The 113,280-nt window shown below is 55.3% G+C and carries 116 protein-coding genes (2 of these 116 running past the window's edge); 67 read left to right on the forward strand and 49 right to left on the reverse strand.

Going from position 1 to position 113,280, the window contains the following annotated elements; translation table 11 throughout:
• Positions 1-847: the 3' portion of an ATP-binding protein gene (locus AC5Q5A_RS00540; RefSeq protein WP_493893961.1), read on the forward strand. Its footprint begins 563 nt before the window's first position; the window shows 847 of its 1,410 coding nt (coding positions 564-1,410); its start codon lies off the left edge, out of view; it ends in the stop codon at positions 845-847.
• An 81-nt stretch (positions 848-928) separates the two neighbouring features.
• Here AC5Q5A_RS00540 and hslU read toward each other — a convergent pair whose 3' ends face one another.
• Together hslU and hslV are read right to left on the reverse strand one after the other, a co-directional pair.
• Positions 929-2,239, reverse strand: coding sequence for an ATP-dependent protease ATPase subunit HslU (gene hslU / locus AC5Q5A_RS00545; RefSeq protein WP_064780261.1), 1,311 nt, complete (start codon positions 2,237-2,239; stop codon positions 929-931).
• A gap of 59 nt (positions 2,240-2,298) precedes the next feature.
• Positions 2,299-2,859: an ATP-dependent protease subunit HslV gene (gene hslV / locus AC5Q5A_RS00550; RefSeq protein WP_493893962.1), complete on the reverse strand. Its 561-nt coding sequence runs from the start codon at positions 2,857-2,859 to the stop codon at positions 2,299-2,301.
• Between the two features lie 246 nt (positions 2,860-3,105).
• Here hslV and ade point away from each other — a divergent pair, with 246 nt between their 5' ends.
• The 16 genes from ade (at position 3,106) to AC5Q5A_RS00630 (ending at position 16,450) form a co-directional block, all read left to right on the forward strand.
• Entirely contained in the window at positions 3,106-4,833 is a 1,728-nt protein-coding gene (ade, locus tag AC5Q5A_RS00555; RefSeq protein WP_064787965.1) for an adenine deaminase, read from the forward strand.
• Between the two features lie 144 nt (positions 4,834-4,977).
• Positions 4,978-7,113, forward strand: coding sequence for an adenylate/guanylate cyclase domain-containing protein (locus AC5Q5A_RS00560; protein WP_493893963.1), 2,136 nt, complete (start codon positions 4,978-4,980; stop codon positions 7,111-7,113).
• A gap of 157 nt (positions 7,114-7,270) precedes the next feature.
• Positions 7,271-7,870 carry an imidazoleglycerol-phosphate dehydratase HisB gene (hisB, locus tag AC5Q5A_RS00565; protein WP_008888824.1) on the forward strand — a complete coding sequence of 200 codons (600 nt, stop codon included), beginning with the start codon at positions 7,271-7,273 and terminating at the stop codon, positions 7,868-7,870.
• Between the two features lie 82 nt (positions 7,871-7,952).
• On the forward strand, positions 7,953-8,396 hold the full coding sequence (locus AC5Q5A_RS00570) for a DUF2628 domain-containing protein (protein WP_296990935.1): 444 nt from the start codon (positions 7,953-7,955) through the stop codon (positions 8,394-8,396).
• The gene (gene hisH, locus AC5Q5A_RS00575) at positions 8,393-9,043 is read left to right on the forward strand and encodes an imidazole glycerol phosphate synthase subunit HisH (RefSeq protein WP_493893964.1); all 651 of its coding nucleotides are present in this window, start codon (positions 8,393-8,395) and stop codon (positions 9,041-9,043) included. The genes AC5Q5A_RS00570 and hisH overlap by 4 nt, the downstream gene beginning before the upstream one ends.
• Positions 9,040-9,594: a GNAT family N-acetyltransferase gene (locus AC5Q5A_RS00580; protein WP_493893965.1), complete on the forward strand. Its 555-nt coding sequence runs from the start codon at positions 9,040-9,042 to the stop codon at positions 9,592-9,594. Before hisH ends, AC5Q5A_RS00580 begins: the two co-directional genes overlap by 4 nt.
• Entirely contained in the window at positions 9,591-10,319 is a 729-nt protein-coding gene (gene hisA, locus AC5Q5A_RS00585; RefSeq protein ID WP_493893966.1) for a 1-(5-phosphoribosyl)-5-[(5-phosphoribosylamino)methylideneamino]imidazole-4-carboxamide isomerase, read from the forward strand. Before AC5Q5A_RS00580 ends, hisA begins: the two co-directional genes overlap by 4 nt.
• A 22-nt stretch (positions 10,320-10,341) precedes the next feature.
• Positions 10,342-11,103: an imidazole glycerol phosphate synthase subunit HisF gene (gene hisF / locus AC5Q5A_RS00590; protein ID WP_120223844.1), complete on the forward strand. Its 762-nt coding sequence runs from the start codon at positions 10,342-10,344 to the stop codon at positions 11,101-11,103.
• A 4-nt stretch (positions 11,104-11,107) separates the two neighbouring features.
• Positions 11,108-11,446, forward strand: coding sequence for a phosphoribosyl-ATP diphosphatase (locus tag AC5Q5A_RS00595; RefSeq protein ID WP_493893967.1), 339 nt, complete (start codon positions 11,108-11,110; stop codon positions 11,444-11,446).
• A gap of 29 nt (positions 11,447-11,475) precedes the next feature.
• The gene (gene rhuM / locus AC5Q5A_RS00600) at positions 11,476-12,507 is read left to right on the forward strand and encodes a RhuM family protein (protein ID WP_493893968.1); all 1,032 of its coding nucleotides are present in this window, start codon (positions 11,476-11,478) and stop codon (positions 12,505-12,507) included.
• 50 nt (positions 12,508-12,557) lie between these two features.
• Positions 12,558-12,929: a histidine triad nucleotide-binding protein gene (locus AC5Q5A_RS00605; protein WP_493893969.1), complete on the forward strand. Its 372-nt coding sequence runs from the start codon at positions 12,558-12,560 to the stop codon at positions 12,927-12,929.
• 82 nt (positions 12,930-13,011) lie between these two features.
• Complete coding sequence (locus AC5Q5A_RS00610) at positions 13,012-13,482, forward strand: DUF6314 family protein (RefSeq protein WP_493893970.1); 471 nt, start codon at positions 13,012-13,014, stop codon at positions 13,480-13,482.
• A 179-nt stretch (positions 13,483-13,661) separates the two neighbouring features.
• Positions 13,662-14,090 carry a VOC family protein gene (locus tag AC5Q5A_RS00615; protein WP_493893971.1) on the forward strand — a complete coding sequence of 143 codons (429 nt, stop codon included), beginning with the start codon at positions 13,662-13,664 and terminating at the stop codon, positions 14,088-14,090.
• Positions 14,091-14,259: 169 nt separating this feature from the next.
• Positions 14,260-15,207 (forward strand): 2-hydroxyacid dehydrogenase, encoded by a 948-nt coding sequence (locus AC5Q5A_RS00620; protein WP_493893972.1) that lies wholly within the window; start codon positions 14,260-14,262, stop codon positions 15,205-15,207.
• 77 nt (positions 15,208-15,284) lie between these two features.
• Complete coding sequence (locus tag AC5Q5A_RS00625; protein WP_493893973.1) at positions 15,285-15,935, forward strand: hypothetical protein; 651 nt, start codon at positions 15,285-15,287, stop codon at positions 15,933-15,935.
• Between the two features lie 8 nt (positions 15,936-15,943).
• Entirely contained in the window at positions 15,944-16,450 is a 507-nt protein-coding gene (locus tag AC5Q5A_RS00630; protein WP_493893974.1) for an SRPBCC domain-containing protein, read from the forward strand.
• On the opposite strand, the gene AC5Q5A_RS00635 is transcribed toward AC5Q5A_RS00630, so the two are convergent.
• Positions 16,436-17,353 carry a LysR family transcriptional regulator gene (locus AC5Q5A_RS00635; protein WP_493893975.1) on the reverse strand — a complete coding sequence of 306 codons (918 nt, stop codon included), beginning with the start codon at positions 17,351-17,353 and terminating at the stop codon, positions 16,436-16,438. The genes AC5Q5A_RS00630 and AC5Q5A_RS00635 overlap by 15 nt on opposite strands.
• Positions 17,354-17,479: 126 nt before the next feature.
• Here AC5Q5A_RS00635 and AC5Q5A_RS00640 point away from each other — a divergent pair, with 126 nt between their 5' ends.
• From AC5Q5A_RS00640 to AC5Q5A_RS00660, 5 genes are all read left to right on the forward strand, one after another.
• Positions 17,480-18,220: an SDR family oxidoreductase gene (locus AC5Q5A_RS00640; RefSeq protein ID WP_493893976.1), complete on the forward strand. Its 741-nt coding sequence runs from the start codon at positions 17,480-17,482 to the stop codon at positions 18,218-18,220.
• Positions 18,221-18,416: 196 nt separating this feature from the next.
• Positions 18,417-18,926, forward strand: a complete 510-nt coding sequence (locus AC5Q5A_RS00645) for a GNAT family N-acetyltransferase (RefSeq protein WP_493893977.1) — start codon at positions 18,417-18,419, stop codon at positions 18,924-18,926.
• A 108-nt stretch (positions 18,927-19,034) separates the two neighbouring features.
• A complete protein-coding gene (locus AC5Q5A_RS00650; protein WP_008888805.1) occupies positions 19,035-19,328 on the forward strand; it encodes a hypothetical protein in 294 nt (97 codons plus the stop codon).
• Positions 19,329-19,396: 68 nt separating this feature from the next.
• A complete protein-coding gene (locus AC5Q5A_RS00655) occupies positions 19,397-19,693 on the forward strand; it encodes a hypothetical protein (protein ID WP_008888804.1) in 297 nt (98 codons plus the stop codon).
• Positions 19,694-19,850: 157 nt separating this feature from the next.
• Positions 19,851-20,450: a class I SAM-dependent methyltransferase gene (locus AC5Q5A_RS00660; RefSeq protein WP_493893978.1), complete on the forward strand. Its 600-nt coding sequence runs from the start codon at positions 19,851-19,853 to the stop codon at positions 20,448-20,450.
• A 77-nt stretch (positions 20,451-20,527) separates the two neighbouring features.
• On the opposite strand, the gene AC5Q5A_RS00665 is transcribed toward AC5Q5A_RS00660, so the two are convergent.
• Both AC5Q5A_RS00665 and AC5Q5A_RS00670 read right to left on the reverse strand, forming a co-directional pair.
• On the reverse strand, positions 20,528-21,514 hold the full coding sequence (locus tag AC5Q5A_RS00665) for an aldo/keto reductase (RefSeq protein WP_493893979.1): 987 nt from the start codon (positions 21,512-21,514) through the stop codon (positions 20,528-20,530).
• A gap of 12 nt (positions 21,515-21,526) precedes the next feature.
• Positions 21,527-22,303, reverse strand: coding sequence for an SDR family NAD(P)-dependent oxidoreductase (locus AC5Q5A_RS00670; RefSeq protein WP_493893980.1), 777 nt, complete (start codon positions 22,301-22,303; stop codon positions 21,527-21,529).
• A gap of 112 nt (positions 22,304-22,415) precedes the next feature.
• Here AC5Q5A_RS00670 and AC5Q5A_RS00675 point away from each other — a divergent pair, with 112 nt between their 5' ends.
• The gene (locus AC5Q5A_RS00675; protein WP_296990971.1) at positions 22,416-23,330 is read left to right on the forward strand and encodes a LysR family transcriptional regulator; all 915 of its coding nucleotides are present in this window, start codon (positions 22,416-22,418) and stop codon (positions 23,328-23,330) included.
• A gap of 29 nt (positions 23,331-23,359) precedes the next feature.
• Here AC5Q5A_RS00675 and AC5Q5A_RS00680 read toward each other — a convergent pair whose 3' ends face one another.
• The 4 genes from AC5Q5A_RS00680 to AC5Q5A_RS00695 all read right to left on the reverse strand — a co-directional run bounded on the left by AC5Q5A_RS00680 (position 23,360) and on the right by AC5Q5A_RS00695 (position 26,389).
• Positions 23,360-24,871, reverse strand: coding sequence for a YifB family Mg chelatase-like AAA ATPase (locus tag AC5Q5A_RS00680; protein WP_493893981.1), 1,512 nt, complete (start codon positions 24,869-24,871; stop codon positions 23,360-23,362).
• A gap of 100 nt (positions 24,872-24,971) precedes the next feature.
• The gene (locus AC5Q5A_RS00685; protein ID WP_493893982.1) at positions 24,972-25,379 is read right to left on the reverse strand and encodes a VOC family protein; all 408 of its coding nucleotides are present in this window, start codon (positions 25,377-25,379) and stop codon (positions 24,972-24,974) included.
• Between the two features lie 39 nt (positions 25,380-25,418).
• Complete coding sequence (locus tag AC5Q5A_RS00690) at positions 25,419-25,856, reverse strand: YybH family protein (protein WP_493893983.1); 438 nt, start codon at positions 25,854-25,856, stop codon at positions 25,419-25,421.
• Between the two features lie 59 nt (positions 25,857-25,915).
• Positions 25,916-26,389, reverse strand: coding sequence for a VOC family protein (locus AC5Q5A_RS00695; protein WP_493893984.1), 474 nt, complete (start codon positions 26,387-26,389; stop codon positions 25,916-25,918).
• A 119-nt stretch (positions 26,390-26,508) separates the two neighbouring features.
• Here AC5Q5A_RS00695 and AC5Q5A_RS00700 point away from each other — a divergent pair, with 119 nt between their 5' ends.
• The gene (locus AC5Q5A_RS00700) at positions 26,509-26,988 is read left to right on the forward strand and encodes a MarR family winged helix-turn-helix transcriptional regulator (protein ID WP_493893985.1); all 480 of its coding nucleotides are present in this window, start codon (positions 26,509-26,511) and stop codon (positions 26,986-26,988) included.
• A 56-nt stretch (positions 26,989-27,044) separates the two neighbouring features.
• Here AC5Q5A_RS00700 and AC5Q5A_RS00705 read toward each other — a convergent pair whose 3' ends face one another.
• A complete protein-coding gene (locus AC5Q5A_RS00705; RefSeq protein ID WP_493893986.1) occupies positions 27,045-27,677 on the reverse strand; it encodes a TetR/AcrR family transcriptional regulator in 633 nt (210 codons plus the stop codon).
• A 177-nt stretch (positions 27,678-27,854) separates the two neighbouring features.
• Between AC5Q5A_RS00705 and xdhA the strand changes: the two genes are divergently transcribed.
• The 3 genes from xdhA to AC5Q5A_RS00720 are packed head-to-tail and all read left to right on the forward strand — an operon-like array spanning position 27,855 to position 32,219.
• Complete coding sequence (gene xdhA / locus AC5Q5A_RS00710) at positions 27,855-29,336, forward strand: xanthine dehydrogenase small subunit (protein ID WP_493893987.1); 1,482 nt, start codon at positions 27,855-27,857, stop codon at positions 29,334-29,336.
• Positions 29,333-31,654 carry a xanthine dehydrogenase molybdopterin binding subunit gene (gene xdhB, locus AC5Q5A_RS00715; RefSeq protein WP_493893988.1) on the forward strand — a complete coding sequence of 774 codons (2,322 nt, stop codon included), beginning with the start codon at positions 29,333-29,335 and terminating at the stop codon, positions 31,652-31,654. The genes xdhA and xdhB overlap by 4 nt, the downstream gene beginning before the upstream one ends.
• Complete coding sequence (locus AC5Q5A_RS00720; RefSeq protein WP_493893989.1) at positions 31,629-32,219, forward strand: LOG family protein; 591 nt, start codon at positions 31,629-31,631, stop codon at positions 32,217-32,219. Before xdhB ends, AC5Q5A_RS00720 begins: the two co-directional genes overlap by 26 nt.
• Here the strand turns inward: AC5Q5A_RS00720 and AC5Q5A_RS00725 are convergent.
• The 4 genes from AC5Q5A_RS00725 to AC5Q5A_RS00740 form a co-directional block, all read right to left on the reverse strand.
• Positions 32,216-32,698, reverse strand: a complete 483-nt coding sequence (locus AC5Q5A_RS00725) for a GNAT family N-acetyltransferase (protein WP_493893990.1) — start codon at positions 32,696-32,698, stop codon at positions 32,216-32,218. The two genes, AC5Q5A_RS00720 and AC5Q5A_RS00725, sit on opposite strands and share 4 nt — an antisense overlap.
• A 119-nt stretch (positions 32,699-32,817) precedes the next feature.
• Entirely contained in the window at positions 32,818-33,054 is a 237-nt protein-coding gene (locus AC5Q5A_RS00730) for a hypothetical protein (protein ID WP_008888791.1), read from the reverse strand.
• Between the two features lie 82 nt (positions 33,055-33,136).
• Entirely contained in the window at positions 33,137-33,766 is a 630-nt protein-coding gene (locus AC5Q5A_RS00735; RefSeq protein WP_168173389.1) for a glutathione S-transferase N-terminal domain-containing protein, read from the reverse strand.
• A gap of 50 nt (positions 33,767-33,816) precedes the next feature.
• Positions 33,817-35,274 carry an alkaline phosphatase D family protein gene (locus tag AC5Q5A_RS00740; protein WP_493893991.1) on the reverse strand — a complete coding sequence of 486 codons (1,458 nt, stop codon included), beginning with the start codon at positions 35,272-35,274 and terminating at the stop codon, positions 33,817-33,819.
• Positions 35,275-35,473: 199 nt separating this feature from the next.
• Between AC5Q5A_RS00740 and AC5Q5A_RS00745 the strand changes: the two genes are divergently transcribed.
• Complete coding sequence (locus AC5Q5A_RS00745) at positions 35,474-35,773, forward strand: cupin domain-containing protein (RefSeq protein ID WP_493893992.1); 300 nt, start codon at positions 35,474-35,476, stop codon at positions 35,771-35,773.
• A 109-nt stretch (positions 35,774-35,882) separates the two neighbouring features.
• On the opposite strand, the gene gshB is transcribed toward AC5Q5A_RS00745, so the two are convergent.
• Positions 35,883-36,827 (reverse strand): glutathione synthase, encoded by a 945-nt coding sequence (gene gshB / locus AC5Q5A_RS00750; protein ID WP_008888785.1) that lies wholly within the window; start codon positions 36,825-36,827, stop codon positions 35,883-35,885.
• Positions 36,828-37,061: 234 nt separating this feature from the next.
• On the opposite strand from gshB, the gene AC5Q5A_RS00755 reads away from it, so the two are divergent.
• The 7 genes from AC5Q5A_RS00755 to AC5Q5A_RS00785 all read left to right on the forward strand — a co-directional run bounded on the left by AC5Q5A_RS00755 (position 37,062) and on the right by AC5Q5A_RS00785 (position 43,680).
• Complete coding sequence (locus tag AC5Q5A_RS00755) at positions 37,062-37,760, forward strand: LolA family protein (protein ID WP_064780238.1); 699 nt, start codon at positions 37,062-37,064, stop codon at positions 37,758-37,760.
• Positions 37,761-38,272: 512 nt separating this feature from the next.
• Positions 38,273-38,950 (forward strand): EI24 domain-containing protein, encoded by a 678-nt coding sequence (locus AC5Q5A_RS00760; RefSeq protein ID WP_064780237.1) that lies wholly within the window; start codon positions 38,273-38,275, stop codon positions 38,948-38,950.
• 284 nt (positions 38,951-39,234) lie between these two features.
• Positions 39,235-39,735: a bactofilin family protein gene (locus tag AC5Q5A_RS00765; RefSeq protein ID WP_231959646.1), complete on the forward strand. Its 501-nt coding sequence runs from the start codon at positions 39,235-39,237 to the stop codon at positions 39,733-39,735.
• Between the two features lie 12 nt (positions 39,736-39,747).
• Entirely contained in the window at positions 39,748-40,266 is a 519-nt protein-coding gene (locus AC5Q5A_RS00770) for a hypothetical protein (RefSeq protein WP_493893993.1), read from the forward strand.
• A gap of 279 nt (positions 40,267-40,545) precedes the next feature.
• The gene (locus AC5Q5A_RS00775; protein ID WP_296988919.1) at positions 40,546-41,109 is read left to right on the forward strand and encodes an invasion associated locus B family protein; all 564 of its coding nucleotides are present in this window, start codon (positions 40,546-40,548) and stop codon (positions 41,107-41,109) included.
• A 230-nt stretch (positions 41,110-41,339) separates the two neighbouring features.
• Positions 41,340-42,596, forward strand: coding sequence for a dual-specificity RNA methyltransferase RlmN (gene rlmN / locus AC5Q5A_RS00780; RefSeq protein WP_493893994.1), 1,257 nt, complete (start codon positions 41,340-41,342; stop codon positions 42,594-42,596).
• 148 nt (positions 42,597-42,744) lie between these two features.
• Positions 42,745-43,680, forward strand: a complete 936-nt coding sequence (locus AC5Q5A_RS00785; RefSeq protein WP_493893995.1) for an EamA family transporter — start codon at positions 42,745-42,747, stop codon at positions 43,678-43,680.
• Between the two features lie 21 nt (positions 43,681-43,701).
• On the opposite strand, the gene AC5Q5A_RS00790 is transcribed toward AC5Q5A_RS00785, so the two are convergent.
• The 3 genes from AC5Q5A_RS00790 to AC5Q5A_RS00800 all read right to left on the reverse strand — a co-directional run bounded on the left by AC5Q5A_RS00790 (position 43,702) and on the right by AC5Q5A_RS00800 (position 46,227).
• Positions 43,702-44,067: a Dabb family protein gene (locus AC5Q5A_RS00790; RefSeq protein ID WP_120223867.1), complete on the reverse strand. Its 366-nt coding sequence runs from the start codon at positions 44,065-44,067 to the stop codon at positions 43,702-43,704.
• Positions 44,064-45,344: a murein transglycosylase A gene (gene mltA / locus AC5Q5A_RS00795; protein ID WP_493893996.1), complete on the reverse strand. Its 1,281-nt coding sequence runs from the start codon at positions 45,342-45,344 to the stop codon at positions 44,064-44,066. The genes AC5Q5A_RS00790 and mltA overlap by 4 nt, the downstream gene beginning before the upstream one ends.
• Before the next feature lie 187 nt (positions 45,345-45,531).
• Positions 45,532-46,227: a Tim44/TimA family putative adaptor protein gene (locus tag AC5Q5A_RS00800; protein WP_493893997.1), complete on the reverse strand. Its 696-nt coding sequence runs from the start codon at positions 46,225-46,227 to the stop codon at positions 45,532-45,534.
• A 380-nt stretch (positions 46,228-46,607) separates the two neighbouring features.
• Between AC5Q5A_RS00800 and AC5Q5A_RS00805 the strand changes: the two genes are divergently transcribed.
• A complete protein-coding gene (locus tag AC5Q5A_RS00805; protein ID WP_493893998.1) occupies positions 46,608-47,228 on the forward strand; it encodes an FxsA family protein in 621 nt (206 codons plus the stop codon).
• A gap of 300 nt (positions 47,229-47,528) precedes the next feature.
• On the forward strand, positions 47,529-48,026 hold the full coding sequence (secB, locus tag AC5Q5A_RS00810; protein WP_008888774.1) for a protein-export chaperone SecB: 498 nt from the start codon (positions 47,529-47,531) through the stop codon (positions 48,024-48,026).
• Between the two features lie 124 nt (positions 48,027-48,150).
• On the opposite strand, the gene hemJ is transcribed toward secB, so the two are convergent.
• From hemJ to hemE, 3 genes are all read right to left on the reverse strand, one after another.
• Positions 48,151-48,579: a protoporphyrinogen oxidase HemJ gene (gene hemJ / locus AC5Q5A_RS00815; RefSeq protein WP_493893999.1), complete on the reverse strand. Its 429-nt coding sequence runs from the start codon at positions 48,577-48,579 to the stop codon at positions 48,151-48,153.
• A 151-nt stretch (positions 48,580-48,730) separates the two neighbouring features.
• Positions 48,731-49,846, reverse strand: coding sequence for a ferrochelatase (gene hemH / locus AC5Q5A_RS00820; RefSeq protein ID WP_493894000.1), 1,116 nt, complete (start codon positions 49,844-49,846; stop codon positions 48,731-48,733).
• Between the two features lie 199 nt (positions 49,847-50,045).
• On the reverse strand, positions 50,046-51,086 hold the full coding sequence (gene hemE / locus AC5Q5A_RS00825) for a uroporphyrinogen decarboxylase (protein ID WP_064780232.1): 1,041 nt from the start codon (positions 51,084-51,086) through the stop codon (positions 50,046-50,048).
• Between the two features lie 688 nt (positions 51,087-51,774).
• Here hemE and AC5Q5A_RS00830 point away from each other — a divergent pair.
• From AC5Q5A_RS00830 to rho, 10 genes are all read left to right on the forward strand, one after another.
• Positions 51,775-52,599, forward strand: coding sequence for a pyruvate, water dikinase regulatory protein (locus AC5Q5A_RS00830; protein ID WP_008888770.1), 825 nt, complete (start codon positions 51,775-51,777; stop codon positions 52,597-52,599).
• 22 nt (positions 52,600-52,621) lie between these two features.
• Positions 52,622-53,227: a Maf family protein gene (locus tag AC5Q5A_RS00835; RefSeq protein ID WP_493894001.1), complete on the forward strand. Its 606-nt coding sequence runs from the start codon at positions 52,622-52,624 to the stop codon at positions 53,225-53,227.
• Positions 53,228-53,272: 45 nt separating this feature from the next.
• Complete coding sequence (locus AC5Q5A_RS00840; RefSeq protein WP_493894002.1) at positions 53,273-54,139, forward strand: shikimate dehydrogenase; 867 nt, start codon at positions 53,273-53,275, stop codon at positions 54,137-54,139.
• 21 nt (positions 54,140-54,160) lie between these two features.
• Positions 54,161-54,745, forward strand: coding sequence for a dephospho-CoA kinase (coaE, locus tag AC5Q5A_RS00845; protein ID WP_493894003.1), 585 nt, complete (start codon positions 54,161-54,163; stop codon positions 54,743-54,745).
• Positions 54,746-54,763: 18 nt separating this feature from the next.
• Positions 54,764-55,477, forward strand: coding sequence for a DNA polymerase III subunit epsilon (dnaQ, locus tag AC5Q5A_RS00850; RefSeq protein WP_493894004.1), 714 nt, complete (start codon positions 54,764-54,766; stop codon positions 55,475-55,477).
• 25 nt (positions 55,478-55,502) lie between these two features.
• The gene (locus AC5Q5A_RS00855; RefSeq protein WP_493894005.1) at positions 55,503-56,420 is read left to right on the forward strand and encodes a substrate-binding periplasmic protein; all 918 of its coding nucleotides are present in this window, start codon (positions 55,503-55,505) and stop codon (positions 56,418-56,420) included.
• A 228-nt stretch (positions 56,421-56,648) separates the two neighbouring features.
• Positions 56,649-57,296, forward strand: coding sequence for a Smr/MutS family protein (locus AC5Q5A_RS00860; protein WP_493894006.1), 648 nt, complete (start codon positions 56,649-56,651; stop codon positions 57,294-57,296).
• Entirely contained in the window at positions 57,293-57,658 is a 366-nt protein-coding gene (locus AC5Q5A_RS00865; protein WP_008888763.1) for a helix-turn-helix domain-containing protein, read from the forward strand. The genes AC5Q5A_RS00860 and AC5Q5A_RS00865 overlap by 4 nt, the downstream gene beginning before the upstream one ends.
• Before the next feature lie 238 nt (positions 57,659-57,896).
• Entirely contained in the window at positions 57,897-59,954 is a 2,058-nt protein-coding gene (locus AC5Q5A_RS00870; RefSeq protein WP_493894007.1) for a methyl-accepting chemotaxis protein, read from the forward strand.
• A 353-nt stretch (positions 59,955-60,307) separates the two neighbouring features.
• Complete coding sequence (gene rho / locus AC5Q5A_RS00875) at positions 60,308-61,573, forward strand: transcription termination factor Rho (protein ID WP_008888761.1); 1,266 nt, start codon at positions 60,308-60,310, stop codon at positions 61,571-61,573.
• Between the two features lie 107 nt (positions 61,574-61,680).
• Here rho and AC5Q5A_RS00880 read toward each other — a convergent pair whose 3' ends face one another.
• Entirely contained in the window at positions 61,681-61,986 is a 306-nt protein-coding gene (locus AC5Q5A_RS00880; protein WP_493894008.1) for a hypothetical protein, read from the reverse strand.
• Positions 61,987-62,148: 162 nt separating this feature from the next.
• Here AC5Q5A_RS00880 and AC5Q5A_RS00885 point away from each other — a divergent pair, with 162 nt between their 5' ends.
• Positions 62,149-62,703, forward strand: coding sequence for an HD domain-containing protein (locus AC5Q5A_RS00885; protein ID WP_493894009.1), 555 nt, complete (start codon positions 62,149-62,151; stop codon positions 62,701-62,703).
• A gap of 52 nt (positions 62,704-62,755) precedes the next feature.
• Here AC5Q5A_RS00885 and AC5Q5A_RS00890 read toward each other — a convergent pair whose 3' ends face one another.
• Both AC5Q5A_RS00890 and AC5Q5A_RS00895 read right to left on the reverse strand, forming a co-directional pair.
• Positions 62,756-63,730 carry a quinone oxidoreductase family protein gene (locus tag AC5Q5A_RS00890; protein WP_493894010.1) on the reverse strand — a complete coding sequence of 325 codons (975 nt, stop codon included), beginning with the start codon at positions 63,728-63,730 and terminating at the stop codon, positions 62,756-62,758.
• A gap of 116 nt (positions 63,731-63,846) precedes the next feature.
• Positions 63,847-64,326: a hypothetical protein gene (locus AC5Q5A_RS00895; RefSeq protein ID WP_338184606.1), complete on the reverse strand. Its 480-nt coding sequence runs from the start codon at positions 64,324-64,326 to the stop codon at positions 63,847-63,849.
• Between the two features lie 79 nt (positions 64,327-64,405).
• Here AC5Q5A_RS00895 and AC5Q5A_RS00900 point away from each other — a divergent pair, with 79 nt between their 5' ends.
• Positions 64,406-64,798 (forward strand): VOC family protein, encoded by a 393-nt coding sequence (locus AC5Q5A_RS00900; RefSeq protein ID WP_493894011.1) that lies wholly within the window; start codon positions 64,406-64,408, stop codon positions 64,796-64,798.
• Positions 64,799-64,821: 23 nt separating this feature from the next.
• Here the strand turns inward: AC5Q5A_RS00900 and AC5Q5A_RS00905 are convergent, their stop codons facing one another.
• Together AC5Q5A_RS00905 and AC5Q5A_RS00910 are read right to left on the reverse strand one after the other, a co-directional pair.
• Positions 64,822-65,310 carry a methylated-DNA--[protein]-cysteine S-methyltransferase gene (locus tag AC5Q5A_RS00905; RefSeq protein WP_493894012.1) on the reverse strand — a complete coding sequence of 163 codons (489 nt, stop codon included), beginning with the start codon at positions 65,308-65,310 and terminating at the stop codon, positions 64,822-64,824.
• Between the two features lie 4 nt (positions 65,311-65,314).
• On the reverse strand, positions 65,315-67,354 hold the full coding sequence (locus AC5Q5A_RS00910) for a thioredoxin domain-containing protein (RefSeq protein WP_493894013.1): 2,040 nt from the start codon (positions 67,352-67,354) through the stop codon (positions 65,315-65,317).
• A 351-nt stretch (positions 67,355-67,705) separates the two neighbouring features.
• Here AC5Q5A_RS00910 and AC5Q5A_RS00915 point away from each other — a divergent pair, with 351 nt between their 5' ends.
• From AC5Q5A_RS00915 to AC5Q5A_RS00945, 7 genes are all read left to right on the forward strand, one after another.
• A complete protein-coding gene (locus AC5Q5A_RS00915) occupies positions 67,706-67,966 on the forward strand; it encodes a DUF6489 family protein (RefSeq protein WP_008888754.1) in 261 nt (86 codons plus the stop codon).
• 14 nt (positions 67,967-67,980) lie between these two features.
• Positions 67,981-68,304, forward strand: a complete 324-nt coding sequence (locus AC5Q5A_RS00920; protein ID WP_417835469.1) for a (2Fe-2S) ferredoxin domain-containing protein — start codon at positions 67,981-67,983, stop codon at positions 68,302-68,304.
• 398 nt (positions 68,305-68,702) lie between these two features.
• Positions 68,703-70,076, forward strand: a complete 1,374-nt coding sequence (gene mnmE / locus AC5Q5A_RS00925) for a tRNA uridine-5-carboxymethylaminomethyl(34) synthesis GTPase MnmE (protein ID WP_493894014.1) — start codon at positions 68,703-68,705, stop codon at positions 70,074-70,076.
• Between the two features lie 144 nt (positions 70,077-70,220).
• Positions 70,221-72,122, forward strand: coding sequence for a tRNA uridine-5-carboxymethylaminomethyl(34) synthesis enzyme MnmG (gene mnmG, locus AC5Q5A_RS00930; RefSeq protein ID WP_493894015.1), 1,902 nt, complete (start codon positions 70,221-70,223; stop codon positions 72,120-72,122).
• A gap of 467 nt (positions 72,123-72,589) precedes the next feature.
• Positions 72,590-73,180: a 16S rRNA (guanine(527)-N(7))-methyltransferase RsmG gene (rsmG, locus tag AC5Q5A_RS00935; RefSeq protein WP_493894016.1), complete on the forward strand. Its 591-nt coding sequence runs from the start codon at positions 72,590-72,592 to the stop codon at positions 73,178-73,180.
• The gene (locus tag AC5Q5A_RS00940) at positions 73,177-74,004 is read left to right on the forward strand and encodes a ParA family protein (protein WP_493894017.1); all 828 of its coding nucleotides are present in this window, start codon (positions 73,177-73,179) and stop codon (positions 74,002-74,004) included. The genes rsmG and AC5Q5A_RS00940 overlap by 4 nt, the downstream gene beginning before the upstream one ends.
• Positions 74,001-75,227 (forward strand): ParB/RepB/Spo0J family partition protein, encoded by a 1,227-nt coding sequence (locus AC5Q5A_RS00945; RefSeq protein ID WP_493894018.1) that lies wholly within the window; start codon positions 74,001-74,003, stop codon positions 75,225-75,227. Before AC5Q5A_RS00940 ends, AC5Q5A_RS00945 begins: the two co-directional genes overlap by 4 nt.
• Before the next feature lie 258 nt (positions 75,228-75,485).
• Here AC5Q5A_RS00945 and holA read toward each other — a convergent pair whose 3' ends face one another.
• The 4 genes from holA to AC5Q5A_RS00965 are packed head-to-tail and all read right to left on the reverse strand — an operon-like array spanning position 75,486 to position 78,315.
• Entirely contained in the window at positions 75,486-76,517 is a 1,032-nt protein-coding gene (gene holA / locus AC5Q5A_RS00950; protein WP_493894019.1) for a DNA polymerase III subunit delta, read from the reverse strand.
• A gap of 60 nt (positions 76,518-76,577) precedes the next feature.
• Entirely contained in the window at positions 76,578-77,084 is a 507-nt protein-coding gene (locus AC5Q5A_RS00955; RefSeq protein WP_493894020.1) for an LPS assembly lipoprotein LptE, read from the reverse strand.
• Positions 77,081-77,743: a hypothetical protein gene (locus AC5Q5A_RS00960; RefSeq protein WP_493894021.1), complete on the reverse strand. Its 663-nt coding sequence runs from the start codon at positions 77,741-77,743 to the stop codon at positions 77,081-77,083. The genes AC5Q5A_RS00955 and AC5Q5A_RS00960 overlap by 4 nt, the downstream gene beginning before the upstream one ends.
• A gap of 5 nt (positions 77,744-77,748) precedes the next feature.
• Positions 77,749-78,315, reverse strand: coding sequence for a DUF3576 domain-containing protein (locus tag AC5Q5A_RS00965; RefSeq protein WP_493894022.1), 567 nt, complete (start codon positions 78,313-78,315; stop codon positions 77,749-77,751).
• A 250-nt stretch (positions 78,316-78,565) separates the two neighbouring features.
• On the opposite strand from AC5Q5A_RS00965, the gene AC5Q5A_RS00970 reads away from it, so the two are divergent.
• Positions 78,566-79,702, forward strand: coding sequence for a porin (locus AC5Q5A_RS00970; RefSeq protein ID WP_493894023.1), 1,137 nt, complete (start codon positions 78,566-78,568; stop codon positions 79,700-79,702).
• A gap of 650 nt (positions 79,703-80,352) precedes the next feature.
• The gene (locus tag AC5Q5A_RS00975) at positions 80,353-81,486 is read left to right on the forward strand and encodes a porin (RefSeq protein ID WP_493894024.1); all 1,134 of its coding nucleotides are present in this window, start codon (positions 80,353-80,355) and stop codon (positions 81,484-81,486) included.
• Positions 81,487-81,719: 233 nt separating this feature from the next.
• On the opposite strand, the gene AC5Q5A_RS00980 is transcribed toward AC5Q5A_RS00975, so the two are convergent.
• A complete protein-coding gene (locus AC5Q5A_RS00980; protein ID WP_493894025.1) occupies positions 81,720-82,358 on the reverse strand; it encodes a thiamine phosphate synthase in 639 nt (212 codons plus the stop codon).
• Between the two features lie 69 nt (positions 82,359-82,427).
• Between AC5Q5A_RS00980 and AC5Q5A_RS00985 the strand changes: the two genes are divergently transcribed.
• Entirely contained in the window at positions 82,428-83,123 is a 696-nt protein-coding gene (locus AC5Q5A_RS00985; protein ID WP_493894026.1) for a YggS family pyridoxal phosphate-dependent enzyme, read from the forward strand.
• 229 nt (positions 83,124-83,352) lie between these two features.
• Here AC5Q5A_RS00985 and AC5Q5A_RS00990 read toward each other — a convergent pair whose 3' ends face one another.
• Positions 83,353-84,042, reverse strand: coding sequence for a response regulator transcription factor (locus tag AC5Q5A_RS00990; RefSeq protein ID WP_493894027.1), 690 nt, complete (start codon positions 84,040-84,042; stop codon positions 83,353-83,355).
• A 405-nt stretch (positions 84,043-84,447) separates the two neighbouring features.
• On the opposite strand from AC5Q5A_RS00990, the gene ribA reads away from it, so the two are divergent.
• Together ribA and AC5Q5A_RS01000 are read left to right on the forward strand one after the other, a co-directional pair.
• On the forward strand, positions 84,448-85,605 hold the full coding sequence (ribA, locus tag AC5Q5A_RS00995; RefSeq protein WP_493894028.1) for a GTP cyclohydrolase II: 1,158 nt from the start codon (positions 84,448-84,450) through the stop codon (positions 85,603-85,605).
• A gap of 170 nt (positions 85,606-85,775) precedes the next feature.
• The gene (locus AC5Q5A_RS01000) at positions 85,776-87,269 is read left to right on the forward strand and encodes a hypothetical protein (RefSeq protein ID WP_493894029.1); all 1,494 of its coding nucleotides are present in this window, start codon (positions 85,776-85,778) and stop codon (positions 87,267-87,269) included.
• Between the two features lie 83 nt (positions 87,270-87,352).
• On the opposite strand, the gene trpS is transcribed toward AC5Q5A_RS01000, so the two are convergent.
• The 4 genes from trpS to mutS all read right to left on the reverse strand — a co-directional run bounded on the left by trpS (position 87,353) and on the right by mutS (position 96,251).
• The gene (gene trpS, locus AC5Q5A_RS01005; protein WP_493894418.1) at positions 87,353-88,354 is read right to left on the reverse strand and encodes a tryptophan--tRNA ligase; all 1,002 of its coding nucleotides are present in this window, start codon (positions 88,352-88,354) and stop codon (positions 87,353-87,355) included.
• A 161-nt stretch (positions 88,355-88,515) separates the two neighbouring features.
• Positions 88,516-90,066, reverse strand: coding sequence for a murein biosynthesis integral membrane protein MurJ (murJ, locus tag AC5Q5A_RS01010; RefSeq protein ID WP_493894030.1), 1,551 nt, complete (start codon positions 90,064-90,066; stop codon positions 88,516-88,518).
• Positions 90,067-90,607: 541 nt separating this feature from the next.
• A complete protein-coding gene (locus AC5Q5A_RS01015; RefSeq protein WP_493894031.1) occupies positions 90,608-93,349 on the reverse strand; it encodes a [protein-PII] uridylyltransferase in 2,742 nt (913 codons plus the stop codon).
• A gap of 178 nt (positions 93,350-93,527) precedes the next feature.
• Positions 93,528-96,251 (reverse strand): DNA mismatch repair protein MutS, encoded by a 2,724-nt coding sequence (mutS, locus tag AC5Q5A_RS01020; RefSeq protein ID WP_063086336.1) that lies wholly within the window; start codon positions 96,249-96,251, stop codon positions 93,528-93,530.
• A gap of 173 nt (positions 96,252-96,424) precedes the next feature.
• On the opposite strand from mutS, the gene AC5Q5A_RS01025 reads away from it, so the two are divergent.
• The 3 genes from AC5Q5A_RS01025 (at position 96,425) to AC5Q5A_RS01035 (ending at position 100,463) form a co-directional block, all read left to right on the forward strand.
• Complete coding sequence (locus tag AC5Q5A_RS01025; RefSeq protein ID WP_063086338.1) at positions 96,425-96,925, forward strand: hypothetical protein; 501 nt, start codon at positions 96,425-96,427, stop codon at positions 96,923-96,925.
• Between the two features lie 523 nt (positions 96,926-97,448).
• Positions 97,449-99,716, forward strand: a complete 2,268-nt coding sequence (locus tag AC5Q5A_RS01030; protein ID WP_064787900.1) for an NADP-dependent malic enzyme — start codon at positions 97,449-97,451, stop codon at positions 99,714-99,716.
• A gap of 288 nt (positions 99,717-100,004) precedes the next feature.
• Complete coding sequence (locus tag AC5Q5A_RS01035; protein ID WP_493894032.1) at positions 100,005-100,463, forward strand: hypothetical protein; 459 nt, start codon at positions 100,005-100,007, stop codon at positions 100,461-100,463.
• A 104-nt stretch (positions 100,464-100,567) separates the two neighbouring features.
• Here AC5Q5A_RS01035 and AC5Q5A_RS01040 read toward each other — a convergent pair whose 3' ends face one another.
• From AC5Q5A_RS01040 to AC5Q5A_RS01075, 8 genes are all read right to left on the reverse strand, one after another.
• Positions 100,568-101,557, reverse strand: coding sequence for a glucosaminidase domain-containing protein (locus AC5Q5A_RS01040; protein WP_008888724.1), 990 nt, complete (start codon positions 101,555-101,557; stop codon positions 100,568-100,570).
• A gap of 269 nt (positions 101,558-101,826) precedes the next feature.
• Positions 101,827-102,396, reverse strand: a complete 570-nt coding sequence (locus AC5Q5A_RS01045; RefSeq protein WP_008888723.1) for a NifU family protein — start codon at positions 102,394-102,396, stop codon at positions 101,827-101,829.
• Between the two features lie 162 nt (positions 102,397-102,558).
• Entirely contained in the window at positions 102,559-103,533 is a 975-nt protein-coding gene (locus AC5Q5A_RS01050; protein WP_493894033.1) for a DUF2333 family protein, read from the reverse strand.
• A 69-nt stretch (positions 103,534-103,602) separates the two neighbouring features.
• A complete protein-coding gene (locus AC5Q5A_RS01055; RefSeq protein WP_493894034.1) occupies positions 103,603-104,145 on the reverse strand; it encodes a L,D-transpeptidase family protein in 543 nt (180 codons plus the stop codon).
• A 1-nt stretch (position 104,146) separates the two neighbouring features.
• Positions 104,147-104,707, reverse strand: coding sequence for an O-acetyl-ADP-ribose deacetylase (locus AC5Q5A_RS01060; RefSeq protein ID WP_493894035.1), 561 nt, complete (start codon positions 104,705-104,707; stop codon positions 104,147-104,149).
• 171 nt (positions 104,708-104,878) lie between these two features.
• A complete protein-coding gene (gene ppa / locus AC5Q5A_RS01065; protein WP_008888719.1) occupies positions 104,879-105,403 on the reverse strand; it encodes an inorganic diphosphatase in 525 nt (174 codons plus the stop codon).
• Positions 105,404-105,577: 174 nt separating this feature from the next.
• Complete coding sequence (locus AC5Q5A_RS01070; RefSeq protein WP_493894036.1) at positions 105,578-106,423, reverse strand: glycosyltransferase family 2 protein; 846 nt, start codon at positions 106,421-106,423, stop codon at positions 105,578-105,580.
• A gap of 110 nt (positions 106,424-106,533) precedes the next feature.
• The gene (locus AC5Q5A_RS01075) at positions 106,534-107,472 is read right to left on the reverse strand and encodes a LysR family transcriptional regulator (protein WP_008888717.1); all 939 of its coding nucleotides are present in this window, start codon (positions 107,470-107,472) and stop codon (positions 106,534-106,536) included.
• 247 nt (positions 107,473-107,719) lie between these two features.
• On the opposite strand from AC5Q5A_RS01075, the gene AC5Q5A_RS01080 reads away from it, so the two are divergent.
• A complete protein-coding gene (locus tag AC5Q5A_RS01080; RefSeq protein ID WP_493894037.1) occupies positions 107,720-108,682 on the forward strand; it encodes a DMT family transporter in 963 nt (320 codons plus the stop codon).
• 23 nt (positions 108,683-108,705) lie between these two features.
• On the opposite strand, the gene AC5Q5A_RS01085 is transcribed toward AC5Q5A_RS01080, so the two are convergent.
• Together AC5Q5A_RS01085 and AC5Q5A_RS01090 are read right to left on the reverse strand one after the other, a co-directional pair.
• On the reverse strand, positions 108,706-109,053 hold the full coding sequence (locus AC5Q5A_RS01085; protein WP_493894038.1) for an antibiotic biosynthesis monooxygenase family protein: 348 nt from the start codon (positions 109,051-109,053) through the stop codon (positions 108,706-108,708).
• Complete coding sequence (locus AC5Q5A_RS01090) at positions 109,050-109,379, reverse strand: NIPSNAP family protein (protein WP_493894039.1); 330 nt, start codon at positions 109,377-109,379, stop codon at positions 109,050-109,052. Before AC5Q5A_RS01090 ends, AC5Q5A_RS01085 begins: the two co-directional genes overlap by 4 nt.
• Positions 109,380-109,469: 90 nt before the next feature.
• Between AC5Q5A_RS01090 and AC5Q5A_RS01095 the strand changes: the two genes are divergently transcribed.
• Entirely contained in the window at positions 109,470-110,150 is a 681-nt protein-coding gene (locus AC5Q5A_RS01095) for an ArsR/SmtB family transcription factor (protein ID WP_493894040.1), read from the forward strand.
• 9 nt (positions 110,151-110,159) lie between these two features.
• Here the strand turns inward: AC5Q5A_RS01095 and AC5Q5A_RS01100 are convergent, their stop codons facing one another.
• The 3 genes from AC5Q5A_RS01100 to hrcA form a co-directional block, all read right to left on the reverse strand.
• Positions 110,160-110,906 (reverse strand): NAD-dependent deacylase, encoded by a 747-nt coding sequence (locus AC5Q5A_RS01100; RefSeq protein ID WP_493894041.1) that lies wholly within the window; start codon positions 110,904-110,906, stop codon positions 110,160-110,162.
• 132 nt (positions 110,907-111,038) lie between these two features.
• Entirely contained in the window at positions 111,039-111,680 is a 642-nt protein-coding gene (grpE, locus tag AC5Q5A_RS01105) for a nucleotide exchange factor GrpE (protein ID WP_008888711.1), read from the reverse strand.
• A gap of 51 nt (positions 111,681-111,731) precedes the next feature.
• Entirely contained in the window at positions 111,732-112,790 is a 1,059-nt protein-coding gene (gene hrcA / locus AC5Q5A_RS01110) for a heat-inducible transcriptional repressor HrcA (protein ID WP_008888710.1), read from the reverse strand.
• Between the two features lie 304 nt (positions 112,791-113,094).
• Here hrcA and rph point away from each other — a divergent pair, with 304 nt between their 5' ends.
• A protein-coding gene (gene rph / locus AC5Q5A_RS01115; RefSeq protein WP_493894042.1) for a ribonuclease PH crosses the window boundary here: on the forward strand, positions 113,095-113,280 show its 5' portion. It continues 531 nt past the right edge of the window; the window shows 186 of its 717 coding nt (coding positions 1-186); its start codon is at positions 113,095-113,097; the stop codon falls past the right edge of the window.

Genomic DNA, 113,280 nt, shown 5'->3' on the forward strand with positions numbered 1-113,280 from the left:
TCACTTTGATGTGCTGACCGCGCGCCTGCCTGCTGCTGCAGGCGATCGGAACTTCGTTCTGACGTTCTCTGATCTGACCGAGCTTCGCAAACTTGAACAGATGCGCGCCGACTTCGCGACCGATGCCGGGCACGAACTGCGTACCCCGCTTTCGGTGCTGCTGGGCTTTATCGAAACGCTTGAAGGTCCGGCCAAGGACGATCCGGATGCGCTCAACCAGTTCCTGCCGGTGATGCGCGATCAGGCCCAGCGCATGCAGCATCTGATCGAAGACCTGCTGTCTCTTGCCCGGATCGAGCTTAATGAACATACCCCGCCCTCCGAAGATTGCGATGTTGGCAAGATCATTGGCAAGGTCGCCAAAAGCCTCGCCCTGAAGGCCGAAGCCAAAGGCATGAACATCCGTGTCACCAGCACGCTTGATGACACCGAAATGGTTGGCGAGGAAAAGGAACTGACCCAGGTCTTTGTCAATCTGGTCGAGAACGCCATCAAATACGGCCACGCCAATACCGATGTCGAAGTTTCAATCAGTCTGGCGAAAAACCCGCCGGGTGCACTTGCCCGCTTCCGCCATGACCGCATTATGGCCGTTGCCATCCGCGATCATTCCGATGGCATCGCCCGTGAACACCTGCCGCGCCTGACGGAACGTTTCTATCGCGTTGATACTGCACGCTCCCGCGCGGTTGGCGGCACCGGCCTCGGCCTCGCCATCGTCAAACACCTCGTGCAACGCCACCGCGGCACCATGCAGATCGAAAGCGAACAAGGTGTCGGATCGGTCTTTACGGTCTATCTCCCGGCCAAAACCGGCGACAATGTTCGGAAACTGCATTCCGCCTAAGCGTCTGGAAACATGCAAAAACAAAAAGGCCAGCAACATCGTGCTGGCCTTTTGCATATCTGGTCCGATTGAACGTTTCGGTTACAGAATAAACTTCGAAAGGTCGGTATCCTTGGCCAGGTCTTCGACCTGTTCGCGGACATAATTGGCATCGACCTTGAACGTCTCGCCCCCACGGTCGGTGGCGGTAAAGCTGATATCATCGAGCAGCTTTTCGAGCACCGTATGCAGGCGACGCGCCCCGATATTTTCGACCGATTCGTTTACATTGGCCGAAATACGGGCAATTTCATCGACCGCATCTTCGGTGAAGTCGAGTGTCACATCCTCGGTCTTCATAAGCGCGATATACTGTTTGATCAGGGATGCTTCCGGCTCCATCAGGATGCGGCGGAAGTCGCCCTCGGTCAGCGCCTTAAGCTCAACCCGGATCGGCAGTCGACCCTGCAATTCCGGCAGAAGATCAGACGGCTTTGCAAGGTGGAAAGCACCAGAACAGATAAACAGGATATGGTCGGTTTTGACCGTGCCATGCTTGGTTGAAACGTTGGTCCCTTCGATCAGCGGCAACAGATCGCGCTGAACACCTTCGCGCGACACATCGCCACCACGTTCGGACCGCGCGGTGATCTTGTCGATTTCATCCAGGAACACGATGCCGTTCTGTTCGACATTTTCAATCGCCTCGGCGGTGACCTTGTCATTATCAAGAAGCTTGTCGCCTTCTTCATCGATCAGGCGCTCAAAGGCTTCTTCGACCGTCATGCGCTTGGGCTTGGTATTGCCACCAAACGCCTTGCCGAACATGTCATTGAGGTTCAGCATCCCCATCTGTGCCCCGGGCATGCCCGGAATGTCGATGGTCGGCATTGAGGCCGCACTGCTTTCCTGCACGTTGATTTCGATTTCTTTGTGCTGAAGCTCGCCCTCGCGCAGCATCTTGCGGAACTTCTGGCGGGTCTCGGACGATGCATTTTCACCGACCAAACCATCAAGAATGCGTTCCTCGGCCTGCATTTCGGCCTTGGCGCGGACTTTCTTGCGCATGCTTTCGCGGGTCAGATCAATCGAAACTTCCACCAGATCACGCACGATCTGTTCGACATCGCGCCCGACATAACCGACTTCGGTGAATTTGGTCGCTTCGATCTTGATGAACGGGGCCTCGGCCAGTTTGGCAAGGCGACGCGCGATTTCGGTTTTACCGACACCGGTCGGGCCGATCATCAGGATGTTTTTCGGAAGCACCTCATTGCGCATGGTTTCGTCAAGCTGCTGACGGCGCCAGCGGTTACGCAGCGCAATGGCGACCGCGCGCTTGGCATCCTTCTGACCGATGATGTGACGGTCCAGTTCGGAAACAATTTCGCGCGGGCTGTAATGTTGGGTCATGATTTATTCCGTATCTTTTTGCGACGAATGCCGTAACAAGGCCCGGTTTGGCGCCTTGATTATTTCGCATCCTCAAGATCAATTTTTTCAAGCAAGACATTGCCATTGGTGTAGACGCAAATCTCACCGGCAATCGCCATGGCCTTGCGGGCAATTTCTTCGGCACTGAGGTCCTGATCAAGCAGGGCCCGTGCCGCAGCAAGCGCATAGTTACCACCCGAACCAATGGCGATAATGCCGTCTTCGGGTTCAAGAACATCACCCTGGCCGGTCAGAACCAGTGACACGTCCTTATCGGCCACCGCCATCATGGCTTCGAGCTTGCGAAGGTAACGATCGGTTCGCCAGTCCTTGGCCAATTCGACGCAGGCGCGCATCGTCTGGCCCGGATGACGATCAAGCTTGGCTTCAAGCCGTTCCAGCAGGGTAAAGGCATCCGCCGTTGCCCCGGCAAAGCCCACCATAATCTCGCCCTTCTGGCCGACCCGGCGCACCTTGCGGGCATTGCCCTTGATCACCGTCGGACCAAGCGAGACCTGACCATCACCGGCCACCACGACTTCATTGCCCTTGCGCACGGACAGAATTGTCGTGCCATGCCAGCTTTGTTGTTCGCTCATGAATTATCCTTGAATCTCATCGATTGCTTCGCCCAAGAGTTAGCACGGCAGACGCCCCGGTCAAGGGCAGAAGCCACCCGCAACCGCCGCTTCCGCTGACCGCGCGACCTTCATGTCGACCAAAACACAGTTTCAACGCTGAGATACCCAAAAAATTCAAGGCATACCCGCGCCACATGCTTTACCCTTGGTGATGGTAAAAGAATTTGATGGTAAAAGAATTTCAAGAAGACAGGACCAGAGCCCATGAGCAGCGATCTTACCCAAACCCATCTTGGCAAATGCATTCTTGCCGGTCAGGGCAAAATCAAGGCCGATCTGGTTCTGCGGAATATCGGCTTGCTTGACGTCATCACCGGCAAGGTCACCGAAACCGATATCGCCATTGTCGGCGACCGGATTGTCGGCACCCATGACAGCTATGCTGGCGAGACCGAGATTGATTGCACCGGCAAGTTCGCCGTGCCGGGCTTTATCGATACCCACCTGCATATTGAAAGCTCGCTCGTTACCCCGCTCGAGTTTGATCGTTGTGTGCTGCCCCATGGTGTCACCACGGTCCTGTGTGACCCGCACGAAATTGCCAATGTGCTGGGGTCCGAGGGCATCAAATACTTCCTGGATTGCGCCGAGCAGACCGTGATGGATGTGCGGGTTAATCTGTCATCCTGCGTACCGGCCACCGCGTTCGAGACCGCCGGTGCGCGGCTTGAAATCGAAGACCTTCTGCCGTTCCGGTCGCACGAAAAGGTCGTCGGGCTGGCGGAAATGATGAACTATCCCGGCGTACTCAACCTTGATCCGGGCATCATGGCCAAGCTCGAAGCCTTTCAGGATGGTCATATTGATGGGCATGCGCCGCTGGTGCGCGGAATGGACCTGAACGGCTATATGGCCGCTGGCATCCGTACCGATCACGAAGCCACCTCGGCCGAGGAAGCCCGCGAAAAGCTTGCCAAGGGTATGGCGATCCTGATCCGCGAAGGTTCGGTGTCCAAGGATCTAGAGGCTTTGGCAGAGATTCTTGATGAAAACAGCTCAAGCTTCGTCGCACTCTGCACTGATGACCGCAACCCGCTTGATATCGGCGAAGAAGGTCATCTTGATAGTCTTGTTTCGCGATTAATCGGTCATTTGAAGGCACGTAATTGCCCGATCCATCATGCCTATCGCGCGGCATCGCATTCGGCGGCCCGCATTTTCGGCCTGCGTGATCGCGGTTTAATCGGGCCGGGCTGGCGGGCCGATATCGCCATCCTTGATGATCTGGAAGCCTGCCACGTCACCGACGTCATCGCAGGTGGCCGCCTTGTCACCAAGGATCTGTTTGCCAAACGCAAAGAAATTGCACCGGTCGGTTTGACGTCGATGAAGGCCACCCCGGTCACGGCAGAGGCCTTTGCCTGCGATCCCAAACCGGGTCAGAACCAGACCCCGGTGATCAAGGTCAAACCGGGCCTTATCCTGACCTTCCGGGATGAAGCAACGCTTGAAATTGGCGAAAATGGCCTCAAACCCGATCTGGACAATGACGTGATCAAGGTCGCCGTCGTCGAACGCCACGGCATCAATGGCAATATCGGGCGCAGCTTCGTGCGCGGCTTTGGCCTCAAACGCGGGGCGATAGCCTCCTCCGTCGGGCATGACAGCCACAACATCACCGTGGTCGGTGCCAGCGATGCCGACATGGCAGCTGCCGTCAATCGCCTGATTGAAATGGGCGGCGGCTTTGCGGTTGCCGATGGCGGCAAGGTCACGGCCGAACTGGCCCTGCCGGTTGCGGGCCTTATGAGCCTCGAGCCGTTTGAAATCGTCGAGGAACACCTGATTGATCTGCGCAAGGCGGCCAAGGATCTGGGATGTGTTTTGCCCGAACCGTTCCTGCAAGTCGCCTTCCTGGCCCTGCCGGTGATACCGCACCTGAAAATGACCGACCGCGGCCTGTTTGATGTCGATAAGTTCGACTTTGTTTAGAATAACTCCGAATAACCATTGCGATTTTTTTTACCTGATCACTCAACGTATTGTTGTTTTTCATCGGCCGCGACTTAAATCTTTCAAGTATCGCTCTGTGAACAGGCGGCACTCTGTCGCCTGGCATGATGGATATACGATCAGGTGAAAATCAGGCTTCAGATTGGCGTTACCGCTGCGTTTACGACGATTGCAGTCGTGATGCTGGGGGTGACGGTTGCGTTTTTGTATAACAGCAACCGCAACCTTGCCCTGCAAACCGCCCGTGCCGAAATGGAAAGTGCCCGGCAGAAATCGATTGATGGCCTGATCAACGTGATCTTGCCTGTCGGACAGGTTGTCAACACCACCGCCAATATGATCACATCCTTTCCCGGTGCGATTGCCGAGCCCACCGGCGGTTCAGTGATGGCCAGCCAGATAAAGGGATTACCGCAAATCTATGGCCTGTTTTTCGGGTTCGAAGATGATGGCCGGTTCTTTCAGGTAATCAAGATTCCCGATGGCCTTAAAACCTTTGGGCCCCGTAACGCGCCTATCCCCAAAGACAGCAAAATCATCTATCGCACGATTGATGACGCCCTGTCGGGCGAAAAAACAGATACCTATCTTTATCAATCGGACTGGGGGACGGTTACCGGCAAGGAAGAAAGTGCTGCCACCTATGACCCCAGAACCCGCGCCTGGTACGAAGGTGCAAAGAACAAGGACGGTATTTTTGTCAGTCCGTTCTATACCTTCAACAGCACCAACAAGCCCGGCGTAACCTTTGCAAAGCGCGTCCTGAACCCGGATCGCAGCCTGATGGGGATCGTCGGTGCGGATCTGACTTTGGAAAGCGTCAACAAGATCCTTGGCAATATCCGGATCGGGGAACAGGGTCGGGTGTTTATGCTCGATGCGCAACAGCGGGTTCTGGCCTATAACGGACCCTATGGCGGCAATGACAACGAGACACTTTTCAAAATCGACAATCGAACTATCAGCGACCCGATTGTCAGCCGCGCCATCGTAAGCTGGACCAATAACCCCGACACCTTCTTTGAATTCATTGATGAAACCGACGGGAAAAAGTATCTCGGCTCGGCGGCACCGATACCGGAAATCTTTGGCGTCGCGCCGGTTCTGGGTCTGATCGTGCCCGAGGATGAATTTGTCGGCGACATCAAGGCGACAACTCGCAATGTGCTGCAGATCGCAACCGCGATCCTCGTCTTTACCGTCATCCTGATCGCCATCATCTCGCGGATATTAAGCCGCCAGATCAATGCCGTCGCCGAAGAAGCCGAAAAAATCGGTCAATTTGATCTCGGCGGTGATTTCGATATGGAATCCCACATCTACGAGGTCGATGCCCTTTCCAAGGCGATGGCGAACATGAAGCTCAGCCTCAAAAGCTTTGGCGCCTATGTTCCGGCAGATGTTGTCAAATCGATCCTGTCAAACGGCAATCCGGTCGAAATCGGTGGCGAATCCCGCGAATTATCGATCATGTTTACCGACATCGAAGGCTTTACCGCCAAAACCGAAAACTATTCACCGACCGATCTGGCGCTTGAGCTTTCGAATTATTTTGCCGCCATGGAGCAGCAGATCACCATCAACGGAAATGGCACCATCGACAAATATATCGGCGATGCCATCATGGCGTTCTGGAATGCGCCAACCGATGATCCCGACCATGTGGATCATGCCTGCAAGGCGGCACTCGCCTGTCGTTTGGCCGGTCGCCGCCTGAACTCGATCTCCCGGGATTCCCGGCTGTTTCCCCTTTATACCCGCTTTGGCCTGCACACCGATCAGGTGGTTGTCGGCAATGTCGGCTCCGAAAATCGCCTGCAATATACTGCCCTTGGCGAGGCGGTAAACCTTGCCTCCCGGATTGAGGGGCTCAACAAGATTTACGGCACCCGTATTCTTGTCAGTGACGCCGTTGCAAAGCGCGCATCCGACACCTTCCTGCTTAGATATGTTGATCGCGTGGTTCCGCTCGGCACATCCCACCCGATTGATCTGTTTGAACTCATCGGTGATCGTGACGATACCTCAAACGCGCTTGTCGACATCGCCCGGCAGGAAACCGAAATCGCGGCATGGGATGCCTGTATGGACCTTTATCACCAACGGAAATGGGCCGAGGCACATGATACCTTCAAGGCGCATCTGGACGCTGCAACCACACCAAAGCTGGTTGAAATATACATCGAAAGATGCCGGGAATTTATCGATCATCCGCCCGAAAAAAACTGGGATGAAGTCAATCACATGACCCGTAAATAGCCCCAATATCACCGCACAGCCCGATTGGCGGCCTGATCCGGGCGCTAAAACCACTGTTTGCGGCCATTGCATAGCCACCTAGAACTGGCTTTTGTCGGACTTTATTGCTACATACGACCCGTCATATGCATCAATATCTGCAGGAAAGGAGCTTTGCATGCGCAAGGCCCGCGTTGAGCGTAACACAAACGAAACCCAGATCATGGTTGAACTGAACCTTGACGGGACCGGCGTTTATGACGTCGAGACCGGGGTCGGGTTCCTTGATCACATGCTCGAACAGCTTTCGCGTCACAGCCTGATGGACCTTAAAGTCCGGGCCAAGGGCGACCTGCATATTGATTTCCACCACACCACCGAAGATAGCGGCATTGCAATCGGCGAAGCCTTTGCCAAGGCGCTTGGCGACAAGAAGGGCATCACGCGCTATGGCAGCTGCCTGCTACCGATGGACGAGGCGCTGACCCGTGTCGCACTGGATATTTCAAGCCGTCCCTATCTGATCTGGAATGTCGAATTCACCCGCGACAAGCTGGGCGATATGGATACCGAGCTGTTCCGTGAATGGTTCCAGGGCTTTGCCCAGGCGGCTGGCATCACGCTGCATGTCGAGAACCTGTATGGTGAGAACAACCACCATATCATCGAAAGTGCCTTCAAGGCGCTTGCACGGTCCCTGCGCGTGGCAATCGAAATTGATCCGCGCAAGTCCGATGCCATCCCCTCGACCAAGGGCACGCTTGGCGGCTCCTTGTAAGCAGGTCAGTTCGATCTGATCGAAAATACACCGGTGGCACAGCAGACAAAACTCTGCCACCGGCCCAGAGAACCGGTTTTCGATGAAGGTTTACACAGTCCATACCCATCCCGGCGATGCCGACCCGATGGAGAACGCCATCCTGATCCGCGAAGGCTTCAATTTCTGGGCCTTTCTGCTCTCGGGCCTTTGGGCGTTGTACCATCGGCTTTGGCTGGGATTTTTCGGCCTTGTCGCGGTTTCGTTTCTTTGCACCTTTGCCGTCGAGCTGTTTGACGGCGGACCTGAAATGGACTTTGCCCTGGCGCTTGTGACCGGCATCGGCTTTGGCCTGATTGCCAATGACCTGCGTCGGCGCAAACTGGCCGCAAAGGGCTGGAAGATGGTCGATATCGTCGCAGGCCATGATGAGACTGACGCCGAACATCGCTGCTTTGAGCGTTCGAAGAATTCCCGGCTGCGCGTCCCACACTCCGCAGCTGCCCTTACCTCCACCCCCTCAACCGGGAGCCCATCCTACCCATGAGTGTTGCGATTATTGATTACGGTTCCGGCAATTTACGTTCATGCGCCAAGGCGTTCGAGCGTGCTGCACGTGAAACCGGCTTTTCTGACGAGATCATTGTCACCGATGACCCGGAAAAGGTCCGCAACGCCAGCCATATCGTGCTTCCGGGCGTTGGCGCCTATGCCGATTGCCGTGCGGGCCTTGATGCCGTGACGGGCATGGTTGATGTCCTCACCGAACAGGTTATTGCGGGCGGCAAACCGTTCTTTGGCATCTGTGTTGGCATGCAGTTGATGTCGACCGTCGGTCGTGAATTTGTCGTCACCGATGGCCTTGACTGGATTGCTGGCGAAGTCGTCGCGATTGAGCCCAACGACCCAATCCTTAAAATCCCGCATATGGGCTGGAACGAGCTGGTTCTTGATCCGGCGGGCAAGGCGCACCCGGTCCTTAAAGGCATTTCCGATGGCGATCACGCCTATTTCGTGCACAGCTATCACATGCATGTCACCAACCCGGATCAGCGACTGGCATCTGTTTCCTATGGCGAGAACATCACCGCCATGATCGGGCGTGACAACATGATCGGCACCCAGTTCCACCCGGAAAAAAGCCAGAAAACCGGGCTGACCATCATCGGGAACTTCCTGGGGTGGAAGCCATGATCGCACCATCTGATACCATTCAGCCGGGCGTCATTGCCGAACGCGTGACCGAACTGTCCGCAGGTGACATTTCCGATATCGTCGATGCCTGTACGCAGGCGATTGTCGAAGGCGGCGGCTTTGGCTGGCTCACACCGCCGGACCGTCCGGACATGGAAAAATACTGGCGCGGTGTGTTGCTGATGCCAGGGCGACATTTGTTTGTGTCGCGCGTTGATGGCATCATTTCCGGTGCCGCCCAGTTGATCGAAACACCGGCCAACCTCGAAGCTCAACGCCATTCCGCCCAGATTTCCGGCCATTTCGTCGCCCCTTGGGCACGCGGGCGCGGCAACGGCAAGGCGATCGTGCGTTCGATTGAATATTTCGCCCGTGAAGCGGGCTACAGCGTTTTGAAACTCGACCTTCGCGAAACCCAAGAAGCCGCCATCGCACTGTATAACGGGCTTGGATATGTCCGGTGGGGCATCAACCCCTATTACGCGATGGTCGATGGCAAGATGGTCGAAGGCTATTACTACACCAAGAAAATACAGGACACCGATCAGTGAACCTTTATCCCGCAATTGACCTGAAAGACGGCGCCTGTGTGCGCTTGCTTCGCGGCGACATGGACAAGGCAACCGTGTTTAACGATAATCCGGGCGCTCAGGCCGGTGAATTTGTGCAAGCGGGCTGCCATTGGGTTCATATCGTGGACCTGAACGGCGCCTTCGCCGGGGAGCCGGTCAATGGCGCGGCTGTGGACTCCATCCTTGCCGCCGTGTCGGGAAAGGCCCAGACGCAGCTTGGTGGCGGCATCCGCACCATGGAAACGGTTGATTATTGGCTAAACAAGGGCATCACACGTGTGATCCTGGGTACCGTCGCCCTTCGCAATCCGGATTTCGTCAAGGAAGCCTGTGCCAAATGGCCGGGCCGGATCGCGGTCGGCATTGATGCGCGCGATGGCTATGTCGCGGTGGAAGGCTGGGCGGAAACGTCTGAGGTCACCGCCCTCGAACTCGCCAAGAAATTTGAGGATTGCGGTGTGGCGGCGATCATCTTTACCGATATCGACCGTGATGGTGCGATGGGCGGCCCGAATATCGAGAGCACCGTGGCCCTGGCATCGGAAATCTCGACCCCGGTGATCGTCTCGGGCGGGGTTTCGTCGCTCGATGATCTGATCGCGGTCAAGCAACACACAAGCTCGGGCATTGATGGCGCGATTTCCGGTCGTGCGCTTTATGATGGCCGCATTGATCTGGCAGAGGCCATCGCGGCCCTTTCGTAACCGACCCAACAGGAAACAGACCATGCTGAAAACCCGTGTCATTCCCTGTCTTGACGTCAAGGACGGCCGCGTCGTCAAAGGGGTCAATTTCGTTGATCTGATCGATGCCGGCGACCCGGTCGAACAGGCGCGCATCTATGATGCAGAGGGTGCGGACGAGCTCTGCTTCCTCGATATCACCGCATCATCTGACAACCGCGATACCATCTTTGATGTGGTTGCCCGCACGGCCGAGGCCTGCTTTATGCCGGTCACCGTTGGTGGCGGTGTGCGAACCCTTGAAGACATCCGCAAGCTGCTTCTGGCCGGTGCCGACAAGGTTTCGATCAATACGGCCGCCGTCAAAAACCCCGATTTCGTGCGCGAAGCCGCGCGCAAGTTCGGATCGCAATGTATTGTGGTCTCGATCGACGCCAAATCGACCGGCCCCGACAAATTTGAAATCTTCACCCATGGCGGGCGTGAGCCGACCGGGATCGATGCCGTTTCGTTTGCAAAACAAATGGTCGAATATGGCGCGGGTGAGCTTCTTGTCACCTCGATGGATCGCGATGGCACCCAGTCGGGCTTTAACATCCCGCTGACCCGTACCATTGCCGATGCCGTGCATGTACCGGTTATTGCTTCGGGCGGGGTAGGGACGCTGGATCACATGGTCGAAGGCGTGCGTGATGCCCATGCATCGGCGGTTCTGGCCGCCTCGATCTTCCATTTCGGCACCTATCGCATTCGCGAGGTCAAGGAACACATGAAAGCCGCCGGTATTCCGGTACGTGAGGACTGAGATCATGGCCAACGCTGATAAAAGCCAACACATCCTTGATGCGCTTTACGCGACCGTGGCTGCCCGTAAGGGTGCGGACCCGGAAACCAGCTATACCGCCAAGCTATTTGCCAAGGGCACACCCAAAATCGCCCAGAAAGTTGGCGAAGAAGGCGTTGAGACCGTCATCGCAGCCCTGGCCGAAACCCCCGAAAAGGTTGCATCCGAAAGTGCCGACCTTCTGTATCACCTGACTGTGCTGTGGGCCGATCAGGGGGTAAAACCGGATGACGTCTGGAAGATCCTCGCCGAACGTCAGGGCATTTCAGGTATCACTGAGAAAGCATCGCGCAGCAAAGAGTAGATTTCTAATATTGGAAGGTGGAGAATTGAATGACTGATAAAGGTCCAATCCATGGCAGTGGCAAACTCCACCAAGAAGTTAAAAAGCTTGAGAAAATCTCCGAGAATGGCCCGGTTCATCTAACGGAAGACGAACACACCGGAGACCGTTTTTTAATTTATTCTGATGCCCATGGTCTACAAGTGCAGATCCATTTTGAGGGTGATGCTCTTTGGATGACGCAGGCTCAATTAGCTGCATTATTCGGTCGCGATGTGTCTGTTATTTCAAGACACATCAACAATATCTTGGAAGATGGTGAACTCGACAGCGAAAGCAATTTGCAAAAAATGCAAATTGCTTCTTCGACAAAACCTGTAACACTTTACAGCTTGGATATGGTGATATCGGTCGGATATCGCGTTGCGTCCAAAGAAGCAACGATGTTCCGAAAGTGGGCAACCGAAAAGCTTGTTCAATTTGCGTTGAAAGGCTTTGTCGTCGATGTAGAACGCTTGAAAAATCCGGATCAACGCGACCATTTCGCAGAACTTCGCGAAATCATTCGCGAAATCAGAGCATCAGAGGCGAATCTCTACAAAGAAGTAAGACAAATTTGTTCCCTTTGCAGCGACTACCATTTGCAAACAGAACAAGACAAGAACCTGTTTTTTGCGACCATTCAAAATAAGTTGCATTACGCTGTAACGGGCATGACAGGCGCTGAACTCCGAATGCATCGAGCAAACGCAAATTTGCCATCGATGGGTTTGAATTCTTGGTCAGGTGAGCATCCGCTTTCAAAAGATATTTACACCGCGAAAAACTATCTGGGTGATGCCGAGATTAGAGATCTCAATCGGTTTACAGGCATGCTTCTAGATTATTTCGAGCAAGAAACAGATTTACAGCGTTTGGTCACGATGGACGATGCTCGTTCTTCTCTGGACAAATTTATTCGCAATAACGAACGTCCTCTCCTAACAGGACCGGGTACAGCATCGAAAATAGCTGCGGATGAATATGTAAAAGAACAGTACAAGATCTTTGCTGAAAAAAGACGTAACCTCTCCAGCGATTAGCAAGACAAAAAATTGGTCACAAATTCAAGACAACGTTCAGGAGTCCCAGCATGGCCGTTCAGCCCTACGATCCGGAAAACACCTTTGCCAAAATCCTGCGCGGTGAAATCCCGTGCACCAAGGTCTATGAAGATGACCATGTGCTGGCCTTTAACGATATCGCGCCGCAGGCCCCGACCCACGTGCTGGTCATCCCCAAGGGCGCTTACACCAGCTATGACGACTTCGCACAGAATGCCTCGGACGCCGAAATCATCGCCTACACCCGCGCAATCGGCAAAATCTCCAGGGAAGCTGGCGTCGTTGAAGACGGCTACCGCCTGATCGCCAACACCCGCGAACACGGCCGCCAGGACGTCCCGCACCTGCATGTGCATATCCTGGGCGGTGAGAAACTGCCGCGGATGCTGCCGGGCGCCTAAGCGACTGGAAACTCATTAAAAAGGCAGGGCGCGCAATGCAAGACCCTGCCTTTTTTGTCCCATAATGGACCTACGATCACCGATGGCATCCAACATCCCCACAGCAGCCGAGATTTTCCAGACCCTAGCAGGCAACTGGACACTGGTGCGCGATCTAGGGGAGTCCGGGCAGTTTACCGGGAATGTCACGTTTCACGCTGCCGACCCGGACCAGCCGAATGTGCTGCGCTATCGCGAGGAGGGGTTTTTAACCCGCCCGGATGGCAAGCGGTTTGATGGCTATCGGGAATATGATTTTGTTTTGCACGAAGACCCGGCGGCGATCGAGCTTCTGTTTCGCGACCCTCTAAGTTTCGGCAATCGATATGTGTTGCTGCAATTTGGAGAGGAGGGTGAAGAAGGGGGTTGTGCGCGTGACATTCACCCCTGTGGGGATGACTTTTATCACCACTGCATGATCTGGAACGGGCCAGATCATTTCGAAACAAAAATAAAAATCACTGGTCCGAAGAAAGACCACCTGCTGCACAGTGTCTATCGACGCACCGAATAACCTGAATTACAGAAAATACATTCATCTTTTCAATATTTTGCAACGCCACCCTGACAATTCAGATTAACCATGGCGCGTTCCAAACCCGGAACTTCTGAATTTACCCGCCGCATTCTGACGTATTAAAGTGGTTCTAACACCACATCGTTGGATAATCTGGATAATCTTGGAGATTGACCATGTCTTCGCCATCTCTGCCCCCATTCCATCTGGCCTTCCCGATCAAATCGATATCTGACACCCGCGCGTTCTATATCGATATCCTCGGCTGTGAGGAGGGCCGCTCGACCGAGGCCTGGATTGATTTTGATTTCTTTGGGCATCAGCTTTCTGCCCATGTCCGCCCGGAGGCAGGTCAAAACAAGGGATCCGGTGATGTCGATGGTGATGCGGTGCCGATCCCGCATTTCGGGGCGGTTCTGGAATGGGAAAAATGGCACGCACTGGCCGACAAGCTTAAGGCGGCCAATGTCAAATTCCTGCTCGAACCCAAGATCCGCTTTAAGGGTGAGCCGGGCGAACAGGGGACCTTCTTTGTCGAAGATCCGGCGGGAAATGGCCTTGAATTCAAGACCTTCCGCGATCCAGCGATGATCTTTGCCCACTAAGTCTGCGCAAACCTAGTGCCGACCCGGCCTTGTGAAAGCAGGTCGGTCCGTGACAGACTGTGATTGACGCGCCAATTAACGCGCCGGAACGCTTTACGCTCTGGCGCGTTTGATATGCGCAAACCTTTTTCATCGCCCCAACTTTCGAAGCTTTGACCAGGAGACCCCGATGGCAACCACCAACGCCCCGCTCAATATTCTGATTTCCGCTGCCGGCGACGATCAAAAGTGGAAAAGCGTGATGGTTGACCGCCTGCCGGACGCCAATATCGTGACCGAGGAAGACGATTACGATCCTGAAACGATTGACTATGCCCTGTTCTGGAAACAGCCACAGGGCCTGATCAAGACGCTGCCAAACCTCAAGGCCATCTTCTCGCTCGGTGCCGGGGTCGATCATGTTGTTTCATCGCCCAGTCTGCCAATGGACTTGCCGGTCATTCGGCTTGAGGATGCCGGTATGGCCGATCAGATGGTGCAGTATCACCTTTATGCCGCGCTTCATTTCATGCGTGACTTTGATGTCTATAGCGCCCAGCAGGCCAAGGCCGACTGGACCCAGCATGACGTCGCGCGTATTTCGCAATGCCGGGTCGGTGTCATGGGGCTGGGCGCGCTGGGCTCGGCGGTTGCTGTGTCGCTGTCCAATCTTGGCTTCTCTGTGTCGGGCTGGAGCCGCTCGATGAAGGCTATTGAAGGCATTTCGACCTATGCCGGCAAGGAAACGCTGGCCGAATTCCTGGGTCAGTCCGATATCCTGATCTGCCTTCTGCCGCGCACTTCTGAGACCGAAAATGTGCTTAATAGCGATACGCTTTCCTTCCTGCCCAAGGGGGCTGCGATCATTAATGCCGCCCGGGGTGCGATGATCAACGAGGCCGATTTGCTGCGCGCGATTGATACCGGCCATCTGCGCGGCGCGTTTTTGGATGTCGCGGCGACCGAACCGCTGCCCGAAAGCCATCCGTTCTGGGATCACGGGAAAATTCGCATCACCCCGCACATCGCAGCCGCCACCCGGTTTGAAGAATCGGTCGATCAGATCGCCGAAAACCTTGATCGTCTGGCCCGCGGCGAAACCCCGCGCGGTCTAGTCAATCGCGACATCGGCTATTGACCTATTTCTCGCCAAAGTGGAATTTTATTCCTGTTCGACCACGTTGCGCATGTTTTGGCTAAAAACAGGGGAAGAGAATGAGGTTTTGGCAAGGGATTCGCTTTTTGTGCTGGTTGTCAGCATCTGGCGCGCTTTTCTGCTTCATCCTCGGAATGCTGAGATCAGCAAGCAACGTCCAAAAGACTGCGCAGATGTCTGCGACAAACTTGCTCGTTAGTTTTCAGTGGGAAACTGTTGCAGCAGGTCTGTTCGGTCTTGCAGGCGGCCTAGCCGTCATAACAGCAACCCAGCGACAGATGACACAAACCCGGATTGCGGACGCGAACCGGGAACTTGTTGATGTTGACTTATTGTTGGAACATCAACGGAAAGATATTGAAGAAATTAAGAAGCACGTCGAATATTGGCAACACCGCTATAATTGCAATATCGATTTTGATCCGAGAGTTGCAAAAGATACCCTAAAGCATCTCAAGAATAACATCGTCAATGATAAACTATTCAAACTCGTTGAAGGTAATCCAAGACTTCCAGAAGACCTTAGAGCGTACGCAAAAATCGCCCACGGTTCGCCAAATGCACTGTCGCTTTGTCGATACAACAACGATGGTGAGAACTTTGCTGAGACATTGAACAAAGTTGATATTATTGCAAAGGATTATAAAACCAAACGCCAGAATTTTAAGAACTCACGGGACCAGTTCTTTTCTTTTTTGGTGAATAGATAAGCAGATTCATGTCAGCCAAAACCTTTGTTGCGCTTCGCGTTGACTGTGACGCCGCCACTGCCTTTGACCAGTTCACGGACCAGACTGATCACTGGTGGAAACAGGGGCCACGCAACCGCCTGCTTGGCAATCGTCCGGGCATCATGGAATTTGGCGAAAGTGATGGCGTGCGCTATTTGCAGGAAGTCGATAAACGCCGCCCGGATTTCATCGTCCGCGCCGGTAAGGTCACCAAGTGGGAACCCGCCAAGCGCCTGAGTTTTGAATGGAACTGGCCGATGGCCGATCCCAAGGAACCGGCGACATTGGTTGATATCCGCTTTGGCGGGCAGGGCGATTACACCCGCATCACGCTGGAACATCTTGGCCTTGAAAAGCTTTCGATGGCCCATCCCGGGCGCAATGGCCTGAATGACAACCGTTTCAAGCCGATGATGACCCATTACTGGCAGGCGCACCTGGTTTCATTACGAAATCGGATCAAACTGCTTTCACGTGACTCAAACCCGGCCTGACCCGGCAAAATCAAGCCCCGCCAGCAATTCAGTCAGCCAGTCGACAAATACCCGCACACGCGCCGAAAGCTGCCGGTTTTGCGGATAAAGGACCGAAACCGGCATCGGATCGGGCGGGCAATCGGGCAGGATTTCAATCAGTTTGCCGGATTTAAGGTCATCGGCCACGCGATAGCGCGGCACCTGCACAACCCCCAATCCGGCGGCTGCACATGCGGCATAGCTGTCCGCCCCGGTCACTGAAATACTGGCCGGCAGCATGATCTCACAAAGCTTGCCATCCATCCTGAAATCAAGCGGGATCGGCTTGTCATCGGCACCGGATAAAAAACAAACCATCTGATGCCCCTGACTTTTCAGGTCGGCAAGGGTTTCGGGCATGCCGATGCGGGCAATGTAATCGGGGCTTGCAACGGTGGCCTCGTGCAAAAGCGCCAAGCGCCGCCCGATCATCGATGAACTGGCCAGATCGCCACTGCGCAACACGCAATCAAAGCCTTCATGCACCAGATCAACAAAACGATCGCCATCGGCCAGTACCAGATCGATCCCCGGATAGCGATCCCGAAAATCACCAAGGGCCGGGATGATAAAGGTCCGCGCCAGCGTGCCTTGCAGATTAACCCTAAGCAACCCTTTGGGATCGGCATTGGTAAAGCTGCCATCGGCTTCTTCGAGATCGGCGAGAATCCTGACACAGCGCTGATAATAGGCCTCCCCGTCATGAGTCGGATTGACAGTCCGCGTCGTACGCTCCAGCAACCGGGTGCCCAACCGTTCTTCCAGCCGCTGGATGGAATTGGTCATGGTGGCACGCGGGATCAAAAGATCGCTCGCCGCCTTGGTAAAGCTTTTGCGCTCTACCACGCGCACGAAATTGCGCATTTCCTCAAACCGGTCCATTCGCCATCCTGATTGTTATTCAATTTCGAATAATGATGTCGAATATAACCTAATTATCCAAAAAGTCATCTTGGGCATAGTGGGCCCATGCCCTTGAGGCCCCCGTAACCACCAAGGAAACTTTTGATGTCTGCCAATCAAAACAAAACCGCCATTATCACCGGCGCATCACGCGGCATTGGCGTGGCGCTTGCCAAACGTCTGGCGGCGGATGGCTTTAACGTTGTCATCAACTATGCCAGCTCTGCCGCGCCCGCCGAAGAACTGGCCGAAACCCTGAAATCCCAGGGCCACAACGCCATCGCAATCAAGGCGGATATTGCCCGGCCGGATGCGGTTAAGGCCCTGTTTGATAAAACCATTGCCGAATTTGGCGGCGTTGATGTCGTTGTCAATAACGCCGGTGTCATGACGACCACCCCGATTGCCGACATGGACGATGCCACCTATGACGCGATGATGGACATTAATGTCCGTGGCACCTTCAACATGCTGCGCGAAGGCGCAAAACACCTGCGTGACCATGGCCGGGTGATCAATTTCTCGACCACCGCCCTTCATCTCAAACTGCCGGGCTATGCCATCTATAACGCCACCAAAGCCGCGGTCGAGGCAATGACAGGCGTTTTCGCCAAGGAACTGCGCGGTCGCCAGATCACGGTCAATGCCGTTGCGCCGGGCCCGGTTGCAACCGAACTGTTCCTGAACGGCAAGACCGACGAACAGATTGCCAATTTCGCCAAAATGCCGCCTCTCGAACGGCTTGGTGAACCCGATGACATCGCCGGTGTGGTGTCCTTCCTGGCCGGACCGGATTCCGGCTGGGTGGATGGTCAGACCATTCGTGCCAATGGCGGTCTTGCCTGACCCCCATAAACCCTGCTTGCCGGGGTCCCTGGTTGGATATCGGCATGATTTCCCCCATCCCCGTGCCGATTTTCTGAGCTGGCCCCGCGATGCTGGCAATGATGTCGCCTGCGATAAAACAGGCGGCGTCATTGCCATATTGCCTTGATCCCCGGCTTTGCCCATGATGGCCCGCCATCAGCAAAGGGATCCAACAATGTCAAACGCCGCCACCACCATCACAAAATCCGATGACATCACGTTTCGCTATGCCACCCGCGATGATCTGCCTGCCATCGTTGCCCTTTTGGCCGATGATGAAAAAGGCAAAACCCGTGAGAAACTTGGCGATCCGCTTCCCGATGCCTATTACGCCGCATTTGACGCGATGGAATCGCAATCAACCAAAGCGCTGCCCAACAAATATCTTCTGGCCATCAAGGACACCGATATTGTCGGCTGTTTGCAACTGACCCTGATCGCCGGATTGTCGCGGCGCGGCCAACTGCGCGCGCAGATCGAAGGGGTCCGGGTGGCAAGTACTGCCCGCGGTCAGAAGATCGGCGAAAAATTGATCAAGCAATCCATTTCGATTTCGAAATCACTTGGCGCGGCTTTGATACAGTTCACAACGGATAAAACCCGCAAGGATGCCCATCGGTTTTATGAACGGCTTGGATTTGTCGCCAGCCACGAGGGCATGAAGATGGCTCTTGATCCGAAATAGGCCTTGTTTACTGCCAGATTGCGCACACGCAAATACGCCGGGCGCATTTCGTGATAGGGTCTGATGATTGTTGGCCTTACGGCTGCATCCATCGAACGGAGGACCATCATGAACTTGAGCGAATTACAAGATCTGGCCCGTGAACGCGGCTTTTCGCATGTTTTCAGCGCATCGGAAAACCATGTCACATGCGATGGCAAACAGGCGAAATATAGCGCCGATGATTTGACGATAATCGATTCCCGTTCTGTCGATGCCGGAACCGACCCGGGCGATGACGCCACCCTTTACATGATCGAGGCCAGCGATGGGACGCGCGGTATGCTGATTGTGCCCAACAGCTTTGATACCGACCGCAACAAGGCCGACCTGATCGACAGTCTTCGCCGCAAGCACAGCTGATTTCGGAACAAGCGGCCAGGATTTGCGTTTTGCCTTTATCAGACAATTTTTGATCGAGGAGGCCCGCAATGACCTTGGCTGATCTTCAGGCAAACGCCAAAGAACACGGTTTTGAACATCATTTCATGGCCGAGGAAGGCGGTGTACGCAGTGACGGCACCGGCAAGCTTTATACCCCGGACGAGCTGCGCCTTGTCCATTCCAACAGCACCGACCAAGGCACCGATCCGGGTGACGAGGCAACGCTGTTCATGATCGAGGCCAATGACGGCACCAAGGGTGTGATGATCATGGCCGATGCATTTCATGCCGATCCGCACAAGGCCGAAATCATTGATGTTCTGCGCCGTAACCGGGCTGCGTAATCAATTGCGTTGAACGCCACCTCGCACGTTTCCACATTCCCGGATGGACACGTTGCCGGGTGGCATTTCGCAAAATGAACACAAATAAGCGCCCGAAGCGACATAAAGGGTAGGCAGTTTATGCGCTCTCCCTTTACCAAGTGGGGCATTTCATTCGATGTCGGACTTTTTGCCTTTCATTCGCGCCTGGGTCACCGATCCCAGAAAAATATCCGCCATTTCGCCCTCAAGCCCGGCGCTGGCGCGGCTGATCACATCCGAAATCAACACCCAAAGCACCCCGGTTCTGGAACTCGGACCGGGGACAGGTGTGTTTACCCGTGCACTTCTTGATCGCGGCTTGCGTGAAGATGACCTGACATTGATCGAAGCCGGACCGGATTTCTCCCGCCTGCTTTCTGAACGCTATCCAAGGGCGCGCATCCTGCAAATGGATGCCTGTCGTTTGGGTAAAAAGGGCCTGTTTGGCGCTGGTGAACTGGCAAGCGCGATTAGCGGCCTGCCGCTTCTGTCGATGTCACCGCGCCAGATCATGGGAATCTTGTCGGGCAGTTTTGAATATCTGCGCGAAGACGGCGCATTTTACCAGTTCACCTATGGCCCGCGCTGCCCGGTTCCTGAGGCCATCCTGGCCCGGCTTGATCTTCAGGCAACGCGCATCGGCACCACGGTACGCAATGTCCCGCCCTCGTCGGTCTATAAGATCGAACGCAAAAGCCGCCCGGAAATGCTAAGCGAAGTCCGCAAATCCGCCTGAAACGCAAAAAGGGGCACCAACCGTATGGTGCCCCTTTTTCTATATCATCGCCGTTTAAGGCCGATGGAAACGTGTGATCACCACAAATGATGAACGTGCGGGGCGATGCGTTGCTCATAGATGTCGCGCAACTCACCGATCACCTCTGAGGGCAGCGGTGCCACATCACTTGCCGCCGCATTCGCCGCGGCCTGGGCTGCATTCTTTGCCCCCGGAATCACAACACCAACGGCTTCTTCCATCAAAATCCAGCGCAGGGCGAACTGCGCCATGGTGATATTTTCCGGAACCAGACGGCGGATTTCCTCGACCGCTTCAAGCGCAACATCAAACGGCACACCGGCGAATGTTTCGCCCTTGTCAAATTCCTCGCCATTGCGATTGAACGCCCGATGGTCATCGGCGGCAAAGGCGGTATCCTTGGTCATCTTGCCGGTCAGAAGACCGGACGCCAGCGGTACCCGCACGATAACGCCGACATTTTTTGCTTTTGCCTCGCGGAAAAACAGTCCCGACGGGCGTTGGCGGAAGATGTTGTAGATGATCTGAACCGACGCAACCCCGGGATATTCGATGGCTTTCAGCCCTTCTTCGACCTTCTCGACCGAAACACCATAATTGCGGATTTTCCCGGCGGTGACCATTTCCTCCATCACCTCGAACACATCCGGGCGATAGAAAACCTCGGTCGGCGGGCAATGAAGCTGCACCAGATCAAGACAATCCGTCGCAAGGTTCTTAAGGCTCCGTTCAACAAATGCCGTCAGGTTCTGTTTGTTGTAGCCCTCGGACACATGCGGATCGAGGCGACGCCCCGCCTTGGTTGCGATGAACGGACGTTCGCCACCGCGTTCTTTCATGACATCGGCGATGATTTTTTCCGAACGGCCATCACCGTAAACGTCGGCGGTATCGATAAAAGTCGTGCCGTTATCAAGGGCAGCATGCAGGGCCGCGCGCGCGTCAGCCTCTGAAACATCGCCCCAGGCGCCACCAATGGCCCATGCACCGAAACCGACTTCCGAGACCGTGCGTCCTGTCTTCCCAAATTTTCTGTAGTTCATATATCTTTGCTCCTAAGGCATTAACTGGCCGCCATTGACCTCGATGATCTGGCCTGTGATGTAGCCCGCCATTGCGTTCGAGGCGAGAAACAGGAACGCCCCGACACATTCATCGGGCCGGCCCACGCGACCCATCGGGACTGTTGCACTTTGCGCGGCAAGAACATCTGGCGGTGTATAGCGGTCATGAAATGGCGTCTGGATCAGGCCCGGCGAAACGGCGTTCACGCGAATGCCGTCCGCCACAAATTCCTTTGCCTGTCCGCGTGTCAGGCTGCTGACAAAGGATTTTGCCGCCGCATACAGCACAGCACCACCCCCGCCACCATTGCGCGCGGCAATCGATGTCGTATTGACCACAAAACCGTTTTCCGACGCTTTGAGGTAGGGATACGCCGCCACCGTCGCTTCCCAGACCGATTTGCCATTGAGCGCAAAGACACGGTCAAGATGCTCGGGTTCGACCTCGGTCGTCGGCACACGGCCAAGCATGCCACCGGCATTGTTGATCAGGCCATCCAGCCCGCCAAGCATCCGGGCGGCTTCCCTGACAACTTTCGTCGGTGTACCGGTTACACTCATATCGCCCTGAACAGCTACGACATGCTTGGGAAACTCTGCCTGAAGGGCGCGTGCTGCATCACCGCTTTCATTGTAATGAAGCGCAACCTTGGCACCCTGTGCGGCAAACCCCCTGACAATCTCGGCTCCGATCCCGGTCGAGCCCCCGGTTACCAAAACACGGCGCGACATCAGGTCGGGAATCCTGACTGCCTGAATATCACTCATCGTATTCCTCCGGCTGAATTGTCTGACTTTTGGTCAGATTACTTGTTGCACCGCCCCGTGTGGTGTGGTTTTTCATGAAATGAAATCATCCACAAAGTGAATAGAGTTCAACTTGGCTGGAATCGACCGCGCAGAGTTTGCCGATCTACGCCTGTTTCTGGCGATTGTCCGCCGCCAGAGCTTCAAGGCTGCGGCGATTGAATTCGGGCTTTCGCCGTCGGCGGCAAGCCACGCGATCCGCCGTCTGGAACGCCGCCTTGGCGTAAAGCTGATCAATCGAACCACCCGGTCGATCGTGGCAACCGAACTGGGCCAGGACCTTGCAACCAAGCTTGCCGAGGGCTTTGATAAACTCGATGAAGCACTCCAGACGCTTGATGCCCCCGGTGCCGCCAGCTTTGGCGAGGTCCGCATCAACGCCTTTTCCGATGCCGCGCACCTTCTGATCGCCCCGGCATTGCCGGAATTTGCCAAAACCTTTCCCGATGTCAGCCTCAGCATAATCGTTGAAAACCGGCCGATTGATATCGTCGCAGAGGGATATGATGCCGGCATCCGGTTCGGCCATCTGGTCCCCGAAGACATGGTTGCCGTCGCACTTAGCGGACCGCAGCGCTGGGTCGTGGCCGGCGCACCGGATTATCTTGCCCGGCACGGAAAACCCGATACCCCTGAAGATCTGCGCAATCACACATGCCTGCAGCTTCTTCTCGGCGACAATTCACCATTTCCCTGGGAGCTTGGCACTGGCCCCGATCAGAAAAGCTACCGCGTGCCGGGCCACATCACCATTCAGGACACGGCAACCACGATCTCGGCCGCCAAGGCCGGGCTTGGACTGGCCTATTTGCTGGAATCGCGCATTGCCGATGAGATTGCCAGCGGACAGCTTGAAATCGTGCTGGAAGACCATGCATCATCTGATGATCCCTTCCACATGTATTACAGCAGCCGCCACAACAATCATCCGGGCTTGCGCGGTCTGATCAACATCATCCGCAAACAGAACGGCCTGTCGCGCATTTGATCACACCCGGGTCGCCCAATGACGAGGGATTAGCGCCGATAGACCATCTGGCGGTAATTCAGCGCCTCGGCAATATGGCTGCGCTTGACAGTCGCACTTCCGGCCAGATCGGCAATCGTGCGGGCCACCCGCAAAATCCGGTGATATCCGCGGGCTGACAGCTTCATCTGGCGCGCTGCATCCTGAAGCAATCCGCGGCCCTCGGTATCAAGGGCGGCGGCATCCTGCAGGACTTCACCATCGGCCAGCGCATTGGTCGATATACTTTCGTTTTTATATCGCAACATTTGCAATTCACGGGCGAGAAATACGCGTTCGCGCACCGCCTGACTGGTTTCGCCTTTGGCCGGTAAATCAAGGTCTTCGGGCTTCACCGCCGGCACTTCGATTTGGATATCAAACCGGTCCAGAAGCGGCCCTGAAAGCCGTGCCTGATATTCCTCGCCACAACGCGGGGCGCGGGTGCAGGCCAGCTCGTTATCCCCCAAATAGCCACACCGGCACGGGTTCATCGCCGCAACCAATTGCACACGTGCCGGATAGGTCACATGCGCATTGGCGCGCGCAACCGACACCTGCCCGGTTTCAAGTGGCTGGCGCAGCGCATCAAGCACATTGCGCTGAAATTCCGGCAATTCATCCAAAAACAGAACGCCATTATGGGCCAGTGAAATCTCGCCCGGCTTGACCCGATGGCCACCACCGACAAGGGCCGGCATCGAGGCAGAGTGATGAGGCTGGCGGAACGGACGGGTGCGGATCAGGCCACCTTCGGGCAACATTCCGGATACGGAATGGATGACCGTGGTTTCCAGTGCTTGTCTGGCATCAAGGTCTGGCAGAATGCCGGGCAAGCGGGCCGCCAGCATCGATTTTCCCGATCCGGGCGGACCGGACATCAAAAGGTTATGGCCGCCAGCCGCTGCGATCTCAAGCGCGCGTTTGGCACTTTCCTGTCCCTTGATATCGCGCAGATCACCATGGAAATCATTGATCTCGTCTGCGTCGCGCCGGATCGGGCGGGGCAGAATTTGCGTGCCTTTGAAATGATTGATCAGGGCCACAAGGCTTGCGGGGGCCAGGATCTCAAGATCACCGGCCCAAAGGGCCTCTGCTCCGTTGGCGTTCGGACAAATGATGCCGCATTCCTGCATCCCGGCTTCCATGGCGGCGGGCAAAACCCCGCCAACCTTGGTGATGCTGCCATCAAGCCCCAATTCACCCAGCACCAAGAACCGTTCGATATCGTCATGGCCGATGACATCCATCTCGGCCAGAATGCCCAGTGCAATCGGCAGATCGAAATGCGATCCTTCCTTAAGCAAATCTGCCGGGGCCAGATTAATCGTGATGCGTTTGGGCGGCAGGGCCAATCCCATGGCCGAAAGCGCAGATCGCACCCGTTCACGGGCCTCGGACACCGCCTTGTCGGGCAGGCCAACCACCGTAAAGGCCGGAAGGCCACTTGCCATTTGCACCTGCACGTCAACAGGGATCGTTTCAATCCCGGCAAAGGCAACTGTGGTAACCCGCGCTGTCAATTTGCCTGACCCCCATAACCCCAAGTTGCATCACTTTGACGGGAAACGGGGATCAAGGCAACATATCGTTCAAGGACAAGGTGTTGGCAGATCGCGATGCCTATGCCGGTTCCATGTCGGTATTGACCATCCAGGGTGTGCCGAACTTGTCCGTCACCAGACCAAAGCCCTTTGACCAAAACGTTTCTTCGAACGGCATGATGACTGTGCCACCCACCGCAAGCCCGTCAAAATACGCACGCGCCTTTTCGGCAGTCGGGGCATGAATGGATATGTTCATGCCTTTCATCGCCTCGAAATGTTCAGATGGGCTGTCAGACGCCATGATGTTCCACCCATCACCGACAAGGCAGGCATGGGCCATTTTGTCGGCCATGGCGGGCATTTCTTCGGCCATCGGGGTTTCGCCATAGGACATGGTGATAAGCTCACCCCCCAGAACAGACTGATAAAACTCCATTGCCGGGCGGCAATCACCATCAAAGTTCAAATAGCTGATCACTTTCATCGGAGGCTTCCTGTGTAAGAGTGCGTTGGTCGGCACGGCTTATGGTTCAAGCCCGAACTGGGGCTGACAATTTTCAAAATCAAACGGCACGGAAAAATGTTCATGCGCGATGCGCCACTGGCCATCACGCTTTTCAAGCTGAGTGCTTGAACGCATCCAGCTTGAGTTTTCGGTGCCGTCTTCATCACGCATCCCGCAACGGATCAGTAAATGCGCAAAGCCTAGATGGCCTGAGACGCGAATGTTTGGTGTTTGCATCTCGATAGTCATTTCAGCATCTTTGGGCAGACATTTTTCCCAATGGGCGCGGTAGTCGGATATTCCGTTAAGTTGCAACGGTCCAACCGCGTCGTAGGAACAGATATCGGCGTGATAAAGGGCGATAATTGCGTCGATATCCTTGCTGCGAGTGGCAGCCGCCCAACGATCAAACAGATCGGCAATCGCCTGGCGATCTTTGGCTTGTTTATCTGACATCAGACATATCCTTGTGTTGGTGGTGCGAGGGGTTTGGCTTCATGAGTGCTCAGGCCCGATCAGCCGTCGGCGACGGCACGTTCAAGTGCCGCGATATCAATCTTTTGCATTTTCATCATTGCGGTTGCCGCGCGTGCGGCGATGGCCGGGTTCGGATCGCTCATCAATTCAATCAGGCGGGTCGGTGTGATTTGCCAAAACACCCCAAACCGGTCTTTGACCCAGCCGCAATCGCGTGGCTGCCCGCCGTCCGACAGGCAATCCCAGTAATAATCGACCTCTGCCTGATCCTTGCAGTCGACGACGAAGGAAACAGCTTCGGTAAATTTGAAGTCAGACGGAAAGTTAAGCGCGACAAACTGTTGACCGAAAAGTTCAAAGCGGATGGTCAGAATGCTGCCCTCCCGATCGGCGAAGGCAGAACTTCCGCGCATGGTTTCACCGACTTTGGCATCGGCAAAAACCGAAACATAGAAATTCACGGCTTCTTCAGCGGTTTGATCAAACCATAAAAAAGGACTGATCTTCTGCATGGGGCATTCTCCTTGCCGGGCAGAACGGATTTAACGCGGTGACGATCAAAACGGGCGATTTATCAGCATTTTCTTGTTTTCCCATTTGACAAATACGTTGATATCAACATAATTTATCCATGTCAAAAAAAGATTTCAACCATAGCGATCAGATCGTCCCCTATGCCGATACCATAATGGTAAGGGACTCGTGCCTTTGCCTGCATGTCCGGCGTGCGGCACGCACTGTTGCAAGGCGGTTTGATGACGCCTTTCGCCCCCTTGATCTGACCAGCGGGCAATATTCGCTTTTGATGTCGTTAAACCGTCCGCATCCACCGCACATGAAAGATGTCGCCGACCTTCTGGCGATGGATCGCACCACCCTGACGGCCAATCTCAAACCGCTTGAACGGCGTGGACTGATTGAGATTACACCCGACCCCAAAGACAAGCGCGGCCGCCTGCTGGCGTTGACCAAGGACGGCTTACACCTTCTCAGTCGCGCCTTCCCGATCTGGCAGGAAACCCAACAACAGCTGGAAAATCAGGTCGCCGACACGCACCCAAAGCAGCTTCTGGCAGCGTTAATCAATCTGTCTCACGATCAGGATCACTAAGCCTTGCCGGCCAATGGCTGGGAGCAGGGCTTGGCCTCACCCTCTCTATCTTTGGATCATTCGTTCTTGGTCGGTTGTGGTGCAATGCCCGCAAGCACCTGGTCTACCAATGCATCAACATAATCCTGTGTAAGCGGCGCGTACGGGATCATCAGCCGGTAGTAGACCGCGCCATACAAGGCGTCCAACGCGATGTCCAGATTGGCGCCAGGCCTGATTTCACCAAGGCGAACTGCGCGTTCCAGCACCGCCTTTCCCATATTTCGGCGTGGCAGGATCCATTCATTCCAAAACGCACTGGCCAATGCTTCGTCCTTTTGCGCTTCGCCCAATAGATGGCGCAACAAAATCCCGCGCGGTCCGTTCAACGCGTCGACAAGATGACTGATCGATCCAGTCAAAACTTCTTTGACCTCGCCCTGATCGGGGTACTCGATCAATGGTCCCAGTTCTTGCAGAAATGCAGCCATCACGACCCCGGCTGCATTGGGCCACCGACGATAGATCGTGGTTTTGGCCACGCCCGAGCGCCCGGCAATACGTTCAATCGTTGCAAAGCTGACGCCACCTTCCTGTGCCAGTTCCAGTGCGGCTTTCAACGCAGCCTTGGAGGCTCTCGTGTCCCGGGGACGCCCCACACCTGATGTCGTCTCCGAAGCTTGTTGGTGGTCAGAAGTATCAAGTGTCATTGGACTTTGTTCGTTGCTGGCGTGCATGTGATGGCCCTCAAATTAGCTCTTTCCCCCGCACAGGCCAACCGTGAACCACATCGAGAGGATTGACTACGCAGCGTATCGTAATTAAGATTAGATACGTAGCGTATCGAAACATACCCGATATCGGTCACGCAAGGAAAGGTCGATCACATGCCTGAAAAGAACACCCAAACTGTTTCTTACCTTTGCACCACAGGAAAGGTAGCCGGATCGACGCGGTTGTTGAGCTCGGACATGCTGCTTGGCCATCTGCGTGACGAACGCCGTCTTCGCGGCACCAAGGAAGGATGCGCAGAAGGCGATTGCGGCGCATGCATGGTGGTAATTGCAGAACTGACAAGTGATGAGACCAGTGTTGTCTACAGAGCCGTCAACTCCTGCATTCTCCCGCTGCCCGCAATCACCAACCGTCTCGTATTGACAGTTGAAGATCTCGACGATGGTGAAAACGGCCTCCATCCGGTTCAAAAGGCTCTTGTCGAATGCCATGGTTCGCAATGCGGTTTCTGTACGCCGGGCTTCGTGATGAGCCTCTATGCGCTGTACCTCAATCATGATGTCTATCCCGGACGAGCAAGTGTCAATGAAGCGCTGTCTGGCAATCTGTGCCGATGCACCGGCTATTTGCCCATCCTTGAGGCTGCAGAACGCATGTATGCCTACCCGCGCTGCGCACGCGATCCGGAAGTTGATGCTGCAAGATTAAAAGACATGCAGCAAAAACCCGCAGTGCAAAAGCCGCAGGCGGCATACGATACCGCCGCCCAACCCAGAACCATCGCCGAGGTTTGTGAGATTCTTTCCAAAGACAACGATGCGCGAATTGTTGCCGGTGCCACTGATTTGGGTCTTGAGGTAACCAAGGACCTGAAATCTTGGTCCCGCACGGTTCACCTTGATGACGTCCGCGAATTGCAAGAGATAACGCAAACCGCGCAGGGCTTAAGCATCGGCGCATCCTGTGTCCTCTCGGAAGTCTTTCCCCTGATGGCAAAGACTTATCCTGAGCTGAGTGATTATTTTTATCGCTTTGCCTCCTTGTCCATTCGCAACCGCGCGACCCTGGGAGGCAATATCGCAAACGGTTCCCCCATCGGGGACAGTATGCCGGTTCTGCTCGCCCTTGATGCAGACCTCGAAATAGCCCGCACCGCAGAACGCCGTGTTATGGCACTAAGTGACTTCTATCTTGGCTATCGCAAGCTTGCGCTGAAGCCTGCAGAACTGTTGGCCCGCATCTTGGTGCCGCCAAGACCGGAAGATCTTTTCTTAAGGGCCTACAAGATCTCCAAGCGGCGCGAGGATGACATATCGGCTGTCGCGATGGTGATCGCGCTGACGCTGAAAGATGGCATCGTCGAAAGTGCAAGGATTGCCTTTGGCGGTCTGGCTGAAATGCCGCGTCGGGCCACAGGTGCCGAGACGATATTAGAAGGGCAAGCCTTTGGTCGCGAAACGGTCAATGAAGCGGTCGCCTCGATTGAACGTGAATTCAGCCCGATTTCCGATCACCGGGCCAGCGCCTCCTATCGGTTGCGCGTCGCGGGTAATCTTCTCAGACGCGCATTGGCCGAGTTTGAAGGCAATCCAATCACCCAGACAACTCAGCTGAACTGCGAGGTGGCGCTTTGACCCAAGAGATCAAAACCACACGACACTCCGAGATTGGCAAGGAATGGGCCCATGAAAGCGCCCATCTCCATGTCACCGGGCATGCGGAATATGTCGATGACATCCCCGAACTCGAAGGCACACTGCATGCGGCCCTTGGACTTTCGACGGTTGCGCGCGGACACATCAAATCAACGGATTTCACCGATGTTCTTGCATTGGACGGGGTCGAGGCCGTCCTGACCGCCAAGGACATCCCGGGTGAAAACCGTTTTGGCATTATTATCGACGATGAAAGTCTTCTGCCGGACAGCCGGGTTGCCTATTGGGGGCAGCCGCTTTTTGTGGTTGTCGCGCAAACTTACGACATCGCGCGACGCGCGGCACGGCTGGCGCGCATCGAATACGATTCCGAAACGCCATTACTTGCCGCCGAAGAAGCCATAAGCCGATCGGAAACAGTTGTTCCAGCCCGCACGGCAAGGGATGGGGAGCCGGAGCCCGCCATCCGGGCATCTCACCACGTCATTTCCGGTCACTTGAAGATCGGCGGACAGGAACATTTCTATCTTGAGGGACAGGCTGCCTACGCCATTCCGGGCGAAGACAGGCGGATGACCATTTTCACCTCATCACAACATCCAAGCGAAATGCAGGCCTTTGTTGCCCGGATTCTCGGATGGCCATCCGGACGGGTCACAGCGCTTTGCCGACGCATGGGCGGCGCCTTTGGTGGCAAGGAATCGCAATCCTATTATTTTGCCTGCTTGGCCGCCCTTGGCGCCTTCAAGCTCAATCGGCCGGTGAAATTGCGGCTCGACAGAGACGACGATTTCATGATTACCGGTAAAAGACATGCGTTCGATATCGACTATATGCTCGCCGCAAACAAGGCTGGCCAATTAACAGCCGCCGTGTTCGAGCACCGCGTATCCGCAGGGCACTCGGCTGACTATTCCGGTGCCGTGTCCGACCGGGCCATGTTTGATGCCACAAATGCGTATTTCGTGCCCAATTTTACCTGCACATCCCATCGGGCGCGCACCAATATCCAGTCAGCGACCGCCTTTCGCGGCTTTGGCGGCCCTCAGGGCATGCTGGGGATGGAGGTCGCCATGGAAACACTCGCCCTGAGGCGTGGTGAAGATCCCCTCGATTTGCGCAAGCGCAACCTTCTGACGCACGGCACCAATGCCCGGCTACACTATGACCATGTAATCGAAGACAACGTGTTGCCAGACCTGATCGAGACGCTGGAGTCCACAAGCGACTACCGCCGTCGCCGCACCGAGATCAATGCCCACAACGCGACCAATTCCATCATAAAAAAGGGAATTTGCCTTTTGCCCGCCGTGTTCGGGGTGGGGTTCGGGGCAACATTTCTCAATCAGGCTGGCGCATTGGTAAACATCTACGCCGACGGGTCCATTCTGGTGAATCATGGCGGCACAGAAATGGGTCAGGGCCTCAATACCAAGATGTTGCAAATCGCATCCAATGTCTTGGGCGTGTCGCCCGAAAAGGTCATTGCCAGCACCACCGACACCAGCAAGGTGCCCAATACGGTTTCAACGGCTGCCAGTAGCGGGACGGACCTGAATGGCATGGCTGTTTACAATGCTGCCGTCTGTCTCCGCGAACGGTTGGCGACACTGGCAACCCAACTATTCGGTGGCAAGCCGGAAGATGTAATTTTCGCCGATGACAAAGTCCATTCCGGCAGCGAGAGCATCGACTTTTCGGCTCTCTGCGAAGCGGCCTTCTTCCATCAGATTTCGCTTTCCGCAACAGGGTACTACCGGGTGCCCAAGGTTGGATACGATTTCGAAACATTTAAAGGCCGTCCGTTCCACTACTATGTATATGGCGCTGCCTGCTCCGAAGTCGCCTTGGACACGCTGACGGGCGAAACACGTGTGTTAAGGGTCGACATGCTTCAGGATGTCGGCAAATCCATTAACCCCGCCCTCGACCGCGGGCAGGCCATCGGTGCCTTCGTTCAGGGCATGGGATGGATGACGACCGAGGAACTGGTGTGGCGTGATGACGGGTTCCTCGCGACCCACGCACCACAAACCTACAAAATTCCCACCGGCGGCGATGTGCCCGAAGACTTCAGGTTTGCATTCTTCGACAACGAGAATCGTGAAGAGACGATCTACAAGTCCAAGGCAGTCGGCGAACCACCGCTAAAACTATCATTGTCTGTCTTTCTCGCAATTTGGGATGCCGTGGCTTCCTCAACCGGACGCAACCTGCCGCCGCAGCTGAGCGTCCCGGCAACACCCGAAGCCGTTCTCAATGCGTTGGAGATTGTGGAAAGAAACCGAGGAGTTTGATTTGAATATTTGTGTTTTTTGCGGATCAAGCGACGGTGCGCGACCGATCTACAGGCAGGCTGCAAGTGACCTTGGCCTTGCGCTTGCCAAGAAAGAATGCGGCCTTGTTTACGGCGGTGCTAGCGTCGGGCTTATGGGCGGCGTTGCGGATGCCGTATTGAACGCGGGTGGCAAGGCAATCGGGGTTATCCCGAAAAAGCTGGTCGATAAGGAGGTCGCCCACAAATACTTAAGCGAACTTCATGTGGTCGACACCATGCATGAACGCAAAGCCTTGATGGCGAACCTCTCTGATGGATTTGTCGCCATGCCCGGCGGCATCGGCACCCTGGAGGAAACGTTTGAGATCTGGACCTGGATGCAACTCGGCTTTCACGCAAAGTCAACGGTTTTGCTTAATATCGATGGCTTTTTCGATGGGCTGTTGAGCTTCCTCGATGACATGACCGCGGAAAAATTTCTAAAGCCAGTGCACCGGCAAATGGTTGCCGTGACATCCGATCCGGCGTCCGTTCCAGATTTGGTCGCCAATACAAAAACAGTCTACCAAGACAAATGGATTTAGCCGATCTCAAGCCGGAACTTTTGAAAGCAGGCCCCGTCATGGGAAACCGTTCCTTCGAACACGGCACCAAGGCGCCTTAAGGCGGCGAGCTTGGTGCGGGTCGGTGGCAACAGGAAGGTCACCGACGAAATACGCGGATCGGATCGTGCAAATTCAAGTGCCTTGTGCGTGATCGCCATGCCAAGACCGAAGCATTCAGGGCGCAGCACCAGCCCATAATCCCAGTCATCGCCTTCTTTCTGAAACCCGCCCCAGCCGACATAGGTGCCATCATAAAAGATCGCCCAATGCCCCAGGCCATCGCGCTGCCAATAGGCCTTCTTGGCGGCCATGAACCGGGCGACGTCATCCTGATCCCACGGACCGTTTAGCAACGGCATATGCTCCGCCATTCGCGGATCGGACATCTGGGCAATCAGGGTTGCGGGCGCGATATCGTCAAGCGAACCAAACGAAATCGCATCGGATCGGGTTGTCATCGGGCAAGACCAAACTAGGCAAAGAAAAAGGCGCAAGAACCATCGGTTCATAGCGCCCTTCATCGGCCACTTTGTCAATCAAGCCCACCGGCATCGGCCATCACATTTGCGATAGCGGCCTAGTCCGAGGTTTCGTCATCCGTTTCGCGCGGCGGAAGGAATTCCTTGCGGCACGGCACGGCAACCTCATCAACCACGGTCCAGCCGAAATTACGGAACTTGCCGAAACTGGCCTTTTTCATGGTGATGCCGCTTTCCTTGTGCTTGCGCACTTCCTTGGGGTCTTCGCCCTCAATCCGTTCTGCACGGACCCAGGCGCGTTCACGCATGGCTTTGGTAATGGTCGGTTCGGTCATCGGCTTTTCGCAATTCAATCTTCAAAAGGCGGCGATAGCATGTCTGGCGGCGTTTGTCGCAGGTAATCGTTGGATTTTCTGATCAATCACCGTCATGGGGCAGGTGGAAGGTGGTCTCGGTAAAGGATTCACGTTCCGACATGATCGCCATCCAGTCGCGCACCCGCACCGGGATATCAAACCGCCGGTCCGGCCAACGGAAATCAATGTAATAAAGTGCAATCAGCACCGACCAGGTACCAAGATGTGGCTCCTCGGTGCGAAGCGCCGGCAGGCCATCGAGGATCGCCTCGATGCCCGATGTAATCGCCTGCGCCTGTCTTTCCATTACGTCTTCGGAACGATCACCGTCTTCGCGTTGGGAGTCGGCATAAAGTCGGGCGGTTGCCGCCATCATGCCATCGGCCAATCCCTGCCATTTAAGCGCGCTTAAGCGGGCCGGGCCGCTTTCGGGGATCACACCCTTTGAAATGCCCTGGGATTTGGCAAGCTGATCAAGATAATCACAGATCACGGCCGATTCAAAAACCGCCATGCCATCCTCAAGGATCAGGGTCGGCACTTTGGCAAGCGGGTTATGGGCACGCAGCGCCTCATCCGTCCACGGATCAATCAGGATCTCGCTGATCTGTTTTTCCAGACCCAACTCACGCAAGACAACGCGCACCTTGCGTGAAAAGGGTGAAGTCGGCGCGTAATAAAGCTGCATCATGATCCAAAGCCCCTTGCCATCGGCACATTTCCGTCGGTTACGCTTCGCGTTCAAACGCGCAAATCCGGCGTCCAGCCAATTCCTTCGAGATGCCATTTGGCATGCCAGTTGGTGTCGTTGCGTGACAGTGTAAGGTAATTTCGCGCCGCACAATAGGTACCTTTGCGTTCCGGCAGCGGTTTTAACTCTGTCGGCCGACCCGGAAGCGGGTTCTCCCCGATCCATGCCAAAAGGCCCAAAACCCTGGCAAAGGTCGGGGGTGGTGCGGTGTGCGAAATGCCCGATGCCACCAGTTGATGGATGGTTTTACCCTTGGTTTCGAAGGTGCCCCGGGTTGCGACATGGATTTCCCCCGAAAGCAGGGTGATCTCATGGTCATGCGCGTTGGCGATTTCTTCGATCAGTTCAAGGAAGCGGCACCATTCGCGCCGGTGCCAGCGGCTTTGCCACTGATCGCGCAGGTCATCCTCGTATTTCTGGGCACGGGGGGAAAGATGCAACACCATCTCGATCAATGATAGTCGCGGCCCGATCACCGGCACACTCGACATCAGCAAAATCCGATTGCCATCCGGCACGGTTTTGAGCATCTCGGGCAAATCGCGCCAGCCATGCGCCCCCATCACGTCATTTGGTGTCCGTTCGGATCGCAAATCGGGCGCAACAATACTGACGCCGGGAAAATCGGTGCGCCAGCCAAGGCTGATGCCATCGCGATCCTTGACCATATCGGGCAAATCATCGGGTGTGCAGCCAAGTTGCATCAGGCAAAAGGCATGTCGTGCGCAGGCAAACATGCCCTTGGCAACGGCACTGCCCTGAAACCACTTCTTGTGGCTGCCCCAGCCATCAAAAATGTCATGGTCATCCCACATCATAAGCGACGGCACGCGTGCGAGCATGTGGCGGATCTGCGGTTGGCCATAAATCGCCAGATAATGATCAAGGTAGAACTTCAAAACAGCATCGCGCATGACATCGGAAAAGGCGGTCGCCAACCGTTCACTGCGCCCGGCCTTGTCCCAGGCAACGATATCCTCGTGACATTCCCAGACGCCGTCGGCGTAAATCTGATCGCCACCATGCAGCAAAAGCGAGAAGGGCTGTTTTGCGTGCTCTTTGCCCAAATCCGTCCAGAGCGCATTGCGGTCTTCAAGCGGCCGGTCCAGATCGCCGTCTTCCTGTCCGTTGCACGATACAAACCCGATGCGAAGATCACCCCCAAGATCGGTGCAAACTTCGTATGTTTCGTTTGCGAAACTATATGATGCCGCCCGGTTTGACGGCAGTTCAAAATCAAACCGCCAGTAGCTTCGGCCAAACAGGCTGGCAAGCTTCGAGGGTGCAATGACATCACGGCCATTAGCCCGAAATTCCGGGATTTCTGCACCATCATCGGCAACCACAAGGGCGGCGAGCTTTGCCGTCTTGGCATCAGCACCCCGGGCAAACAGGAACGGCCCGAAAAGATCCTGATCGGTGATTTTTGTCGCCTCGGAGCTGGTCATGCGCTGTTACTACCTGCCAAAATGATGTGAACTTGACCCTTGAAACATACGTTTGATCGCCGCGTTAGTTCCAGCTTAGCGGAACCGGACGGCGACGGCATCGTCAAAGTCACACAACAGGCCGACATAAAAAAGGCAAGCAGCATGAGGGACTTGTCGCTATCATTGCCGGGTTAACCGCAAAAATTGGAGAACCCCAGTGACTGCACAGCGCCCCAAAGCCATTCCCACCGTTCAGGTCGATGACGATGCCGTCAAGGTGACCGAATGGCACTTCCCGCCCGGCTCCGAAACCGGTGATCATGTTCACGGCATGGATTATGTCGTCGTGCCGATGACGACTGGCACCCTGACCATTGTTAATGATGACGGCACAACGTTTCCGTCCGACATGACCACCGGGAAATCCTATGCCCGCAAGACCGGCGTGTCCCATAACGTGATCAACAACAATGACTTTGCCATCACCTTTGTCGAGGTCGAGGTCAAGGCGCGCTGATCAAAGCGCTGATCAAGGCCGGGCTCAAGCCCCACAAAAATCACCCAACAAAAAGGGCAGGTGATGATCACCTGCCCTTTTTTAACTTCACGGCAATGGGGTGCTCGGCCTAGCCAAGCCGCGTTTCAATCGCATCCCAGATCAGGCTTTCAAGTTTGGAGCCGTCAAAGCGGTTGATCTCCTGCAAGCCCGTCGGCGAGGTGACGTTGATTTCCGTCATGTAATCGCCGATCACGTCGATCCCGACAAAGATCAGATCGCGTTTCTTAAGCTCCGGCCCGATGCGATCGCAAATCTCGCGTTCGCGCGGGGTCAGCATCGATTTCTCGGCAACCCCGCCGACATGCATGTTCGAACGTGCCTCACCCTCGGCCGGCACGCGGTTGATCGCACCCACCGGTTCGCCGTCGACCAGAATGATGCGTTTGTCACCCTTGCGGACGTCCGGCAAGTAGGCCTGCACCATCAGCGGCTCACGCGACTGGGCGGCAAACAGTTCCAACAGGGAATTGAGGTTCTCGTCACCGGGTTTGAGGTGAAACACACCCGCCCCGCCATTGCCAAACAGCGGCTTGACGATGATGTCCTTGAATTCTTCGCGGAATTCCTTGATGCGGGCTGCCGACCGCGTGATCAGGGTCGGCGGCATCAAATCGGGAAATTCGGTGACAAAGATCTTTTCCGGCGCATTGCGGACATGTCCCGGATGGTTGACCACAAAGGTTTCCGGGTGGATCGCCTCAAGCAAATGGCTTGCGGTGATATAGTTCATGTCAAACGGCGGGTCCTGACGCATCAGGATAACATCGGTTTCGCGCGCCAGATCAATCACCCGTGCTTCGCCCAGATCATGGTGGTTGCCATGTTCGTAGCGCAACGTCATCGGGCGGACTTCCGCCTTGATCCGGCCCCGGTCATAGAACATGTCATCGGGATGATAATGCAAAAGATCATATCCCCGCGCCTGGGCTTCAAGGCCCATGACAAAGGTCGAATCCCCCTTGATATCGATGCTCTCGATCGGGTCCATCTGGATGGCGACGATACGGCTCATTAAACGTGTTCTCCTGCTTGCCGGTGGTCAAATGACCTGCAATTAAGGCTCAAAACGGCCAATTAAGGTCATTTGCGGGCATGGCTTGACCCGGCTGGCCTTCCCGGCCAAATGATGCGATACGTTACTCGCAGTGAGTGGTTACTATTTGGCACGATTTTTATCATCCGCCATTCACCTTCTGCAATCGCCATGATTGCGATCAACGAATTGTTACGAACACCGGTAAGACACATGACCCGTTTGAACCAAGAACCGAAGACTCGCTGGAAATTGTTTGGCAAGAAAGGCCGCGCCGTTCTTGCGGCAAGTGTCATTGCATCCGCCATCGGTCTTGGTGCCGTCACCAGTCTGACCCTGTTGCCAAGCACAGCCCACGCGCAAGCAAGCGATCAGATCACGCCTGAGATGATCGAAAAGATCGAAAACTATCTGGCCGGGATCACGACGCTCAAGGCCGAGTTCGTTCAGATTTCATCGGATGGCGGTGCGGCCGAGGGCGATCTTTACATGGAACGCCCGGGCAAGATGCGGTTTGAATATAACCCGCCAGCGCAGATCCTGCTGGTCTCGACCGGTCATGATTTCATCTATTATGACAAGGAAATCAACGCACCGACCTATTTCGACATTGATGAAACCCCGGCCGGGATCATCCTGGCGGAAAACATCTCGCTGACCGACAAGGTCAAGATTGTCGATTATCGTCGCACGGCCGAAACCGTGCGCGTTGAACTGGTGCGCAAATCCGATCCGGGTGCTGGAAGTGTAACCCTGGTGTTTACCGAAAAGCCGATGCAGCTGCGTCAGTGGAGCGTCAAGGACCCGACCGGGGTCGAAACCACGGTCACCCTGTTCAATACCGAAGAGGGCATGCAGCTGGACCCGGAACTGTTCAAATTTGAACGCATCTGGCCAAATCAGCGCAACTAGCCCAAAAAAATTTCCCATCCGATTTTGATGTCTTTGAACCGCCCGTAAACCGGTGCCGGATCAAGAATATTTTCTGATTCAACTGCTTGGCCAAGTGGTGAATGTTATTGTGTTTTCGTAACGAAATCACTGCGGATTGGAATCAGCGAAAAGTTTCAAAATTTGTCGGCTTTTTCGGGCCCAAACCCATGGCATGGACGTCCTGTGCTTCCTATATGTGAGTCTGTCACAAGGTTCCCCTAAACGACGGGAACCCGGTGTGAGGAAAAGGTCTCCCCTACCTTTCCTCACGCTCCAGATTATCGGAGCGCTGGCGTCCGGTTCTCCCCCCTGGCCGGACGCCTTTTTTTTGCCTGATGCCTGCGATAGATGTCGCATTCTTGGGAAATCTGCAAAGCCGCCCCCTGATTTCACAGGCTGTTAATTTTAATTGCCTACTAAACTAATGCATGATTCCCTTGCGGATATATTCCGCACACTCGACACATGACAGGACAGGACCGACATCTTCCATGATCAATGACTTTCTGAAATCCGTTGCGCAGTTTTCCGACCCGCGTTTTCGCAAAGTTGTGCTGATTGGTGTTGCCGGTGCGCTGGCAACCATTGTCGGGTTGTGGGTCCTGATCTGGTTCGGTCTGAATTCCGTCACCTTCTTCACTGATGGTGGCTGGCTTGAAACCGCCGTGGACTGGCTTCTGGGCATTGGTCTGACCCTTCTTGTCCTGTTGCTGTTTCCCGCGGCCACGGTCCTGATCTCGAGCCTTCTGCTCGATCAGATTGCCGACGCGGTCGAAGACAAGCACTATCCGACCCTGCCCGATACCCGTCCGCAGCCGATTATTGATGCGCTGATCAGCGGTCTTAAATTCGCCCTGACGGCTTTGGCGCTTAACATTCTGATTTTGCCGCTTCTTCTGGCTGGACCGCTCTATGTCATCGCGTTTTACGGGATGAATGGCTATCTTTTGTCGCGTGAATATTTTGAACTGGTTGCCGCACGCCGCTATGATGCGCGGACGGTTGAGGCCATTCGCAAAAGCCGCCAGAAAAAGCTTTGGATTGCCGGGGTCGGTTTGACCTTCCTGATGACCATTCCCTTGGTCAATCTGGTCGCACCGATCATCGCCACCGCCTTTATGGTCCACTATTCTGTGCGTCTTGGCACCTATGTGCCCGAGACCGCCTGACCGGTAACCGCAAGGCCGATACACCTAGACCAACATCGAAACTGCAACTCTAAGGATCTGGTCATCCCATGTTTGGAAAGAAAAAAGCCAACAAAACAGTCGACAGAAGTGCGACTTCGTCAGATACATCTCGCCTGGATGGATCAGACAAGCTTTCCGGGACGATGACCTCGGCCTCTGATGCTGCATCTGACAAAGCCAGCGAAACCCGCACGTTCGAAAAAACAGAAAAACGAACAGAGCCGCGGCTCTTCACCCAACCGCGCACAAAGGATGAACCGCAAATGTCCAGCAAACCGCACTCCACCAACTTCCGCCCGGAAATCCCGAAGCGCCCGCTTGAAATCCCGACCCGCGGCAGTTCCGGTCGCCCGGGAGGATCGGGTAGCCACTCTTCCGAGGGCAAGAAACTGACAGTTGGTCGTGACATCACGCTCAAAGGTGAAATCGGTTCCTGTGACGTTCTGGTCGTCGAAGGCGTTGTCGAAGCCCAGATCAAGGAATGCTCGCGCCTCGAAGTTTCCGAAGGCGGCAGCTTCATCGGTTCTGCCCAGGTGGATGAGGCCGAAATCAGCGGCAAGTTCGAAGGTGAACTGACGGCTGGCCGTGTGGTTGTCGTCCACTCGGCTGAAATCAGCGGCAAGATCACCTATGGCGCGCTTCAGATTGAAAATGGTGCCCGCATCAAGGGCGAGCTGGAATATGTCGAAGGTGCTGACACCGGCATAAGCCGCGGCGGCAGCACCGGCGCAATCACCATCCCGCGCAAATCTGACGATTCCTGATTTTTAGCGCGCATGATTGCTCTGACCCAAACCTCACCCCGAACAGACGTCACCCGTCCATTCGGGGTGATTTTGCTTCTGGCGCTCATTGCCATGGGTCTTTCGGCCTGTGGCGGCGGGTCGTCAGTGCCACCGGGTTCGACAAATACCAATTACGGCGAGCTTAATACCAAGGGCAACGTCACCACGACCCAGCCCGAAGCCCGAAGGCGACCGGAAAATTCAAAATCACGCACCACAACGGCCGCCATCCCGTTCAAGCCGGTGCCCAACGCATCGCTCAAGGGTCTGTCAGAACCGGAAGTCGAAGCCAAAATCGGCGAACCGGAAATGATCCGCGGCGAAGGTGACATCCGCGTCTGGCAATACAGATCCGATCAATGTTCGTTTGATGCCTTCTTTGCCCCGGCAACCGAAGGCGCGCCCCGTGAACTCCGTCACATGCTGGCCCGCATGCGGCGCGGAAATCAGCCGATCACGGTTCAGAATTGCCTGGATCAGGTGGTCAAAAAGAATCTCGCGCGCGGCTGACACCTGCCGATCAATTTTAGTGGTGTGACAACGGTTTACCGGTAATCCCGTCAAGAAGCGCATCACCACCCATGGCGGGCGTCCGGCGCCATCCACAGAATAATTTGTAAAATTTGCCTGTTCGCACCCGGTTGGACGCATTCCTTGGTTTAATCTTTACCTTTTGGCGGCAATCTCGGAAAACGAACCTCATAAATTTGCCATATCCTTTGGATTTTATGCGTCCTAACGTGGTCCGGTCGGACCGATCCCGAAACTTCAGACACGATACGCGACCTCATGAAAAAACACGCCCATCGTCTCGTCAGAAATTCGTTTGCCGCCGCTTTTGGCGCGGTTGCCTGTCTGCTTGCGCTTGGTTTTTCGACCAACGTGGCACAGGCCCAGAACTCCCCGCAGCTGATTGATGTTTACGGCAAGTGGGAAGCCTACACCTATTCCGAGGATGGCCAGAAAGTCTGCTATATGGGCAGCCAGCCGACCTCGGCCAAAGGCGACTATACCCAGCGTGGCAAAATCTATGTCATGGTCACCCATCGCCCGGCACTCAAGCTGCTTAATGAAGTCAGCTTCATCACCGGCTATACCTACAAGTCGGGCAGCGAGGTCGATCTTCGAATCGATTCCAAAAGTTTCAAGCTGTTCACCCATGATGATTCCGCGTGGGCGGTAAACAGCGAAGAAGATCGCAAACTGGTCAGCGCGATGAAAGCCGGATCGACCATGGTTGTGGTTGGCTATTCGTCACGCGATACCAAGACCACCGATACCTATTCGCTGTCGGGCTTTACCAACGCCTATAACGCGATTTCAAAGGCCTGCAACACCAAGCCGGTCAACTGATCCATATCTGATCAAACCGGTTGGTGGGGCCGTCACAGCGTGCTTTGCAACCGTGATTGCAGTGCTGTGATAGCTGCAATGTGAAATTTATCGTTTCTAAATCGACCCGGCCCCGCTATATGCGGGGCCAAGCATTTTTGCATCATTTCTGGTATAGTCCCGCTGACGCCAGAACAAGACGGCCAAAAACCGTCTGGCAAACCCACACTACGCAAAAGAGAGAGCCCGGGATGACCGACGTCCTGACCGAAAACGCACCCCTGACCGATGCCCCTGCCAAGCAAGGTGGGCCGTCGCTGTCCGACTTCGTTTCGCGCGCCGCCAATGGGCAGGCTGCCGACGGGCGTCGTGATCTGGTCGGCATCACCCGCGAAGAACTGACCGAACTCATGGCTGGCATGGGCGAAAGCAAGTTCCGCGTCAAACAGCTTTGGAACTGGATCTATAACCGCGGTGTCACAGACATCGAGGACATGACCAACATTTCCAAAAAGCTGCGCGATCGCCTGGCTCAGGATTTCTATGTCGGGCGTCCGGTTCTGACAGCCGATCAGAAAAGCAACGACGACACCCACAAATGGCTGATGAAATTCCATGACGGCAACGAGGCCGAGACGGTCTATATCCCCGATCGCAACGAAGATCGCGGTGCTGTCTGCATTTCATCGCAGGTGGGCTGTACGCTGACCTGCAAGTTCTGCCACACCGGTACCCAGCTTCTGGTGCGCAACCTGACACCGGGTGAAATCGTCAGCCAGTTCATGGTCGCACGCGACAGCTACGGCGAATGGCCGACACCGGCCAATGGCATCCGTCGCCTGTCAAACATCGTCATGATGGGCATGGGCGAGCCGCTGTTTAACTATGAAAACGTTCGCGATGCCCTGCGCATTGCCATGGACGGCGAGGGTATTTCGATCTCGCGCCGCCGGATCACGCTTTCGACCTCGGGTGTGGTGCCGGAAATCGTGCGCTGTGGTGAAGACCTCGGCGTTGGTTTGGCGATCTCGCTGCATGCACCTGATGATGATCTGCGCAACGAAATCATGCCGATCAACAAGAAGTATCCGCTGAAAGAACTGATGGATGCGTGCCGGAACTATCCGGGCATGTCCAATGCGCGTCCGATCACCATGGAATATGTCATGCTGAAAGGCGTGAACGACAAACCGGAACATGCGCGCGCGCTGGCCAAGCTGGTCAAAGGCGTTCACTGCAAGTTCAATCTGATCCCGTTCAACAAATGGCCGGGTTCGGATTACGAATGCACGCCGACCAACGATATCAAAAAGTTCGCGCAAATCCTGCTCGATAACGGCTACGAAGCGCCGATCCGCTGGCCGCGCGGCCGCGATATTCTGGCCGCCTGTGGCCAGCTCAAATCCGAAAGCCAGCGTCAGCGCAAATCACGCTTTGGCAGCACCGGTGATGCAGGTGGTTGCGGCAAATCGGATGCCGGCAACGAAGGCATCGTTGCCGCCCAGTAAGTCTGGCACCAACGACGACCAATATCGATCAACACCGGATGGCCTTGCTGTCCGGTGTTATTCTTTGCGTTACGCTTTTTTCAGATCCTTGCGCAAAATTGTCGCCATGACATTGTTTTGATTGTCCGGCTGCACGGACGGGCATAGCGTGAATTTCGAATCGTATCGCAAGGGATTTGATCGCATGTCCGTCGGGCAGTTTTCCGCCATTTTACTGGTCGTCACCATCTGGGGGGCGAATTTCACCGTGATCAAGCTGGGTCTGGGTGAAATGCCGCCGATCCTGCTGTCATCCCTGCGCTTTGCCTTTGCCGCATTACCCGCCGTCTTCTTCCTGCCGCGCCCAAAATGCCATTGGAAATACGTCGTCGGCTTTGGGGTCGTTCTGGGCTGTATCAAATTTTCGTTGCTGTTTCTGGGGATGGATCTTGGCCTGTCGGCGGGAATTTCATCGCTGGTGCTGCAACTTCAGGCCTTCTTCACCCTGTTGCTGGGCATCTTTTTACTCGGTGAAAAAGTCGGGCCGCACCGGGTTGTTGCCATGCTGGTGGCCTTTATGGGCGTCGGGCTGTTGTTGTTTGTTTCGGATGGATCGATCACCCCGATTGGGCTTGCGCTGGTGATTGCGGCTGCCGCCGCCTGGGGGCTTGCCAATATCATCATGAAAAAAGCCGGATCGGTTCAGATGCTGTCCTTTGTCGTCTGGGCCAGTCTGGTGCCACCGATCCCGCTTTTCATCCTGTCGATGATCACCGAAGAGCGCGCAAACCTTGCCATGCTGCCCGATCAGATCAGCTGGATCGGCATTGGTGCGATCCTCTATCTCGCCTATCCGGTGACGTTGCTGGGCTTTGCGATCTGGGGGCGGTTGCTGTCTACCTTGCCGGTCGGGCTGGTGGCACCCTTTACGCTTTTGGTGCCGATTGTCGGCATGGCGACATCCGCACTGGTGCTGGACGAAGATTTCGGGCCGATCAAAATCATTGCGGCCCTTCTGGTCATGACCGGATTGCTGATCAATGTGTTTGGTGGAAAGCTAATACAGAGATTTTCTGCCAAGAAGCCGGATTTATCAGGTATATAAGCTCATTTGATGTGATCTATTCTATATCCAGCGCAATTCCGGCTTCTTGTCCGATCCCTTGTCAGGCGTATGAATGTCATCGACATTAACGCTGATCGCAAGAATACCGCCAAGGCCGCCTTCGGTCATTTCCGACAATCGAATGCCGATCCAGTCCTGATCAAGGCCGCGCACATAGGTGTCGCGCGCCGCCAGATCAGTAAAATCAATGGTAATGGCATGGGTGAATCCCTGACTAAGGCCACTTCCGGTCATCTTTGGTCCGCCGCTAAAGGCCAATGCGCCCGGCACTGAAAAGGCAACTTTTTCAAGTTCGCCGATCATGGTGTCGATGTCGCTTTGCGCGATGTGGCTTGGGATCTGCAGCAACACAATGTGACGGATCATGAAGTGCCCCCTGTCTGAGTATCCGCATCCTGCCAGCTTGCCGGATCGATGCTGTTGGGCAACAGGACATATTTCCGGCCCTGCCGGTTCATATGACCAGCATAAAGGGCCGCGTCCTCGCCCGGGCCAAAGAAGATATCACCGCGCACCGGCCCGCGAATGGCCCCACCGGTATCCTGGGCCACCATCAGGCGACGGAATGTACGGTCCGCATTCATCGGATCGCTGGTTTCAAGCCAGACCGGAACCCCCATGGCGTGGAACCTGCGATCCACTGCCAGTGACCGGCCGGGCTCCAACGGCACCCCTTGCGATCCCAGCGGCCCTGCTTCGGGGTCGTTCGGATCAACCTTAAGCGGCTGGAAAAACACATAAGATGCGTTGGTATTCATCACCGCATCGGCTTCGCCCGGATTGTCATGCAGCCATTTACGGATTGATTGCAGCGATACGGTTTCGCGGCTCAAGGCCCCGCGCGCAATCAATTCACGCCCGATGGCAAAGTAAGGATGGCCGTTGGTCGCGGCATAGCCCACCCGAAGCACGCTGTCATCAGGCAGAACCACCCGACCAGACCCCTGAATTTGCAGGAAAAAGGCATCCACCGCATCATCGACCCACACCAGTTCAAGACCGCGGTCCGATAACGCCCCTTCCTCAATCGCTTCGCGGTCGTAATAGGGTTTGATTGCATCACCCGCGATCCGCCCGACCAGCTTGGTACCTTTCAGATCCTCGCGGAAATCGCCAAGATCGATCGAGACCATGTCATTGGGCTTAAGATAAAGCGGCGTCTGATACGCCCCGCCACGGGTCAGCTGGCCTTGCAATTCCGGCTCGTAATAGCCGGTAAAAAGGCCCTCGGCCGTATCGCGATTGCCACTGAGATAGGGTCTGAAACCACTTTCAAAGAACGCACGCGCGTCTTCCTTGCGAAGGCTTTCAACATCAAGGGAAACTGCGGTTGCGCAACGATCGCGCCACTGGCCGATGGTCCCCATGCGCGGATCGGGCCCGACGGGTTTGTCATCACTGCGTCTTAGCATCGCCTGGCACGAGCGGGCAAAGGCCCGCACGGTGCCGCGCATATCATCGGTCTGCCAGCCATCAAGATCGGCGAAAGTCGCCGGGCGCAGGGTCAGTTTGTCTTCCACCTCGGCCGGGGGTTCGATCTGTCCAGTGATTTGTGGCCAAAACATCCAGATCAGGGCGGCAGCCGCACCGACCAGAACAGAAACAAGGGACAGGCTGCGCGATAAAACCAGTCGTCTTTTCAAGATGGAAACCCGTATTTAGCCAATTCGAACGTCACCGTTTTTGTAACGGTTCTACGAAAACCCGATTTTGCCCCTGACATGCTTAACAAGCCGATAATTGCGTGTGCTCGTTACCATGCGGACATGAAAAAAGGCGACCCGGTTTATCGGATCGCCTTTGATATGTTTGGTCTTTGCGAAACCCGCGTTAATCGGCGGTTTCTTCTTCCGGGGTTTCGGTCGCAACCAGCTGCCAGTTCGGATCGCGGCTTTCGATATTGCGCGCGAATGTCCAAAGATCTTCGGCCTCGACCACCTTGTTGGGGTCGCCATCGACAACATCACCCTCGGCATTGCGAATGACCGAGACTTCCTCGGACACGAACTTGACCGTGACATAGGCGGTGCGGCCTTCAAGGCTGGCGTCATGGATCGACGCGCTCTTGATACCGACCAGGGTGGTTTCCTCGTGCTCGCCCTTTTCAGCGCGGGCATCGATGGCAGCGGCGAAGTTCTTGTAAACCTCGGCCGAAAGCAACGGGTTCAGGCCATCCTTGTCGCCCTTGGCAAAGTATTCGACGATCATTTCGAACGCCATGCGCGCGCCATTCAGGAAGTCCTGCTGGGTAAAGTTCGGATCATACTTCTGGATCTCCTGCAGGGTTGCAAACGTGCCCGAAGGAACATCTGCCGCATCCTGATCGTTACCGGAGTCCGGCAGGCGATAAACATTATCGGTCTGAGCTGCGGCGTCTTTCTGGCCTTCATTGTCATGAGTCTGACGGCCAAAGATATCGGACGGCCCCTGCTTTTCATTGCCGGTGCGACGGCCAAGCACGCCACGCAAACGCAGCACAAGGAAAACCGCAATCAGAGCGAATAAGAATATATCGAAATACTGCAAGACGGTCTCGTGATCCTAATGGTTTCAAACTGGTTGTCTGTATATCACAACCGTGGTGGAGAGATGGTATGAACTTAACCAAATGCAAGGGCAACTGCCGATTACCCGGCAAGATGTGATCATCTTCACCCTTCACCGGTGCGATATGCGCCGGGGCCAGGCCAAGATGACGATCTGCCGCATTTTTGTCGCGTTGTCACATTAGCGTTCCCACCAACTAACCAACGAACTTAAGTGTGCAGATTAATGAGAAATCGCTGAAAACCAAGTTGTTTTCTGCAATAGTTTCAGCAAGACGTCAGCTTTGGCCGTAAAATGCATGTGATAATACGACATTTGCGGCACATACAGGCAATCCATCGCCAGTAAACGGAGAAACAATGGGCTTTTACTTTCTCGCGATATTCGTCGCCATGCCAATCATCGAAATCGCGGTATTCATTCAGGCCGGCGAACTGATCGGGCTATGGCCGACCATTGGCGTGGTTGTTCTGACAGCCATCATCGGTACGTCCCTGATGCGTGCCCAGGGGTTGCAAACCCTGGCCAAGGCGCAAAGCCAGATGGATCAGGGCGAAATGCCCATTGGTGCCCTGTTTGACGGCATCTGCATTCTGATTGCCGGTGTATTGCTTCTGACGCCTGGCTTTGTCACCGACACCTTTGGCTTCCTGTTGCTTGTCCCGCCGCTGCGCCAGCTGATCGGGGCCAAGGTCATCATGAAGCTGGTCCAGTCGGGCAATATCCGGACAAACTTCCGCGGTGCGACCTATTCCAGTGGTGCGCAAGGCGGGCCAAACGGGCGCGGACCCAATGGACCCGGCGGACATGGCACCGGTGGACCTGGCGGAGCACGGCCGCGCGGGGCCGGGCCGATCATTGATGGCGATTTCGAAGATGTCAGCCCGAATGATCCGTCAAACGACACCGACAGGAGCAATGATCCGGGCGACAATCCCGAAACACCGCGCAATTTGCCGCCGCGTGACGAGACGCGCTGAATTCATACGAAAATCACAAAATCAGAAGGTTGACCGACACCCCCGGTCAGCCTTCTTTGAGTCAAAGGCCTTTGGCAATAATCAGGACAACCAAACCCCCGGAAACGCGGGCTTTGATAAGGGCTTTGACCCGCTCTGATTGGCTTGCCCGTGCAGGCCAGACGTGCTAGGCCAACAAGTCCAATTTATCTGCCGCAACGGGGCGGCGTCAGTAATAAGCATTTCAGCCAAGGCAAAGCCTTCAAGCCGAAAGCTTTTTTCTGATCAAGACGAAATGACCTCTAAGGGAGCTAGACTTTAATGGCCGAGAATACCACCGGTGCAGAAGGCGCAGCAGAACAGAAGCAGCAGCCGGCCGCAAATCCAATCACGATCCACACCCAGTACATCAAGGATCTGTCGTTCGAAAACCCGAACGCACCGGAAAGCGTTGCCCTGCAGCAGCAGCCGAAAATCAATATCGATGTCGATGTTGAGGCTCGCACCACCCAGGACCAGAAACTTCACGAAGTCACCATCAAGATCAATGTCAAAGCTGACGTTGGCGACAAGGTGGCCTTCATTGCCGAACTGCAGTATGGCTGCGTTGTGACGCTGAATGTTTCTGACGAACACCGCCTGCCGGTTCTGATGATCGAAGTTCCGCGCCTGCTGTTCCCGTATGTCCGCAAGATCGTCGCAGACCTGACCGCAGACGGTGGCTTCCCGCCGCTGATGATGCAGCAGATTGATTTTGCTGATCTTTTCCGCAAGAAATTCGCATCCAAGATGGAAGGTCAGCCGGCTGGCAACGCCTGATTGACCTCATCCATCGGCTTTTGGTTCGATACCAAAACGATGACAAAGAAAAGGCCGCCAGTTTGGCGGCCTTTTTATTTTAAAATCGAAACGTTTTTACTGATGGGCCGTCAAACAGACCCGATCAGAAGGGCCGTGCGATCACCATGAAGACGACAACGATCATCAGGATCGTCGGTACTTCATTGAAAATACGATAGAATTTCTGTGACTTGGTATTGGCGTCCGCTTCGAACGCCCGGCGATAACGGGCCATCATCATATGCGCGATGGTCATCAGAACCACACACAGCAGTTTCACGTGAAACCAGCCTTCGGTCATGACGCCCGCCGCATGGATCAGATAGCCTCCAAAAATCCAGGTCGCGATCATTGCCGGGTTCATGATGGCCCGCAAAAGGCGGCGTTCCATCACCTTGAATTTCTCGCTGGCTTCCGAGCCTGGCGCGACTTCGCAGTGATAGACATAAAGCCTTGGCAGATAAAGAAGACCCGCCATCCAGGCAATCACGCTGATGACATGCAGGGATTTGATAATGCTGTAGCTATCCATCTCTCTCTTCTCTGGATGTGACGGTCAGGATCGGCAGGTTAAAGCCCGCGCAAGCGGCGAATTTTTGAAATTTTCCAGACCTTAACAGCAATCAGGCCGATTCAAAAACAGAACCGGCCCGATTGGCGTTGTAACTGTGATCTAGGCCAATTCAGGCCCCGGCAGGTTTGAGCGATGGCTGCTTGGCCACCGCACAGGAATGTTCATCCGGGCACCACCAGCCGCGCGTCTCGACCGTGTAGTCATCCGGGCCTTTTTCATCGAGCTCGTCCTGTGTTTGTTTTACAACCGAAACAAGTCCGGCAATAAACTTCGGATGGGAACAGACCGTGCACACGCGCTCATAGATCGGCACGTGTTTTTCATGCGCCAGTTCACCATATTCGATATCAAGCTCGACCAGGGTTTCCGAATGCTCGGTGACAAAGGCAATCGGCACCACGACGATACCCTTGTTTTCCTTGCCAGCACGCGCGATCTCGTCCTCGGTCGATGGGCCAATCCATTCCATCGGCCCGACCCGGCTTTGATAACAAACGTTCCAGTCCAATCCATCGATCGCCATTTTTTCGACCACGGCGGCCGATGTTTTTTCGATCTGTGACTGATAGGGGTCACCGCGCTTGGTAATCACGGCTTTCGGCACACCATGGGCGGAAAACAGGATGCGCGGCTTATCAATGCCAAGTTCGGTGGCCTTGGCCAGGGCGCGCTCATAGCCCGCCTTGATCATCTCAGCCGATGCTTCGACAAAGCCCGGATTGGTCGGATAACAGCATGCGGTCTTGATCGGGGAGGTCAAGCCAACCTTGGCACAGGCCCTTTTCCAGTCCTTGACCGATGATCCGCTGGTGGTGGTTGAAAACTGCGGATAAAGCGGCAGCAGGATCTGTTCATCTGCCCCCCATGCCTTGACCTCGGCCGCGGTATCATTGGCAAACGGTTTCCAATAGCGCATGGCGATAAAGCAACGGTTTTCATAACCGTCATCTTCGGCATTGAGCGCAATCTGAAGCGCATCGGCCTGTTCCTGGGTCAGTTCCAGAAGCGGCGATTTACCACCGATATGGTCATAAATCTCGCGCGCGATCGGTGCGCGACGACGTGAAATCAGCTTTGCCAGCAAAAAGCGGAACGGATTGGGCAGGCTGATGATCGCCGGATCATTAAACAGGTTGAACAGAAACGGCTCAACAGCTGCCGGACTGTCCGGCCCCCCCAGATTGAAAAGAACAATGGCGCGTTTCTTGCGCGTCGTCTCGGACATTTGGCTATCCTTCATGTCAGATCGTGTCTGGACCGGTTCCCGACAAACCGGGAATGATGTAAACCCGTCGCGCTCCGGCGCCTATTTTGGTCAAACCGGACCCAAGCGCAACAGGCAACGCCCATCATACGCATTGAATTTTTCAATCGATTTGATTGATTTCAAAAATCACAAAATAAAATGCAGCAATTGCCGACATTTACCCTTTGTAATCCCGAATGAAGTCGACCAGCTGGCCAACATGTTCCGGCGGTGTTTCCGGCGTGATGCCATGGCCAAGGTTAAAGATGAACGGCCCTTTGCCCAGGGTATCAAGGATGCGCTTGGTTTCATCAAACATCGGATCACCGCCGGTGATCAGCAACATCGGATCCAGATTGCCCTGTACGGGCCCCAGTTTCTGAAGGTTTTCTGCCACCCAGTCGAGTTTCACCCCACTATCAAGGCCAACCGCGGTCACACCGGTTTTCTGTTTGAAATCGACCAGATGCAAGCCACAGCCACGCGGGAAGCCAATGATCGGCAGATCCGGGTGGACTGCGCGCAAATTGGCAACGATCTGTTTGGTCGGCTCGATCACCCAACGATTAAAGCCGGTCTCGGACAACACCCCGCCCCAGGTTTCAAACAGCTGAATGCATTCTGCACCGGCCTCAACCTGCTTCAGAAGGTACTGCGTGGTTGCCTCGACCAGAATGTCGATCAGTTTGGCAAAACCATCCGGATCGCCATAGGCAAAGCGGCGGATATTCGGGAAGTCCTTCGATCCCTTGCCCTCGACCATGTAGGTCGCAACGGTCCAGGGCGCACCGGCAAAGCCGATCAGTGCTGTGCTGGATGGGATGGCGTGTGAAAGCTTTGAAACCGTCTCATAGATCGGACCAAGCGTGTCATGAATGCCTTCAACTGAAAGCTTGCCAAGGCCTGAAGCATCTCTGATGGCCTCAAGCTGTGGGCCTTCTCCCTGCTTGAAGGCTAAATGCTGTCCAAGTGCCTGCGGTATAACGAGGATGTCGGAGAACAATATCGCCGCATCGAAGTCAAAGCGCCGCAGGGGCTGCAACGTAACTTCGCAAGCAAGATCAGGATTATAGCAAAGATCAAGGAAAGAGCCTGCTTCTGCGCGGGTTGCGCGGTATTCTGGCAAATAGCGGCCAGCTTGGCGCATCAGCCAGATCGGCGGTACCGGAAGAGTTTCTCCGGCAAGGGCACGCAAGAAGGTCTTTTGGGTGTTAGGCATCTGGTTTCCTGTTTCTCTTCCCGATCGCTTTTTTGATCTTTGGCCTGACACGTGGCGTTCGGCCACCCGTCAGAACCGGCTTTGTTATTTCGTGAAATGTGCCCTGGGGCCTTTGCCAAGACGTTTTCCACGTTCTGCCTAACAAAACCTTATTTAATAAAAAAGGATGTTGTTTGTGAGTGGTTCCCTGTGGATAACAGGGATTAAATTTCACGCACAGTTTATTCACATTCCGACTCGGGAAAAATGATTCATCTCAACCGGCCTTGGGGAAAACTGTGTACGACTCCGAACGACTCCCGGACTCTGCCTTGGGAAAAGACGTTTTTGAATAATGGGGATAAGGTGAATAAGTCTGGTTTTTGCAGTCTTATCCCTGTTATTACGGGAAAAATTTGGCACTTATCCCGCTCGGGACAGAGCACTTGAGAAACTTTGTATGAGCGGGAGGATAATTCCTGTGGAAAAAATCGGGCCGGAGTCGCACCCGTTATCCACATTTATCCACAGGGCCGACTCCGATCCGCTAACTTCGGGTTGCGATAAAACTCTTATCCATCCGGTTAGTGATCGGTATTTTGAACAGCCGTAACGTTGTTTGAATAAAGTTAGAAAAATCGTTTGGTCGGCAAAAAGTGGATAAGATTCTGCTTGGGTCGCCAAAAATTGACCAAAGAAACGGACAGGCATGGTCGGGACTGACAAAATTTTCCATCTTCATCTGGTCTCGGACTCAACCGGCGAGACGGTCGATGGCATTGCGCGTGCCTGTGTCGCGCAATTTCCCGATGTCCGTGCTCATGAACATGTCTGGTCACTGATCCGGACCGACGCGCAGCTCGCCCGTGTCTTGGCCGATATCGAACGTAATCCCGGCATCGTTCTTTACACCGTTTTTGACAGCGACATCCGCCGCAAGCTCGAGGAAGGCTGTCGCCGCCTGCAGGTGCCCCACAGTCATGTGCTTGATAATACCGTCACCATGATGGCGGGGTATCTCGGCCAGCAATCGCACGGCCGGACCGGTGCGCTCCATAAAATGGACGAGGAATATTTCAACCGGATCGAGGCGATCGATTACACCCTGACCCATGATGACGGCCAATCGGGCTGGGATCTGGAAGACGCCGATGTGGTGATTGTCGGTGTCTCGCGCACGTCCAAAACCCCGACATCGGTTTATCTGGCCAATCGCGGGATCAAGACCGCCAATATTCCGTTTGTGCCGGGCTGCCCGTTGCCGCCGGAACTTGATCAGCTCAAAAAACCGCTGGTGGTTGGCCTGATCAAGGATGTTGATCAGCTGGTCTCGATCCGTAAAAACCGCCTGCGCCAGATCGAACGCGGCGAGGGCGGCGATTACGTTGATCCGGTCGCAGTCCGCGACGAAGTTCATCAGGCACGGCGATACTTTACCGAACGCGGCTGGAAGATCATTAATGTCACCCGCCGGTCCATCGAAGAAACCGCCGCCATCATTTTATCGACCATGTATGACCGCCGCGGTCATTAAGCTGCACCAACAGGATAAACACATGCCCAGCACCCATCGTCTTATTCTCGCATCCAGCAGCAAGGCCCGCCATGCCATGTTGACCAATGCTGGTGTCAATTGCGAAGCCGTCGCCTCGATGATTGACGAGGACGGCTATAAACAGGCGATGAAGGCCGAGGGTGCGACGGCGGCCGAAGCCGCAGAGACCTTGGCGGAAATGAAGGCGCTGCGCATGTATCGCCAGCAACCCGATGCGATTGTGATTGCCGCTGATCAGATGCTGGAATGCAATGGCATCTGGTTTGACAAGCCGATGGACCGTGACAATACCAGCGCGCAGCTTCTGGCCCTGCGGGGCAAAAGTCACAAGCTTGTTTCGGCGGCTGTTATATATAAGGAAGGCTCGCGCATCTGGGGCACGATTGATACCGCCCATCTGACCGTGCGCAACTTCACCGATGAATGGCTCGAAGAATATCTCGATGCCGCCGGCGAAGAGATTTATCACTGTGTGGGCGGCTATCAGCTTGAAGGCCTTGGCGCGCAGCTGTTTACCGAGGTGCGCGGCGATTACTTCACCGTGCTGGGCATGCCGCTTCTGCCGCTGATTGGCTTCTTGCGCGATCACGGTGTTCTCAAGGCATAATCACAAAAACGCATCAAAAACCCATCTGGCAGGAAACAGCACGCAATGACCTCGCGAAATCCTTATCGCACCCTATCGGGCACATCGCGCCTTGCCGGCGTGATGGGCTGGCCGGTATCGCATTCGAAATCGCCGCGCCTGCATGGCTATTGGCTGGCGAAATACGGCATTGATGGCTGTTATATGCCACTGCCTGTGGAGCCGGAAAACTTCCAGGCCGCCTTGATTTCGTTGCGTAATCTGGGATTTTCCGGGGTTAATGTCACCATTCCGCAAAAGGAAATGGCGATGCCCGAATGTGATGAACTATCCGATCGCGCACGCCGCATCGGGGCGGTCAATACCGTGACCTTTGCCAAGGATGGTCGTCTTCTGGGTGACAATACCGACGGCTTTGGCTTCCTTGAAAACCTGCGTCAGGAAGCACCTGATATCGCCTTTGCCAGCGGTCCGGCGGTGGTGCTTGGGGCAGGCGGGGCGTGCCGTGCGGTTTTGGTCGCCCTGCTGGATGAAGGCTGCCCGGAAATTCGTCTGGCCAACCGGACCCGCAAACGCGCCGAAGACGTCGTGGCCGAAATCAAGGACCCGCGGATCAAGGTGATTGACTGGCCGGTTGCACCTGATGCCCTTGAGGACGCGTCGCTTGTCGTCAATACCACAAGCCTTGGCATGGTCGGCCAGCCCAAGCTTGAGATCGACCTGTCCGGTCTGCCGCAAACCGCCCTTGTCACCGATATTGTCTATGCGCCGCTGATGACCGACCTTTTGGTGCAGGCCAAAGCCCGCGGCAATCCGATTGTTGATGGCCTTGGCATGTTGCTCCATCAGGCACGACCGGGTTTCCATCGCTGGTTCGGGATCGATCCCGAAGTCACCCAAGAACTGCGCGATTTCGTTCTTTCGCCGGATTAAGATCTGAATGGTAATCTTATCATGAAAATTCTTGGGTTAACCGGCTCCATCGGCATGGGCAAATCAACCGCGGCGGCGATGTTTCGTCACCTTGGTGTGCCGGTTCATGATGCCGATGCCACGACCCATGAATTGATGGCACCAGATGGCCTTGCCTTTGACCCGATTGCCAAGGCCTTTCCCGATGTGATCGTTAATGGCCGGATTGATCGGCAGGCATTGGGCAAGATCGCCTTTTCCGATCCGGATGTTCTAAAAACGCTTGAAACCATCCTGCATCCGCTGGTGCGCGCAGCTGAAAACCGGTTTCTTGCTGCCCAGCGTCGTTTGGGGCGTAAGCTGGTCGTTCTCGACATCCCGCTTTTATATGAAACATCCGGTGAAAAGCGCTGTGACCATGTTGCGGTTGTATCGGCCCCGCGGTTTATACAACGCCAGCGTGTTCTTTCGCGAGAAGGGATGACGGAGACAAAATTTTCCGCCATTCTGTCCAAACAGATGCCAGATATCGAAAAGCGAAAGCGCGCTGATTTTATCATCCCGACCGGGTTGGGGCGTGCGGTCACTTTTCAATATATTCAGGGTATTATCGACCAACTCAGTTGATGACTGGATAACGACTACATGCGTGAGATTGTTCTTGATACCGAGACCACCGGCCTTGATCCCTATGCTGACCACAGACTGGTTGAAATCGGCTGTATCGAACTGATCAATCACATGCCCACCGGGCGGCAATATCACCAGTATATCAATCCCCAGCGCCCGATGCCCAAGGAAGCATTCGACGTTCACGGTCTGGGCGATGACTTCCTCAAAGACCAGCCGGTCTTTGCCGAGGTTGCCGATGAGTTCATCGAATTCATTGGCGAGGATTCGGTTCTGGTCATTCACAATGCCAGCTTCGACATGAAGTTCCTCAATGCGGAGCTTGAATGGCTTAACAAGCCGCGCATTGCCATGGAACGCGCCCTTGATACCGTTCAGATGGCGCGCAAGAAATTCCCCGGATCCCCGGTCAGCCTCGATGCGCTGTGTCGTCGGTTCAAGATCGATAACTCAAACCGTACCCTTCACGGCGCACTTCTTGACTCCGACCTTCTTGCCCAGGTCTATCTCGAACTTCTGGGCGGCCGTCAGCATGGCCTGTCGCTTGATCCCAATGCGCTAAACGGTGATCAGGATGAAGATAACGGTGGTCGTCGGGTTCTGGGCCCGCGGGGCAACCGGCTGGAACCAAGGCCGCATGTGATCAGCGAAGAAGAACTTGCCGCCCACCGCGCCTATATCGAGGCCAAAGTCAAAGACGCGCTCTGGCTGACAAGGCAAGATGCCTAGGATGGGAAAACAGCGGTGTCCATCATTGCGGTTTTCCGAACTTACAGTTTCTCAATACGCCAATCGCCTCCTTGCGATGCTGGTTTTGGTCTGTGCGCTGATCACGGCTTTAGGTAATCTTCGCGCCCAGACACTCACTGACGAAAAAGCTCCAGAAAACTCCACGTTTGACGGCACCTACATCATCCATTTGTCTGAAAGCAGCCGGGTTCAGTCATCGGGCCGGCCGGAGCCAGGCTACTTCGATACGCTTGCCATCGAACTGTTTACCAAGGCCGGTCTGGCTGTTGAAATCGTGCCGCAGATGCCCTGGAAACGGCAGATGGAGCTGGCCGGACGCGAAGTCGGCCACGTAATTTACCCCACCACCCGAATTGATTATCGCGAAGATGTCTTCCAATGGGTGGGTCCGGTCAGCCGGACCTTCTGGAACCTGTTTGGCTTTATCGATACCGGTTGGTCGGACATGGCGTTCGAAACGCTTTTGCGCGATGCCCGCATCGGGGTTCTGATGGGATCAGCGCGTGAAGGATATCTTCGTGATCGCGGTGCCAAGCAATTGGTTATGGTGCCGCGTGAAGAACTTCTGTTGCCGATGATGATGGCTGATCGCGTCGATCTGATTGCCATCGGTGGCAATATCCTGCGCCATTATCTTGATAAGGTCCGTGCCGAATATCCCGAGGTCAGCATTCCTGATGTGACTGGTTTCAAGCCCTATCGTACCTGTTATCTCTATATCGCGATCAGTGGTGATGTGCCCCAAAGCGATATCACAAGGCTGCAAACCCAGCTTGATCGCTTCAAAACCGACGGCTTTTTTATTGAAAACCGCCGGATGCACGGGCTTTCGACCAATCTCGACAGTGCGTTTCTCAAGGCGATGCTTGATCTTGATAATAATGGCGTCACCTGTGTTGATCTGACCGACATCGATACCTGAAACCCAACCCTGTCGGGCCACCTTTCCCGGTCTGGCCTGCTTTTCTGGCAAACTTATTGTTGCCGTGACAGCGAAATGCGCGACGGGCGCGGTTGCGCGAAAAGCAATGACACGGCAATATGCCGCGAACATTTCTTTGGGTGACCGGGCTGTTGCAAACAGGTGATATCGAATGGACGATAAAGCCTCGCGTATATGGACCGCGCCGCTTGCATATTGTCTTGGTCGATGAGTCATAAGAAACCAAATAAGCGACGCCGCACCGTCACGGATGACGAAAAGACCCTGTGGGAGGTCTTTACCCGTGACGTCAAACCTTTGCGCAAGAAAAGGCGCAAGGCCGGCGATGACGTGGTCGCGTCTGATGATGACATCCACACCAGCGATACCGCGATTACCTTGCCCGATAATCTTGGCGAAAAACTTGAACAGTCCGAACAAAGCCGGGCTGCGCGCAATTTGCCGTCGGCCCGCCATGCCGACCGTGGCCCAAAGATCAAAAAACAGAACCTTTCTGAACTGAAACCCGGTGTCACCGACGGGATTGATCGATCGACTGCCAACAAATTCCAAAAGGGCAAGATGTCGATCGACGGGCGCATTGACCTGCATGGCATGACCCAGGAAGTCGCCCATAATGCGCTCAATGCCTTTATCGAGGATAGCTGGCGGGCCGGAAAACGTTGCGTTCTCGTAATCACTGGCAAGGGATCGCGGGCCGACGAATATGGCCGTACCGGTCTTTTGCGCGAACGCACCCCGCAATGGCTGAGTGCGCCAAACCTGCGCAATCGCATCCTTGCCATTCATCAGGCCCAGATCCAGCACGGTGGCGCCGGGGCCTTTTATGTCTTGTTGAAACGGAGACGCCGGTGACACCTTTTGGCAATCGCATCCGGGAACTCCGTGCGCGCAACAACGTGACGCTGACCGATATGGCAACAGCACTTCAGCTGTCACCGGCCTATCTGTCCGCGCTTGAACACGGTCATCGCGGGCGGCCCAGCCCCGGTCTGGTGCAGCAAATCTGCGGTTATTTCAATCTGGTCTGGGACGAGGTTGATGACGTCAAACGTCTGGCCCAGCTCTCGCATCCGAAAATCACCGTCGATACCGCCGGACTGGAACCCCAAGCCACCGAACTGGCCAACCTGCTGTCGGAACGCATCGCCGGCCTGAGCGAGGATCAGCTCAACCGGATGCTTGAAATTGTGCGCGAACAGCATCGCTCTTCGTGAAACAGGATTTCCCGAACGCCTTTTAAGTTGAAACGTAACCATTGAATTTAATCCAAGGGTTACAATATCCAAACGTGCCGCGCTGATTATTTTGCGCCGCACAAAGTCCAGGCGTGTCACCACACCAACAATAAAAGGCAATTGATACGATATCGTATCAATCCAGAACCTGCGCGCCCCGGGAGTTGGAAGAACGCATATTTGGCGGCCTCGCATTCCACAATGCACGGGGCTTTACATGTTTGCGAATATTCAGATTGGCAAGAAGCTTGCGATTTCTCTGATCCCACCTTTGTTGGGACTTGTTGTTCTGTCCGGCGTCATTATTTCCGACCGCTATCGGGAAATGGATGAACTTGGCAAAATTGGCGGCTTGACCGAACTTGCGGTTCAGATCGGCGCAACCGTACACGAATTGCAAAAGGAACGGGGCGCATCGGCGGGCTTTATCGGCTCCAAAGGTGAACAGTTCGGACCACAACTTGCCGATCAGCGCAACTTGTCGGACGCCCGCATTCAGTCTTTGCGCAATGCGTTAAACGACTTTGATCTTTCCGCCTATGACCCGGGTCTGGCAGAGCAGGTTGGCGTCTTTGTCGGGCTGCTTGATACCGTGCCCCAGACACGCGCCAAGGTTTATGCGCTGGATATCGAACTTGGCGAGGCGGTTCGGTTCTATACCTCGATCATTTCCGGCATGCTCTCGACCGTCAATGTCATGAGCACAATCAGCAACGATCCCGAACTGGTCCGCTCAATCGCGGCCTTTAATGATTTCATGCAGGCCAAGGAACGTGGTGGGCTTGAGCGCGCCACAGGTGCGGCCGGGTTTGGTATGGGCAAGTTCGAACCCAACCTTTATCGCCGATTTGTCGAGCTGATCACGCTTCAAAACGCTTATCTTTCTGTGTTTGAAGAAATGGCCGCACCAGAGATCAGGGAATTTTACGACCGCGCGATGCAGGATCCGGCGATTGCGGCGGTCAACAAGTTGCGCGATGTGGCGCTCAGTTACCCGGTAACCGGAACCACCAATGGCATTGCGGGGACGGACTGGTTTGCGACCATCACGGTAAAGATTAATATTTACAAGATGATAGAAGACCATATTGCCCAAAGCCTGGTCACCCTCTCGGCGCAAAAGCTCTCTGAAGCGCAGCTTTATTTTTATGGCACATTGGCCGGTTTGCTGATCATTATCGCACTTGCATGCACATTGGTTGTCATCGTCGGTCGAGATATTTCTGCGCCGATCCGCGCCATGACCAAAACCATGAGTGATCTGACCGCAGGTGACCTGTCGGTCAAGGTGTCCGGGGCCGCACGCGGGGATGAGGTCGGGGCCATGGCCCGTTCGGTGCAGTTTTTCCGCGACAGCCTTGTCGAGAATAGGGAAATGGCCGCCCAAAGTGAAAAGGAACAAGCCGCCCGATTTGCCCGTGCTGAAAAAGTCAGCCGGCTGGCCGAACGGTTTGAGGCCAGGATCAACGAATTGCTGGGTGATATCGGCCAGTCGACTGATGGTTTGCGCACCACATCTTCAGACATGACATCGGCCATCGACAAGACCCGCGAAAAGGCCCGCCTGGTGGCAGATGACGCCAAATCAGCATCCGAAAATGTGTCCGCGGTTTCATCGGCAACCGAACAGCTGGCCAATTCGATCCTTGAGATTTCCCGACAGATCTCTGCGTCGTCGGACAATGCGACCGCCGCGGCCGACGAGGCCCGCGAGGCCGAAGTCATTGCAACGGCGCTGAAAGAAGGTGCTGAAAAGATCGGCGAGGTGATCGGTCTGATCCGCGATATCGCCGAACAGACCAATCTTTTGGCGCTTAATGCGACAATCGAAGCCGCCCGTGCCGGTGAGGCCGGCAAGGGATTTGCCGTGGTCGCCAACGAGGTCAAAAACCTTGCGACCCAGACATCGCGTGCAACCGACGAAATTTCCGAACAAATGGGCAATCTGCAGGACGCGACAGAACGCGCGGTTGATGCCTTTTCCCGGATTGGCGAAAAAATCGGCCAGATTGATGCGACCTCGTCCTCGTTGGCAGCCGCGGTCAATGAACAGGAAGCCGCAACCTCGGAAATTGCCAATAATATTGATCGTGCCTCGCAAGGCACGACCGAGGTTTCGGGCAATGTTGCCGGTATCCGCGAGGCGACCGACAATGCCGGCGAGGCCGCCGATCACGTTATCGTCGCCTGTGATCAGGTTGCCAATGTCGCGACCAGCCTGCGCAAGGAAGTGGCCGATTTCCTTCAGTCCGTGCGCGAAGCCCAGACAGTTTGATGCAAAAGCATCGATGACAAAGGACACGGGATTCTGGCTCAAACCAGGCTTCGACCAGCGGAATGCGGTCGGTCGCCGGGGGCGAGATGTGATATTTTCGTATCAATGGCTGCAAAATTGCCCGGTTCTTTCGAATCACGGTTTGACTATTGCGATTTTCAAGGGTATCAATCGGGGGTGTTTCGATCCAGAAACATGAAAAGACCTGCCTTTCTTGCAACTCCAAGGTTTCGAACCGTCCGCACGCCCCAGCAAAAGCCTGAGCGCCTTGCCTGACGGTCAACCGCACATTCTCTTTTCTATCTCCATAAAATCTTCGCCCTTTCGGCAACCACAGATCATTAAACGCACATATGCATCTTCAGGACCTTAAAAAGAAATCTCCGACCGAGCTGCTTGCTCTGTCTGATGAACTCGAAATCGAAAACGCCAGCACGCTCCGCAAGCAGGAGCTGATGTTCGCGATCCTCAAGCAGTTGGCCGAGAACGACCACGCCATCTTTGGCGAAGGCGTTCTTGAAGTTCTGCCCGATGGTTTCGGCTTCCTGCGCAGCCCCGAGGCAAACTACCTTGCCGGCCCTGACGACATTTATGTCAGTCCGAGCCAGGTGCGGCGTTTTAGCTTGCGAACTGGCGACACCGTTGAAGGCCAGATCCGCTCGCCGAAAGAAGGCGAGCGTTATTTCGCCCTGCTCAAGGTTGATAAGGTCAATTTCGATGCGCCGGAAAAAGTCCGTCAGCGCGTTAATTTCGATAACCTGACCCCGCTCTATCCTGATGAGCCGCTCAAGATGGAGCGTCAATCCGATCAGGAAGGTGCCAACAAGGACACCACCAACCGCGTGATCGAACTGGTTTCGCCGCTTGGTAAAGGTCAGCGTGCCCTGATCGTCGCACCGCCGCGCACCGGTAAAACCGTGATGCTGCAAAACATTGCGCACGCGATCGAGGAAAACCACCCGGAAGCCTATCTGATCGTTCTTCTGATTGATGAACGTCCGGAAGAAGTGACCGACATGGACCGTTCGGTAAAAGGCGAAGTCATTTCCTCGACCTTCGATGAACCGGCCCAGCGTCACGTTCAGGTCACCGAAATGGTTCTGGAAAAGGCCAAACGTCTGGTCGAACACAAGCATGATGTTGTCATCCTGCTGGACTCGATCACCCGTCTGGCACGTGCTTACAACACCGTGGTGCCGAGCTCGGGCAAGGTCCTGACCGGTGGTGTTGATGCCAACGCGCTGCAACGCCCGAAACGTTTCTTCGGTGCGGCCCGTAACATCGAAGAGGGCGGCTCTCTGACCATCATCGCGACCGCCCTGATCGATACCGGTTCGCGCATGGACGAGGTCATCTTTGAAGAATTCAAGGGTACCGGTAACTCCGAGCTTATCCTGGATCGCAAACTGTCTGACAAACGTATCTTCCCGGCGATTGATATCCTCAAATCGGGTACCCGTAAGGAAGAGCTTCTCGTCGACAAGAGCGTTCTGTCCAAGATGTGGGTGCTGCGTCGTATCCTCAACCCGATGGGTCCGCAGGACGCGATGGAATTCCTGCTTGGCAAGCTCAAGGGCACCAAGAACAACGACGACTTCTTCGATTCCATGAACGGCTAAAGCCGCGCGGGCCTGCTTGGGCCTGTGACAGGGATCGTCAAATGATGAATGGGGCCCGGTTGGGCCCCGTTTTTTATTTCAATATCGAAATAACCGTTAAACAACCTCTATCCAAGGGCCAGTGTCACCTCTGCCAGGTCACTCCCCAGTTTCTGACGATCCACACGGGCATCACCTGGATCGATGGAAAAATTGTCGTCGCTCAGATGAATGCCGATATGGCAGGTGCCGTAATTGAGCGTAATCGCCAGTGTGTTGGCAGCCGTGATTTCGCACACCACCGTTTCACCGGCCTCGATCCGGTTGGGCGGGGCGCTTTGCCAGCCATCCTTGGGGGCAAGGGCGCTCAGATGCAGCGGGGTCTCGGCGTTTTCATTCCACAAGGTCAGTTTCAGGCGCATTTCCTGTGACATTTTTGGCGTCTCCCGCTTGATGGTAGAGAAATCAGTCTATCCTGTTTGCCGCTGTTTTTCACGGCTCTGCATGATTTTCACAGGCGTTGGCTGCATGAAGGCTTGAAACCACGCAAAAGCCGTGGGACTCTACGCAACCCGTTCACGATTATATCGCGCTTTATGCAGCTTCTACTCAAATCCGTCGATTTCGCCGCCCGTGCCCATCGCGACCAGCGTCGCAAAGGGGCCGCCCAGGAACCCTATATCAATCATCCGATCGAGGTTTCCCGCCTGATTGTCGAATGCGAACCGGGGACCGGCGAGGATATTCTCTGTGCCGCCGTTCTGCATGACGTGATCGAGGATTGCGGCGCGACCCGCGATGAAATCGCCGCCTGTTTTAACGACATCATTGCCGACATCGTGCTCGAAGTCAGTGATGACAAGGCCCTGCCAAGGGACGAGCGCAAGGCAAAACAGATCGATACCGCCCCAAGCCTGACCAACGGTGCCAAGCTTGTGCGACTGGCCGACAAGGTCGCCAATGTCGGTGCGATGCTGACCGACACGCCGGTTGGCTGGGATGAAAGACAGATCCTGGACTATGTCGACTGGGCCGAAGCCGTCATCGCCCCCTGCCGCGAAGTCAGCGAAGGCCTTTCAGAGCGCTTCGACGCCATCGCGCGTGATGTACGGACTTTCCACCAGAGCGAACTGAAAGAGGCAGGGAAATAACCCTGCCTCGATCCGGAAATCTATCAATGTATCAGGGCATTGAACGCCGTGATCAGACTGTAAAGACGATCGAACCGTTGGTTTTGCGGCTTTCAAGGTCGTCATGCGCCTTTGCAGCATCGGCAAGCGGGTAGGTCGCGGTGATATCAATCGTGACAATGCCCGATTTCAAAACATCAAACAGCTCATTCGCACTGGCCAGCAGCTCTTCGCGGGTGGCGTTGTACTGGAAGATGCTCGGCCGGGTCAGGAAATAGGCTCCCGGGGCAAGCTGGGCCAGCGATACCGGCGGCACCGCACCCGATGACTGACCAAAACTCACCATCATGCCAAGCCGTTTGAGGCATTTAAGCGAATCCTCGAACGTGTCCTTACCAACCGAATCGTAAACAACTTCAACGCCTTGGCCATTGGTGATTTCCTTGACCCGCTCTGAGACGACCTCGTCGCGATAGAGGATCGGATAGTCACAGCCCTTGGCCTTGGCGATGTCGGCCTTTTCCTTGGAACCGACCGTCCCGATTACGGTCGCCCCCAGATGCTTGGCCCACTGACACACAATCTGGCCAACGCCACCAGCCGCCGCGTGGATCAGGATGGTGTCGCCCTTTTTGACGTTATAGGTCCGGCGCAGAAGATACTGTGCTGTCATGCCCTGAAGCATGGCGGCCGCGGCCAGCTCAAAGCTGACATCATCGGGGATCTTGACCAGACCCTTGGCCGGCATCACGCGCGCCTCGGCATAGGCACCAAGTGGCTGTGCGGCATAGGCCACGCGATCGCCCACGGCCAGATCCGTCACACCGGGACCAACTTCCTCAATGATACCAGCACCCTCAAGACCAAGGCCGGACGGCATGCTCGGTGCCGGATAAACGCCGGAGCGGAAATAAATATCGATATAGTTCAGGCCAACGGCCTTTTGCGCCAGGCGGACTTCGCCTTCGCCCGGAGTACCGACGTCGACGTCTTCAAATTTCAGGACATCACTGCCGCCGGTCTCGTAAAATCGGAATGCTTTGGTCATGGAAGACCTCCCATCTTTGCGTTTTCCAACGCCTGTTTCGTTAATGGGAGGAGTGTAGGTTAATCGCGATTGCTTTGCAGCACAGGATTGGAAGAATTCCATCCGAAACGACGTGATTAATCAATCCGATCGGGCAACCCTTTGCCGTTGTTCCACCAGCGATTGGGGTTGTCACTTTGCGGATTGTAGGCGGCGCGACTTGCCCAGTCCTCACGGACAAAGATCACCGGTTCCTCGTAGTGATGCGCATAGATGATCGCGTCCATGACTTTGGCGAGCGCCTTCTGGTCGCGATCAATCGAGATTTTGAGCTCGACCATCGGGTAGGTCTCAGTCGAACCGGCCGCAAATCCGTCAACATGTGTTGTGGTGGTCGATCCCGGTTCTGGCTGCGCGGTTTCTTTTCCCACTGCGGAAATGCTCGCATTGCGCTGATACCGTCCAAAGCCAAGCGGATGGACCTTCATAACTTCGTCAAGAATGCGATCCGTATCTTCGGGCAATGTCTGCACCTCGATGGTGAAAACCGGCACAAGTGTCCCGGATTTGGCGGTGTATCCTTGCAGGCTGTCCATCATGGCTCTCCAGTTGTTCACTTTATGTTCTATGCAACCGCATGGATTAATGCAATAGTGAACAGACCAAAAGCCCAATGCCCATAACCCGGATTGCCCCATGTCAGTTATCAGCCACATCACCCTCGGAACCAATGACAAGGCCCGCTCAGCGAAGTTTTACGACGCCGTACTGGGAGCGCTGGGCTTTGATCGCTTGCCAAAACCGTCGGATAAGCCGTTGGCTTATGAGCGGGATGGACAGATGCCAACGATCTATATCTACAGCCCGGCAGATGGGCGCCCGGCAACCTGGGGCAATGGTACTCATATCGCGTTTCAGGCAGACCAACGTGACATGGTGGATGCCTTTCACGCAGCAGCGCTTGAACATGGTGGCATGGATGAAGGCCAGCCCGGCCTGCGCGCGCATTACGGACCAAACTATTATGCCGCCTATGTCCGCGATCCGGATGGCAACAAGCTGCAAGCCGTGTGCTATGCCGAAGAATAATATTAAGCCCTTGAAAAACAGGACTAAAACGGAAGATTTCCCTGATCACTCGGCAGCAGCAAATCCACACCTTCGATCTTTAAAAGCGCGCGCTTGGTTTCAAGCCCGCCATGGCCGGAATAGCCGCCCGGCTTGTCGCCAGTTGCCAGAACGCGGTGGCAGGGAATGAGGATCGGGATCGGATTAAGGCCGCATGCCGTGCCAACCGATTGAAATGCCTTGGGCGATCCGGCCATGGTCGCCAGTTCCTTGTAGGTCGCGGTCTTGCCCATCGGGATCTCGCACATCGCTTGCCAGACGGTTTTCTGGAAATCCGTCCCGTCCGGGGCGAGTGGCAAATCAAAGCTGTGCAAGCGCCCTGCGAAATAGGCGTTCAGCTGCTTTTGGGCTTCTTCAAGCACCGGTGTGCTTTCAACCTCGTCAACAAATCCCCAGTCAAGCGCAACGATTTGATCTTCAAACGCGAAAACCGTGATTGCGCCCACAGGGCTGTTGAGTGAGATTTGCGGCATCGGGCTAGGCCGCCTTGGCGGGCAAATCTGCCAGCATTTCGGTCAATTCTTCGACTCCTGTGACGGGCGCCGAACATACCGGCCCCTGACAGATATAGGCGGTTTCCTTGCCGTCAATCGCGGTCTTGCCCTGGGCCGGATGGCCGTCGGGCAGGGGATCACCATCAGACAGGATCGTGATCGCCCGGTTGGGCAGATACGCGCCAAAAATGGCGCGGCGCATATCAAGATAGGTCTGGCTGCGCTCCTTGGCGATCAGCACGATCTGCACCGGATTTTGCAGCATTTCGGCCGCCATCATAAGGCCCGGCATATTCGGGAATTGCTCGCCAATCCGCCCGCCAAAGGCCGCAAGGGTGATTTCCGCCTGATCACGGTATTGCGCATCGCCAGTCAGGGCATAAAGCTTGGCCAGATTCTGGGCCATAATCGCATTGCCCGATGGCACGGCATTATCCATGAAGGGTTTCTGACGCACGACAAGGTCGCTGGCATCCGATGCGGATTGGAAATAGCCGCCTTTGGCATCGGAAAACAGGGTTTCGACCGCGGCGGACCACCGGATGGCTTCATTAAGATAGGCATCCTCGCCAAAGCATTCATAAAGCCTCAAGGCCGCGCGGATCATATGCGCATAATCCTCAAGCATCCCGGCATGCTGTACGCGACTATTACGATAGCTGTGCAGGAAGCGGTCATCCTTCATCAAAGTGTTGATCACAAAGCCATAGGCAAGCTTGGCATAATCAAGCCAGTCGGCGCGGTGGAAGGTCATGGCGGCCTCGGCAAAGGCGGCAATCGTCATGGCGTTCCAGTCGGTCAGCGCCTTGTCATCCCAGCCCGGGCGAATGCGTTTTGCCCGTTCGGTCAGAAGCTTGGCACGAAGCTCCGCCAACTTTTCCTCGGTCGCATCATCGGCAAGGGCCAATCCCGAGGCGGTGCGATTAAGGATATTATTGCCTTCCCAGTTGCCACCCTTGGAAACGTCATAGAATTTCTTGAACAGTTCGGCGTCCGCGCCAAGGATCTGATCGATTTCATCCTCTGACCAGACATAGAATTTGCCTTCGACCCCTTCGCTGTCGGCATCCAGGCTTGCGGTAAAGGCACCCCCGGGAATGCGCATTTCGCGCAAGATCCAGCCGATGGTTTCCTCGACCCGCTTGGCATAAAGCGGGTTCGGATTGACCCGCCAGACATCACACAGAAGATCAATCAGCTGAGCGTTGTCATAGAGCATCTTTTCGAAATGCGGCACCAGCCACTGGTCATCGACCGCGTATCTGGCAAATCCGCCGCCCAGATGATCATAAATGCCGCCCTGGCACATGCGATCCAGGCTGTGTTTGACGATGCGTTTCAGCCCGGCATCATCGGTGCGCACACCGGTCCGCCAGATATAGGATAAAAGGCTGGGCTGCGGGAATTTCGGCGCGCCGGATGTACCGCCATTTTCCCCGTCCATGATCTGCAAGCAGCCATGGCCGCAGCGATCAATCATCTCAAGGCTGGGGATCGCGCCAACTGCCGCACTGTTCATCTTGATCAGGGCATTGGAAATCTGGCTGACATTGTGGCGGACATCATCGGGTTTCTCAGTGTAAATCTTGGCAACGGTCTTAAGCACATCACCAAAGCCCGGCCGGCCATAGCGCGCTTCCTTGGGGAAATAGGTCCCGCCCCAGAACGGCTCGCCATCCGGGGTCAAGAACATGGTCAGTGGCCAGCCACCCTGTTGGCCGAGAAGGGCCAGCGCATTCTGATAAAGCGCATCAAGGTCGGGGCGTTCTTCGCGGTCGAGCTTGATATTGATGAAAAGCTCGTTCATCAGGGCGGCAATACCGTCATCCTCAAAGCTTTCATGGGCCATGACATGGCACCAATGGCACGCCGCATACCCGACCGATAGCAGGATCGGTTTGTTCAATTCCTTGGCTTTGGCGAGAATTTCAGTACTCCAGGGCTGCCAATGCACCGGGTTGTCGCGATGCTGAACAAGATAGGGGCTGGTTTCCGAACCAAGATTATTGCGTGCGAGTTCCATTTTGTGTCCTGTGCCATCCATTAAGCCGATGGCTTTATCGTTTGCGGTAGCGCGATCTGCAATCACGCGCCAGTCATCAGTGCTGGCAATGCTTTATAAGGCTGTTTGCGCGATTCTAAGGGTTATGGCCTCATTCATAAAGGCAAATGGCCGAAATCTTTTATCGCAATATTGTGAAAGTTGCGGTCGCCGCATCCGCTTGCTTCCCATATGGTAGGGGGAGCTTGGCGTTATTGTGATTGCGAAGGCGGTTCTGGTGGGGATAATGGGCCAGCCATGCAAACAGCCAGTCACGCAAATCACGTAAAGTGACAGAGACCAAAAAACAAAACAGATCAGGAGACCAGGGCGATGAAAGTAACCGTGAACATTGATTGCACGCCGGAAGAGGCACGGACCTTCTTTGGTCTTCCTGATGTTCAGCCGATGCAAAAGGCGATGATGCAAGATATCGAAGACCGCATGAAAGCCAATCTGGCGGCGATGGATCCGGAAACCATGCTCAACACCTGGCTGCCGCAGGGCATTCAGAACTGGGAACAGCTTCAGAAAGCCTTCTGGGGCCAGTTCAATGCAGGTACCGGCGGTACCGGTGATAAGGACAAAGGCTAGGCAGACCTGATATTATGCGTGAACACTACTATCAGGCACATGTCTTCGTGTGCCAGAACGAACGCCCGGCCGGCCATGAACGCGGTTGCTGCAATTCCAAGGGCGCGACCAAACTTCGCAATTACATGAAGGTGCGCGCCAAGGAACTTGGCCTGCCACAGACCCGGATCAATACTGCCGGCTGTCTCGATCGCTGCGAACTCGGCCCGGTGATGGTGGTCTATCCCGAAGGCACCTGGTATCGCTATGAGACGATGGAAGACATCGAGGCGATCCTCAATGATCATCTGATCGGCGGGCAGGTGGTTGAACGGTTGATGCTTACGCCCGATCAATAGGCAACAGATTTCAAACAAACCGGCCCGTGACATGCGCGTGGCCGGTTTTTTGTGCCTTGCTGCATATAGATTCCCGCCTGCGCGGGAATGACGGGTCTTTTCGGCATTGTGGCCCAAGATGAGGCTGGATGCCCGCAGCAGAAACGATATCGAGCTGCCGCCTGCAATCCCCAGCAATACCGTCACCCCCGCGCAGAGCCTGTGCCCGCGAAGGCGGGTACGGGGTCCATAACGGGGCAAGGGCGGTTGCCAAAGCGCACCCAATGATCCGATCAACCAACACAAAGCTCATTAAACCCCTGTTGGTTATTTTCTGCCATATGTTGACCTTTGCCGCTGTCTGGACGATATCCTCCTCTGCCACGCAACAGCACACATTGAGAACTGACGGATCCGCCATGATTGCCAGCCGAGAAACCATTTTTGCCCTGTCCTCCGGTGCGGGGCGTGCCGGTGTTGCCGTGATCCGATTATCCGGGCCGCGTTCGGGCGAAGTGCTGTGCGCGTTATTGGGCCGCGATACCATGCCCAAACCGCGCCATGCGATCTATGCGCCGATCCGAGATCCGCAAAGCAATGAGCGGCTTGATGATGCGGTGGCGATCTATTTCCAGGGCCCGGCAAGCTTTACCGGTGAAGACGTGGTTGAACTTCATGTCCATGGCGGGCGGGCCGTGATCGAAGGGGTGCTGGATTGCCTGTCGCGTCAGGACGGATTGCGCGTGGCCGACCCCGGTGAATACACAAGGCGGGCGTTTGAAAACGGCAAGATGGATCTGACCTCGGCCGAGGGGATCGCCGATCTGATTGATGCCGAAACCGCCGCCCAGCGCCGCCAAGCCGTGCGCCAGATGGCCGGTGAGCTGGGCACGCTTTATGAAGGCTGGCGTGCGCGCCTGATGAAGGCATTGGCCCATATCGAGGCCGATATTGATTTCCCTGATGAAGATTTGCCTGACGGCATTGTCCCGGTGGTGCACGGCGATTTGCGCGCCGTAAATGACGAGGTCAAACGCCATCTGGCCGATAACCGCCGCGGCGAACGGCTGCGCGAAGGGTTTCAGATTGTCATACTGGGCGCGCCCAATGCCGGGAAATCAAGCCTGCTCAACCGGCTGGCCCAGCGTGATGCCGCCATCGTGTCCGAAATCGCCGGGACCACGCGCGACATGATCGAGGTCCATCTCGATCTGGGCGGCTTCCCGGTCACTATGGTCGATACCGCGGGCCTGCGCGAAAGCGGCGATGTGATTGAGTCCGAGGGTGTGCGTCGTGCGACGGAGCGGGCCGAAAACGCCGATCTGCGTCTGGTGGTGATTGATCGCAATGACTGGCCCAATATCGATCCTGAGGCTGCCCGCCTGATCGATGACAAGACGCTGATCCTGATCAACAAGGTCGATGCAACCGATAGCAGCACCATTCCGGCAAGCTGGCAGGGAACATCGGTCGACGGGCGGGCGCTGGAGCTTCCCGTTTTACCCATATCGGCCATGACCGGGCAGGGGATGGAAAGCCTCTTGCAACTGCTGGAGACTCGCGTAAAAGAGGGGCTCGATTTTGCCGGGCCCGTGCCGCTGACACGGCTGCGCCATCGGCGGGCACTTGAAAGTGCCAGCGATCATCTGGATCGCGGATTGCAGACCGATATCGCAGAACTGGCGGCCGAGGATGTACGCCTTGCTGTCCGCGAAATCGGCAAGATTACCGGACGTGTCGATGTGGAAGATTTGCTCGATATTATCTTCGGGGATTTCTGTATCGGCAAATAGAGTTAGGGAAGAGTCGTTAGACTTGGGTCCTGCGAATGTTTCACGTGAAACATTCGTCACAAGGTTGACCATATACACCTATTCGAACCAAACAGGGTTCACACCCGCCGCGTGATAAGCAGCGGGGATTGAGTGAGGAAGTCGATGTCACAGAACGTGCCAAATAACCGCTTTGACGTCATCGTGGTCGGTGGCGGCCATGCCGGATGCGAAGCCGCTGCTGCCGCTGCGCGCATGGGCGCAGCCACGGCATTGGTCACGCACCGTGCGGATCGCATTGGGGAAATGTCGTGCAACCCGGCCATCGGTGGTCTGGGCAAGGGGCATATGGTGCGCGAAGTTGATGCGCTTGACGGTGTGATGGGCCGTGCGATTGACCGCGCGGGCATCCAGTTCCGTATGCTCAATCGTTCCAAGGGCCCAGCCGTGCGCGGCCCGCGTGCGCAAGCCGATCGCAAGCTGTATCGTCAGGCCGTGCAGGATATCCTCGCTGAACAGGAGAACCTCACCATCCTTGAAGGCGGTGTCGAGGACCTGATCATTGATGACCAAAACCGCGTTAAAGGCGTCATCACTGGCGATGGTAAAGAATACCTTGCCGGTGCGGTGGTGCTGACTACGGGTACGTTCCTTAATGGTCTGATCCATATTGGCGAGAAATCCGAACCGGCCGGTCGCATGGGCGATGCCCCGGCAACCGGTCTGTCTGACACGCTGGCAAAATATGATTTCCGATTAGGCCGTTTGAAAACCGGGACGCCGGCCCGCCTTGATGGCCGCACCATTGATTGGTCGAGCCTTCAGGAACAGCCGGGTGACACTCCGCCAGAGCCGTTTTCGTTCCTGACCCGCGAAATTACCGTGCCGCAGATCCCGTGTCACATGACCTGGACGACAGAGGCGACCCACGAAATCATTCGCGCCAACCTCGACCGTGCACCGATGTATAGCGGCAAAATCAAAAGCAGCGGTCCGCGCTATTGCCCGTCCATCGAAGACAAGGTCGTTCGCTTCGCCGAGAAAAATCAGCATCAGATTTTCCTCGAACCCGAAGGGCTCGATGACCCGACCATCTATCCGAACGGCATTTCCACCTCGCTTCCCGAAGATGTCCAGCTTGCCATGCTGGCGACCATTCCGGGGCTGGAAAAGGTCGAGATCTTCCGTCCGGGTTATGCGGTGGAATATGACTTTGTTGATCCGCGCGAGTTGCGCCATACGCTGGAAACCAAAAAGGTCGCGGCGCTATTCTTTGCCGGTCAAATCAATGGCACCACCGGCTACGAAGAAGCCGCCGGGCAGGGACTGATCGCCGGTGTCAATGCGGCCCTGATTGCCGGAGGTGCTGAGCGCGAATTCGTTCTCGATCGCGCCGATGCCTATATCGGTGTGATGATCGATGATCTGGTCACGCTTGGCACGCGCGAACCTTATCGCATGTTTACCTCGCGCGCGGAGTATCGCCTGATGCTCCGCGCCGATAACGCTGATCAGCGTCTGACTGATCGGGGTCTTGATATTGGCTGCATCGCATCGACCCGCGCGCAGGCATGGGATGCCAAGAAATCGGCATTGAATGCCGCCAAGGCAGAAGTATCCGACCTGACCGAAACCCCGAATGGTTTGGCCAAGTTTGATATCAAGATCAATCAGGACGGCGTGCGCCGGTCGGCCTATGACCTGCTGGCCTATCCCGATATTGATTTCGATACCCTGACCAAGGTATGGCCGCAGCTGGGCGAACTTGATCCGGCGATCAAGGAACAGGTGTCGATTGATGCCCAGTATAAGGGCTATCTGGATCGCCAGGCGGCGGACATCGCGGCCTTCCGCCGGGACGAGGAATTGCGCCTGCCGCGTGGGCTTGATTTCGATAAGGTCGGTGGCTTGTCGGCAGAGATCCGGTTGAAGCTTAAAGAAATCCAGCCGGAAACCATCGGTGCCGCGTCGCGCATTCCGGGTGTTACCCCGGCGGCGGTGACCGCACTGCTCGGGCATATCAAAAGCCACAAGCATCAGACGGCCGCCGTCAGCAAGACCGCCTGATCGGTCTTCGTCCAAACACACTATATAATGCGTCCGATCTGGACGCTTCTTGTCACGTTACAACGCCCGGCCAAATTCACTGGCCGGGCGTTTTGGTTTGGCCGGGGCGTCGGGTAAGGGCAAGCGGATGAGGTAGCCGGGTCATGTGGAAGTATGCTTGGTCATCACCGGCTTCTGCCGAGTCGCTCGGGATTTGGGTTGGTTAGGGTGGTGGAGTCGGCTCTGCGGTGTCGGTGGGCAGTCAAATTTCACCGAATGTGCGGTGTTTTGGGTCTGGAGCGATGCGTTTTGGATGTGCGAATGTTTCACGTGAAACATTCGACGCTGTTTTGCGGTGTTTTATCGCATCCGACGCGGCCAAAAACACAAAAGGACGAAAATCAAGACTGGAGTGTTTTTTGGGCAAGGCCTATAACTCAAACATGCAGACAATTTCCATACCCGTAAAAACATGGTTTGAGCAGGATTTGAATGTTTCACGTGAAACATTGGATCGCCTCAACCAGTATGCAGACCTTGTCGTGAAGTGGCAGCTACGGATTAATATCGTTGGCGCCAGCACGGCAGACGACGTTTGGGGACGTCATTTACAGGATTCTGCGCAGCTTTGGCCCTATCTTCAGGACATCGCCGCAACCGGCAAAATCGTTGATTTTGGGTCGGGTGCAGGGTTCCCGGGTATCGTTCTGGCGATCCTTGGCGCCGATAATGTCACCTTGATGGAATCCAACACCAAAAAGACGGTCTTCCTGATGGAAGCCGCCCGGGTGTGTGGTGTGCTGGGTCAGACCGAAATTGCCCGTGAACGGATCGAGGCTGCGGCGCCACGCCAGGCCGATGTGATTACGGCGCGCGCCTTTGCCCCCTTGCCGAAGCTGCTTGAGTTGGGGCAGCGCCATTTGAAAGACGGTGGCCATTATGTGCTGCTGAAGGGACGTGCCTTTGAGGATGAGCTGGCGGACGCACGTGATGCCGGTTGGACATTTGATGTAACCACGCATGCCAGCCTGGTCGATCCGGACGGTGTCGTGATGATCTTAAAAGGAGTGGGCCGGTGACGGATGTTATTGATTTGCCGCTTTCGACGAAATCTGATGGTGCCGCGCATCGTCCGCGGATTATCGCCGTGGCCAACCAGAAAGGCGGGGTGGGCAAAACCACCACGACGATCAATTTGGCAACGGCACTGGCCGCTGTGAACCAGCGGGTTTTGATCGTCGATCTGGATCCGCAGGGCAATGCCAGTACCGGCTTGGGCCTGCGTCCGTCCGACCGCGAAATCAGTTCCTATGACGTACTGATCAATGGCAATACCCTTGAAGAGGCGCGCAAGGAAACCTCGATCCCGCGGCTGAGCATTGTGCCGTCGGGCATGGATCTGTCGGGGGCGGAGATCGAGCTGGTTGATTTTGAACGCCGCGAGATGCAGCTTAAGGAGTCGCTGGGCAAATTGCCGCAGGATGTTGATTACGTCCTGATTGATTGCCCGCCGTCGCTGGGTCTTTTGACCCTGAATGCGCTGGTGGCGTCCGATGCGGTTCTGGTGCCGTTGCAGTGCGAGTTCTTTGCCCTTGAGGGTATCAGCCATCTGGTGCGCACCATCAAGCGGGTCAAAAAGGCGTTCAACCCGAACCTTGAAATCCAGGGTATTGTGCTGACCATGTATGACAAGCGCAATAACCTGTCGGCCCAAGTCGCCAATGATGTGCGCGATTATTTCGGGGATGTGGTGTATCGCACGGTGATCCCGCGCAATGTCCGCGTTTCCGAAGCCCCCAGCCACGGAACACCGGTGCTGGTCTATGATATGAAGTGCCCGGGTTCACGGGCCTATCTGAATCTTGCGAGCGAAGTCCTGAAACGCGAAGGGGTGAAAGCATGAGCGAAGCAAAAAAACGCGGGTTGGGCAGGGGACTGTCTGCACTTCTAGGGGAAGAGGACGAAGAAGTTGCCGTTGCCGCCAGTGGCGATAATGCCGAGGCGGCTCATCCCGGACCGGGTGGGACGACGCAGCATATTGCGATCACCGATCTGAAACCGTCGCCGTTCCAGCCGCGTATCAATTTTGATGATGACGCGATTGATGATCTGGCGGCCTCGATCCGCGAGAAGGGCATCATTCAGCCGATTCTGGTGCGGGCGTCCTCAACCGGCGAAACCAAATACGAAATCATCGCCGGGGAACGTCGCTGGCGCGCAGCCCAACGGGCACAGCTTCATGAAGTGCCGGTTCTGGTGCGCGAGTTTGATGATCGCGAGACGGCCGAGATTGCCCTGATCGAAAACCTGCAGCGTCAGGATCTGTCGCCGCTTGAAGAGGCGGAGGGCTATAACCGCCTGATGAGCGAGTTTTCCCACACGCAGGAGGCACTTGGTCAGGCACTGGGCAAAAGCCGCAGCCACATTGCCAACAGCCTGCGTTTGCTGGGCCTGCCAGCCCCGATCAAGCAGATGCTCTCAGACAAGGTTCTAAGCTCCGGCCATGCGCGCGCATTGCTTGGTGCGGATAATGCCGTCGAACTTGCGGCCCAAATCGTCAAGAAGGGTCTGAATGTTCGTCAGGCGGAAAAACTGGTCAAGACCGACGGCGGCAAGTCTGCGCGTCCGAAGAAATCATCGGGCCGGTCTTCGATTGAAAAAGACCCAGATACGGTGTCTCTGGAGCGTGACCTTAGCAACATGTTGGGGTTGGCGGTCAATATCGACTTTGACGGATCGGCGGGTAAAATCTCGATCCGTTATGAAACGCTAGAGCAGCTTGATGACATCCTGCAGCGCCTGACCCATGGCAAGGCCGCCGACATTTCCGATGACGCCGCCGCTGCGCCCGGCCCGGATGAGAACGAATTTGATTCGATGTTTATCGAAGATGACGAGTTTGACGCCGAATCGGTCGATGATGCGGAAAACGAAGACGAGGATGCGCTGACCAGCGAGCTCGAATCGATTGCCGATGCGGTTGATGGCGGCCGTGATCTTGACGGGATTGATGACGACAGCCTGATGATCGACGATGAGCCCGAGGGCGACATGCCGATTGCGCAGGAAGAAGTCGACGAGGATGTGCTGGAGGAGGTTGCAAATGGCACGGGAAAAAAGCCTTAACCAGAACCAGCATGAAGGATCTTGATCGCAACAAGATCAATCACCTGAAAAAGCTTAAAGAAGAAAAAGCAAAATCCCGCTGGGGATCGGTTGAGGTGAAGCGAATCCTTTAGATATTTGACGCGGTGCGGGGATGATATCCCGGACCGCGTTTTTACGTTTTAAGTGCGTTTTGGACGCATTCCAGTAATGCGCGGCCATATGGCATCGGCCGCAGTTGCCGCGATGGCGCTGAAGACTGGCGAATCGGGCTAGCGGTTAGCGTCTGACCTGTTTCTGGCGGGCAACCGCGACCTTGATCATGGCACGGTGCGCAATGGTTTCGGGGATGGCCAGGCCGCTTTTGCAGTCCTTTTCGGCTTCGAGCAGGATTTGCAAGGCACGCTGCAGGTTATTGACCGCCCAGTGGTTCAGGTTGGCGCGAAACTGATCAGCGGCCTTGAAAAACAGCGGCGGGCGGAGCGACTTCATCGCCTGATCGGCGCTGGTACCTTGGGAAACCTGTCCCTTGACCAGATGAAGCTTCTGAAAATAGCTGATCATCATGCGAAGTGCGCCGACCGGGTTGAGGCCCTCTTCAACCAGCCGGGTGAGCGCAGCATCAAGATTAACCACATTGCCTTGTGAGACCGCCTGAATGACATCGTCATAGTGGCGGGCGGAGCTATCGCCAACGCAGGCCATGGCGTCTGCCAGTGTGACCTGGCCGTCCTTAAGCGCATAGAGGGCGAGCTTTTCAAGCTCGCTTCGTGAAATCATGCGGTCCGAGCCGAGATTGGCGACCAGATAGCTTGTCGCGTCGCGGTCAATGCGCAGTTTGTGTTCATCCATGATCGAATGGATCAAGGCCTCAATATCGCGTGCGCCATCGGCATAGCAGGGCAGCGCCATGCCAATACCGGCCTTTTCGACTGCCTGACGTAGTTTGGAGCGAGTCGGAAGGCTTCCGGCTTCAATCACAATCAGGGCATCGCCGGCCGGATCGCCGAGGAAATCGGCAATGACAGGAGCCTGCGCATCACCGACATCGCGGAGTCGGATCACACGGCGCCCGCCGCCAAAGCTCATGGCAGCAGCCTCGTCGCGCAGGCGGCTGGCATCTTCCTTGAGCTGGGCCGCGCCAAGTTCGATCACGCGGAAGGGATCCTTGAGGTCCTCGACCACGGTTTTGGCCAGTTTGGTCGCACGTTCACGCACAAGACCTTCGTCCTCACCGTAAATCAGGATCAGCTGCGCCTTCGCATCCGGGGCGCGCAAGAAGTTTTCAACCTGTGCTGCCTTGAGCTTCATGATGCGCCTTGTGGTTCGTTGGGGAGTGTGCGTGACGTGTGGACGGTTCGGAGAACGACGTTATTGTGACCGCAGGCCAATCGCGACCTGGTTGGCCAGCTGCTGGGCGAGGTTTTGCGCAGCATCTCTGCGCGCAGCATTTTTGGCCTCGATGCTGGCAAAATCCGAATCGACGATGTTGTAGCTGGTGCGGGCGCGAACCGATCCTTTGCGCAGGACCTTGGTATCGTTTCGCCGGACAAGTTCGTATTGTGCGTTAATCAGGAAATCGGCAATCGTTGCTTCATTTTCCTTGGTAAAGCCTTGCTCACTCGTCGACTCGGACAAGGTGACCTTCAGGTCATAGAGCGGATTTGTGCTTTGACCGCGCGGGGTCAGCGTCTCAAGCATGGCATTGCGGGTCAATTGTCCGACACGGTCATTGATCACGGCGACTTTCACCTGGGCCATATTGGCCGCGGTGTTGTAGTCGTCACCCGCCGTGGCATAGAGCGGGCGAAATCCGCAGGCGCTGAGCGTTGTCAGAGCCATAAGTGCGAGAATCGGAAAAACCGCGCGCAATGTCATTCAACTATACCTTCTTTATCTTTGGTCCGGGACCGGATGATGGGATCCTGTTCAATCCGGCCCTGGCGCCACAATAGTTCGGTTGCGATGAAAGGGCAAAACAGAGATAGGCTGTTCAGGAAAGAAATGTACAGCCCGGCATTGTCGGGCTCCTGCAGCACCTTTTTGAACAGATTGCGCAGCTCTGCGATGGCAAGATTGTTTTTGCCGCTTCGTAATGCCTTTGTCACCGCGTTCCGGGTATCCATGGTTGCCGTACACTGTGGGCGCGAGGATCCTACACGCCAAACGTCACGTAACCAACGCCAATGACCAATCAGGCTGTTTTGTGTCAGGTGTAGGGGTCGGTGGGCTGGCACATCGGCCAGCAAAGCGAGTGACATGATATCAAACCCGACTTCACGATAGAGCTGTGCGCCATTGCCCACTGTTTCGTCAGTTGTGACCTTGGCCGGACGATAGGGCTGTGAGGGTAGTGGCGAAAAATCCAGTAGTGATGCCTTAAGAACTGAGAAATAGAGTACGGTACGAATCGTCGCAAGATTCTCTGGTATCACCTGAAAAACATCACGTCGTTCTAGCGATACAACAAACCCCCAGTCGCGTTGCAGCGAATGGGGGTTGTATTCAGGCGATATATAAAGCGTGCCTTGCGACATCAGCCTTATTGAGAATTTGCACTGTCAATGCGCAGCTGACGGGCGCGGGTCAGGATAGCGTCTTCCATGGATGTCACGGTGCCCGGCTCAACAACCGCATCCTGCCACTGGTTGGGGCCGACATTGACCTGACGGAAGACGGAAACCTTGATGGCATCCGATCGCAGGGCGGTGCCAAGGATATAGGCAGTCAGCTTGAAGCGTTCATCGGAAGATTCCGGCGGCGTGTACCAATCAGTAATAATAACACCCCCAAATGGATCCGCAGAATTCAGCGGCATAAAGGAAAGTGTATCGAGCGATGCACGCCATAGGAAGCTGTTCACGCCGATGCCTGAACCGCCACCTTGCTGCGACTCTTCACCACCGAATATGTTTAGGCCCCCCTCGCCGAACACAGAGCCTTCGTTTTTCAAATCAGCTCGCGTCGCTTTACGACCATTCACCGTTTGATCACCAGGAGCCGAACCCGGAAAGCTGTCATAGTCGGCTGTGCCGTAAGAGCAGCCCGCTAGAATGAGGGTTACAGCTATCCCTGTGGTTAGAGATTTGACCGAAGAAAAGGTTAGCATTTCCTGCCCTTGAGAGAATTGTGTTCAACAAGCAAACCAGATTTTCAGCGAATATAGGCGGGAAATCAGAGATGAGCAAAGAAAACCGGTGTGTTTTTTTTGCCACACTAATTTGCGAATGTGCCATTTTGGTCACAGCTTTGGTTGACGCGGGACTCATTTGGTGGCTCCATCACCAACGAACCGGGCGGCAAAAGCTGTCCAAATATTTGTATTGCGTAAAACGCATTCAAAGACGTTGAGGGAAAAGATGAAAAAGATTCTGGTAGCTTCCAGCGCACTCGTCGCTGTTGGTTTCGCAGGTGCAGCTCAGGCTTCTGAGCCGATCAGCCTGTCTGTAGGCGGTTACATGGAACAGTATGTCGGTATCGTTGAAAAAGACAACGAACTTGGCCGTTCCCAGAACAAAATCCAGTCCGATACCGAAGTTCACTTTAAAGGTTCAACCACTCTTGACAACGGCATCGAAGTTGGTGCGGTGATCGAGCTCGAAGGTGAAGCTGGCAACAACGTTGACGAAGAATACCTCTTCATCAACGGTGGTTTCGGTCAGGTTAAACTTGGTTCGGAAGATGGTGCAGCTGCTGACATGGCGATCCAGGCTCCGGGCGCTGGTGGCTACGGTTCGAACGACGGCGGCCTCGAAGATTGGAGCAACATTGGTCCGGTTGACACCAACAACTTCTCTGGTGACGCACGCCGTGTAACCTACTACACCCCTGTTATCGGTGGCTTCCGTGCCGGTGTATCTTACGCCGATGATTCTACCTCGGAAACCGGTGACACCGGTGTTAAGAACGACCTCAGCGCTGCAATCTGGTCGGGCGGTGCAGAATTCCGCAACGATTTCGACGGTTTCTCGCTCGCAGTTTCCGCTGTTGGTGAATACACCAACCCGCGCGCTGGTGATACCCTGCAGACCACTATCAATCTGGACAACGGCAAAAGCTACAGCGTTGGTGCAAACGTTGGTTTCGGCAACTTCACCGTTGGCGGTTCCTATGGTGCGTCTGACGAGTGGTACAACCTTTCGTCGAACACCCGCTCGGTTACCACCTTTGCTGGTGGCACGACCACCCAGCAGAACGTTACCGGTGGTACGGATCGTAAAGGTTACGATTTCGGTGTAAGCTACGCAATGGATGCAGCAACTGTTGCTATCAACTACGCATCTGAAGATCGCGACAACTACTCGGTCACCGGTGGTACCCTTACCAGTGCTGGCACCGAAACCGAGATCGATGCGCTTGTGCTTGGCATGAACTACACCTTGGGTGCTGGCGTTGTCTGGCAGGCCAACGTATTCTGGACCGAGATTGATGCAGCTGGTACGGCAAACGACGGCGACGCTTACGGTGCAATCACCGGCCTGAAGCTGAGCTTCTAATCCTTAAAAGATTAGAGATTGCTACAAGGAGAGAGGCGCAAATTGCGCCTCTCTTTTTTTGTTTATCTATTCAAATTGTATGTAACTAGACGATTGTTCCAACCTATCTGCAACTTATCTCTTTCAAGAGATACGAGCTTAGAAGCGGCGACTAATGCCTTAAAATACATATTTATCGCTACAGACAGAGCCTGATTGCGCGCCGTTCCGCATGGATGCGGTAACTGTCAATTAACCAATCTCAAAAAAATGCGCGTACCTACTGGAAGTGCTCTTTGAACTTACAAAGGAAAATTTATTCTTCAGTCGAGCGACCGCACTTAGTTTGCATAACTTTTGTGAGTTTGAAGTTGAAAACTATCTGTTTCTTGCCCAAACAAATGATTTTCAGCCTTCTGAAGATTCTGACTCGAAAAATGATAGACGCTCTCGGTGTTCCCTAATAGATGACCAGTGAGTATTTACGTGTGAAATATCTTAGTTATGTATCCGGAATGTTTCTAGAATAGAGAGAGTGTGGCATCTTTGACACAGTGCACAAGTAAAAGAATCGTGGTCATTTATTGAAATTGACCCGCGTTCATTTCGCTGCGATAACACGGAATGAGCCCAACGGGGGTTCTTCGCAATACATTTAGGGAAATGTAGTCATGAAAAAGATTTTGGTAGCTTCCAGCGCACTCGTCGCTGTTGGTTTTGCCGGTGCAGCGCAGGCTTCTGAGCCGATCAGCTTGTCCGTCGGCGGTTATATGGAACAGTTTGTTGGCGTCGTGGACCAAGACGACGCTCTGGGTCGTAGCCACAACAAAATCCAGTCAGATACCGAAATTCACTTTAAGGGGGCAACGACCCTCGACAATGGTATCGAAGTTGGTGCAGTAATTGAGCTTGAAGGCGAAGCCGGTAATAACGTCGACGAAGAATACCTCTTCATCAACGGTGGTTTCGGTCAGGTTAAACTGGGCTCGGAAGACGGTGCGGCAGCTGATATGGCAATCCAGGCTCCGTCTGCAGGTGGCTATGGTGTAAACGATGGCGACCTCGGTGACTGGACCAACATCGCAAATATCGACACCAACAACTACTCTGGTGATGCGCGTCGCGTAACCTACTACACCCCGGTTATCGGTGGCTTCCGCGCTGGTGTGTCTTATGCTGATGACGCAACCTCCGAGACCGATGACACCGGCGCTAAGAATGACTTCGGTGGATCAATCTGGTCGGGTGGTGTCGAATACCGCAACGACTTTGATGGTTTCTCGCTTGCTGTTTCCGCAGCTGGTGAATACACCAACCCGCGCGCTGGTGATAGTCTTCAAACTGTTGTAAATCTCGACAACGGAAAAAGCTATACCATCGGTGCAAATGTTGGTTTCGGCAATTTCACCGTCGGCGCTTCCTATGGTGCATCTGACGAGTGGTACAACCTTTCGTCGAACACCCGTTCAGTTACTACCTTTGCTAGTGGAACGACTACCCAGCAGAACGTTACCGGCGGATCCGATCGTAAAGGTTTTGATGTTGGCGTCAGCTACGCGATGGATGCAGCAACGGTTGCCTTGACCTACGCAGCTGAAGATCGTGACAACTACGGCGTCACGGGCGGCACCTTGACAGACAACGGTACTTCTACCGACATTCAAGCGCTGTCACTTGGTATGGACTACACTCTGGGTGCAGGTGTGATTTGGCAGTCCAACGTGTTCTGGACCGAGCAGGATACGACCGGTTCCGCTGATGCAGATGCATACGGTGCGATCACTGGTCTGCGTCTCGTTTTCTAAGGAACACGAGAGTCCGGCTATCTGACATCGAATTCGTTTCGCTGTAAGCTTGCTGGTAAACCCCGTCCCTCTGGGCGGGGTTTTTTCTTTCTGGCGAAGTCAGAACAAGCCATTGAGCCATTAGGAAAAATTCTCAGGCTCTTGTGCCCTGAAATGGCTATGCTTACGAAGGAACGCACATAGTTATCATATGAACATAAAAAGAGTCTTCCACTGTAATTAGTCGATAGCTCTCAATCTCCAATTCCGGAAAAGCTAATCCCGGCAATTGACGTGAAATTTGAAAAACGTAATTGATTTATACTCTTAGCTGTTATTCCGCCAAGTGCGATAGGCTGGATTGAACTCGCAACACAAACACAACTCATCTGTAGAGCTTGGATAATTTCAAGGTGACCAAGGTTAGGATGGCTCTTTGTCGCGAACAAAGGAGAAATTAATAAGCCGTCAGGGCGAGTACATTTTGGCAAAGCTCTCAGCTGATTAAGCACCTTTGTGCTGTGGCAAGCTGAAGTGAGAATCAGGCGTTCCGGGACCTGAGCGAAAACTGCGCGATTGGATAAAACTCGATACTCTGGAAAGTGAATCCCGTCGGCATCGAGCTGGAGTGCGAGCCCAACATCATTCGCGACCAAAAAAGGGATGCCCTTTGCGCGGCAGATGGTGCGGAGCTTTGCACCGAGTTTCGCGCGCATCGGATGATCGTAGTGGCGGAAAATGACCATGCTGTCGCGGGGCAGGGCGCGGATGGCGGGTTCCGGATCGGGCAGTCTTTGATCATCGGTCATCAGGACAAGGGGCGGAATCGGGCAATTTGGGCCGCCATTGCGCAGATTGAGCCTGCGTGCCTGCTTTAACAGGGCCTTATCCATTGATACACTCCCGACTTGGCAGCTATACCTGCCGTTCCTGAATGCGTTACCGATGAAGGACCACCCTCCATGAGCCATCATGATCTGTCATCTGGCAAAACCGATGTTGCCGTCAACCTTGCCGAAATCCAGAGCAATATCAATGCGGCATGTGAAGCCGCCGATCGTGATCCGGGGGATGTGAAGCTGGTCTGTGTCAGCAAGAACCACGATGGCGATCATGTGCGCAAGGCGCTTGTGGATGGCAGGCGGGTATTTGGTGAAAACCGCGTGCAGGAAGCGGCCGGGAAATGGCCGGGATTGCGTGCCGAGTTTCCTGATATCGAGCTACATCTGATCGGGCCGCTTCAGACCAACAAGGTCAAGGATGCGGTTGCCCTGTTTGATGTGATCGAAACCGTGGACCGCCCGAAACTGGCCAATGCATTGGCCAAACACCGCGATAAAACCGGTGCCTGCCCGGACCTGTTCATTCAGATCAATACCGGCGAGGAAGAACAAAAGGCCGGCATCGCGCCAAAGGATGCCGATGATTTCATCAAGATGTGTCGCGAGGAGCTTAAACTGCCGATCATCGGCCTGATGTGCATTCCCCCGGTCGATGAAGAACCCGCCCCGCATTTCACCCTGCTTGGCAAGATTGCCGATCGTCATGGTCTTGAAATCAAAAGCATGGGCATGAGCGGCGATTACGAGGCTGCAATCCGGTTTGGTGCCACCCATGTGCGGGTTGGGACGGCAATTTTTGGCTCCCGGGGCTATTGATTGGCCTTAAAAGGCCTAAATTTCGGTATCTAAATCGATATTCGGGGCGAAAACTTGTAAAAATGCCGCGTTTTAGGTCGATTTTGTGTATTTAACGCCCGATTGGATGATTCGGGCCGTTCTGTGGATAATCAGGGCGATAACATAGACGCCGCAACCCGACATCTGTGACAAAAAAATCCCGCATCAGCGGGATTTTCTTTTGGTGGGTTCTAAAACCGTTTTCCGATCAGGGGATTAGCTTGTAGCCGCCCGGTTCGGTAATCAGGATCACCGCGTTTGACGGATCCTTTTCTATTTTCTGACGCAGGCGATAGACATGGGTTTCAAGCGTGTGAGTGGTCACACCGGCGTTATAGCCCCAGACTTCGTCCAGCAATGTTTCGCGGCTGACCGGTTTGTCGCCGGCCCGGAACAGGAATTTCAGGATCGAGGTTTCCTTTTCCGTCAGGCGGACTTTTTTCTCGGTCGCGGTTTCGATCAGGATCTTGGCACTGGGCTGGAAGCTGTATGGGCCGATGACAAAGACGGCATCTTCGCTTTGTTCATGCTGGCGGATATGCGCACGGATGCGGGCCAAAAGCACATTGAGGCGAAACGGCTTGGTGACATAGTCATTGGCACCCGATTCCAGACCGAGAATGGTGTCAGAGTCACTATTGGCGCCGGTGAGCATGATGATCGGTGATTTGACATTGGCGCGCCGCATCAGTTTGCAGACATCGCGGCCATCCATATCCGGCAGGCCAACATCAAGCAGGATCACATCAAAATAGGAATCCTTGGCAAGATCGAGTGCTTCTTTGCCGCTGTTGGCAACCACGCATTCGAAATCTTCATGAAGTCTGAGTTGTTCCGTCAAAGACTGGCTGAGCGCTGCATCGTCCTCAACCACCAGAACCTGTTTACCTGTCGACATTCACCATCCCTTGCTGCTTGTCAGATCCGCCGTCATATCCGGGGTCTGCGCCTGATGTTGATTTTACCGGCTTGTTTTTGTGGCGCTTTCGGGTCCGGCCCGCCATATATGCATTAAGTATCCCGCGCCGAACCATAGGATCAGCATCTTAAGTTGTATTTTCAAGAACAAACTGTTTTCTGTTTGGTCCTTTAACTCCCGGCCCAACCGGATTAGGTAGTAGGGGCGATTTGTCTGCGAAGTCGTGTCGTAAAATCTTGAAAGATGTGCGTCTTCCTGCGATTTTGCGCATCACCGACCAAACTGGTTCGCATCGCCTGATGCGCTTATATGAATTAAACCGGGTCTTTATCCAGCCCCATAGCCACCGGATCGCGATGTTGTGATCACAAAGACAAGATGCCGATGACCCAAAGCTCCGCCGTGACGGCCCAAAATGACAGCAATCTGATCCCGGCAACCGATCTGGTAACGGTTTCCCGCGCCGTGGCAGATTTGCGCCGTGGCGAGATCGTCCTGGTTCAGGGGCATGATGATGGCGAAGCCCACAGTGTTGCGGTGATTGCCGCCGAGCCGCTGTCACAACATGGTTTGCAACGTTTGTGTGACATCGCCGGAAGCGACACATCACCGGCAATCGTCCTGCCGCGTGTGCGGGCCAAGTCGCTTGGTCAGACGGCCAAGGATGATCCGTTTGTCGCCTTTGTTTCTGCCGACCAATCGGCTGTTGATGCCAATCGTCTGGGTGAGATTGCCAATCCGTTGCTTGATCTTGATGCGTTGCCTGCGGGCGATTGGCGACCGGTCAGCATGGCGGAAAATGCGGCCATTCGTTTGGCAAAGCTCGCGCGCCTGTTGCCCGCCGTTGTGACGGTGCCGGTCAGTGCCGATCAGCTTGAAACCCTTGCCCGCGCCCAGAATTTGCTGGTGTTGCAGTCTGAAAGCATCAATGGTTATGAAAATGCCTCGGCCGCATCCTTGCGCCAGGTCAGCGAAGCGCGTGTGCCGCTTGAAGATGCCGAAAACGTGACTGTGATTGCGTTTCGCCCGGAAGATGGCGGGCAGGAACATCTGGCCATCGTCATTGATGAACCGGCCAAGGACAAACCGGTGCTGATCCGACTGCATTCTGAATGCTTTACCGGCGATCTGATCGGGTCGCTACGCTGTGATTGCGGACCGCAGCTGCGTGGTGCCATTTCGGAAATCGCCAAAAGCGGGCAGGGCGGTATTGTGCTTTATCTGCGTCAGGAAGGGCGTGGCATCGGGCTTGTGAACAAGTTGCGCGCCTATGCCCTGCAGGATCGCGGGTTTGACACCCTTGATGCCAACGAGGAACTTGGCTTTGACGCCGATGAACGTGTCTATCGCCCGGCGGCCGAAATGCTGCGTCAGATGGGCTTTGAAAGCGTGCGTTTGCTGACCAATAACCCCGAGAAGCTGACCGGTCTTGAAAGCTGGGGTGTCACGGTTTCCGAGCGTGTCCCGCATAAATTCCCGTCCAATGGTCATAACGAGTTTTATCTGCAGACCAAGAAGGACCGGGCAGGCCATTTATTCTAAGCCGCTCTGATAAGCGGCGGGTCTTTAAGATGCCGATGCTACCCGGCAGAAGATTCCGACAGGCAAGTCCGGCGAAATTCTTTCCCAAGAAAATATCGATAATTCAAAGCGTTAGCATGCACTAAAACTGGCACTCCTTTTGCAAAACTATTGGCAAGAGGAGGACAGACATGTCGATTGGTGAAAATTGGCGGCAAATTTCGCCCGGTAGCCTATCCGGTAGCGCGGGCGGTGCAGGTGGCACAAATGGGGCGGCAAACGGCAAGTTTGCCCAGTCCAATGCTGCCGACCAGCTTTCTGGCACGTCCGAAGGCCGGACATTCTCGCAATATATGTTTGGCGAGGATGGCTTTGAATTCACCGATTTCCTCGATGTGATCAATCCTTTGCAACATATTCCCGGCGTCGGGATGATTTATCGCTCGCTTACCGGCGATGAGATCGGCAATGGTGCCCGCGTCGCGGGTGGTGGCCTGTTTGGCGGGGTGTTTGGCCTTGCCGGGGCGGCGATTGACGCCGTGGTCGATGCGGTCACAGGCGACGATACCGGCACCCACTTCATGGCGATGATCGAAGACGGATTTGGGGGCAGCGGCATTGATGATGGCACGGCGGTGGCCGATGCAGGCAATGCGAACGCACCCACCAATCTGGCAACCACGGTCGCGCAGAACGGCGCCTATCAGGGCGATCTGGTTCTGCCCTGGATGACCGGCCCGCAATCACAATCCGTCAGCCCAGCCGAACAGGCCACGATTGTCCAGTCCGCACCAACGGCCCCGGTTGATCAGGCCATGCTGGCATCCAATACTGCGACCGGCAGCACGGGCGTTCGGGCCTCTGATTTGAATGTGCCGTGGGCACAAGGTGCGCAAGGTGCACAAGGCGCGCAAGTTGCGCAGAACACGCAGAATGCCTCGCCAGTTGCACAAGCTGCGCAAAGTGCAGCATCAAAACAGCCTGAGGCAGAACTTGCTTCGGCATCTGTCCCGCCCTCAACCGATCCGGCAGAACTGGCCGTTGCCATGGCATCGGCGGGAACGGCGAACCCGGTATCTGCCTTCAACCGGACCGTCGCATCCAATTCGACGGCAACCGAAACCGCACGTCGACCGGTCACCAGCACCGGTGACGCCAATACCGTCTGGGCGCGTGCCGCCAGCAGCGGCCGGCTTAGCCGCCAGACCACTGGTTTTGCGATTTCCGCTGAAATGGCCGCCCATGAAGCCAAATACGCCAAACTGAATGCCGTGAAGGCCGAGACCGCAGAACGCAAGGCCAGCGACATACAGACGACGTCGCCAGATGGTACGCCGCTTTCGGCAGCCGAAATGGCCGCCCGCTTTAACGCTGCCCTTGGTCGTGACAAGGCACAAACCATGGCGGCAGATGCCGTCGCCAGCAGCAACGCGGTGGCTGATGACCGCCCGGCAAATGCCCATGACGGATACGATGTCGCCAATGCAGATCAGGGTGGATCGGCCATTTCCGCCAGTGCACCGGCTGATGACGCGTCGGCTGATCATCCGCTTTTGCAGCAGGCGTCTGATCACCTGAATGGCGATGCGCCGGTGGGTGCATGGTTCAGCCAGACGATGATGGATGGTCTGAAGAAATATCAGGCGATGCAGCAGAAGCCTTCACCGTCTGGAAATGCGATCTGATAAAGAATATTTCGAAATCAAAACAAAAAAGCCCGCCTGGTTTACACCGGCGGGCTTTTTGATGTTCAGATGCTTTGATGCGATCAGCTGTTCAGGAAACCGACGATTTCCTTGACCTCTTTGAGGATCGGCTGGGCGATGCCATTGGCACGTTCGGCACCCTTGGCCAGAACCTGATCGATATAGGCCGGATCGGCTTTGAGGCGTGCCATTTCCTCGGTAATCGGTGCCAGATTTTCGACAACCACGTCGGTCAGCGCCTGTTTGAAGCCAGAGAACTGGGTGCCACCATGTTCTGCCAGAACCGCATCGACCGTGTTGTCGGTGAGGGCTGCATAGATGGTGATCAGGTTCTTGGCTTCCGGGCGGCCTTCAAGACCGGCGACCTCGGATGGCAGCGGTTCCGGATCGGTTTTTGCCTTGCGGATCTTTTTGGCCAGCGTTTCGGCATCGTCGGTCATATTGATGCGCGACATATCGGACGCATCGGACTTCGACATCTTTTTCGAACCGTCACGCAGCGACATCACACGCGTTGCCGGACCGAGGATCAGCGGTTCGGGCTGCGGGAAGAAGCCTTCGACCTCGTAATCGGTGTTGAATTTCAACGCGATGTCACGGGCCAGTTCCAGATGCTGTTTCTGGTCTTCGCCGACCGGCACATGGGTTGCCTTATAGGCCAGAATGTCAGCGGCCATCAGGCTCGGATAAGCATAAAGGCCAAGCGACGCGTTTTCGCGGTGTTTGCCTGCCTTTTCCTTGAACTGGGTCATGCGGTTCATCCAGCCGATGCGCGCGACACAGTTAAAGATCCAGGCCAGTTCGGCATGGGCGGAAACCTGACTTTGGTTAAACAGCACCTGATTTTCCGGATCAATGCCCGAAGCAATCATGCTGGCCGCCAGTTCGCGAATGTTGGAACGCAGTTCCTTGGGGTCTTGCCAGACCGTGATGGCATGCATATCGACCACGCAGAAGATGCATTCATATTTCTTCTGCAATTCGACCCAGTTGCGGATCGCGCCAAGATAGTTGCCAAGGTGAAGGTTACCGGTGGGCTGAGCGCCCGAAAACACACGTTCCATAACGTCGTCGTCCATTTCAATTTATGTTTAACAGGGCCTGCATACTCCGCCAGGTTTTGGACACCCGCCGGCGGACGAGCATGCAAGCAAACAGCGCGCGAGTTTAGGGTCTGGCCCGATTTGGTCAAGCTGCTTTCGGGAAATGCCCGGAAATATTCAGATCAGGCAGGTTTTCCGCGTTTCAATGTTGCTTTCAGCTCGGAAAAGCTGGTCGCACCAAGCAGTTGGGCCGCAATCGCATAGACGGCCATGCCACCGGTCACAATCACCGCCATGGTGATGATGCGTGTGATCGAAAGCGCGTCATTTTGCCATAAGGCATCAATCGCAAACCAGAGTGCCAATCCCATCAGTGCGGATGCGACAAGGATGCGCGGTACGCGCCGGGCAAGGCGGGTATCAAAGGTCAGGTCGCCCCGCCGATGCAAAATAAAACCAAGCGAGGTCGCATTGACCCAGACCGAGACCGACGTTGCCGCCGCAATGCCAAGATGCCCGAACCATGGCATCAGCACCACGATCAGAATGATGTTCAGCACCATGCAGGATATGCCAATGCGGATCGGTGTTTTGGTGTCTTCGCGGGCAAAGAAACCGGGTGCGAGGACCTTGACCAGAACCGAGGCCGGCAGGCCAAAGGCAAACACGGTCAATGCCATGCCGGTCATGAGGGTTTCTTCCGCGCCGAAGGCACCGCGTTCAAACAGAACGTTGATCACCGGCAGGCCCATGACACCAAGGGCGATGGCGGCCGGAAGTGTGAGCAAAAGCGCGATTTCAATGCCGCGATTCTGGCTATACATCGCGGTTTTGGCATCATCGCCCTGCAATTGGCGCGATAATGTCGGCAAAAGCGCGGTGCCAATCGCAATGCCAATCACACCGAGTGGCAATTGTTGCACGCGATCTGCGTAATACAGCCAGGAGACCGCGCCATCAGAGACGAGGGAAGCCAGCATGGTGTCGATCAGAAGATTGATCTGATAGACGCCGGCGCCAATCATGCCGGGGATCATGCGTTTGCCCAGAAGCTTGATGCGGTCATCAACACGCGGCATCTGCCATTTGATGGCAAAACCGACCCGTTTACACGCAATCACCAGCATCAGGAACTGCGCCACACCGGCAATCGCCACCCCCCACGCCAGGGCATGGGCAGGGGTTTCGGTCACCGGTGCCAAGCCGAGCAAGGCCGCAATCAGGCAGATATTGAGAATGATCGGGGCGGCGGCGGCGGCGGCATAGCGATGAAGCGTATTCATCACACCCGACATCAGGGCGACGGCGGATATGAAGGCAAGATAGGGAAACGTGATGCGCGACAGTTCGACGGCAAGTTCGAACTTTTCGGGATTTTCGGCAAAGCCCGGCGCAAACACATACATCGCCCAGGGCATCAGGATTTCAATGATCGCCACCAGAAAACCGGTGATCAGGATCAGCATCGACATGGCGCGCGCGGCAAATTCGCGGGCTGCGTCCATACCGCGTTTTTCAATGTCACCTGCCAAAAGCGGGATGAAGGCCGCGGAAAACGCACCTTCGCCAAACAGGCGACGAAACAGGTTGGGAAACTTGAACGCCACAAAGAACGCATCGGCCATGCCGCCCGCACCGAGCATCCCGGCAATCAGAATATCGCGGCAAAATCCCAGAAGGCGGGATAACAGCGTAAAGCCACTCACCGTGGCGATAGAGCGGACAAGCGACATTCGAGAGCGTTCCGTATTTAAGCGTCACCAAAGGGCGCGATTCTGCCGGTGATGACGTGCGATTGCGGTATTTTCACGTTTGATGCACAGGAATTTGACAGTCGAAGGTGAAAATAGTCGTAATTTTTGAGGCCCAAAACCGCGGCGTATATCGCATTTTTGTGAAAGTGATTGAATTAGGTGATTTTTTTTGGGGTCCCTGTGACAGCCGTCACAGAAAAACAGTTGCAACACCCGCATATTCACATTCGCTGAGGGTTCGTTGGGACGCGAGCCTCATATTGGACGGGCGGGGAAATACGGTATCCACCTCAACCTGCTGCACTCCGAGGATTTCGACACCGTGAATAACAGGTCACGCTGTCGGGTTTGGTTTTACCCTTCCTCGTCCGTCACAATTTCCAAAGAAATATAATTCGAGCAGTTTACTGGCCCTAACGGCTGGTACATCCGGATCTGATCCATACCGTGGCGTTGCCTAGGGTAGCGCATGGGTATTGGATCGATCCGGTTTGTTTGTTTTGGTGCTGAGAACAACAAGCTAGTCGTTGCGAATCGCCTGGGTCAGGGTTTCCTTGACCTGAACAAACTTGGTGCGGCTGTCGATCTTGAGCCCGAAGACATCCTTGACATAGAAGACGTCAACCGCGCGTTCGCCAAAGGTGGAAATGCGCGCAGAGGCAATCTGCATCGAAAGATCACGGAGCGCACGCGTGATGTCATAAAGCAGGCCCAACCGGTCACGGGCGGTGATTTCAATCACCGTATGGGTGCGGCTGGCCTTGTTGTCGATAATGACATTCGGTTCGACCTTGAAGACCGCGGTGCGGTGCTTGTTGTCCTTGGTCTGGCGGCGTTCGATTTCCTGACTGGGGCGAATCTGCCCGGAAATGACCTTTTCCAGCGTGTCGCGCAGGCGATCAAGTTTGGTGGAGTCGTTAAACGCCTCGCCATTGGTGTCCTGCACGAAAAAGGTATCCAGCGCCATGCCATCTGCAAGGGTCAGGATCTTTGCATCGACGACGTTGGCCCCGCACAGCGCCATTGCGCCGGCAATCTGGGAAAACAGGCCGGGATGGTCGGTGGTGTGGACGGTGATTTCAGTGGCATCAATTTCGGTATCGATGCGGACATCGACTGTGATCTCGGCCCCGGAGTTTCGGGCGTCGCGGGTCAGATGGGCGTGATGGACGTGGATGTCGGTATCAAAGCTCAGCCAATAGGACGGATAGCCGCGTTCGATAAAGTCCTCGATATCCTGTTCGGGCCAGTCTTTCAGCGCATCGCGCAGCGCGTTTTGCGCATTTTCGACGCGCGAATCGCGGCTATCGGCATTAAGACCACCTGACAGCATATCATCGGTGGCATAGTAAAGTTCACGCAGCAGGGTGGCCTTCCAGCCGTTCCAGACATTGGGACCCACCGCGCGGATATCAGCCACCGTCAGGCACAGCAACAGACGCAGGCGTTCCTGAGATTGTACCAGATCGGCAAAGGCGCGAATGGTGCTGGGATCATTGAGATCACGCTTGAACGCGGTCAGGCTCATCCACAGATGCGCCTTGACCAGCCATGCGACGGCCTCGGTATCGGCGGGGGACAGACCCAGCCGCGGGCAGAGCTTTTCGGCGACTTCGGCCCCGAGCTCGGAATGGTCGCCGCCACGGCCCTTGGCAATGTCATGGAGCAATACCGCGACATACAGCACACGGCGCGAAATCACCTGACCCATGATGCGGGTGGCAACCGGGGCGTCTTCGGCAAGTTCGCCGGACTCGATCTGATTAAGCACGCCAATCGCCCTGATGGTATGCTCGTCCACGGTGTAGGTGTGGTACATGTCATATTGCATCTGGGCAACGACACGGCCGAAATCGGGGATGAAACGCCCCAGAACACCGGCCTCGTTCATCTTGCGGAGCGTCACATCCGGGCTGTCACGCTGGGTGAGGATTTCAAGGAAAACCTCGTTGGCGTCCGGATCGTTTTGCAGCTTGTGATCAACATATTTCAGGCTTTGCGTGATCCAGCGCAGCGTTTCGGGATGAATGCCAACCCGGTTTTGATGGGCAACCAGAAACAGGCGCAAAATCTTGATCGGGTCGTTCTTGAAGACATCAAGGCTTTCGACCGTCAGGCGTTCATTGCGCAGCTCAAACCCGTCAATTTCCTTGGTACCAAACAGCTTGCCCGGAAAACGGATCAGCGGGCGGCGCTGATGGCTTTCTTCAAGGGCGGCACAGAAGATGCGCGTCAGGTTCCCGACATGCTTCACCATCAGATAATAGTGCTTCATGAAGCGTTCGACGCCCGATGCGCCGGCATGATCGGTATAGCCAAGCCGCTCGGCAATATCGCGCTGCATATCGAACGTCAGGCGGTCTTCTTCGCGATCAGACAGGTAATGTAACCAGCAACGCACCGCCCACAGGAAGTTCTGTGCCTTAAGAAAGCCGCGTGCTTCCTTGCGCGTCAGGACCTTGAGATCGACCAGCTCCATCGGGGAATTGACGCGATAAAGGTATTTGCCAATCCAGAACAGGGTATGGAGATCGCGAAGCCCGCCCTTGCCGTCCTTGACGTTGGGTTCGACCACATAGCGTGAATCGCCCATGCGGGTGTGGCGTTCGTCGCGTTCACCAAGCTTCTTTTCGATGAACTCGATGCCGCTGCCCTTGACGAGCTCTTCCATGAAGCGGGTGCGAAACAGTTTATAGGTTTCCTCATCACCCCAAACGAACCGGCTTTCAAGCAGGTTGGTGCGAATGGTGATGTCCTGTTTGCCCATGCGCAGGCAATCATCGACGGATCGCGTCGCATGACCGACCTTAAGCCCCAGATCCCACAGCATATAAAGAATGAATTCAACGACCTGTTCGCCATGTGCGGTCTGTTTGTAGGGAAACAGGAACAGGATATCGACATCGGAATGCGGCGCCATGTCACCGCGGCCATAGCCGCCGACAGCGACGACTGACATGCGTTGTTCATTGGTCGGATTGTGCAGCGTATAGACGAACGTGGTGGCAAAATCATGGATCAGGCGGACGATCTGATCCATCAGGAAACTGTTGGAAAAGACGGTGTCCTGCCCGGAATTGCTTTCTTCAAAGCGTGCGCGGATAACAGATCGCCCGGCCTCAAGTACTGATTTCAGCTTGTTGAGAACGGCGGTGCGCTGTTTGAAGCTTTTGAGTGCCGGATCGTTGGCGATGGCCTCAAGCTCGGCAAAGACCTTTTTGCGGTCGATGATTTCGCGCTGCTTCTTGATCTTGTAGGTCACGTTGGTCGGTTTCCTCGGTCCTGGCGTGCGGTCTGTCGGCGACAGGGTTTATATATCAATTTTCTTAACAGTTGCCGCACCATAGCGCCAATTTCATCTATCCGCATCAAATGCGTGCGCAAGTCCGATCGGCAGACACGCACTTGATATGGGGATAGACCGCCTGTTTTGCCGGTGATCAGCCCTTTAGCGACTGAAGACGATACAGCGCATCAAGGGCTTCGCGCGGGGTCATGTTATCGGGATCAAGATCGGCAACCGCATCAAGCAGCGCCTTTTGCGCATCCGAAAGCGCCGGGGCGCTTGTGCGTTCCTCCTTGGCGGCCTGTTCGATGGCAACCGCAAACAGCGGCAGGTCATCGGCAAGCTTGGAAACAGCACCCCCCTGTTCGCCCTTTTCGAGCGTTTTCAGGACCTGTTCGGCGCGCTTGATCACGGGCTTTGGCAGACCCGCCAGCTGGGCGACGTGAATGCCATATGACCGATCCGCACTGCCCGCACCGACTTCATGCAGGAAGACGACCTCGCCCTGCCACTCCTTGATCAGCATGGTGTGGCACGACAGGTGTTTGAGCTTGGCCGCCAACGCCGTCAGTTCGTGATAGTGGGTGGCGAAAAGACCACGGCACTGATTGATTTCATGAAGGTTTTCAACCACGGCCCAGGCGATCGACAGGCCATCAAAGGTCGCGGTACCACGGCCGATTTCATCAAGGATGACCAGCGAACGATCGGTTGCCTGATTAAGGATCGATGCGGTTTCGACCATTTCGACCATAAAGGTGGATCGGCCGCGCGCCAGATCATCGGCCGCCCCGACGCGCGAAAACAACCGGTCAATCACGCCGATATGGGCCTTGGCCGCCGGGACGAACGCGCCGATCTGGGCGAGTACCGCAATCAATGCGTTCTGGCGCAGGAAAGTCGATTTACCGGCCATGTTCGGACCGGTGATCAGCCACAGGCTTTGTTCATCTTCAAGGCGGCAATCATTGGCAACAAAGGGTGCGTCACCGTTTTCACGCAAGGCGGCCTCAACCACCGGATGGCGGCCAGCGGTGATGTCAAAGGCAAGGCTGTTATCAATGTTGGGGCGAATGCAACCCTGATCACGGGCGAGTTCGGCCAAAGCAGCCGATACATCAAGCCCGGCCAGCGCAGATGCACATTTGGCGATGTCATCGGCCTTGGCCAGAACGGCTGCCACCAGTTCATCAAACAGTTCAAGTTCAAGCGCAAGCGCCTGATCACCTGCCTTGGAGACCTTGCTTTCAAGTTCGGACAGTTCGACAGTGGTAAAGCGCACCGCATTGGCCATGGTCTGGCGGTGGATAAACTCATCCATCTCCATCATCTTGTCGGCGGTTTTGGCCGATACTTCGATGAAATAGCCAAGTACGTTGTTGTGCTTGACCTTAAGATTGGAAATCCCGGTTTGCTCGGTATAGCGGGCCTGCAGATTGGCGATCAGCTTTTTGCTTTCACTCGATAGCATGCGCAGCTCATCAAGCGGCGGGTGATAGCCCCCGGCAATGAACCCACCATCGCGTGCGAGAAGCGGCAGGCTTTCGGCGATTGCCCGGCGCAGCAGATCAATCAGATCGCCGTGATGGCCCATCATGGTCAAATGATCAGAAAGGGCTTCCGGCTGGGCAGTCAGGCCATCATTGCCGCCATCGGGTTTGTTCAGCAGGTTGCCAATCGCAAAGGCGCAGGACAGCCCATCACGCATCGCGGCCAGATCACGCGGGCCACCACGCCCGACCGACAGGCGCGACAGCGCGCGTTCAATATCCGGGCATTCTCCAAGGGCGGCGCGCAGATCAGACCGCAACCCATCGCGATCATGGAAATATTCCACCAGATCAAGGCGTTTATTGACCTCGTCCGCATTGGTCAGCGGGGCAGACAGGCGGGCTGCCAGCAAACGTGCGCCGGCACCGGTGCGGGTGCGGTCAATGACGGACAGCAACGATCCCTTGCGCTCGCCCGACTGGGTCTGGATCAGCTCCAGCGACCGACGGGTGGCGGCATCGATTTCCATCGCCGCCCCTTCTGCCACGCGGGTTGGCGGGGCAAGGCGGGGCATCTGGCCCTTTTGGGTCAGTTCGACATAATCAATCAGCGCCCCGGCAGCCGAAAGCTCTGCGATCTCAAAACCGCCAAAGGCATCAAGGGCCTCGACCTCATAAAGCTTTTTAAGCCTGAGCTGGGCATTTTCAGCATCAAAGCGCGCGGTCGGCTGTGGGGTGATGATGTTTTTATATTCGGCATAGATGTCGAACACTTCAGAGCGGTTCAGCATCTTTTCCGAAAACAGGATTTCACCCGGATCAAGCCGGGCAAGGGCGGCACCAAGACCGGCCATTTCGCAAGGCTGCACAAAGAAATCACCGGTCGACATATCAAGCCAGGCCAGCCCGATCTTGCCACGGACTTCCGATACGGCGGCCAGATAATTGTGGCGCCGTGCATCCAGCAGGCTGTCTTCGGTAAGGGTGCCCGGCGTGATCAGGCGGACAACACCGCGTTTGACCACGGATTTGGCGCCGCGTTTTTTGGCCTCGGCCGGGTCTTCCATCTGTTCACAGACGGCAACCCGAAAGCCCTTGCGGATCAGACGTTGCAGATAGGTTTCGTGACTATGGACGGGAACACCGGCCATGGGAATTTCGTTACCTTGATGCTTGCCGCGTTTTGTCAGGGCAATATCAAGGGCTTCGGCGGCCTTGACCGCGTCGTCAAAGAACAGCTCGTAGAAATCGCCCATCCGATAAAACAGCAGGCAGTCCTGATACTGTTCCTTGATTTCAAGGAACTGCATCATCATTGGCGTCGCGCCGTCTCTGGAAAAAGAAGGTGCGGTCGGTGTGGTATCGGATTTATCGGCGATCTGGTTCATAATGACTTGATAGCAAACCCTGAAGGCAAAGACGAGAGCAGGAAACTGGCGGGGTGATAAAACTTGATCTATGCCATTGCAACGCCTGAATTTCTGCGAATATATAAAGATCGTGACCAACAACCAACTGTCGTTTTCGGCGACAGAATAACAGTGAGCAAGGAGCGTACAAAATGGCAGAAGAACAGACCATCCCGCAGGCCCCGGAACTGGTCGGACTGTTTGATACCAAGGACGGTTTCGATGCGGCTCTGCGTGCGCTCCGCGATGCCGGGTTTGAACGCACCGATCTGTCGGTTTTAAGCTCCCACGAATCCATTGATGTGGCAGGCAAGGATGGTCGGTCCTGGTCCGATGTGCTGACCGCACTGGTCGGTGAAACCAAATATGAAGTGCCGCTGGTGGCGTCCGGTGCGATTGCCCTGTTTGGGGGCGCTGCGACAGCGGCGGCTGCGATCGCGGTCGGAGCCGGTGTTGGCGCAGTAGCACTTCGTGAATTTATCGAAGAAGTGACCTCCACCCCGCATACCGAGGATTTCGCCCGCGCGGTGGACGCCGGATCAGTCATCCTGTGGGTGCGGATCGACCCGGACCATGAAGGTGCCGAGGCCAAGGCACGCGCCATTCTTGAACAGAACGGTGCGACCAACATCCACCTGCATTCACCAAAGTAATCCGCACGTTTTGGTGTTGCGGGCAGCTGCGTGACAGAGTCCGTCGAAAACGATTGAATTTGCCGGTAAGGCAACGCGAATACGGGGGCATTGGCCCCCGTTTTTCGTATCGTGGAAAGTTCATATTTGTGCCAATCGGCGGGTCGGTTTGCGCGGCGCAATAAAAACCGCAAGCCCAAGAGCCCTTTGTGCATGCGTGATTACATCTCTGAAAAACCAACACTTACTGGCGGTCACGGCGGTTGGGTCGATGGGGCGGGCGTGTCCGCTATTGCGTTTGTGGATGTGAAACGGGTCGGATCAGAGGTCAATGTTGCGCCGCAACATACGGAAAACGCTACGTAATTTTGCGGTTGCCGTTAACGTCGCCTTTGACCCGGGGCGCGAAGCCTGATTTATTGGGCGGTCCGACAAGACGGTCCCACGCCGCAAACTTGTCGATCAGGAAAATCAGAACTTAAGAACAAAACAGACCGTACAGGTTGCTTTCCATCTCACCACGCAAGCGTCAGTGAAAAACACAATGTCAGATACAGAAATCAAGGTTCGTGACCGTGAAGCGCTGCTGTTTCATTCCAGCGGCCGCCCCGGCAAAATCGAAATCACCGCATCCAAACCGCTGACCACTCAGCGCGACCTCTCGCTGGCCTATTCGCCGGGTGTTGCGGTGCCGTGTCTTGAAATCGCCAAGAACCCGGCGACTGCCTATGATTATACCTCCAAGGGCAACATCGTTGCGGTCATTTCCAACGGCACCGCCGTGCTTGGCCTTGGCAACCTTGGTGCACTGGCCTCCAAGCCGGTGATGGAAGGCAAGGCGGTTCTGTTCAAACGCTTTGCCGATGTGGATGGGTTCGATCTTGAAGTGTCGACCGAAGATGTTGACGAGTTCGTTAATTGCGTGCGTTTCCTCGGCGCATCATTTGGCGGGATCAACCTTGAAGACATCAAGGCGCCGGAATGCTTCATCATCGAACAGCGCCTGCGCGAAGTTATGGACATTCCGGTGTTTCATGATGACCAGCATGGCACAGCGATCATTGCGGCATCGGGGCTTATCAATGCCTGTGACCTGACGGGTCGCAAACTTGAAGACATCAAGCTTGTCATCAACGGGGCCGGTGCGGCCGCGATTGCGTGTTGCGAACTGGTCAAAAGCATGGGTGTTGCCCATGACAACGTGATCATGTGTGACTCGCGCGGGGTGATCTACAAGGGCCGTGAAGACGGCATGAACCAGTGGAAATCGGCCCATGCGGCCGATACCGATGCACGGTCGCTTGACGACGCGATGAAGGGCGCGGATGCGTTCTTTGGCCTGTCGGTCAAGGGCGCGGTGACGTCAGCCATGGTCAAAAGCATGGCCAAACAGCCGATCATCTTTGCCATGGCCAACCCGGATCCGGAAATTTCCCCGGAAGACGTTGCTGCTATTCGTGATGATGCGATTTGCGCCACCGGGCGTTCGGATTATCCGAACCAGATCAACAACGTTCTGGGCTTCCCGTATATCTTCCGCGGTGCGCTGGATGTTCAGGCATCCACGATCAACGAAGACATGAAGATTGCCGCAGCCCATGCAGTGGCATCGCTTGCCCGTGAAGACGTGCCCGATGAAGTGGCGGCGGCCTATTCCGGGCGTCGTTTGCAATATGGGCCGGAATATATCATCCCGGCCCCGTTTGACCCGCGCCTGATTACGGCCGTGCCCAAGGCGGTTGCCCAGGCCGCGATGGATAGCGGTGTGGCGCGTCGTCCGATCATTGATATGGAAGAATATGAAAATCAGCTGCGTGGTCGTCTTGATCCGACGGCAGCCCATTTGCAGCTGATTTCCGATTACGTCCGTGCGCACCCGAAACGCATCGCCTTTGCCGAGGGCGAGGAAGAAACGGTGATCCGCGCAGCGGTGGCGTATCGCAACTCCGGCTATGGCACGCCGATCCTGATCGGGCGCGAAGACCGCATCCATGAAAGCGCCAAGAAGCTTGGCATTGAAAGCCTTGATGGTGTTGAAATCAGCAACGCGGCCCTGTCCAAGCATAATGCGGAATATGCCGAGTTCCTCTATCAGCGCTTGCAGCGCAAAGGCTTCCTGTGGCGTGATTGCCAGCGCATGGTCAACCAGAAGCGTAACGTCTTTGCATCTGTCATGGTGGCACAGGGTCATGCCGATGGTTTGATCACCGGGCTTACCCGGAACTTCAATCGCAGCTTCGCCGATGTTGCCGGTGTGATCGATGCCAAGCCGGGTGAAATCCCGATGGGGCTTTCGATCGCGATTGCCAAAGGCCGGACGGTGTTCATCGCCGATACCCGTGTGCACAATCTGCCCAATGCCGAGGAACTGGCCGAGATCGCCATTCAGGCGGCCGCCAAGGCCCGTCAGATGGGCCATGAGCCGCGTGTGGCGATGGTTTCGCACTCGACCTTCGGCAACCCGTATAGCGAGGATACCGACCGTATCCGCGAAGCCGTGGGCATCCTTGAAAGCAGCAATGTCGATTTCGAGTTCGATGGCGACATGGCGGTTGATGTGGCACTCGATACCGAGCTTCTGAAGCTTTATCCGTTCTGCCGTCTGTCAGGTCCGGCCAACGTTCTGGTGATGCCAGCGCTCCACGCGGCAACCACGGCCTCCAAACTGCTTGATAAGCTTGGCGGTGGCACGGTGGTTGGTCCGGTGATGATCGGTCTGGAAAAACCGGCCCAGATCGCCCAGATGGGGGCAACCGTGAACGATCTTGTGAACCTGGCCGCCCTTGCCGCCCACGAGGCAGAGCACGGCTAAGCCGAGCCAAAATCAAAGATCAGAAAGGCGGAGCTGATTTTTCAGGCTCCGCCTTTTTTGTTCGGATATCCAGATCTGCCGAGCGGCTTTTCGCGGCGGCCAGATCCACGGACCAATGCCGCGACATAATTCGGTCTGCGTATTTTGGGTGGATGGGTGATAACCTGACAGTTGGATGCGCATATAGACGTTTGGGGGCGTGTTCTGTGACATCCGACCCGATTTTTGCCACATCACAGAGGCAATAGTCCGCAATTCAAGCCAAAACCCAGAAAACAGGAATCGCTTATGGGCCAGTTGACCCGGTTTTTCGCCGTTATCATGTTTTTGCCGCTGCTTACCGCCTGCGAAGATGAACAGGTCAGCGGACCGACAGCCGATGAAATCACCACGGCGGTGATCGAACGGTTTCGCGATGATCCCTATGCCAAGGTCGGCCATGTTGAAAACGTGACCAAAACCAACAGCATTTCTGAAGACGATGACGAAGTGCTTGTCATGGTGCGCTATGAGCTGGTGTTTGATCGCACGGTTGCCGATTTTGCCGATGACGTGACCGAAAAGGGCAAGGCGGCCGGGACGATGGATGATGTTGGCAGTACGGTGCGCGATGCGCTTGATCTGGTGAAAACCAAGATGCTGACGCTCAAGGAAGGCGAATACAAGGTGGGCGACCGTCGGGTGGTCGAGGATGAAATCCGGTTGCTGAAATCGGAAAAAGGCTGGATTTATCGTGGACGGCCATAACTGGTTCTTGTGATATCAGAACCAAAGAAAAAGGGACCCGCTCGGGTCCCTTTTTATTTGGTTATCTGGCTTGGTACCTGATTTATCTCTTTTGTCCCTTGGGATTATTCCTCAAGGGCGGCGAGCACCTTTGGCGGCGGCGGGACGTCGCCTGCCGCAAAATCAAGACCATCAAGCTCGTTCAGCCCGTTCACACTCATGATCGCATGCAGGCTGTCGACATATTCCTCGCCGCGCTCGGAATATTTGGTCAAGGTTTCGGCCAGTTCCCAGCCACTGATAAACTTGCCGTCGGCGCGAAGGGTTGCGCGACGTTCGCGCAATTCCTGATAGGCCGGGTGCGAGTTGATGTTGCGTGCATAGGCCCGCACACTGTCCATCAGGCTGCCAAAGGCCTTGATGACGTGGGTTTTGCCATCTTCGCGATCCTTCGGCACGATGCCTTCATCGTCGCCCCAGGCCCATTGACCAAACAGGGCGTTGCCTTTGCGCACAAAGCGTGACGTGCCCCAACCACTTTCCTCTGCCGACTGGGCAAGGATCAGGGAGGTCGGGATCACATCAATGCGTTCAAGCAGGGCGTTGATACCGCCATCAGTCACGCGATAGCGCTTCATCAGCTGATTGACCCATTGCTGATCGGCCTGGCTGACCGGGGTGCCGGAAATGCCCTTGGCCTGAATGGCCATAAGACGTTCACGGCGCGCGGTGATTTCTTCATTCACGCGCATGGCCAGCGGCAGCATGATTTTCAGGAAAAGCTGTTTGCGCTCTTCAACCGATGCCAGTTCGCCAAGGCCTTCGGGCACGCGCTTGATATAGACGCGCGGAACTTCGCCCACCTCATTGAGGTGATAGCCGATGCTTTTGAAATACTGGCTGAGTGCGATGACTTCAGGACCGCGGCGATAAACCGTTTTCTTCTTTTTGATAACGGCTTCATCTGCCGTGACTTCGACGGTTTCTGTCTCGAAACCTTCCGGAGTTGGAGAAAGATCAATTCCGGCGAAAAGCCCAATATACAGGAAAACAACCGCTCCGAAAATCGAAGCGAGCGCAACATTCCTGTAACTGTTTGTTTTTGCGCTAGTCATTGTTGAATCTCCAGGATCAGTCGAACTGTCCATCCCAAGTGGAGGTTATCTATGCCTGCCGCGCGCGATGATCGCAACGGGCAATATCTCCGAGAGTTGAAAACGCCAAGAAAACCTTTTCGTTCAGCGCATAATTTTTACGCCCGGCGCGGGTTAAAGTTCACGCCGGGCGTCTGAATTTGTTAACGACTCGTAAATCCGTGCGCGGTCAGTTCACCGGATGGTCGGACGCCATCTTGTCGATGAGGTGTCTGAAAACCGGGTCAGGCTCAGTCAGCCATGACCGGTTCGACGGCCTGAACTTCGGGCACGTAATAACGCAGCATGTTTTCGATGCCCATCTTGAGCGTCGCGGTGCTGCTCGGGCAGCCGGCGCATGCACCGTGCATTTCAAGGAAGACCACGCCATCTTCGAAACGGTGGAAGACGATGTCACCACCATCCTGTGCCACGGCCGGGCGCACGCGGGTATCAAGCAGTTCCTTGATCTGGCTGACCAGTTCATCATCGCCTTCGGCCGCAGAGCTGGTACCGGTGGCGGCGTTGGAATCCTGATCGAGAACCGGCTGACCGGACGTGTAATGTTCCATGATCCCGCCAAGAATCTGCGGTTTCAGGGTCTGCCAGTCCTTGGAGTCATCCTTGGTGATGGTGATGAAATCACCGCCTAGGAAAACACCGGCAATGCCATCAATTTCAAACAGCTTGCGTGCAAGCGGCGATTTGATGGCTTCGTCACCCTTAACGAAGTTGGCGGTGCCAAGACGGCCCATGACTTCTTCGCCCGGAAGGAATTTGAGTGTCGCCGGATTCGGGGTCGGTTCGGTCTGAATGAACATTTTCGGCTTGTCCTCTCACTCTGATCGTCGGGACTTATGCTGCCCACTCAACAATCTCTATTTCATTTGGTTAGGCCCTAAATGGGGCAAAAACCACAAAAGATCAAGTCGCAGCGCGCAACTCAGGTATTCTGGATGGCGTGTTTCGTAATCACATTGACGTCAACGTTGCAGAATGCTGCTGATTTCGCGCATCTGGGTACGGGCCCGCAAAAGATAGAAACCAAGCCCCGCCAGATGGTTAGGGAAGACGATGCCATCGGCCGAGCCGTTCACAACCACCATCGGGTCAAGTGCGGCCGCCGCTTGCAGGGATCCGATCATTTCTGCCCAGACCGATGCGATCTGGCGTTCATTGATGATCTGTTCGAAGTCGGTGCCAAGATCGCGCAAGATCAGGCTATAGGCATAAAGGCGACCCTTGGTGGCATAGAAAACGTCATCGGCCGTGCGATCAAAGATCGACGGATTTTCCACCTTATCATCAATCAGGGCAGAGGCCGAGCCAAGGTCATTGGCAATGCGGTTCAGTGTTTCCTGAAGGTTGTCTGCACGGCGTTCAAAAACCGCATTCCCGTTGGTCAGACGGGTATTGTAGTTTTGCAGGGACCGGATTGCCTGACGGTATTGCTGCTCAGACGTGACACCGGGCAGCAGCGAAACGCTGGGATCAAACACCCATTTGTCGCCACGGAATTTCAAAAGGCCGGCGGCGTCATCCAGATCCGGGTCAACCTGACTTGACCCACGGGCGCGCCCGATCTGATCGGAAAGCTCGATCGCAAAGCGCGACAGGGCATAGACAATCCCGGTCTGGAAGTTCGGCATGTTATCAAGGGCTGCACTTGGCAGGAAGAACGGGTCGTTGGCGGTCCAGCGGTTCTGGTTGACCTCGCGATCAATCAGGGCTGCGGCGGTGTTCACCGCGTGACTGCCGCCCTTGTAATTGCCGATAAAGTCGGGGTTGTCATCGATACGATGCACAATCGCCATGCCTGCCGGATAATAGATCACGGCAATCAGAACGATCACACCAAGGCTGCGCACCCAGAACTTGCCCGAACCGAAAATAGCTTTCAGTCGGGAACCAAATCCTGCAACGCCGCCATTTTTATAGAGATAATCGTCTTCAATCATGACTTGTCCTGTGAATTGATCCGGCAATTGAACCTAGGCGCTGTCCACCCAAACGGCAAGTCCATGATTTTACGCAGTGATGGTGATGAACGTCTCAAAGGTCGCCAGTTCAAGCAGTGTCTCGAGATCCTTCTCGGCCAAGGCAACACAGCCTTCGGTGCCGGCATAATCGGGTTTGGCGATATGCATGAAGATCGCCGATCCCTTTCCGGGCACGGGCGGGTCATCATTATGGCCCAGAACGACGATGATGTTATAGAGATCATCCTTGCGAAACAGCTTTTCATGGCTGGCATCAAACGGCAGGCGGACCGGGCAGTTATAGTCGGGATGACCCGGATCATCACACCAGCCGTCGGAAAATGAAATGGTGGTGACCGGAAGCTTGGTGCGCGGGCTGGGCCTGCGATCGGCACGATACATCACATAGCGCAGCTGCCAGCGACCGGCCGGCGTTTTGCCATCGCCTTCGGTTTTCTGGTCGGCATCAATCACGCCATTAATCCCAAGGGCACAGCGAAATGTGTGTTCACCCACGCTCAGCACTCCGTCTGGCGAAGCAAACAGTTCAAGCGGTTGGGACGGCGAAGGTGCAGCAGCGTCGCTTTGCATTCTATTGATGGACCTTATCGAATTCGATCATGTGCTGGCACGCAGCTTCAATATGCTGACGCGCCAATGGTGAGAAACAACAAAGGTAAATTTGTGGCATTTGCGCCAATTCGCCAGTCAGCTCACAAATCGTTGATACGGCGATTTTGGCTGCCTGGTCTTCTGGATAGCCAAATATCCCGGTGGATATGGCAGGAAACGCCACAGAGGCCAGATTGTTCTCGACCGCCAGCAAGATTGATTGGCGATAACAGCTTGCCAACAAATCGGCCTCACCATGGTTCCCGCCTTGCCAGATCGGGCCGACGGTGTGGATGACGTATTTGGCCTTCAGGTTAAATCCCGGTGTGATTCGGGCGTCACCCGTTGGGCAGGGGGCAAGCGGTCGGCAGGCGTTTGCCAGTTCAGGACCCGCCGCATGATGGATCGCACCGCACACACTACCGCCAGGCAACAGGGCCTCGTTCGCGGCATTGACGATGGCATCGACATCAAGTGTGGTGATGTCACTGAGGGTAATTTTGATGGCATGGGTTTTGTCGGGCGCGTTTTTGTGGGTCACGAATAGTATCCTGAAACGTGAATTCTTCCCTCAATACCAACCTGTAAGGGTGGCACCCCTGCACCAAAGTAGTGTTGCGCGACCAATAAGTCAAAAAACAACGCTCCGCCAAATCTGACGGAGCGTTGCATTCTAAATCCGGTACCTGTCCGAAGACGGGTTGAATGCGGCTTATTTGCCGAGGCGGGTAACACCTTCTTCGATCAGTTTAGCGGCCTTTTCAGCGCCTTCCCAACCGGTGACTTTGACCCATTTGCCTTTTTCGAGGTCTTTGTAACGCTCGAAGAAGTGCTGGATCTGATCGCGCAGGATCTGCGGCAGATCTTCGTGGGATTTGATGTCGGTGTAATACGGGTCGATCTTGTCATGCGGAACGCAGATCAGTTTTTCGTCCTGACCGGCTTCGTCTTCCATGATCAGAACACCTATCGGACGCGCACGGATGACAGAACCGGCAACGACCGGCTCGCGGAACATGACCATGGCGTCAACTGGGTCGCCATCTTCGCCAAGCGTGTTGGGGATGAAGCCATAGTTGACCGGGTAATACATCGAGGTGTGCAGGAAACGGTCCACAAAGACAGCACCGGAGTCTTTATCGACTTCGTACTTGACCGGTCCACCCTGCGGAATTTCAATGACGACGTTTACGTCCCACGGAACATCCTTGCCAACGGCAATCTTGCTGAGATCCATCTGGGAAAATCCCTTTCGCTTTTTGAACGCATGCCCCGATCACCAGGGCGGCTGATATGAGCTTCTAAGATGCAAAGATGCATCCGAAGGAAAATGATGCCGACCTTTTATCGCGAAACGCCGTCGTATCCAAGGGGGTCGACGTGCTTCCTTGGTCGAAAAACGCAAGATGGTTTATTCGCCTGCTTCCAGAACCTTTTCCGGTCCAGATGCAGCACCTTTGCATGCGGTCAGGGGTAGGTAACGCTCGGCGTCAGCCAGCAGCATGTCGTTAAAGAGTTTTCCGTTGTTATTCGCACCTTCATGACGCTGGGGTATCTTGCGCTCATGGAAAAGATGCAGGACCGGCGAGCAATATTCGACATTCTTGCGTTTCAGCCCGGAACGTAGAAGACGCAGAACAAAGTCTGAATCCTCCAATCCATGGCCTTCGTAACTTTCATCGAAGCCATGAACTCTGTTGATGTCGCTTTTGAAAACGGCAAGATTGCACGTTTGCGCCTTTTGCCAGCATTTTTCATGTTCCCAAAGCCACGGGCCGTTATGCGGCAGTCGAACGAACTGAAACGGCCGGTTGGCAAAACCAAACAGGGCGGTTAGAAACAGGAGTGGACGCGGCCATTTGTGAAAGGCCCATTTGCGCGCGAGCAGGGTATTGGTCAGCCGTTTTTTAAGGAAGACCCGTTTACCCGATACAAGGCAGCCCTTGGTTGCGGCCTTGCGGTGACGTGTGATGAAATCGGGCATCACACAGCAATCACCATCAATAAAGATAACCAGATCGCCTTCACATAATCCGATCGCACCATTGCGCGCCTTGGCTACGCGAAAGCCCATGTCTTCGTGCCAATAATGTTTGACCGGAATCGGATTTGTGGCAGCAAAGTCCTTGATGACCTGTGCGGTTTCATCACCCGACCCGTCGTCGGCAATAACGATTTCGAAATTGCGATCCTTTTGATCGGCAAGCGATTTCAGCACCAAGGATAGTGCTTCGGGCCAGTTATACGTCGTGACCACGACTGACACCAAGGATGTCATCTTCCCCACATAACCCCATTTTTTGGCTTACGGCTTTTTTTGTGCCCAAACCCTAACCTTTCGCGCGTCCAAGGACAACGACAATGGTGTTACATCACCTTTTTGCGCGCAAGTGATGCGGTTTTCGGGTTGATCAGTTCGCGGATCCAGTTGGCGGCTTCGATCACAATCGGGTCTTTTTCGCGGGCCGGGCGGATCAGCAGGCGATACCACCAGTGCGAAATGAAATCCGGGAAATTAAGCGGCACCAGTTCACCGCGCTCAACGTAATTGCGGGCAACAACATCGGTGCTGGCAACGATGCCCTGCCCGGCACGTGCGGCCTCAAGTGCCCAGATATGGTGGCTGAAGGTCCAGCAATCAGCCAGCGAGAAGCTGGCATCCTTGAACCATTGTTCGATCTGGGAGAACTGTTCGCTGTCGCTGTCGATTAACAGGATATCGCGCGGGCCGAGTGTCGCGACGTCAACGTTGCTGGCATCATAGCCGCGCTTGGCGAGCCATTCCGGGGCGGCAAATGCAGTATAGACTTCAGGGGTCAGAAGCTCGGTAATCCAGTCTTCGGGGCCGGGCAGGTCCTTTGGCGCGATCTGAAGGGCGAGATCAATTTCAAGCGGATCAAGACCGTCATCAAATTCAATCTTGCGAAATTGTACGGGAATGTCGGCGGGCAGCCGGTCGCGCAGGTTATCAAGCTCATACAACAGCACGGTGAGTGCCGGGGTCGCCAGCGCACCGATGCGGATCGCCTTGCCCTTGTCCGGGCCGACTTCACCAGTGATGTCGGCAATGCCATCAAGCGCCTCGGTCAGGCGCGGCAAAAGAAGCTCTGCCGACTTGGTCAGGGTCAATCCACGGCCCTTGCGGGTAAACAGCACTACGCCAAGGTTTTCTTCAAGCTGGCGGAGCTGATGACTGATCGCACTTTGCGTGACATGCAATTCTTCTGCGGCCCCCTTCACGCTTTGATGGCGTGCAGTGGCTTCAAAGGCGACAAGGGCGCGCAACGGTGGGAGCTTTCTGCGCATCGTGGGTTTCCATCCGGAGAGCATTACTGTCTTTTATTCTGTCTATCAGGCCTGATCGAAAAGTGGGCCAAAAAAATCTCAACAATGGCTGAAAAAGCTTCATTCGTATTTTTCCAAACAAGCAGGCAATATCATTGTCATACAGGGTTTCCGGCCGTAATGACTTATGCCTCCTTGCGCCACCACGTAAGCAGCCTCCCCCCAACTGCCGGAAACCCCAATATTCCTTTCGAAACCGGGATTGACCATGACCGCAACGCGACTGAGCGGAAATTTCCGCGGTGTCCTGTGGATGACGGCTGCCATGGCATCAGGCGTTTTTGTCGATGTTTGTGCCAAGCTTGTCTCGCACGATGTGCCGACCTCGCAGATCCTTGCGATGCGCGCCCTGACCACCGTTGCGGTGTTCCTGGTCATCATCATGTTTATCGGCACGCGCCAGATCCGTACGCGCCGCCCGGTGGCGCATATTGCGCGTGGTGTTTTGTGGTACGGGTCGCTGTTCTTTGTGTTCTTTGCGCTGCGCCAGATGAGCATCGCCGAGGTCAACGCCTATCTGTTTATCGAAGCCTTGCTGACCGTGATGTTGGCGGTGGTGATTTTGGGCGAGAAACTGACCCCGCGCAAAATCATCGCAACCCTTCTGGGCCTTGTTGGCGTGTGGGTGATGTGTTTCCCGCGGATGGATGGCTTTGGCGTGCCTCTGGGTGTGGCCGCGGCCCTGATCGGGGCGTTCTGTTTTTCGGCCCAGACTCTGTTTGCCAAGGTGCTGACCCGGACCGAAACCAATTTTTCCATGCTGTTCTGGCCTCAGATCATCGCGGTTGCGATCTGGGTGCCGGTTGCGATGATTACCTGGTATCCGGCGTCATTGGCCGATTGGCTTTATGCGTCAGGTGCCGGTTTCTTTGCCATGCTGACCAACTATATGGTGTTGCGCGCCGTGCGGGTTGCGGATGCCAGTGTGGTGTCGCCTGCGGCATACACCGCCCTGCCATTTTCGGTCGCGATGGACCTGATCTTTTTCGACATGCTGCCGGTGCCGGTGATTTTCATCGGGGCAGGCATTGTCGTGCTGGCCGTGATGCTGCTTGATTACAAGGGCGGTGCCAAAGCGGTCAAGGATGCCGTGGAAGAAGAATTTGCCGAATTTGCCGAGAGTAGCGAAATCGGGGATGAAGAAGCATCCCCGAAACCGGCAAAGGCCTGAGCCCCGATAATCGACGTTACAGATCAGCGATCATGTTGCGCGCGGGAATCATCCGGGGCCTGATCACGGTCATGAAGGCCGTAATCACGGATCACACCGGCCACCCGCAAACGGTAATCTTCAAAGATCTTGTGTCGCCCCTTGATCTGGGCGGTACGGTGCTCGCCCAGATTGCGCCAGGCGGCAATTGCGTCCTCATCGCGCCAGAAGGACAGCGATAGAACCTTGCCGGGATTGGTCAGGCTTTGAAACCGCTCAATTGAAATAAAGCCATCCATGGTTTCAAGCACGGGTTTGAGGTCACCGGCAATCGCAAGGTAACCGTCATAGTGCCCTTCGCGTGGTGTGACCTCGAAAATCACTGCAATCATGGTTTGATCAGCTCTGTATGTGGCGTCGATGCGAGTTTCAGAAACTGGCGTTCTTCGCGCAGGATGAATTTTTCGCGCTGGGAAAATTCGTAGTTCTCGCGGCCCAGCGGATCGTCCTTCAGACGCGCGCGATAGGCTTCATAGGATGCCAGATCGGGCAAGTGATAGATACCATAGGCGGTCGAGACCGATCCTTCATGCGGGGCGAAATAGCCGACAAGGTCTGCCCCGCAGCGCGGGATGGCCTGCCCCCAGTTGCGGGCATATTCCATGAAGGCGTCTTTTTTATACGGGTCGATTTCATAGCGGATGAAGCAGGTGATCATGACAGCGTCCTTTCAGGAGAAACATCTTGTTGGGTGACGCGACCCATTATCCCGATTGCCGTGCATTAATGCTTCGATTAGCATCGAACTATGAAAGAAGGACCCGATATCGCCCGCGTGGCCGCATTGCTTGGCGATCCGGCGCGCGCAAATATGCTGACAGCCCTCATGAGTGGTCGGGCATTGACCGCGGCCGAGCTGGCACAAGAAGCCGGTGTGACGCCACAAACGGCAAGCTCGCATCTGGCAAAGCTTGAAGCCGGTCAGATCGTTTTGCCGCGCAAACAGGGGCGGCATCGTTATTTCACGCTCAGCGGCCCTGATATTGTCGAGGCACTGGAAGTCCTGATGGGGATTGCCAATCGGGTCGGGCATAACCGGGTTCGGACCGGGCCCAAGGACCCGGAACTGCGCAAGGCACGCGTTTGTTATGACCACCTGGCGGGTGACATGGGGGTGGCGCTGTTTGACGGCCTTGCCAAACGCAAACTGATTGAAAGCGACATCAATGGTGTTGCCCTGACCCCGGCCGGGATCGATTTTGCCAATGGTTTTGGTATTGATCTGGAAGGTCTGCGGGCCAAGCGCCGACCGCTCTGTCGGGAGTGCCTTGATTGGAGTGCCCGGCAATCGCATTTGGCCGGATCATTCGGGGCAGCCTTGCTCGACCGGTTCTATGATTTGGGTTGGGCCCGACGGATGCCGGAGTCGCGCATTGTGCGCTTTAGCGATGCGGGCGAAAAATCATTCCGTGATTTGATCAATCCTTAAGGCCAGATATCAATCACCGAGCAGGGCAGAAACAAAGGCCGGAACCAGTTCGGTGGCGAGGCCATAGCGGCTATGATCAAACAGTGTCGCACCCGAACTGGGTTCGAGATTGAGCTCGACCGTTTCAGCGCCGGCTTCTTCATGGGCGACCTGAACGAACCCGGCCGCCGGATAGACATTGCCCGATGTCCCGATCGAGATGAAAAGCCCGCAATCGCCAAGGGCAGCGTAAATGCGTTCCATCTCGAGCGGCATTTCGCCAAACCACACCACATGCGGGCGCAATCCACCGGCTTTGCCGCAACTTGGGCAGGGGGTTTCCTTGGCAAGGTCGCCCGGCCAATCGGTGAGCAGATCACAGTGATTACAGCGGATTTTCAGAAGTTCACCATGCATGTGGATGAGGTTTTTGGACCCGGCCCGGCCATGCAGATCATCAATGTTCTGGGTTACCAGAAGCACATCAGCGGGCCATTCGGCCTCTAGCTGTGCCAGGGCCAAATGGGCGGCATTGGGTTGAACCGCCGGGTCATGCAAGCCAGCGCGCCTGTCATTATAAAAATGATGCACCAGATCGGGATTACTCACGAAGGCCTCGGGCGTTGCGACCTCGGAAATATCGTATCTCGCCCAGATGCCATCAGGATCGCGAAAGGTATGCAGGCCGCTTTCCTTGGAAATGCCAGCCCCGGTCAGGATGACAATCGGGGCGTTTTCATCGCGCAGGATGTCAATCAAGTCGGGGCGAAGCGGCATGGTGTGCGGTCCTGTGCTGGTGATCAGTAAAGGTAGCCTAATGCAAACAAAACACCCCCGCCAAGTTTGTCTGGCAGGGGTGAATGCGAAACCGATCCGCTAAAACCGGTTTATCTGAAATTTTTCTGTCGATCAGGCAGAGGTATCGACATTGCCGCCCGGGGTGTCGGTCTGGCTTGGTTTTTCACCGCCCGGATTTTTGGTTACACCGACCATGGCGGGGCGCAGCAAACGGCCCTTAAGCACGTAACCGGCCTGCATGACCTGTGCGACGTGGCCGTCCGGATATTCCGGATGCGGCAGTTCAAACACGGCCTGATGTTTGTTCGGGTCAAGCTTTTCACCAAGCGGTTCGAGCTTTTCGATGCCGTTCTTTTCAAGCGCCTTTTGCAGGGCCTGTTCGGTCATCTCGACCCCGTCAAACAGGGTTTTCATCGCCGGATCGGCATTGGACGTATCGCCCGCAGCATCAAGCGCGCGGCGCAGGTTGTCGCTGACATCCAAAAGGTCGCGGGCAAATTTGGTGATGGCGTAGTTGCCAGCATCCTCAACGTCTTTTTTCGCGCGGCGGCGGGTGTTTTCCACCTCGGCGGCCTGGCGCAGCAGACGGTCTTTCAGTTCCGCGACTTCGGCTTCAAGTGCGGCGATCGGGTCCTGGGGGGCGGCGTCCTCAACAACTTCCTCGGTCGCCTCTGCTGCGACCTCTTCCGAAGCGGTTTCCTCTGCATTGACGTCCTGCAGATCTTCCGGAGTGTTCTTTGCGGTTTCCGACATGGCTAACCTTGCTACTTTCACGTTATGCGGCCTGACACGCAGCGCCGCGATTTATCCAATCAGTCGACCGACCAGCTTGGCGGTGTAATCGACCAGCGGAATGATCCGGGCATAATTGATCCGGGTCGGTCCGACAACCCCGATTGCACCCACAATGCTGCCTTCAGCATTCTGATAGGGCGAAATCACCATCGAAAGACCCGATCCGCCGAACAGTTTATTCTCCGACCCGATGAAAATCTGAACGCCTTGGGCATCCGTCGTCACATCGAGCAATTCAATCATCTGATCGCGGGCTTCGAGCACGTTAAACAGGCGGCGCACGGTCTCAAGCTGTTCAATCGTATCGATATTTTCCAGCAGCTGGGATTGCCCCTTCACAATCAGGGACGATCCCTTGACCCCGCCGGCCCATGTTGCCAGGCCCGCATCAATCAGATTGGCGGAAAGCTCATCAAGCTCCTGCTTGAGACGATCACGCTCCTTTGTCATCAAAAGGCGCGCATCATCAAGCGTCTTTCCAGCCAACCGGGTATTTAGATAGTTTGCCGCTTCTGTCAATGCTGAGGCGGGCAAATCAGGCGGAACATCAAGGATTCGGTTCTCGACACTGCCATTATGGGCTACCAGCACGGCCAGAACCTTGCCCGGCGACAGGGCCACGAATTCGATCTGTTTTAAGCGAATGCCATCGGTCTTGGGCGCAACTACCAGCCCGGCACAGCGCGACAGGCCCGACAACATCGTGGTTGCTTCGCCCAGCATCTGATCCAGTGAATAGCCCGCCTGTTCGCAGTTCTTGGTCAGTTGGTCACGCTCGGCATTGGGAAGGTCACCAACCTCCATCAGGGCATTCACAAACAGGCGCAGGCCCTTTTCACTGGGCAGGCGCCCGGCCGAAATGTGCGGCGCGACCAGAAGACCCATTTCTTCAAGGTCGGACATGACATTGCGAATGGTCGCCGCCGAAAGGTTTTCCGACATGCGACGCGCAATCGACCGCGACCCGATCGGCTCGCCGGTTTCGACATAGGCATCGACAATCTGGCGGAACACTTCACGTGACCGCGCATTCATGTCGCCCAGCAATGTATCGTCAAAATGCGCCATGTGTTGCGTGCCAATTGATCCAGATGGATGAAGCGTAAACGTGAGGAGAATTTAGTCAGGCAAACGCATTGCGTCAATTGCACGGCCTATTGCTAAGCCAAGCTTGTAAATTTGGTCGAAGTTGTTGGTTTAACTGCTTTGCGCCAGGATTGCACCAGAACAGATAAAAACATCCGGGGAAACTGCTGGACGTTTGGTGGGGCACATCTTACTTTGGGCCAAATTTTTCAGGACAGTTTCGCTTCGTGCGCGGGCAATCAAGTCGCCACGAACGCTAGCCCAGACAACCAAGAGGTTCCTTCTCATGCGCCCTTCCGGCCGTACCCCCGATCAGCTTCGCGATGTAACGATTGAAACCGGCGTTTCCAAGTATGCCGAAGGCTCATGCCTGATCAAGTTCGGCGACACGCATGTGATCTGTACCGCCACGGTCGAAGACAAGGTACCGGGCTGGATGCGCAATTCCGGCAAGGGCTGGATCACCGCTGAA

Source organism: Thalassospira sp. CA1 (assembly GCF_059052855.1).

What these genes read in the sequence shown, in the direction of transcription:
- AC5Q5A_RS00735 (WP_168173389.1), bottom strand. Translation starts at nt 33,766, where the DNA reads ATGATGCAGCTTTATTACGCGCCGACTTCACCCTTTTCACGCAAGGTG.
- coaE (WP_493894003.1), top strand. Translation starts at nt 54,161, where the DNA reads ATGAAAATTCTTGGGTTAACCGGCTCCATCGGCATGGGCAAATCAACC.
- ribA (WP_493894028.1), top strand. Translation starts at nt 84,448, where the DNA reads ATGACCCAAAGCTCCGCCGTGACGGCCCAAAATGACAGCAATCTGATC.
- ppa (WP_008888719.1), bottom strand. Translation starts at nt 105,403, where the DNA reads ATGGATCTCAGCAAGATTGCCGTTGGCAAGGATGTTCCGTGGGACGTA.
- mutS (WP_063086336.1), bottom strand. Translation starts at nt 96,251, where the DNA reads ATGAACCAGATCGCCGATAAATCCGATACCACACCGACCGCACCTTCT.
- AC5Q5A_RS00665 (WP_493893979.1), bottom strand. Translation starts at nt 21,514, where the DNA reads ATGAACTACAGAAAATTTGGGAAGACAGGACGCACGGTCTCGGAAGTC.
- AC5Q5A_RS01050 (WP_493894033.1), bottom strand. Translation starts at nt 103,533, where the DNA reads ATGATTGAAGACGATTATCTCTATAAAAATGGCGGCGTTGCAGGATTT.
- AC5Q5A_RS00765 (WP_231959646.1), top strand. Translation starts at nt 39,235, where the DNA reads ATGTCCAGCAAACCGCACTCCACCAACTTCCGCCCGGAAATCCCGAAG.
- AC5Q5A_RS00700 (WP_493893985.1), top strand. Translation starts at nt 26,509, where the DNA reads ATGTCAAAAAAAGATTTCAACCATAGCGATCAGATCGTCCCCTATGCC.
- hslU (WP_064780261.1), bottom strand. Translation starts at nt 2,239, where the DNA reads ATGACCCAACATTACAGCCCGCGCGAAATTGTTTCCGAACTGGACCGT.
- holA (WP_493894019.1), bottom strand. Translation starts at nt 76,517, where the DNA reads ATGAAGCTCAAGGCAGCACAGGTTGAAAACTTCTTGCGCGCCCCGGAT.
- AC5Q5A_RS00705 (WP_493893986.1), bottom strand. Translation starts at nt 27,677, where the DNA reads ATGACACTTGATACTTCTGACCACCAACAAGCTTCGGAGACGACATCA.
- AC5Q5A_RS01035 (WP_493894032.1), top strand. Translation starts at nt 100,005, where the DNA reads ATGGGCCAGTTGACCCGGTTTTTCGCCGTTATCATGTTTTTGCCGCTG.
- hisF (WP_120223844.1), top strand. Translation starts at nt 10,342, where the DNA reads ATGCTGAAAACCCGTGTCATTCCCTGTCTTGACGTCAAGGACGGCCGC.
- hemE (WP_064780232.1), bottom strand. Translation starts at nt 51,086, where the DNA reads ATGCCTAACACCCAAAAGACCTTCTTGCGTGCCCTTGCCGGAGAAACT.
- secB (WP_008888774.1), top strand. Translation starts at nt 47,529, where the DNA reads ATGGCCGAGAATACCACCGGTGCAGAAGGCGCAGCAGAACAGAAGCAG.
- AC5Q5A_RS01040 (WP_008888724.1), bottom strand. Translation starts at nt 101,557, where the DNA reads ATGACTAGCGCAAAAACAAACAGTTACAGGAATGTTGCGCTCGCTTCG.
- AC5Q5A_RS00860 (WP_493894006.1), top strand. Translation starts at nt 56,649, where the DNA reads ATGAGTCATAAGAAACCAAATAAGCGACGCCGCACCGTCACGGATGAC.
- grpE (WP_008888711.1), bottom strand. Translation starts at nt 111,680, where the DNA reads ATGTCGGAAACCGCAAAGAACACTCCGGAAGATCTGCAGGACGTCAAT.
- AC5Q5A_RS00905 (WP_493894012.1), bottom strand. Translation starts at nt 65,310, where the DNA reads ATGCCGCAAATCTCACTCAACAGCCCTGTGGGCGCAATCACGGTTTTC.
- AC5Q5A_RS00690 (WP_493893983.1), bottom strand. Translation starts at nt 25,856, where the DNA reads ATGTCAGATAAACAAGCCAAAGATCGCCAGGCGATTGCCGATCTGTTT.
- hisH (WP_493893964.1), top strand. Translation starts at nt 8,393, where the DNA reads ATGAGTGTTGCGATTATTGATTACGGTTCCGGCAATTTACGTTCATGC.
- AC5Q5A_RS00760 (WP_064780237.1), top strand. Translation starts at nt 38,273, where the DNA reads ATGATCAATGACTTTCTGAAATCCGTTGCGCAGTTTTCCGACCCGCGT.
- AC5Q5A_RS00670 (WP_493893980.1), bottom strand. Translation starts at nt 22,303, where the DNA reads ATGAGTGATATTCAGGCAGTCAGGATTCCCGACCTGATGTCGCGCCGT.
- AC5Q5A_RS00980 (WP_493894025.1), bottom strand. Translation starts at nt 82,358, where the DNA reads ATGGATAAGGCCCTGTTAAAGCAGGCACGCAGGCTCAATCTGCGCAAT.
- AC5Q5A_RS00880 (WP_493894008.1), bottom strand. Translation starts at nt 61,986, where the DNA reads ATGTCACAGGAAATGCGCCTGAAACTGACCTTGTGGAATGAAAACGCC.
- AC5Q5A_RS00840 (WP_493894002.1), top strand. Translation starts at nt 53,273, where the DNA reads ATGACCTCGCGAAATCCTTATCGCACCCTATCGGGCACATCGCGCCTT.
- AC5Q5A_RS00755 (WP_064780238.1), top strand. Translation starts at nt 37,062, where the DNA reads ATGACCCGTTTGAACCAAGAACCGAAGACTCGCTGGAAATTGTTTGGC.
- AC5Q5A_RS00835 (WP_493894001.1), top strand. Translation starts at nt 52,622, where the DNA reads ATGCCCAGCACCCATCGTCTTATTCTCGCATCCAGCAGCAAGGCCCGC.
- AC5Q5A_RS00695 (WP_493893984.1), bottom strand. Translation starts at nt 26,389, where the DNA reads ATGCAGAAGATCAGTCCTTTTTTATGGTTTGATCAAACCGCTGAAGAA.
- murJ (WP_493894030.1), bottom strand. Translation starts at nt 90,066, where the DNA reads ATGTCGCTTGTCCGCTCTATCGCCACGGTGAGTGGCTTTACGCTGTTA.
- AC5Q5A_RS00730 (WP_008888791.1), bottom strand. Translation starts at nt 33,054, where the DNA reads ATGACCGAACCGACCATTACCAAAGCCATGCGTGAACGCGCCTGGGTC.
- AC5Q5A_RS01090 (WP_493894039.1), bottom strand. Translation starts at nt 109,379, where the DNA reads ATGATCACCTGCTTCATCCGCTATGAAATCGACCCGTATAAAAAAGAC.
- AC5Q5A_RS00960 (WP_493894021.1), bottom strand. Translation starts at nt 77,743, where the DNA reads ATGTCGCAAGGCACGCTTTATATATCGCCTGAATACAACCCCCATTCG.
- AC5Q5A_RS00900 (WP_493894011.1), top strand. Translation starts at nt 64,406, where the DNA reads ATGTCAGTTATCAGCCACATCACCCTCGGAACCAATGACAAGGCCCGC.
- AC5Q5A_RS00920 (WP_417835469.1), top strand. Translation starts at nt 67,981, where the DNA reads ATGCGTGAACACTACTATCAGGCACATGTCTTCGTGTGCCAGAACGAA.
- AC5Q5A_RS00620 (WP_493893972.1), top strand. Translation starts at nt 14,260, where the DNA reads ATGGCAACCACCAACGCCCCGCTCAATATTCTGATTTCCGCTGCCGGC.
- AC5Q5A_RS01080 (WP_493894037.1), top strand. Translation starts at nt 107,720, where the DNA reads ATGACCGCAACGCGACTGAGCGGAAATTTCCGCGGTGTCCTGTGGATG.
- AC5Q5A_RS00965 (WP_493894022.1), bottom strand. Translation starts at nt 78,315, where the DNA reads ATGCTAACCTTTTCTTCGGTCAAATCTCTAACCACAGGGATAGCTGTA.
- gshB (WP_008888785.1), bottom strand. Translation starts at nt 36,827, where the DNA reads ATGAGCCGTATCGTCGCCATCCAGATGGACCCGATCGAGAGCATCGAT.
- rhuM (WP_493893968.1), top strand. Translation starts at nt 11,476, where the DNA reads ATGACTGATAAAGGTCCAATCCATGGCAGTGGCAAACTCCACCAAGAA.
- AC5Q5A_RS00615 (WP_493893971.1), top strand. Translation starts at nt 13,662, where the DNA reads ATGTCTTCGCCATCTCTGCCCCCATTCCATCTGGCCTTCCCGATCAAA.
- AC5Q5A_RS00645 (WP_493893977.1), top strand. Translation starts at nt 18,417, where the DNA reads ATGTCAAACGCCGCCACCACCATCACAAAATCCGATGACATCACGTTT.
- AC5Q5A_RS01025 (WP_063086338.1), top strand. Translation starts at nt 96,425, where the DNA reads ATGGCAGAAGAACAGACCATCCCGCAGGCCCCGGAACTGGTCGGACTG.
- AC5Q5A_RS00790 (WP_120223867.1), bottom strand. Translation starts at nt 44,067, where the DNA reads ATGATCCGTCACATTGTGTTGCTGCAGATCCCAAGCCACATCGCGCAA.
- AC5Q5A_RS01055 (WP_493894034.1), bottom strand. Translation starts at nt 104,145, where the DNA reads ATGCAAAGCGACGCTGCTGCACCTTCGCCGTCCCAACCGCTTGAACTG.
- AC5Q5A_RS00570 (WP_296990935.1), top strand. Translation starts at nt 7,953, where the DNA reads ATGAAGGTTTACACAGTCCATACCCATCCCGGCGATGCCGACCCGATG.
- AC5Q5A_RS00605 (WP_493893969.1), top strand. Translation starts at nt 12,558, where the DNA reads ATGGCCGTTCAGCCCTACGATCCGGAAAACACCTTTGCCAAAATCCTG.
- mnmG (WP_493894015.1), top strand. Translation starts at nt 70,221, where the DNA reads ATGTCACAGAACGTGCCAAATAACCGCTTTGACGTCATCGTGGTCGGT.
- AC5Q5A_RS00580 (WP_493893965.1), top strand. Translation starts at nt 9,040, where the DNA reads ATGATCGCACCATCTGATACCATTCAGCCGGGCGTCATTGCCGAACGC.
- hemH (WP_493894000.1), bottom strand. Translation starts at nt 49,846, where the DNA reads ATGTCCGAGACGACGCGCAAGAAACGCGCCATTGTTCTTTTCAATCTG.
- AC5Q5A_RS01095 (WP_493894040.1), top strand. Translation starts at nt 109,470, where the DNA reads ATGAAAGAAGGACCCGATATCGCCCGCGTGGCCGCATTGCTTGGCGAT.
- AC5Q5A_RS00915 (WP_008888754.1), top strand. Translation starts at nt 67,706, where the DNA reads ATGAAAGTAACCGTGAACATTGATTGCACGCCGGAAGAGGCACGGACC.
- AC5Q5A_RS00975 (WP_493894024.1), top strand. Translation starts at nt 80,353, where the DNA reads ATGAAAAAGATTTTGGTAGCTTCCAGCGCACTCGTCGCTGTTGGTTTT.
- AC5Q5A_RS00650 (WP_008888805.1), top strand. Translation starts at nt 19,035, where the DNA reads ATGAACTTGAGCGAATTACAAGATCTGGCCCGTGAACGCGGCTTTTCG.
- AC5Q5A_RS00660 (WP_493893978.1), top strand. Translation starts at nt 19,851, where the DNA reads ATGTCGGACTTTTTGCCTTTCATTCGCGCCTGGGTCACCGATCCCAGA.
- AC5Q5A_RS00610 (WP_493893970.1), top strand. Translation starts at nt 13,012, where the DNA reads ATGGCATCCAACATCCCCACAGCAGCCGAGATTTTCCAGACCCTAGCA.
- AC5Q5A_RS00970 (WP_493894023.1), top strand. Translation starts at nt 78,566, where the DNA reads ATGAAAAAGATTCTGGTAGCTTCCAGCGCACTCGTCGCTGTTGGTTTC.
- hemJ (WP_493893999.1), bottom strand. Translation starts at nt 48,579, where the DNA reads ATGGATAGCTACAGCATTATCAAATCCCTGCATGTCATCAGCGTGATT.
- hrcA (WP_008888710.1), bottom strand. Translation starts at nt 112,790, where the DNA reads ATGGCGCATTTTGACGATACATTGCTGGGCGACATGAATGCGCGGTCA.
- AC5Q5A_RS01100 (WP_493894041.1), bottom strand. Translation starts at nt 110,906, where the DNA reads ATGCCGCTTCGCCCCGACTTGATTGACATCCTGCGCGATGAAAACGCC.
- xdhA (WP_493893987.1), top strand. Translation starts at nt 27,855, where the DNA reads ATGCCTGAAAAGAACACCCAAACTGTTTCTTACCTTTGCACCACAGGA.
- AC5Q5A_RS00740 (WP_493893991.1), bottom strand. Translation starts at nt 35,274, where the DNA reads ATGACCAGCTCCGAGGCGACAAAAATCACCGATCAGGATCTTTTCGGG.
- AC5Q5A_RS00685 (WP_493893982.1), bottom strand. Translation starts at nt 25,379, where the DNA reads ATGAAAGTGATCAGCTATTTGAACTTTGATGGTGATTGCCGCCCGGCA.
- mnmE (WP_493894014.1), top strand. Translation starts at nt 68,703, where the DNA reads ATGATTGCCAGCCGAGAAACCATTTTTGCCCTGTCCTCCGGTGCGGGG.
- AC5Q5A_RS00770 (WP_493893993.1), top strand. Translation starts at nt 39,748, where the DNA reads ATGATTGCTCTGACCCAAACCTCACCCCGAACAGACGTCACCCGTCCA.
- AC5Q5A_RS00885 (WP_493894009.1), top strand. Translation starts at nt 62,149, where the DNA reads ATGCAGCTTCTACTCAAATCCGTCGATTTCGCCGCCCGTGCCCATCGC.
- AC5Q5A_RS00640 (WP_493893976.1), top strand. Translation starts at nt 17,480, where the DNA reads ATGTCTGCCAATCAAAACAAAACCGCCATTATCACCGGCGCATCACGC.
- AC5Q5A_RS01075 (WP_008888717.1), bottom strand. Translation starts at nt 107,472, where the DNA reads ATGCGCAGAAAGCTCCCACCGTTGCGCGCCCTTGTCGCCTTTGAAGCC.
- rho (WP_008888761.1), top strand. Translation starts at nt 60,308, where the DNA reads ATGCATCTTCAGGACCTTAAAAAGAAATCTCCGACCGAGCTGCTTGCT.
- AC5Q5A_RS00890 (WP_493894010.1), bottom strand. Translation starts at nt 63,730, where the DNA reads ATGACCAAAGCATTCCGATTTTACGAGACCGGCGGCAGTGATGTCCTG.
- AC5Q5A_RS00725 (WP_493893990.1), bottom strand. Translation starts at nt 32,698, where the DNA reads ATGACAACCCGATCCGATGCGATTTCGTTTGGTTCGCTTGACGATATC.
- AC5Q5A_RS00945 (WP_493894018.1), top strand. Translation starts at nt 74,001, where the DNA reads ATGAGCGAAGCAAAAAAACGCGGGTTGGGCAGGGGACTGTCTGCACTT.
- AC5Q5A_RS00595 (WP_493893967.1), top strand. Translation starts at nt 11,108, where the DNA reads ATGGCCAACGCTGATAAAAGCCAACACATCCTTGATGCGCTTTACGCG.
- AC5Q5A_RS00630 (WP_493893974.1), top strand. Translation starts at nt 15,944, where the DNA reads ATGTCAGCCAAAACCTTTGTTGCGCTTCGCGTTGACTGTGACGCCGCC.
- AC5Q5A_RS00625 (WP_493893973.1), top strand. Translation starts at nt 15,285, where the DNA reads ATGAGGTTTTGGCAAGGGATTCGCTTTTTGTGCTGGTTGTCAGCATCT.
- AC5Q5A_RS00910 (WP_493894013.1), bottom strand. Translation starts at nt 67,354, where the DNA reads ATGGAACTCGCACGCAATAATCTTGGTTCGGAAACCAGCCCCTATCTT.
- AC5Q5A_RS01030 (WP_064787900.1), top strand. Translation starts at nt 97,449, where the DNA reads ATGTCAGATACAGAAATCAAGGTTCGTGACCGTGAAGCGCTGCTGTTT.
- hisB (WP_008888824.1), top strand. Translation starts at nt 7,271, where the DNA reads ATGCGCAAGGCCCGCGTTGAGCGTAACACAAACGAAACCCAGATCATG.
- AC5Q5A_RS01085 (WP_493894038.1), bottom strand. Translation starts at nt 109,053, where the DNA reads ATGATTGCAGTGATTTTCGAGGTCACACCACGCGAAGGGCACTATGAC.
- AC5Q5A_RS00870 (WP_493894007.1), top strand. Translation starts at nt 57,897, where the DNA reads ATGTTTGCGAATATTCAGATTGGCAAGAAGCTTGCGATTTCTCTGATC.
- dnaQ (WP_493894004.1), top strand. Translation starts at nt 54,764, where the DNA reads ATGCGTGAGATTGTTCTTGATACCGAGACCACCGGCCTTGATCCCTAT.
- rlmN (WP_493893994.1), top strand. Translation starts at nt 41,340, where the DNA reads ATGACCGACGTCCTGACCGAAAACGCACCCCTGACCGATGCCCCTGCC.
- hslV (WP_493893962.1), bottom strand. Translation starts at nt 2,859, where the DNA reads ATGAGCGAACAACAAAGCTGGCATGGCACGACAATTCTGTCCGTGCGC.
- AC5Q5A_RS00775 (WP_296988919.1), top strand. Translation starts at nt 40,546, where the DNA reads ATGAAAAAACACGCCCATCGTCTCGTCAGAAATTCGTTTGCCGCCGCT.
- AC5Q5A_RS00990 (WP_493894027.1), bottom strand. Translation starts at nt 84,042, where the DNA reads ATGTCGACAGGTAAACAGGTTCTGGTGGTTGAGGACGATGCAGCGCTC.
- AC5Q5A_RS00805 (WP_493893998.1), top strand. Translation starts at nt 46,608, where the DNA reads ATGGGCTTTTACTTTCTCGCGATATTCGTCGCCATGCCAATCATCGAA.
- AC5Q5A_RS01045 (WP_008888723.1), bottom strand. Translation starts at nt 102,396, where the DNA reads ATGTTCATTCAGACCGAACCGACCCCGAATCCGGCGACACTCAAATTC.
- AC5Q5A_RS00655 (WP_008888804.1), top strand. Translation starts at nt 19,397, where the DNA reads ATGACCTTGGCTGATCTTCAGGCAAACGCCAAAGAACACGGTTTTGAA.
- AC5Q5A_RS00830 (WP_008888770.1), top strand. Translation starts at nt 51,775, where the DNA reads ATGGTCGGGACTGACAAAATTTTCCATCTTCATCTGGTCTCGGACTCA.
- ade (WP_064787965.1), top strand. Translation starts at nt 3,106, where the DNA reads ATGAGCAGCGATCTTACCCAAACCCATCTTGGCAAATGCATTCTTGCC.
- AC5Q5A_RS00955 (WP_493894020.1), bottom strand. Translation starts at nt 77,084, where the DNA reads ATGACATTGCGCGCGGTTTTTCCGATTCTCGCACTTATGGCTCTGACA.
- AC5Q5A_RS00985 (WP_493894026.1), top strand. Translation starts at nt 82,428, where the DNA reads ATGAGCCATCATGATCTGTCATCTGGCAAAACCGATGTTGCCGTCAAC.
- AC5Q5A_RS01000 (WP_493894029.1), top strand. Translation starts at nt 85,776, where the DNA reads ATGTCGATTGGTGAAAATTGGCGGCAAATTTCGCCCGGTAGCCTATCC.
- AC5Q5A_RS00635 (WP_493893975.1), bottom strand. Translation starts at nt 17,353, where the DNA reads ATGGACCGGTTTGAGGAAATGCGCAATTTCGTGCGCGTGGTAGAGCGC.
- trpS (WP_493894418.1), bottom strand. Translation starts at nt 88,354, where the DNA reads ATGGAACGTGTGTTTTCGGGCGCTCAGCCCACCGGTAACCTTCACCTT.